The organism is Rhodanobacter sp. Soil772 (assembly GCF_001428385.1).
Classification (GTDB): Bacteria; Pseudomonadota; Gammaproteobacteria; order Xanthomonadales; family Rhodanobacteraceae; genus Rhodanobacter.
The window spans coordinates 1-111892 of record NZ_LMSK01000002.1 but is presented as its reverse complement, the minus strand read 5'-3'; the positions used below and the strand labels follow the sequence as shown (position 1 = coordinate 111892).

The following is a 111892-nucleotide window of genomic DNA, read 5'->3' as shown; positions in this document are numbered from 1 at the left end:
ACAGCAGGTCGCCGGCTACCGTTTCAACCTGGTCGAGCTGGAGCAGACCGTCGCGCGTCTGCGCAGCCAGCTGCGTATGCTGGAAATCGAGACCGAGGCGCAGATCATCGCGCGCTTCCAGCGCGAGCATCGCGAAGCGGGCCTGACCGCGTTCGATCCGCTCGAGCTCGATCGCTACTCGCAGCTGCAGCAGTATTCGCGTGCGCTGGCCGAGTCGGTCTCCGATCTGGTGTCGATCCAGAACATGCTGGACGAACTGACCCGCCAGGCCGAGACCCTGCTGATCCAGCAGTCGCGCGTCAGTACCGAGCTGCAGGACGGCCTGTTGCGCACGCGCATGCTGCCGTTCGACACGATGGTGCCGAACCTGCGCCGCACGCTGCGCCAGGCCGCCCAGGAACAGGGCAAGCAGGCCCAGCTCCACGTGGACGGCGCCCACGGTGAAATGGACCGCAACCTGCTCGACCGCATCAAGGCGCCGTTCGAGCACATGCTGCGCAACGCGATCGCGCACGGCATCGAAACCCCGGCCGAACGCCGCAAGGCCGGCAAGCTGGCCGAGGGCGCGGTGCACATCACGGTAGCGCGCGAGGCCACCGAGGTGGTGGTGCGGGTCAGCGACGACGGTCGCGGGCTGAATCGCGAGGCGATCCGCAAGCGCGGCATCGAGCGCGGGTTGCTGCGTGCCGAGACGAAGCCGACCGACAACCAGCTGCTCTCGCTGATCACCCAGACCGGCTTCTCCACGGCCAGCCAGGTCACCCAGCTGGCCGGTCGCGGCGTCGGCATGGACGTGGTGGCGAACGAGATAAAGCAGCTCGGCGGTTCGCTGTCGATCGAGTCCGAGGAAGGCAAGGGCAGTACGTTCATCCTGCGCCTGCCGTTCACTCTTGCAGTGACCCAGGCGATCCTGGTGCGCATCGGCGAGGCCACGTTCGCGATCCCGATGACCTCGGTGCAGGGCGTGGCGCGAGTCAATCCGGACGACCTGGCCGCGTTGATGGCCGAGGACGAGCCGTCGTTCCAGTACGGCAACGAGGCCTACGGCATCCATGATCTGGCCGACTTGCTGGGCCTGCCGCCGGGCCTGCCGACCGAGGAAGAGCAGCAGCCGCTGCTGCTGACCCGCGCAGGCGACCTGCGCGCGGCGATCCGCATCGACGCGGTGCTCGGCTCGCGCGAAATCGTGGTGAAGTCGGTCGGCCCGCAGATCAGCTCGGTGCCGGGCCTGCTCGGCGCGACCATCATGGGCGACGGTTCGGTGCTGATCATTCTGGATCTGGCGCCGCTGGTGCGTCACGGCATCATCCGCCGCGAGCAGCGCCTGTCCGAAGGCCTCAGCGCGGTCCAGGCGCCGGTGATCGAGGAAGTGCAGGTGCGGCCGCTGGTGATGGTGGTGGACGACTCGATCACCATGCGCAAGGTCACCAGCCGCGTGCTGGAGCGTCACGAATACGAAGTCAGCACGGCGAAGGACGGCGTCGACGCGCTGGAGAAACTGCACGAGCGCGTGCCGGACCTGATGCTGCTGGACATCGAGATGCCGCGCATGGACGGCTACGAGCTGGCCACCCACATGAAGGCCGATCCGCGGCTGCGCGACGTGCCGATCATCATGATCACCTCGCGCAGCGGCGACAAGCATCGCCAGCGTGCGTTCGACATCGGGGTGGACCGCTACCTCGGCAAGCCGTACCAGGAGGCCGAGTTGCTGGTGCAGATCGGGGAGGTGCTGGAGCAGCGTGCGGTGGAGCCGATTCATGACTGATACGGCTCCTGCGGTTGCCCTGCTGTTTGACGACACCGAACTGGGCGGCCAGCTGCGCGAGGCGCTGTGCGAACGTGGCGCGCGGATCGTGCACGAAGGCGGGGTATCCAGCCTCAGCCGCGAATTGCTGCAGCGGGTGGGCGCCGACGTGCTGGTGGTCAACCTGGACGACAGCGCCGACGACGCGCTCGACCGCTTGTACGAGGTGATCGACGACGATCGCCCCCGGGTGGTCTTCAACGATGCGCAGGCCAGCCGCGCACTGGCCGGCTGGGATCGCGCGCGTTGGGCGCGCCATCTCGCGGTCAAGGTGATGGCGGAGGGCGACATCGACCCGCCGCGGCCAAACGACGCCCCTGGCGTCGCGGCGCCGGCGGTTGCATGGCCGGAAACGACGGCGGCCGAGGTCGCCGCGATCGTGCAGCCGATGGTCGCCGAGGCAGCGGCGGAGCCGTTCGCCGAACCCGTCGCGGCGGCAGATTCCGACCTGGAACCCGATTTCCTGGTGCACGACGACCTCGATGGCCAGCACAAGGAGATCGCGGCGGCGGAGTCGGAGAACTTGGCCGCCGAACTGGAAGCCTTGCTGGCTTCCGGCGATATGCCGGCGGATGACGACGCGGAATCCGGTCCGGGCCTGCGCTTTGTCGACGACGAGGAACTGCCGCCCCTGCACGATGGAAACTTCGGCGCGCCGGCGACGGATCCGGCAGCGCCGCCGCCGCTGCCGTCGGTTCCCGCAGGATCGGCCCCGGCCCTGTCGGGCGTGACGCCACCGGCGTTCCAGATCGATCACCTGCAGTTGTCGTCGCTGACGGACACTTCGGTTGCCGCAATACCGGCTTCGGCAGCGCCGCCGGCGGTGGCCGACGGCGCGCCGCGCGTGCGCGCGCCAGAAGGCTGGGCGCTGGTGGACGAGGATGCTCCGCAGGTTGCACTCGAGGCTCCCGACAGGCTTGACGCTGCGGCGTTCGGGATCGAGAAATTGAGCGCTGCCGATTTCCTCGCGCCCGACGTCGAGGCAGTCGCCGCCGATCTCGAACCGAGGATGAGTCTTGAGCTGGTGTCGATGGAGGAAGCCATTGCGCCGCAGGCGTACGTGCATGAGCACGAGCACGCGCATGCGATGGTGCTCGACGAACTTGGCGGCGCGTTGAGCCGGGTCGTGTTGCTGGGCGCGGCGATCGACGGCATCGACGCGGTATGCACGTTCCTGGCGGCGCTGCCGGCATCGACGCGGTTGACCTTCCTGCTTACCCAGCACCTGGGCGGGCAGTCGGGCGCCTCGCTGGTGGCGGAGTTTGCCGCGAACTGCGCGTTGCCGGTGCGGCTGGCCAAGGGTGGCCGAGCCAAGCCCGGCGAAGTGCTGCTGGTGCCGGCCGGGCAGCAGGTGCGGCTGCGCCGTGACGGCAGCATCGACCTGCAAGCGAGCGGCGCCGACGGGGAACAGGAGCCGTCGATCGACGCCAGCCTGACCATGGCGGCCAACGCGTTCGGCCGCGATGCGCTGGCGATCGTGTTTGCCGGGCGCGGCAACGATGCCGTGGCTGGTGCGCAGGCGATCCACGATCGCGGTGGCCAGGTCTGGGTAGAGTCGTCGTCCGGCGATCATTTTGCCGACATGGTCAGCGGAATTTTCGCCGAACGATTGGTCAGTTTTTCCGGTACGCCGCCCGAGCTGGCGGCGCACCTGCTTGAGGTGTTTCCATGAGTGATCCGCTGCCGCGTGAAATCCGCTGCGTCCTGGTGCCGGTCGGCAACTTGCGCCTGCTGTTGCCCAACGCCACCATCGCCGAGGTGATCACCCAGAGCACGCCCGAACCGGTGGCCGGCGCACCCGAGTGGCTGCTCGGCCGGATCGCCTGGCGCGGCTGGCGTGTGCCGCTGGTGTCGTTCGCCGAACTGGCCGGTACCGAGGAAGGCGATGCCGAGCTGAGCGTGCGCGTGGCCGTGCTGAAGGCGCTCGGCGGCAATCCGAAACTGCCGTTCATCGCCGTGCTGACCCAGGGCTTCCCGCGCCTGACCACGTTGAACGCGGAGCTGATCATTCCCACCCACGACGGCAAGCCGCTGCCCCCGGGCGTGCGTGCGCACGTGCTGGTGCGCGACGACGTGGCGATGATCCCCGATCTGGAATGGATCGAAGCCACCTTGCTGGGCCTGCTCGACGATGCCGAACCGGCGGAGTCCACGGAGTCGTCCGACTCGAACGACTGAAACCCGGCCGGCAGGCGGCGGACTAGCCGTCGCCGTGCAAGGCCTGCAGCGCGGCCAGCGCGGCCAGCCCCGCGGTTTCCGTGCGCAGGATGCGCGGCCCCAGCCGCAGGCCGTCGAAACCGGCGGCCGTCAACGCACCGATATCGCGTTCGCCCAGGCCACCCTCCGGCCCCACCACCAGCAGGCCGCCGGCCGCGGTGAATTGCAGCTCGCGGGGTGAGCGACCGGCTTCCGGCAGCAGGGCCAGGCGCAGCGCGCTGTCGTCGGCAAGGCCGCCCAGCCAAGTCGCCAGCGGCAGCGCCGGGACGATCTCGGGCAGGCGCGCGCGACCGCTCTGCTCGCAGGCGCTGGCCACCACTGCACGCCAGTGCGCCAGCCGCTTTTCCGCGCGGGCGGCGTCCAGCTTCACCTCCGAGCGTTCGGTCAGTAGCGGCACAATGCGCGCCACGCCCAGTTCGGTCGCCTTCTGCACGATCAGGTCCATCTTCTCGCCGCGCGCCACGCCCTGGGCCAGGGTCAGCGGCAGCGGCGACTCGTTGTGCAGAACCTGCTTCGACTCGACCCGCACGGTCACCTCGCGCTTGCCCACCGCAAGGATGACCGCGGCGTAGTCGTGGCCGTCGCCGTTGAACACGGTGAGCGGGTCGCCGGGGTTCATGCGCAGCACGCGTGCCACGTGTTCGGCGGCTTGTGCCGGCAGATTCAGCTCGCCGGAGACGGCGAGCGGCTGGTCGACGTGGATACGGATCGTGCGCATCGGAACAGGCCGGGCGGGAACGGCCGCCCAGCATAGCGCGGCGCGCGCCCAGCATGAACGCGCGCGCGACAACCGGATGCTGCCGCTTGCACCCGCCGACACGCCGTATCAGCATGCTCGTACTCCCCATGCGCGCTCGCCGCATCCGCCACTTGCGAGCGGAGGTCACATGTCCCGGTTCGTTTTCGTTTCCGCCATGCTGCTGGCAGGCTGCGGCGCAAGCACCATGCTGCTGGCACAGGATTCCCCGGCTTCACCACCGTCCGCCGAACCGTCCAGCCAGCAGCCGACGCAGCAGGCCGCGCGGCCGGATGAGCGCCACTGCATCCGCGAGACCGGCAGCCATATTCCGGCGAAGAAGGGACACTGCCTGCCGGTGGCCGGACGCAGCTACAGCCAGCAGGATTTGCAGCGTACGGGCGAGCCCGAACTTGGCCGGGCACTGCAGAAGCTCGACCCCAGCATCACCGTTCGCGGGCACTGAACAGGCTGCGCTTCAGCTTGCCACGGCGCGCTCGATCCCGGCGATCGCGGTGTCGACCAGCAAGTCGATCTCCGACGCGTCGACCACGTAGGGCGGCATGAAATACACCACGTTGCCGAGCGGACGCAGCAGCACGCCGTGCTGCAGGCCGTGCAGGTAGACGCGCAGGCCGCGCCGTTCCTCCGCGGGATACGGCCGCCGGCTGGCCTTGTCGGCGACCAGCTCGATCGCCGCGATCATGCCGGTCTGGCGCACGTCGGCAACGTGCGGATGCGCGCGCAGCGGCTCCAGCCGGCGGGCCAGGTGGGCGGCCAACTGGCGGTTGCGTTGCAGTACCGGCTCGTCGCGGAAGATCGCCAGCGTCTCCAGCGCGACCCGGCAGGCCAGCGGGTTGCCGGTGTAGCTGTGCGAGTGCAGGAACGCCTTGCCGGCGCTGTACTCGGCGTAGAACGCCTGGTAGATCCGCTCGCTGGTGAGCACCGCCGACAGCGGCAGGAAGCCGCCGGTGAGGCCCTTCGACAGGCACATGAAATCCGGCGTCGCGCTGGCTTGCTCGCAGGCGAACAGCGTACCGGTGCGGCCGAAGCCCACCGCGATCTCGTCGGCGATGAAGTGCACCGCAAATTCGTTGCACAGCGCGCGCAGGCCGCTGAGGTAACTGGGGTGATACATGCGCATGCCGCCGGCGCATTGCACCAGCGGCTCGACGATCACTGCGCAGGTTTCGTGTGCGTGCCGTTCCAGCAACGTGCGCAGTTCGCCGAGGCGGCGTTTGGCCGTCTGTTCCGGTGACTCGCCGGGCTCGCCTTCATAGGCGTCCGGCGACGGCGCCAGGAACGGGGTCAGCAGCAGCGGCGCGTAGGTCTTGCGATACAGCGCCACGTCGCTGACCGACAGCGCGCCCAGCGTCTCGCCGTGATAGCTGCCGGTCAGCGCGATGAAACGGGTCTTCTCGCCATGGCCCTGGTTGAGCCAGTAGTGGAAGCTCATCTTCAGCGCCACCTCGATCGCCGCCGAGCCGTTGTCGGCGTAGAACACCCGATCCAGCCCGGGCGGCGTGATCCGCACCAATGCCTCGGCCAGTTCGATCGCCGGTTCATGGGTGAAGCCAGCGAAGATCACGTGTTCCAGCGTGCGCGCCTGCTCGGCCAGTGCGGCGGCGATGCGCGGGTTGGCGTGGCCGAACAGGTTGGTCCACCACGAACTGATGCCGTCCAGGTAGCGCCGGCCGTCGGCGTCGATCAGCCAGGCGCCTTCGCCGCGCACGATCGGCACCATCGGTACGCTCTCGTGGTCGTGCATCTGCGTGCAAGGGTGCCAGACGTGTCGCAGGTCGCGCGCGGCGAGTGCGGCGTTGCCGCTTGCGGGGTTGTTCATCCGGCTATCATCGACGCTGCGCGACGGGCGCTCAAGTCCGCGTATTGCTCATCCCGGGAATCGATGCTTGAAGCCACTGCGAAAATGCCTGATCGGCCTCGGTGCGCTGACGTTGGCCGCCGCCGTGCTGCTGTGGTTCCTGCCGGCGCGCTGGGCGCTGCCGTGGATCGAGCCGCAACTGCACGGGCTGCACCTGCAGCAGGTGCAGGGCACGTTGTGGCATGGCCGGGCCGACGAGGTGGTGGCTGCCGACGGGCAGGCGCTGGGGCAACTGCAGTGGCAGTTGTCGCGTCGGGCCCTGCTCGGTCAGGTACGGCTGCAGTTGCAATTCGAAGGGCCGCAACTCGCGTTTTCCGGCGGAGTCCGGCGGCTGCCGGATGGCCAGGTCGAAGTGAGTGGCGCGAATGTGCGTGCAGAGCTCTCGGCGTTGGCTCATGGCGCAGTGTCGCCGTGGGGGCAGCCACGCGGCGAACTGCAAGTGACGATCGACCATGCCCTGCTGCAGGCCGGCTGGCCGATGCAACTGCAGGCGCAGGTGCAATGGCCGCAGGCGCTCATGCGCACGCGCGACGGCGACGTGGCGCTGGGTACGCTGCAGGCACAGGCGAGCGCGCAAGGCGGGGTGATCCGGGCGCAGCTGCACGACGACGGGCATGGCCCGCTGCACGTCGATGGCGAACTGCAATTGAGCCCGCTCGGCTGGCGACTGGACGCGACGCTGCGCGCCCGACAGACTGACCCGGCATTGCGCCGCTGGCTGGCCAGGCTGGGTCCGCCGGCGGCCGACGGCAGCGTGCGCCTCCAGCGCCGCGGCGGACTGGCCGGCAGCGCACCGGCACCCTCCAAGAAATGAAGGACGCGAGACGAGCATGAACCCGGATATCGCCGCAACGGCCCTGGTGGCCGCACGCGAAGCCGCCGCGGCCGCGGCCGAGGTGATCAGGCATTACTGGCGGCGCGGCGTCGAGGTGGAGCTGAAGTCCGACGCGACCCCGGTGACGATTGCCGACCGCGAGGCCGAGCAGGCGATCCGGCGAGTGCTGCAGGCGGCGCTGCCGAAGGCGTCGATCTACGGCGAGGAGTTCGGCCTGGACGGCGAACGTGGCGGCCTGCTGTGGCTGGTCGATCCGCTCGACGGCACCAAGAGCTTCGTGCGTCGCACGCCGTTCTTCTCCACCCAGATCGCGCTGATGGATGGCGACGAGCTGGTACTCGGCGTGTCCAGCGCGCCGGTCTACGGCGAGACGATGTGGGCCAGCGCCGGCGACGGTGCGTGGCTCGACGGCGAGCGCGTGCGCGTGGCGGACACGGCGCAAATGGCGCAGGCCTCGATCTCCACCGGCAACGTCAAGACGCTCACCGGTGACGCACGCTGGGCCGCGCTGGGCGCGCTGATCCGCGACAGCAACCGCATCCGCGGCTACGGCGATTTCTGCCATTACCATCTGCTGGCGCGCGGCAGCCTGGACCTGGTGATCGAGTCGGACGTGAACATCCTCGACATTGCCGCGTTGGCGGTGATCGTGCGCGAAGCCGGTGGCGTGTTCACCGACCTGGACGGCGCGCCGCTGACGCTGGACACGCGCAGCGTGCTGGCCGGCACACCGGCGATCCACGCGCAGGCCCTGCAGCGTCTGCGGCGCTGAACGACGCGAGCTAGAATGCCCGGATGCGCAAACTACCGATCATCCATGCCACGCGCGACGTCAGCGACAGCCGGTTTCTGCAGGTCGAGCAGCTCGACCTGGAGTTCTCCAACGGCGTGCGCCGCACCTACGAACGCTTGAAAGGCAGCGGCCTGGGCGCGGTGATCATCGTGCCGATGCTGGATGACGACACCGTGCTGCTGGTGCGCGAGTATGGCGGCGGCGTCGGCCGCTACGAACTCGGCCTGCCGAAGGGCCGGCTGGATCAGGACGAAACCGCCGAGCAGGGAGCCGAGCGCGAGCTGAAGGAAGAGATCGGCTACGGCGCGCACAAGCTGAAGATCCTGCACAACCTGTCGCTGTCGCCGTCGTACATGACGCACATGGCGCATGTGGTGCTGGCGCAGGACCTGTATCCCGAGAAGCTGGTCGGCGACGAACCGGAAGAACTCGAAGTGGTGCCGTGGAAGATGTCCGAACTGCACACCTTGCTCGGTCGCGACGACGTGACCGAGGGGCGTTCGATCGCCGCGCTGTTCATGGCCCGCGAGTATCTCGCCGGGCGTTTCCAGCGCACATGAGCACGCCGCCCGGAAATACGCCGCCCGAGCTGGCCCGGCAGGTTGGTGCGATCGCCCGCGCCGCCGGCGCAGCCATCCTCGATGTCTACCACAGCGATTTCGCGGTGCAGACCAAGGCGGACGCGTCGCCGCTGACCGCCGCCGACCTGGCCGCGCAGCAGGTCATCATGGCTGGCCTGGCCGCGCTCGAACCGGTACTGCCGGTGCTGTCGGAAGAAGCGAAAGCCTTGCCGTGGTCCGAGCGCCGGCACTGGTCACGCTACTGGCTGGTCGATCCGCTCGACGGCACCCGCGAGTTCGTCAAGCGCAACGGCGAATTCACCGTCAACATCGCCCTCATCGACGACCACCGCAGCGTGCTCGGCGTGGTGCTGGCGCCGGTCAGCGGCGAGTTGTATGTCGCCGCGCTGGGGCAGGGCGCCTGGCTGCAGGCGCAGGCCGATGGCTTCTGGCAGCGCATCCGCACGCGTCCGCTGGAGCAACCGCCGCTGGTGGCCGGCAGCCGGTCGCATGGCGGCGCGCAGGGCAGCGTGCTGCAGCGGTTGATCGGCAGCGACTACCAGCTGGTGCCGCTGGGCTCGTCGCTGAAATTCTGCCTGATCGCGCGCGGTGCGGCGGACGTCTATTTGCGCCTCGGCCTCACCAGCGAGTGGGACACTGCCGCCGCGCAATGCGTGCTGGACGAGGCCGGCGGCGCGGTGCTCGACCTGGCCGGCCAGCCGTTCCGCTACAACCGCGGCGAGTCGTTGCTGAATCCCGAATTCATCGCCGTCGGCGACGGCACGATCGACTGGGCCGCGCGGTTGCAGGCGCCATGAGCGAACCGGCACGGCACAGTCTGGACGACCTGCTCGCGATCATGGCGCGCCTGCGCGATCCCGCGCGGGGCTGCCCGTGGGACGTGCAGCAGGATTTCGCCTCGATCGCGGCGTACACGATCGAGGAAGCCTACGAGGTCGCCGACGCGATCGACCGCCGCGACTGGCACGACCTGCGCGACGAGCTGGGCGACCTGCTGCTGCAGGTGGTGTTCCATTCGCAGATGGCGACCGAGCAGGGCTTGTTCGATTTTGCCGACGTCGCCCACGCGATCAGCGCCAAGATGCTGCGGCGCCATCCACACGTTTTCGGCGACGTGCGCTATGCCGACCTGGCGGCGCAGATGCAGGCGTGGGAGGAGATCAAGACGGCCGAGCGCGCGGACAAGGGCGAGCCGGCCGACGCCAGCGCACTGGCGGGCATCTCGGCCGGGCTGCCGGAATGGAAGCGCGCGCAGAAGCTGCAGCAGCGTGCCGCGGCCGTGGGCTTCACGTGGCCCGGTCCCGAACCGGTACTGGCCAAGCTGGCCGAGGAAGTGGACGAAGTGCGCGCGGAGTTCGTCAACGGCGCCGACCCGGCGCGGTTGCAAGACGAGATCGGCGACGTGCTGTTCGTGATGGTGAACCTGGCGCGCCATGCCGGCGTCGATTTCTCGCAGGCGTTGCGGCACGCCAATGCGAAATTCGAACGGCGTTTCCGGCAGATGGAGCAGCTGGCGGCGGCCGACGGCGCGGCGTTCGGCGAACGCACGCTGGACGAGCAGGAACAGCTGTGGCAGCGCGCCAAGCAGACGGAACGCAAACCCTGAGCCTGCGCGATGGCGCCAGGCCATCGCGCAGGTCGTGGACTTTCGTGGAAGTTACTTGGCCGCCGGCGCCGTCTTGTCGGCACGGTGCTGCTGCCAGGCGGCGCGCATCTTCTCGCGCTCGGCACGCATCTTCGCCTCGTTGGCCAGGTTCTCGTCCAGCCCCTTGCGCAGCGTGGCGATCGCCTGGTCGACGTTGGCCGGCTGCGCCTGCAGACGGGCCAGGCGCTTGTAGATGTAGTCGCGCACGCGCGGATCCTGCGACCTGGCCAGCACGTCGTTGTAGACCGACGCCATCTCCTTGCTGCGGCCGGCCTGCATGTACAGCCGCTCCAGGCCGTGCAGGTCGCCGATCACGCCGTTGCGCTGGTGGTCGCGGTGCATGCGCATGCCGTGGTCGCGGTCGCCGTGATGCGCGCGCATGTCCTTGTCGGCCATCGCGGACGGGGTCGACGGCGACGGGAGTGGCGTATTCTGGGCCATCACGAACGAGGTCGATCCGGCGATCAGCACGGCCAGCGCGGAAGCAAGCAGGGTTTTGCGGTGCATGGTGTGTCTCCTCGGTAGGTAGACTGGAGAACGCGGCCGACTCCGGCACGTTGACCGGTGCGTTCATGCTCCCGTCATGCTTGCAACCCTTTTGCCGCTGGCTGCATCTCAGGCAAGTCGACTACCCAAGGAGAGTTCCATGCGCCGTCTTCTCACCGCAGCCCTGCTGCTCGCTCCGATCGCCGCCTTCGCCGCCAGCCCGTGCAAGTACGAGGCGCCGCGCAACCTGCAGCTTGACCTCGCCGGCGTGCGCAGCGTGCAGATTGACGTGAACAGCCAGGACCTGCACCTGACCGGCAGCGACAGCACCAAGGGTCTCACCCTCACCGGCCGCGCCTGCGCCTCCGAACAGGCGATGCTGGACAAGCTGCAGGTCACCCAGCGGCGCGAAGGCGACCAGCTGCTGATCGATATCGGCAACACCGGCGGCAGTTTCAGTTTCAGCCTGTTCGGCGGCAATTCCTATTCGAGTCTCGACGTCACCGTGCAACTGCCGGCCAACCTGCCGGTCACCGTGCGCGTGGGCTCCGGCGACGCCGACGTCAGCGGCGTGCAGCAGCTGCAGACCAATGTGGGCTCGGGCGACCTGCACGTGCGCCAGGTGTCCGGCAAGTTCGCTACCAGCGTGGGTTCGGGCGACGTCAGTGCCACCGACGTCGGCAGCCTGGACCTGGGTTCGGTGGGCTCCGGCGACTTCAAGGCCGAAGGCATCAAGGGCGACGCCCGCATCGGCAGCATCGGTTCGGGCGACGTCACCTTGCGCAACGTCGGCGGCAGCGTGCACGCCGATACGCTGGGTTCCGGCGATCTCAACGTGAGCGACGTGGCTGGCGATCTCAGCCTCGGTGCCAAGGGCAGCGGCGACGTCGATCATTCGGGTGTGAAGGGCAAGGTCAGCGTGCCGAACGACGACGATTGAGCGCGACCCGTCAGCCCAGCCAGCGCCAGACTAGATACACCAGCGGCGCGCACACCAGCAGGAACGGAATCGACACCAGGTGCAGCAGCCGCAAGCCATGCGGCTGCTTCGCCAGGCGCAACGCGATCAGGTTCGCCAGCGAACCGATCGCCACGCCGAAGCCGCCCACGTTCACCGCCACCGCCAGCGCGGTGGCGTCGGGCGCGCGTTCGAGCAGCAGCACCGTCGCCGGCACGTTGCTGATCAGCTGCGAGGCGACGATGCCGCTGGCGTACAGCGTCAGCGGTTGGCCGAAGTCGAGCCGGTCCAGCGCCTGCTGCACCAGGGGCAAGTTCGCGAAATGGCCCAGGCCCAGGAAGATCGCGGCGAACGTGAGCAGCAGCAGCCAGTCGATTCGCGCCAGGCTCGGTCGCGCCAACAGCGCGAACAGCGCCAGCACCAGCAGCGCGCCCAGCGGCGCCTGGCCGTATTCCATCAGCAGCACCATGCCGAGCAGCGCGGCGATCGAGCACGCGCCGAGGCGGCTCGAAGCCACGACGCCGTCGATCCGTTCCGGGCTCAACGCCACGCGATCGCGCGGCAGCCACAGCCAGGCGAACGCCGCCACCAGCACGAACATCACCGCCGCGGCCGGCAGCATCGCCGCCGCGAAATGCAGGAACGGCAGCTGCGAGTGCTGCCACAGCAGCAGGTTTTGCGGGTTGCCGATCGGGCTCAGGGTGGAACCCGCGTTCACCGCCAGCGCCTCCAGCACCACCATGCGCAGCACCGGCAGGTTCGAGATGGTGCCGATCGCCAGGGTCAGCGGCACGATCAGGAACAGGCTCACGTCGTTGGTCAGCACCATCGACAGCAGCGCCGTCGCGGATACCAGCAACAGGCCCAGGCTGCGCAGCGAGTGCGCGCGTGCCACCACGGCCACGGCCGCATGCTGCACCAGTCCGCTGTCGCGGATGCCCTGGATCGCGATCAGCAGACCCATCAGGCCGGCCAGCGTGGGCAACTGCAGCCAGCGCCGGTAATCGCTTGCGGGGCGGGGGTCGAGCACGGCAAGTGTCAGCGCCAGCAGCGTGAATACCAGCAGCAGCCATTCGTTCTGCAGATGCCGGGCCCAGCCGGGTGGCTTTTGCGTGGATGGATTCATGGTTTCAACGCGGGCCTGGAGGCCACGTCATCATTCAGTGGCCTGGGTGGCCGGGTATCACCAGCGCGCCAGCAGCATCAGCATGCCGGGTATCCAGCAGGTGACGATACCCACGACCACCGTGTAAGGCGCGAGGAAGCGCTTCACGCGCACGCCGGTGCACAGGTCGACGAAGAACAGCAGCCACAGACTCGACCAGACCAACCAGATGCCGGCCATGCGCAGCTCGCCGAGGGTGTACGCGTCCCAGCTCAGCGGCAGCGCGGTGATCGCGACGAACAGGCAGTACCAGCCCAGCCCGGTGCCGCTCAGCTTGAACCAGTGCACGCCGGCCACGTACAGGTAGGTGAAGGCGAACAACAAGCCCGAACCCACGGCGAGAAAATCCGCCGGCGTGGAGGCCTGGATCGCGCCCAGCACCGCGGCGAAGGCCGAGAGGCTGCCGACCAGCAGGTTGAGCACGGCCGCTTCCTTCGCCTCGATGCGTCCGGCGAGGGTCAGTCCGTTGACGATCAGGATGACACCGACAAAAAGCAGTACGACGCCGAGCATGGCGGACTCTCATGGCTGAAGTTGGGAGTGGGAGATGCGTGGCGAAACCGCGGCGCGTGCGCCGCGGTTTCGCCAGTCTCGCATGGCTTCGTTGTGGTGGCGATGGTCGCCCGGAGGGACGGGATCTTCCTTTTAGCCTTCGCGCAACAACCGCATCGGCGGCGTGCGGCTGACCTTGCGGGTGCCGGCCAGGCCCAGCAGCATCACGACCAGTCCAGCGCCGACGGCACCGCCGACCAGCGGCCACAACGGCGGCACGAAGTTCTCGATGTGGAACACCGCCTGGCCCAGCCACACGCCCGCGCCGGCGGCGCCGAGTGCGGCGGTGAGGCCGGCGACCAGGCCGAGCAGGGCGAACTCGCAGGCGGCGGCCACGCGCAATTGGGCGCGACGTGCGCCGAGCGTGCGCAGCAGGGCGGCTTCGTGGCGGCGCTCGGCGGCGCTGGCGGCCAGCGCGGCGGCCAGTACCAGCGCGCCGGCGAGCAGGCTGAAGCCGAGGATCCAGCGCACCGCGTTGCCGACCCGGTCGACGATCTCGCGCACGCGGTCGAGCAGCGAGTCGACGTCGACCAGGCTGAGGTTGCTGTAGTCGCGCGACAGCTGCGCCAGTTCGGTGGCATGCCCGCGCGGCAGGTGGAAGCTGGCCAGCCAGGTATGCGGCAGCGCGCCGGCGTGGGCCGGGTCGAGCAGCAGGAAGAAGTTGACCCGGAACGAACTCCAGTCGACCTTGCGCACGCTGCCGACCTTCGCATCGATGCGGCCTTCGCCCACGTTGAAACTCAGCGTGTCGCCCAGCTTCAGCGCGAACATGTCGCGCCACATGGTGTCGATCGACACCTCGGCTTGCGCCGGCTGCGCGCCCTGCCAGCGGCCGGCGATCACTTCGTTCGCGGGCGGCAGCTCGGCGGACCAGGACAGCCGCAGCTGGCGGTCGGTCCAGTCCTTGGCTCGCTCGTCGGCGAAGGCGAGCTGGTCGATCGGGCGGCCATTGATCGCGGTGAGCTTGCCCACCGCCAGCGGCAGCATGTTGAGCTGGTCTCCGCCGATCCTGGCCAGCGCCTGCTCGAAGCCGGCGCGCTGGTCGTCCTGCAGGTTCAGCGCGAACCAGTTCGGCGTATCCGCCGGCAGCTCCTGGCGCCAGCCCTGCAGCAGCGCCGGCGCCACGATCGCCAGCAACAGCAGCGCGCACAGGCCCAGGCTGAGCGCGGTGGCCTGGATCACGCTCAGCGCGGGTCGCCGTGCCAGCGCGGCCAGGCCCAGCCGCAGCGCCGGGTGCGCGCCCGGTGCGATGCGCCGGGCCAGCCACAGCAGCGCGCCGGCCAGCAACGCCGCGATCAGTGCCACGCCGAGCAGGCTGGCGGCGAGGATGCCGGCCAGGGTGAGCGAGCTGCTCTGGCTCCAGATCAGGCCCAGCGCCACCAGCACCGGGATCAGATACAGCGCATCGAAACGGCGCACCCGCCGCTGCATGCTCTGGCGAAATACGGCAACAGGAGCGACCTCGGCCAGCCGCGCCAGCGGCGGCAGCGCGAAGCCGACCAGCACGGCGATACCCATCGCGGCGGCAGCGAACGACGGCGCCAGCGGCAGCACGGTCGGCACGCTGCCGAACAGCTGGCTAGCCAGCAGCCAGGCCAGTTGCGACAAGCCCAAGGCGAGCGCGATGCCGATGGCCGTCGCCGGCACGGCGAGCGCGCCCAACGTGCCCAGCAGCAGACCCAGCACGCGTCGACGCGGCGTGCCCAGTGCGCGCAGCAGCGCCACTTCGGCGGTCTTGCGCCGTGCGTAGCGCTGCGCGGAAAGTGCGATCGCGATGCCGGCCAGCAGCGCCGAGAGCAGGGCGGTCAGGCGCAGGAATGCACCGGCGCGGTCGAACGACGTGCGCATGCGTTCCTGGGTCTGCTCCGGCGTGATCAGCTGGGCGCCTTGCGGCAGCGCGGTCGTCTGCGCCCAGTCGCGCCAGGCCTGCACTGCCATCGGCGTGCCGGCCAGCAGCAGGCGGTGGCGGGCGCGGCTGCCCACGCCGAGCAGGCCGGCCTGTTCGGCGTCGGCCAGGCTCATCAGCGCGCGCGGCGCCAGCGCCAGCAACTCGCCGCCATCGGGCTGGCGCAGCAATTCGGCGGCGATGGTCAGGTCGCGGCCGCCGAGTTGCAGCGGCTGGCCGACCTTGAGATTCAGTGCAACCAGCGCGCGATGATCGAGATAGACCTCGCCCGCGGCCGGGGCGTGGCCGTTGCGCGTGCGGCCGGCGGCATCGCGCAGCTCCAGTTTGCCGCGCAGGGGGTAGTGCGCGTCGACCGCCTGCACGTCGAGCAGCTGGGTCTGCTCGTGGGCGAACGCCACGCTGGGGAAGCCAGCGGTACGGGTGAGTTGCAGGCCGTCCTGGCGCGCCTTGTCGGCGAATGTGTTCGGCAGGGCCTGCGGCGACGACACGCCGATGTCGCCGCCGATCAGTTCGGCGGCGCTGGCCAGCATGCCGCGCTCGATCCGCGTCGCCAGCGTGGCGACCACGCCCAGCGCCACCACCGCCAGTACCAGCGAGGCGGCCAGCGTGCGCAGTTCCGGCAGGTGCCATTCGCGGCGCAGGCTGCGCAGGGCGAGCAGCAGCATCTTCATGCCTGCGCGTCCGTGTCGGACGCCACGACGCGGCCTTCTTCCAGCTCGATCCGGCGATCGCAGCGCGCGGCCAGCGTCGCATCGTGGGTGACCAGCACCAGGGTGGTGTGGTGGTCGCGGTTCAGCGCGAACAGCAGGTCGCAGATGTGATGGCCGGTGCGCTGGTCGAGGTTGCCGGTGGGTTCGTCGGCGAACAGCACGCGCGGGCCGTGCACGAACGCGCGGGCGATCGCCACGCGCTGCTGCTCGCCGCCGGAGAGCTGGGCCGGGTAGTGCCGCCGCCGCGCACCCAGCCCCACCGCTTCGAGCGCATTGCGCGCACGTTGGCGTGCGTCGCTGCTGCCTTCCAGTTCCAGCGGCAGCATCACGTTCTCCTCGGCGGTCAGCGCGGGCAGCAGGTGGAACGACTGGAACACGAAGCCGACCAGACGCCGGCGCAGGTCGGCGCGGGCCTCCTCGTCCAGCTGCTGCAGTGCATGGCCGTCCAGCGCGATGCTGCCGTCGTCCGGCGTATCCAGCCCGGCCAGCAGGCCGAGCAGGGTGGTCTTGCCGGAACCGGAGGCGCCGACGATGGCGAAACTCTCGCCTGGCTGCACCTGCAGGCTGACCTGGCTGAGGATTTCCAGTCTCCCCTCGGGGCCGTTGACCGACTTGCTAACATCGCAGGCTTCAAGAAGAGGCCGGGAAGAATCACTCATGCGTCAATGCCTGTGGTTGCTGGTTTTTCTGTGCGGCATCGGCAGCGCCCAGGCGGCGGCGCCGAAAACCGTGCTGATCCTGGGTGATTCGCTGTCCGCCGCGCACAACATCCCGGTCGAGGCCGGTTGGGTGCATCTGCTGGATGCGCGTCTCAACCAGATGGTACCGAAGTGGACCGCGATCAATGCCAGCATCAGCGGCGAGACCTCGCTGAGCGGGCGCAACCGCCTGCCCGCGCTGCTGGCGAAGTACCGGCCGGGCGTGCTGGTGCTGGAGCTGGGCGCCAACGATGGCCTGCGCGGTCTGCCGCTGCCGGCCCTGCGCGCAAACCTGGACGCGATGATCGCGGCGGCGCAAAAAGCGAAGGTGCGCGTACTGCTGGTCGGCATCGAGCTGCCGGTGAACTACGGGCCGCAATATCGCGACGGCCTGCGCGCGGTCTATGCCGACCTGGCGCGGACCCGCCGTACCGCGCTGGTGCCGTTCCTGCTCGACGGCATCGCACTCAATCCCGCGCTGATGCAGGACGATGGCCTGCATCCGGTCGCCGGCGCCCAGCCGCGGGTACTGGACACCGTCTGGAAGCCGCTGCAGCCGCTGCTGCGTTAAACAGAACCTGCTCTGAACCTCGTTTTCACGTTTCACGCTACCCTCACCCGGTCGCCGCTTAGATCTTCACGTATGTGAAATCATGGCAAGGAGGACGATATGACCGTACATGACGAGCAAGCGGGATTGATTTTGCTGGTCGAGGACAACCGCCAGATCGCCGAGATGGTGGGCGAGTTCCTGGAGCGGCGCGGTTATTCGGTCGACTATGCCGCTGACGGGGTCAGCGGCCTGCACCTGGCGGTGTCCAACAGCTACGACGTGCTGGTGCTGGACCTGATGCTGCCGGGCCTGGATGGGCTGGAGGTCTGCCGCAAGCTGCGCAGGGAGGCCAAGAAGTCCACGCCGGTGCTGATGCTGACCGCCCGCGACACGCTGGAGGACAAGCTGGCCGGGCTCGAGGCCGGCGCCGACGATTATCTGGTGAAGCCCTTCGAGGTGCGCGAGCTGGAAGCGCGGCTGCGCGCGCTGATCCGCCGCGACCGTCGCCAGGTCTCCACCGAGGTACTCAGCGTCGGCGACATGACCCTGGATACCGCCACGCTGCGCCTCACCCGCGACGGCCAGGAACTGACCGTGTCGCCGATCGGCCTGAAGCTCCTGGCGATCCTGATGCGCGAGTCGCCGCGGGTGGTCAGCCGGCGCGACATCGAGCGCGAGATCTGGGGTGATACGCTGCCCGACTCGGATACCTTGCGCTCGCATCTGTACAACCTGCGCCGGGTTATCGACAAACCCTTCGCGCGGCCCCTGCTACATACGATCCACTCGGCGGGTTATCGTCTCGCGGATCTCGAATCGGAAGTGGCCTCTTCGCCCCAGACGGCCTGACATCGACACGGCGCATACAGGTAGGCGCACACAGGTAATGGATAGCAGGGTCAACGCAGTCACCTTTCGTGTGGGTGCCTTCCGCCGGCGCATTGCGCGGGTGTTCGCGCTGCAATTCCTGATCGTCGCCGTCGTCTGCATCCTGGGCATCTACGGCGTCGTTCCCACGGTCATCGTGATTGCGGTGATCGTGATCACCACCGCGCTGGCGTGGCTGATTACCCGGCGCGAGTGGCGGCCGGTGCGTGCGCTGGCCCGGCTGGTCAACCGTTGGGACGGCCAGTCGCTGGATCCGGAATCGCTGAACCTGGATCAGCTGTCCTCCCATACCGACGCCGACGTGGCTTCGCTGGCGCAGGGGCTGCACGGCTTCGCCAAGCGCCTGGCCAGCTACAACCAGCGCGAGCGCAGTTTCACCCGCGATGCCAGCCACGAGCTGCGCAGCCCGCTTACCGTGATCAAGATGTCGGTCGACATGCTGGGCGAGGAGGGCGGCCTCAGCGATTTCGGCGTGCGCTCGGTGCGCCGGATCAAGCGTGCCGCCCGTGAGATGGAAGTGCTGGTGGAAGCGCTGCTGATCCTCGCGCGCGAGACGGACAGCTCGACCGACGACCAGTGCTTCGTCGTCAACGATGTGCTGCGCCAGGAACTGGAATCCGCCCGCGAACTGCTGGCCGGCCGGCCGATCGAGTTGTTGCTGGAGGAGCCCGCCCGCTTTGCGCTGCAGGGCTCGCCGCAGGCGTTTTCGGTACTGTGCTGGCAGCTGATCCGCAATGCTTGCCAGCAGACCGAGCAGGGCAGTGTGGTGATCAGCGTGCTGCCCGGCGTGGTCAGCGTGCGCAATCAGGCGGCGCCACAGGTATCTGGCGACGACGGCTGCCCGTTGCGTGTTCGCGGCGCCGACCGGCACGGTTTTGAACTGGCCATTGCCCAGCGGATCAGTGACCGTTTCGCGTGGCCGCTGGAATTGCAGACGGGCCAGGGACAGGAAAACATCGCCCGCATCCGCTTTCCGCACCCGCTGCCGGTCGACGTGCCGGCAAAATCCGCCTTGTAGGGCGGACACTGCCCGCCGGCGGCTGTTCCCGCCGTGCGGCAAGGGCGGCGAACCACGCCCGCCCTATGCAGGGTTTCGCGTCAGCCGGCTTGCAGCGCCGGGGCCACCGCGAATGAGCAGCCGGTCTTCGCCTTCACCTCGTCGAGGCTGACGCCGTCGTTGAGTTCGATCAGGGTCAGGCCCTTGCCTTTCTCCACCTCGAACACGCACAAGTCGGTGATGATCAGGTCCACCACCTGCTTGCCGGTCAGCGGCAGGTCGCAATCGGTCTTGATTTTCGGCGAGCCGTCCTTCGCGGTGTGCTCCATCAGCACGACCACGCGCTTGACGCCGCTGACCAGATCCATCGCGCCGCCCGGCCCCTTGACCATCTTGCCCGGCACCATCCAGTTGGCCAGGTCGCCATGGCCGGACACTTCCAGCCCGCCGAGAATCGACAGGTCGATATGACCGCCGCGGATCATCGCGAACGAGTCGGCGCTGGAGAAGAAGCTCGAACCGGGCAGGGTGGTGATGGTCTGCTTGCCGGCGTTGATCAGGTCCGGATCGAGTTGATCCTCGGTCGGGAACGGGCCGATGCCGAGCAGGCCGTTTTCCGACTGCAGGGTGACGCTGACGCCGGCCGGGATGTGGTTCGCCACCATGGTCGGGATGCCGATGCCGAGGTTCACGTAGAAGCCGTCGCGCAGCTCCTGCGCGGCGCGCCTGGCCATTGCCACGCGGGTCGGGTTTTCCTTGCCGGCGGCCACGCCGGCGATGGTGCGGAACTCGATCCGCTTCTCGTACTTCGCGCCCTGCACGATGCGGTCGACGTAGATGCCCGGCACGTGGATGTTGTTCGGGTCCAGCTCGCCCACCGGCACCAGGTGTTCCACCTCGGCCACGCAGGCCTTGCCGCAGGTGGCGATCATCGGGTTGAAGTTGCGCGCGGTTTCGCGGAACACCAGGTTGCCGTGGGCGTCGCCCTTCCATGCCTTGACGATCGACAGGTCGGCATGGATCGCCTCTTCCAGCACGTACTCCTTGTCGCCGAAGCGCTTGGTTTCCTTGCCCTCGGCCAGCTTGGTGCCGAACCCGGTGCGCGTGTAGAAACCGGGGATGCCGGCACCACCGGCGCGCAGCTTCTCGGCCAGCGTGCCCTGCGGGGTCAGGTGCAGCTCCAGTTCACCGGCCAGCGTTTGCCGCTCGAACTCCTTGTTCTCGCCCACGTAGGACGCATACACGCGCTTCACCTGATGCGTCTTCAGCAGCGGACCCATGCCGAAGTCGTCCACGCCGGCGTTGTTGCCGACGATGGTCAGGTCCCTGGTGCCGGCTTCGAGAAGTGCACCGATCAGGTTCTCGGGGATGCCGCACAGGCCGAAGCCACCGGCGGCGATCGTCATGCCGTCGAACAGCAGACCGTCAAGGGCTTGCGCCGCACTCGGGTAAACCTTGTCCATTGCCGTGCCTTTCTCGTGGAGAGTCAGCTGACAAGGATACGACGGAATGGCCCGGACCGGCCTTGTACCAAGGTCGCAAGCTAGGCGAGGCGGCCCTTCTTCCTTCCCTGCTTGCCCCAAAGGGACTTCCTCCGGTCGCTGGGGAGAACCGAGGAGGGGGTCGCTCTTCCCGCAGGCTGCCGCCCACTTGACGCGAGCATTTACGCATGTAAACATCATTATCACTTACACGTGTAAACGGTGATTCATGGCCATCAGCGAAGCCGAAGCAGTGATCATGGACGTGCTGTGGCGCGAAGCGCCGCGCACGGCCGAGGACATCCTCGCCGAAGTCGGTCCCGCGCAGAATTGGCAGGAAGGCACGGTGAAATCCCTGCTCAACCGCCTGCTGCGCAAGAAGGCGGTGCATGCCGAGCGCGACGGTCGTCGTTATCTCTACGCACCCTTGCTGACGCGCGAGCAGTACGTCCAGCAGGAGAGCAAGGGCCTGCTCGACCGCCTGTTCGGCGGCCGCGTGGCGCCGCTGGTGGCGCACTTCTCCGAACAGCGCAAGCTGTCGAAGAAAGACATCGCCGAACTGCGCAAGCTGCTCAAGGAGCTCGACGATGAACAACCTTGATCCGAGCGGGATCGACTGGTTTGGGCACGGCTGGCTGCTGGTGCTTGCCTTCACCGTCGCCGTGTTGCTGGTGGCCGCATTGCGCAAGCCATGCCGGCGCCTGTTCGGCACCGAGCGCGCGTTTCAGTTGTGGCTGCTGCCGCCGTTGGCGCTGCTGGCCAGCCAGCTGCCGCATGCGGCCGACGCGCCGGTTGTGGTGTTGTCGCCGGTGGTATTTGCTATCACCTCGGCGGCCGCCGCGTTGCCGGCGCACGCCGCCGGGTCGGGCGCCATCAACTGGCGCGCATGGGCCGTGCTGCTGTGGCTGTTGGGCAGCGTGGCGAGCCTGCTGTTGGCTGCGCTGGCGCAAGCACGCTACCGCGCGCGGTTGCGAGGAGCCACCAGCATCATGGATGTGCGTTCGCGTTGGCCGACGTTGCGTGCGCTCGGTACGGATGTCGGCCCAGCCCTGGTCGGTGCCTGGCGCAGTCGCATCGTGCTGCCGGCCGATTTCGAATGCCGCTACGACGCCACCGAACAGATGCTGATCCTCGCCCACGAAGCCACCCACGCGCACTGCCGCGATGGCTGGTGGTGTCTGCTGGCGCAGCTTGTGGCGGCGGCGTTCTGGTTCCACCCCTTGGCCTGGTGGGCGCTTGCGGCTCTGCGCCACGACCAGGAACTAGCTTGCGACGCTGCGGTGCTGCGCGAACACGGCACGCAGCGGCGCAGCTACGCGAATGCCATGTTGAAGACCCAGTCGGCCGCGTTCGCGTTGCCGGTCGGTTGCCCCTGGTCACCACGCCACCCCATCACGGAGCGTATCGCCATGTTGAAACTGCCTTCACCGAACCGCCGTCGCCGAAACGCCGGAATGATCGCTGGCTTCGCACTTGCCATTGTCGTGGCCGGTTCGGTTTATGCCGCCGGTACGCCTCAGGAACCGCGCGAGGTCCGGAAAGCCCACGGTCCGGAGTACCAGTTGGACATGCAGGTCGAGCTGACGACCGACGATGGTCACGAGCGTCATACGGAAACTGCGGATTTCGCGCTGTGCATGGCGCCGGGCAAGGCCGCGATGGCAAGCGTGGGTGCCGTGAAGGTGGAAGCGACCACCGTGCCCGTCGATGATGGGCAGGTACGCATCGACCTTGCCGTGACTAACGCCGGCACCTCGCCGCTTGCACATAGCCAGCTGCACGGTGCACTTGGCAGGGTGCTGCATGCTGCGGGCACGGGAGCGGATGGGAGGCCTGCGTATGTTGTCGACGTCACGCCGCAGGCAGGTTGCCCGGCGCGCGTGATTGCCGCGGCCTCTCCAGTCAAGGTCACCGAGCACGTCACGAATGGCACGGCGCGTGAAGTGGCGGAATCGATAGCATCGAAAGCGGGTTGGAAGCTCGCCAACCCGCGCGCGCTGGGCGATGCTCCCGTCACGCTGTCGTTCAGCGACATGCCGGCAGGTACGGCGATGCAGCGGGTAGCAGACCTTGCCGGCATGAAGCTGGTGCTGGATGGCAAACAGGTGCGTTTCGCGCCCAAGTGAGGGCCGAGGTCCCGGTATACTCGTTCCCGTTAGCCAGGGAGAGAGAGCCCACGTGAAGCCGCGTCGTCTGTTTGTTGCCCTTGCCACCTTCGGAATCACCGCCATGAGCCATGCCGCCGTCTCGCCCGTGCTGGTGATCCACGGCGGCGCCGGGGTGGTCAAGCGCGAGATGACGCCGGCGAAGGAACAGGCGGTGCGCGCGGCGATGACCCAGGCATTGCAGAACGGCTACGCCCGGCTCAAGGCGGGCAAGAGTGCGCTGGATGCGGTGGCCGCCGCGATCACCGTGCTGGAGGATTCCCCGCAGTTCAACGCCGGCAAAGGTGCGGTGTTCACCCATGACGGCACCAACGAGCTGGACGCGGCCATCATGGACGGCAATACGCTGCGCGCCGGTGCGGTGGCTGGCGTGCAGCGCGTGAAGAACCCGATCCTGCTGGCGCGTGCGGTGATGGAGCACTCGCCGCACGTGATGCTGTCCGGCGCGGGTGCCGAGGCATTCGCGAAAGAGCAGGGCATAGCCCTGGTCGACCCGGCGTACTTCCGCACCGAGGAGCGTTGGCAACAGCTGCAGAAGGCGCTTAAGGAAGATGCCGCGAAGCAACCGCATGCGGACGTCGAGACGGCCAAACACTTCGGCACGGTCGGCGCGGTGGCGCTGGACGCGCAAGGCCGCCTCGCCGCGGGAACCTCCACTGGCGGGATGACCGACAAACGCTGGGGCCGCATCGGCGACTCGCCGATCATCGGCGCCGGCACCTACGCCAACAGCGGCTGCGCGGTCTCCGGCACCGGCTGGGGCGAGTTCTACATCCGCACCGTGGCCGCGCACGAGATCTGCATGAAGGTCACACAGATGCGCGTGCCGCTGAAGCGCGCCGCCGCCGAGGTGATCAACCAGGAAATCCCGTCGATGGGCGGTAACGGCGGCGCGATCGCGCTGGACGCGGAAGGGCACATCTCGATTCCGTTCAACACCGACGGCATGTACCGCGGCTGGATCGGCGCCGACGGCGTGCCCCATGTGGCGATCTACGGCGATGAGGACGACGGCACCGCGGAGTTGCCGGCACCGGCGCCGGCCGATAGCGTCGCGCAGCCCTGAGGCGCGTCAGGGCAGGAGTTTGCGCAGCTGCGCGGGCATCAGCGCGCCGCTGATGCCGTGGCGGCTGCCGTCGGCGCGGATCACCAGCACGCGCGGGGTCTCGCCGCCCCAGTTCGGGTCGAGCAGGAAGTTGGTGCGTTCGGGCGAGGCTTCGGCGTAGGCGCGCGCGGGATAGCCGTCCATCTTCATGCCGTGCAGGCGCGCTTCGATCGCCGTGCGCAACTGGATGCTGTCCGTCGTCACGGTGACCAGTTCGATGTTGTCCGGATCGGTGCGTTGAACCCTGGCCAGCGCTTCGAGGTTCGGTTCGCAGTACGCACAGTCGAGCGACCACAGCGCGATGATGCGTGCGCCATGCGCCGGCGGCTGCAGCAGGGCGGCTACGTCGGCGGCAGCCAGCGGCTGCAGCGAGCCGGCGCAGGCCAGCGCCGGTAGCAGCAGGGCGAACGCGAGCAGCAGACGCTTCATCGCGGCACCTCGATCAGACGGAAGCCGGCGGCGGTGTTCCAGGCCACGAACGCGCGGCCCTGTTTCAGCAGCAACTGCGGCGAGCCTACCGCGCCGCTGCTGCGGGCGATTTCGCGGGGAGCATCGAAGCTGGCGCCGTCATCGGCCGAGCGGCGCAACATCAGTACGTAGCCGTCGGCACCGACCTGGTTCCAGACGACCCACACGGTCCGCTCGTGCGTGGCCACGTCGGCGTGGCTGGCGCCGGTACTGGCGATCGCCAGCGGATGTTTCGGTGCGTGGCCCGGGTCGAGCTGGCCGTACCAGATCGTGGGTTGGCCCTTGGCCTCGTACCACACGGCGTGGCGGGTACCGTCGCGATCGATCGCCAGGCCGGGGCCGTGGTGCGGGCAGCCGGCGATCTGCCAGTCGCTGAAGGTGGCGCGGGCGACCTGGCTGGTTTGGCCGTCCGTACGCAACACGGCATACGCGTGGTCGCGGATGTTGTCGCCGTAGATGCCGCGGAAGAACGCGGCGATTTCGCCATCGGGCATGCGTGCCAGCGCGATGCGGCAGCACTCGCAGCTCTGGTCGACCAGCTTGTGCTCGGGCACGAAGCTCGCGCCGCCATCGTCCGACCAGCTGTAGTAGATCGCGGCGCCCAGGTACGGCTTGCCGTGGGCGGTGGCGGCAATTACGTCGCGCTTGTCGATCCAGGCGATCACGATGCGGCCGTGGCCGTCCACCGCCAGCGCGTCGAAGCGGTGGGTGATCTCGGCGCGGTCGTGGTGCACGGTCAGCGGGTCGCTGAAGTGTTCGCCGCGATCCAGCGAGCGGGCGAAGCGCACGAAGCCGGTCCAAGGCGCGGCGCGCGGCTGCGACCAGCTGACGTAAATTTCGTCGTGCGGGCCGAACGCGATCTTCGGGCGGTTCTCGCCTTCGGCGTAGATCCGCTCGGCCGTGGCGTTCACCTCGATCGGCGCGCTCAGCGTGCGGCCGTCATCGTCGGAATGGCGCAGCCGCACGTGGCCGTCCGCGGCGTCCACCAGGTACAGCCGGCCGTGGCTGTCGAACGCCGCGCTGGCGCCAAGCTCGGGACCTTTCGGCATCTCCATGCGCATACCGTCGTGCGCCAGCAGCGCGGGCGAGAGCAGGCAGAGCAGGATGGTCAGCAGGTGGCGCATGATGATTCCTCGATGCACAAGCTTTGCTCCCTCCCCTGCGAAGCAGGGGAGGGTTGGGGAGGGGTGCTCTTGATCTTCAAGTCAAAAGCTTTACCCCCTCACCTGAAGGACTCCCTTTGGTCGCCAGCCTCCCCCTGCTTCGCAGGGGGAGGAGCGAAGCCGGGTGGCTCACAGCTCCCAGCGCAGCTCGCCGAACCAAGTGCGGCCGGCGTAGGGATGGTAGACCCAGTAGTGTTCGTCGGTGAGGTTGTCGACACCGAGTGCGGCGGTCCAGCCCGGTGCGAACTTCCAGCGCAGTTTCGCGTCGGCCACGGTGAAGCGGCTCACCGCGCCGTAGCTGTCCACGTAGTCGCTGTTGTCCAGCGTGCCGTACTGGCGGCCGGAGTGGCGGATGCCGAGCGAGGCGTCCCACTGCGGCGCGAAGCGGTAGTCGGCGAACACGCTGGCGCGGACTTTCGGGATGCGCGGGAAGGTCTTGCCGTTGGCCAGCGGGTACTGGCGATCTTCCAGCGTCTTGGCGTCATTGAAGGCGAGGCTGGCCTGCAGGTCGAGGCCGTCCAGCCAGAGGTCGGTGAGGTTGATCTCACCTTCGACGCCGCGGCTGCGCATCTTGTCGATGTTCTGCACGCTGGTGACGGTGGGGGTGACGGTGATGTCGGTCTGCGAGTACAGCGAGTCGGCGATGCGGTCCTGGTACAGCGAGATGCGCCAGTGGCCGTGCTCCAGGTGACGGGTCAGCGTGAGGTCGGTGGACTCGTCGGTCTCGGGCTTGAGGTCGGGGTTGTTGTTGACGATCGCATTCGCCGACAGGCTGCCCTGGAACAGTTCGGTCACGGTCGGGTAGCGCACCGCCTTGCCGTGGGCCAGGCGCAGCTCCCAGCCGTCGGCGAGGTCCCAGCTCAACGCCGCCTTGGGCGAGAAGTCGGTGCGCCGGCGATCGGCGTAGTGCAACGTGCTGACCGCATTCGCGCGCAAGCCGCCGTAGGCGCGCCACTGCTCCAGGCGGCCACCCAGGGTCAGCGCCCAGGCGTCGGCGAAGCTCCACACGTCCTGCAGGTACAGCGCGCGGGTTTGCGTGCGGCCGGCGAACGCGCTGACCTGCGCGCCGTCGGCGTCGCCGCGCCAGTCGCTGGCGTTGCGCACGCGGCTGTCCAGCACGTAGCGGTCGCCGTGCACGCCGGCGTACAGCATGTGGCGGTCGCCGAGCGGGCCGGAACTGCGCAGGTCGGAGGTGTCCCAGCCGGAGCCGGCTTTGTCCGCGACTGTGCCGGGGCCACCGGTCGGCCTGCCGGGTTCGGCCAGGTTGGCGGTGGCGGCCTGCGAACGCTGGAGGTCGTAGTGGCTGGCCACCGCGGTCCAGCGCCAGCCGTTGTCGAGGTGGCCGTTCAACTCGACGCCGTACAGCAGGTGGGTGTCGCTGGCCGAGGAGGGCGCCAGGCCGCTGGCCGGCAAGGTCCAGGTCTGCCCGGCTGCGTTGATCACGCCGCCGGCGACTGGGTTGCCGGCGGCATCGCGGATCAGGCTGCGGGTGCGGTCTTCGGCGCGGTTGTGCCACCAGCCGACGGTGAACAGCGCGGCGACCTGTTCGGTCACATCGACGCCGACCTTCAGCTTGGCCTGGTCCTGCACCGTGTGTTCGATGCTGTTGGCGCCGTACACCAGCCGCGGCGAGCCGTTCGGGTTGCGATCCGGCACGGCGCCGCTGACCGGCACCGCCGCGGCCGCATTGCCGCCGGCTTTCGCGGTGGCGTATTGCATCGGCTGGCCATGGTTGTCGAGCCGGCTGAATTCCAGCAGCCAGCTCCAGCGCCCCTGCTTGTTGCCCAGCGTGGCGGCGGCCTGGTGGCCGTTGTAGTGGCCGCCAGCGCCATACGCGTCGCGGTAGTCCTGGCTGAAGAACTGGGTGCTCACGCTGGCGGTCAACTGCTGCGGCAACACGGTATGGATCAGCACGGTGCTGCCCAGCGAGTTGCCCGGATACAGCGCGGAGTAGGGTCCGTACAGGATGTCGACCGCGCCGATTTCCTCGGGCGCGACCATGCCCCAGCGCGGCGCGCCGTCCCAGCCGTTGGTCATCAGGTTGGAGAGCAGCAGGCCGTCGGCGTAGACCAGGCTGCGTGCGCTCTGCAGGGTGCCGGCGTTGCGTCCGCTGATCACTGCGTTCGGATCGCCAATGTAGCGCTTGCGCACCATCATGTTCGGCGCGTATTTCAGCGCGTCGGCGCTTTCGGTGAGGTTCTGCTGCTGCAGCTTCTGCCGGCTGACGCGCACCTGCACGCTGGGCGTTTCCATCACCATGGTGTCGCTGGCGTGCACCGAGACCGGGGCGAGCGTGGTGGTGGCGGGAGCGGGTTCATCGGCGGCCAGCAGCGGGCTGGCGGACATCGCGAGTGCGACTGCACAAAGGCCAAGCGGGAGGGCGTTCAAGCGATACTCTGGATGAGAGTCTAGGGTTGCAAGGATAGTCCGCTGCTACGCGCGCGACAGATGGCGCGTTGTCGCAGTGGGGGTCGGCGATAGGATGCGCGGGCGCGCCGAAAGGTGCCCAGTTGGAGCGAGAAGTGAGTGGAGAGGAGTGAGGAGTGAGAGAGAGCAACAGCTCACGTCGAAGTCAGGGATGAGCACGCCCTCTCTCACTCCTCACTCCTCTTCCCTCACTCCTGCTCTGTCACTCTTCCCGGTCGGGGCGTTCGCGTACCGGGTGCTTGCTCAGCTTGCGTTGCAGGGTGCGGCGGTGCATGCCGAGGCGGCGGGCGGTCTCGGAAATGTTGCCGTCGCATTCGGTGAGCACGCGCTGGATGTGCTCCCATTCCAGCCGGCGCAAGGCCAGCGGCTGTTCGGGGGCGTCGGGCGGGTCGCTGTCGTCGCCGTCGTTGTCGCCGTCGAGCAGGGCACGCACCACGGCGTCGGCGTCGACCGGCTTGGCCAGGTAGTCGTGGGCGCCGCGCTTGATCGCCTCCACCGCGGTGGCGATCGAGGCGTAGCCGGTCAGCAGCAGCACGCGCAGGTCGGGCACCAGGGTATGCAGCTCGGGGATCAGGCGCAGGCCGTTCTCCTCGCCCAGCTTGAGGTCGAGCACGCAATAGCGCGGGTTGTGCCGGCGCGTCAGCGCGCGCGCTTCGTCGAAGTTGGTGGCCGTGATGACCTCGAAGCCGCGCGAGCCGAGCGCACGCGCCAGCACGCGCAGGAAGGTGGCATCGTCGTCGACCAGCAGCAGCGGGCGCGCCGTGGCGGCATGGGGCAACTCGGTCATCGGCGGTGTTTCCTGGAAGTGGATCAGTGGCTCATTCTTGCCCGAAGCGGCGTGACTTGCACGTCCGGCGCGCTATTTTTCCGCGATCACCGCCAGCGGCAGGCGCAGGCATACCTCGGCGCCGCGTTCGGCATTGCGCGCGATCAGTTCGCCGTTGAGCCGCTCGGCGGTGGCTTCGGCCAGGGCCAGGCCGATGCCCAGCCCGGTCTGCTTCTGCGAATAACCGAGCAGGGTGAGTTCGCCATTGACGTCGAAACCGGGGCCGTGGTCGCGCACGCTCAGCTGCAGCCAGTCGCCATCACGCGAGACCTGCAGCGCCACCGCGTGCGAGTGGTTGACGGCCGAGGCATCGGCGGCGTTGTTGAGCAGGTTGAGCAGCGCGTGGCGCAGGCCTGGCGGGGTGCGCAACACGGTTTGCGCGATGTCCTGATCCAGCGTCAGGATCAATTCCGCCTCGGGCCGCAGCAGCTGGAAGCGCTCCAGGCAGCCGTGGATGAACGCGGCCACGGTGAGCCGTTCCGGTTCCTGCGACAGCTGCGCCTTGCCGAACGCGACCATCTCGCGAAGGATCGTGCGGCAGCGGTCGACCTGGCCTTCCAGCAGCGCCAGATCCTCGGCCAGCGAGGTGTCGCCGGCGTGCTCGCGGCGCAGCTCGGGCAGCAGGGTGCGCATGGTCGACAACGGCGTGTTGAGTTCGTGCGCGGCACCGGCGGCCTGGGTGGCGATGGCCAGGATGCCTTCGTCGCGCAGCGCGCGTTCGCGCACGCGTTGCACTTCGAGCTGTTGCAGGCGCAGCACGTGGGCCAGCCGGCTGATGAAGAAACTCAGCAGCGCCGCCATGATCACGAAGTTCACGCCCATCCCGGCCACGTGCAGCGAGAAGCGGTTAGGCGAGTTCTCGTGCAGCGGCATCGGCAGCGGCACGTGCGAGTACAGCAGAATCACGTAGGCGACGCCGGCCAGCGTCGCCACCGCCAGCACCGACCGTGCCGACAGCGCCGCTGCACTGAGCGCGATCGGCACCAGCAGCAGGGTGATGAACGGATTGCTGGCGCCGCCGGTGAAGTACAGCAGGTAACCCAGCACCAGCGTGTCGAAGGCGATGTGGCCGACCGCTTCCCACTCGCGCGGCGGCCACGGCTGGGTCAGCCGCCACGCGGCAAACACCGAGAACACCGCGAGCAGGCCGATGCCGAGCAGCAGCGGCAGCAGCGGAATGTCCAGATGCATCCACCAGGCGCACACCAGCACGGCGGCGCTCTGGCCGGCGATGGCGCAGATCCGCAGCCAGGCCAGCGTGCGCGTCAGTGCAAACGGGCCGATGCGTTGGGTGGGCCGGTGCGGCATGGCGATCATCCAGTTTTGCCGGAACCCCGTGGGCCCCGCCGCGCAACGCGCGACGGAGCTGGCGGATCACGCCGGCGTGTTGAATTCCTCGCTGCGCACGGGCGGCAGCGGGTTGTTGGCGACGGAGTCGGAATGGCTGCTCGACAGCTTCTTCATCAGCGGCAGCATCGCCAGCGCGATCACCGTGCAGGCCACGCCGGCGAAGCCGAGCTTGTTGAACAGCGCGGTGTAGATCGGCAGCGACACCAGCGGGTCCTTGATGTCGGTCGGGATGCTGGCGAAGTTCGCCACCACGCTGCCCAGGTACTGCGAGATGCCCGAGGCCACGTAGTAGGCACCCATCATGAAGCCGCCCATCCGCGCCGGCACGTAGCGCGCGATCATCGCCAGGCCGAGGCCCGATACCAGCAGCTCGCCCAGCGAATACAGACCGTAGCCCCACACCATGATCCACGACGAGACCTGGCCGTTCACCGCGAAGCGGGCGCCCACGCCGTAGATGAAGAAGCCGATCGCCACCGCGGCGAAGCCCCAGGCGAACTTGGCCGCCACCGACGGATTCTTGCCGACCTTGCCCATGGTGTTGTAGGCGAGCACCAGCACCGGGCTCAGCAGCACGATCCAGATCGCATTGAGCGACTGGAACTGCTCGGGGATCCAGTTGAACAGATGCAGGCCGAACACGTCGAACGAGAGGTCGACGTTGCGCTGCGCGAACAGGTTCAGCGAGGTCGACATCTGCTGGTAGAAGATGAAGAAGAAGATCGTCTGCGCGGTCAGCACCAGCGCCGCGATCAGGCCGGCGCGCTCGTGCTGCTCGCTGCTGCGGATCAGGTGCACGAAGATGCCCAGGATCACCACGCCGGCGGCGTACACGCACCACTGGGCGACCGTCTGGTTCTGCAGGATGAAGGCGGAGACGAACACCATGCCGATCGCGGCCAGCAGCACCACGCCGAGGCGCTTGACGTCCACCGGCTTGTCGTCGGCCGGCGAGCCGATGTGCGCCAGCGTGCGGTGCATCAGCGTGTAGTTGATCAGGCCGAGGACCAGGCCGACGGCGCAGACGCCGAATGCGGTATGCCAGCCCCAGGCGTCGCCGTACTTCGCGCCCACGTAGTCGCGGATCCACGGGGTCAGCAGCATCGAGATGGTCGAGCCGATGTTCACCGCCATGTAGTAGATGGTGAACGCGCTGTCGATCTTGGTGTCGTCGCCCTCGTAGATCTTGCGCACCAGGTTGCCGGCGTTCGGCTTGAAGAAACCGTTGCCGACGATGATCACGCCGAGCGCGACGTACAGAAAGTAGGCGTTGTTGGTGGGAATCCACAGCATCGCGTAGCCCAGCGTCAGCACCACGGCGCCGAGCAGCATGGTGCGGCGGGTGCCGATCAGCTTGTCGCCGACCCAGCCGCCGATCGCCGGGGTGGCGTAGATCAGCGCCGCGGCGGCGCCCCAGATCAGGTTGGCCTTGCTGTCCTCGAAGCCGAGCTTCTTCACCATGTAGGTGACCATCAACACCTGCATGCCGTAGAAGCCGAAGCGCTCCCACATTTCGATCAGGAAGACGGTGCTGAATGAGCGCGTCTGCGAGACGGGCGGGTTCTGGGTTGCCATAGGTTTTCCGTGCGTGATCCAAATCGTGGCGGCGTGCCGGCCGCGCCGGTGTCATGCGGCCTCCGAACAGGCCACAACCGACGAAGCGTAACCCATTCGCCATCACGCTGTAGCTGCACTGCGGCAAGAGGCCAAGCCCGCGGCGGGCGCTTGCTGGCGGCGCTTGTGGCATCATCGGCCGCTCGAACCGGCCTGTTCCAGGGGAGTTTTGCCGTCCATGTCCATCGCATTGATATTGCCGCAGCGCCTGCAGTCGGCCGGGCGGCGTCGCTGATGGCCGCCGAAGGTTTTCGCGGCCCGAAGCAGGTCTGGAACGCGTTCCTGTGGTCGATGAAGGGGCTTCGGGCCGGCTGGCGGCACGAGGCCTCGTTCCGCCTGGAAGCCTGCCTGGCGCTGGTGCTGATCCCGCTCGGACTGTGGCTGGGGCACGGCGGGGTGGAGAAATTCGTGCTGATCCTGGCGCCGATGCTGGTGCTGTCGGCCGAGCTGCTGAATTCGGCGATCGAGGCGGTGGTCGACAAGGTCAGCCCGGAGTTCAACGAGCTGGCCGGGCGCGCCAAGGACATGGGCTCGGCGGCGGTATTCGTGCTGCTGGTGCTGGTGGTGCTGAGCTGGGCGTTGATCCTCGGGCCGCGCCTGCTGGGCTAGCGCACGCGTTCACCCCGTGCTGACACGATTGCGGCAGGGGGCGTGGGATGATGGAATGGCCTTCCACCGGATCGGAGCGACTCCATGAAACTTCTGCGCTATCTCGTGCTGTTGCTGCTCGCCTTCGGCCTGAGCGGCTGCGGTTACAACGCCATCCAGAAGCAGGACGAGGCGGTCAAGGCGGCCTGGTCCGAAGTGCTGAACCAGTACCAGCGCCGCGCCGACCTGGTGCCGAACCTGGTCAACACGGTCAAGGGCTACGCCCAGCACGAGGAGAAGGTTTTCGTCGAGGTGACCGAGGCCCGCGCCAAGGTCGGCAGCCTGCAAATCAACGCCGATTCGCTGAACGATCCGCAGAAGCTGCAGCAGTTCCAGGCCGCGCAGGGTGAGCTGGGCAGCGCGCTGTCGCGGCTGATGGTGGTCAGCGAGAACTATCCGCAGCTGAAGGCCGACGGCCTGTTCCAGAATCTGCAGGCGCAGCTGGAAGGCACCGAGAACCGCGTCACCGTGGCGCGCAACCGCTACGTGCAGGCGGTGCAGGCATACAACGGGATGATCCGCACCTTCCCGAACAACATGACCGCGAAGATCTTCGGCTACAAGGTGAAGCCGAACTTCAGCGTGGACAACGAGAAGGCGATCTCCACCGCGCCGAAGGTGGACTTCGGCACCGGCGCGCCGGCACCTGCCGCGACGCATTGATGATGCTCCGGCGCTTCCCGCGCCGCTGGCTGCTGCTGGCGCTGCTGGCGCTGCTGCTGCCGGTGCTGCTGTACGCGGCCGACGCCGTGCCGAAACTGGCACGGCACATCACCGACCTCACCGGCACGCTGACCACGCAGCAGGTCGACCAGCTGGACGCGCAGCTGACGGCGCTGGAACAGGCCAAGGGCGCGCAACTGGTGGTGCTGATGGTCGGCAGCACCGGTGAGCAGGATATCGAGGGCTATTCGCTGGCGGTGGCCGAGGCGAACAAGGTGGGCCGCAAGGGCACCGACGACGGTGTCCTGCTGCTGGTCGCGAAGGACGATCGGCGCGTGCGCATCGAGGTGGGTTATGGCCTGGAGGGTGCAATCCCCGACGCCGCCACCGCGCGCATCACCCGCGAATACATCGCGCCGAAATTCCGCAGCAACGATTACTTCGGCGGCATCAGCGACGCAGTCGGCGCACTGACCCAGCTGATCGACGGCGAGCCGCTGCCGCCGCCGGTGCGGGGCTCGCCTGGCGACGAGCGTTCCGGCCTCGGGCTGGAGCAGGGTCTGATGATCGCCGTGTTCGTGGCGCTGTTCCTGCGCGGCATCTTCGGCCGGGCCCGGGCATGGCTCCGTGCACCGCTGGGTGCCGTGGTGGTCGGCGGGTTGTTGTGGCTGCTGATCTCGATGGGCGCCGGCGTCCTCGGTGCGTTGATCGGCGGCGTGCTGATGCTGATGCCCGGTGGCGCCGGCCGCTCGATCGGCGGCGGTGGCTGGGGCGGCTTCGGCGGTGGCGGTTGGGGTGGCGGCAGCGGCGGGGGTTTTGGCGGCGGCGGCTTCAGCGGTGGCGGCGGCAGCTTCGGCGGCGGCGGTTCTTCGGGGAGCTGGTGATGGCGCGCATGCAGCGACTGTGGGCAAACCTGTTCGGCGGCTGGTTCCAGCTGTCACGGCGCTTTCCGGCCGCGCTGCTGGATGAGATGGCCGCGACGATCGCCGCGGGCGAACACCATCACCTGGGCGAGATCCGCTTCGCGGTCGAATCGCGACTGGCGCCGCTGGCCGTGCTGGACGGCCTCGACGCCGCGACCCGCGCGCACCAGGTATTTGCCCAGTTGCGCGTGTGGGATACCGAACTCAACAGCGGCGTGCTGTTCTACGTGCTGATGGCCGAGCACCGCATCGAGATCGTTGCCGACCGCGGCATCGCGGCGAAGGTGGCGGCGGACGAGTGGGATGCGATCTGCGCGCGCATGCGCGAATGCTATGCGCGTGGCGCGTGGCGCGAGGGCAGCCTCGCCGGCATCGCCGCCGCGAACGCGTTGCTGGAGCGGCACTTCCCCGGCGATGGCAAGGCCAACCCCGACGAGCTCGCGGATCGGCCGGTGCTGCTCTGAGGGAGGGGCTTCACGGATAGCCCGGTTGCCGGGCATCTCGCGCAATCCGGCATGCCCGAAAACAAGGAAGGCGCCGAAGCGCCTTCCCAGTCCAGCCTGCCTTGAACGATCAGGGAGCGGATGCACCGGGTCCGATGTTCTTTTCCAGAAATGCCTGCAGCCGGTTGTAGAACTCGATGTTGTTCTTCTCGTCGTAGAAGCCGTGGCCCTCGCCCGGCTTGCTCAGCCACTCGTACGGCTTGTGCGCGGCGTCGAGCGCGGCCCGCATCGCCTTGGCTTGCGCGAACGGCGCGCGTTTGTCGTCTTCACCGTGGATCAGCAGCACCGGCACGTCGATCTTGTCGGCCAGCCTGGTGGGCGAGTTCGCGTCGAGGTCGGCATCGTCCTTGCCGATGACCGTATTCAGGTAGCTGCGGCCGGACTTGTTCTCGCGGATGTCGCCTTTCTTGTACATCATCTTCAGGTCGTAGATGCCGGCGTAGCCCACCGCGCACTTGAACATGCCCGGTGCGCGGATCGTGGTCATCATCGCCGAGTAGCCGCCGAAGCTGCCGCCGTAGACGCAGACCCGCTTCGGGTCGGCATAGTTTTCCGCGATGGCCCACTTCACGCCGTCGATCAGATCCTGCTGGATGCGCGTGCCCCACTTCAGGTAGCCGGCCTCCTTGAAATCCTCACCACGGCCACCGGAGCCGCGGTAGTTCACCTGCAGCACGAGGTAGCCGCGGCTGGCGAGGAACTGCGCGTCGGTGTCGTAGTACCAGGTGTCCTGTACGCCGATCGGGCCGCCGTGCGGCAGCAGAACCATCGGCAGATGGCTCTCGGCAACACCCTTGGGGATCGTGAGTATCGCCTCCAGCTCCATGCCGTCGCTGGCCTTGAAGCGAAGCGGCCGACGCTCCGCCATCTTCGCCGGGTCGATCCACGGCTCCGCGGTGAACAGCTTGCTCACCTTGTAGTTATGCGTGTCGATCAGGTAGTAGGTGCCCGGGTCGCGGTCGCTGCTGACCCAGAACATCAGCTTGCTGCCATCCTCGCTGAAGTCGACGAACTGGACGTGGCCAGCAAACTTCTGGCTCAGCGCACGGTGCAGCTTTGCCGTTGGCGTGGTGGCGTCGATGTAGCTGGTCTGCGGCAAGCCGGTGGCCAGCACCGTGGCGAACGGCTGGTACGGCAACGCCGTCCACTCGATGTCACCGATGCTGCTGAAACTGTCGCTGGCGAGCACCTTGCGGTTGCCGCCGTTCTCGTCCTGTTCGACCAGGGCGGTCGGGCCGCCACCTGCGTTGTAGCTGGCGTAGACGCGCTGCCGATCGGGTGTGAAGAAGATAGGGGTGAAGCTGCCGCCGATCTGGGCGGCAGCCATCTGCATCCAGCTGCCGGCCTGCTGGTGGTAGACCACGTAATCCCAGTTGTCGTTGCGGCCGTAGGCGTAGTGGGCCTTGCCGTCCGCGCCGACCATGAAGTTCAGTCCGCCCACCTTGATCTGGCCGATCAGACGGCGGGTGTTCTTGCCGGCGTCGACGTCGTACAAGGTGCTGTAGTCCTGGCTTTCCCAGCTGTACGTGGTCATGTAGAAGCGGCCGTCGGTCGGTGCCGGCAGCCCGGCCATGAAGCCCCAGCCGCGGTCGGTGCCGCGGGTTCCGGCGCGCGAGCCGAACTTGCTTTCGAAACCGTAGAGATAGTCCTGATTCTTGCCGTCGAAATCGGTGGCGATCACTTCACCGGTTGCGGCAGGTTTGTCGATCGAGCCCAGCTGCTTGCCTTTTTCCACCACCAAGCGGGTGTTGCTGACCCAGGTGATGCCGACGGCCAACTCGTATTTGGGCAGGCGCAACAGGCTGACCGGCCTGCTCATGTCGGCCACATCGTAGACGGCCAGCGCATGCGAATCGCCGTTGGTATCGTTCATGTTGACGGCGAGGTGCTTGCCGTCCGGCGAGAGCCGCGGCATGGACAGCTGTGCATGCCGCGCGAAGTCCTCCACTGGCACCAGATCGGCGGCCACGGCGGCGGCGGGCAACAGCAGACAGACGGCGGACAGCACGGTCCGCGCAAGACGACAGGACATCGGTTTTCTCCCCTGAAGCTCCGTGCGATGAGTCCGGCCGTCTGGAACGAGACGGTCCGGCTGAATGTGGACATCCGTAGCCAAAGTAGCGGTGCGGCCCTCGTCCAGACTCCCCCGGTATGGACGCCACGCGGACGATTCTAGTTCTTGCGAAAGCCTGGACGGAAGAGGCTGCCGATGCCACCGCTCCGGCGTCCCGCTACACTCGGCCTTTGCCTGCTGACCTGATCACCATGTCCCAGCCTTACCTCGTCGATTTCGATCCCGTCGCCTTCCATCTCGGTCCGATCCAGGTGCACTGGTACGGCCTGATGTACTTGCTCGGCTTTTTCTTCGTGGCGGTGCTGGGTGAATACCGCCGCCGACGCGGGCGCCTGCCGGTCAGCCGCGATGCGCTAGGCGACTTGCTGTTTTACGGCATGCTGGGCGTGATCGTCGGCGGGCGCGTGTGGTACATGCTGTTCTACGCCGATATCGACTGGATCTGGACCGCGCCGCAAACCCTGTTCAAGGTGTGGGATGGCGGCATGAGCTTTCACGGCGGTCTACTCGGCGTGCTGGCCGCGGGCTGGTGGTGGTCGCGCAAACAGAAGCTGCACTTCTTCGACACCATCGACTTCGTGGCGCCGCTGGTGCCGATCGGGCTGGGCTTGGGCCGGCTCGGCAACTTCATCAACGGCGAGCTGTGGGGCAAGCCCAGCGACGTGTCGTGGGCGATGATCTTCCCGCAGGCGCCGGACCGGTTGCCGCGGCACCCCTCGCAGTTGTACGAAATGCTGCTGGAAGGTCTGGTGATGTTCGTGGTGCTGTGGCTGGTCTCGTTGAAGCCGCGGCCGCGCTATCTGGTGTCCGGCCTGTTCGCACTGCTGTACGGCTGCTTCCGCTTCGCGGTGGAGTTCGTGCGCGTGCCCGATCCGCAGCTCGGCTACCTGTTCGGCACGCAATGGGTGACGATGGGGCAGATGCAGTCGCTGCCGCTGATCGCGGTCGGGTTGGTACTGCTCGCGCTGTCGCGTCGCGCGCCGACCTTGCCGCTGGCCAGCGCCTGACGCAGCTCTTGCAGGGCGGGCAGTGCCCGCCCTGCGCCGCCGAGGTCAGGTGAGCCGGGGGTGGCTCAGAAGTTGCGGTCGCCGCCGATGATGTCGCCCAAGCCACCAAGCAGCGAACCTTCGCCGCGGCGCTGACCGCCGCCCTGCGGCGCCGCCGCCAGCATGCGCCCGGCCATGCGCGAGAACGGCAGCGACTGCAGCCATATCGTGCCCGGCCCGGTCAGCGTGGCCAGGAACACGCCTTCGCCGCCGAATAGCATGCTCTTGATGCCGCCGACCGGTTTCACGTCCATGCTCACCGTGTCATGGAACGCGACCACGCAACCGGTGTCCACGTCGAGCCGCTCGCCGGCTTTCAGCTCACGCTGCACCACGGTGCCGCCGGCGTGCACGAATACCCAGCCGTCGCCTTCGAGCTTCTGCATGATGAAACCCTCGCCGCCGAACAGGCCGGTCAGGATCTTGCGCTGGAAGAAGATGCCCAGCTGCACGCCGCGCGCGCCGGCCAGGAACGCATCCTTCTGGCAGATCAGCCGGCCGCCGTGGTCGGACAGCTTCATCGCCATCACCGTGCCGGGGTAGGGCGCGGCGAACGCCACCTTCGCCTTGCCCTGGCCAGCATGCGTGAACACCGTGGTGAACAGGCTCTCGCCGGTGATCACGCGCTTGCCGGCGGAGAGCAGCTTGTCCATCAGGCCGCCGCCGCTCTGGCCGCCGCTGGAGCCGTCGCCGAATACGGTGTCCATCTGCACCGCGGATTCCTTGTACATCAGCGCGCCGGCCTCGGCGATCGCGCTTTCGCCGGGGTCCAGCTCGATCTCGACGAACTGCATGTCGGTGCCGACGATGCGGTAGTCGATCTCGTCGGCGCGGCCGCTGCCCATCGACGCCGGCATCGGTGGCGGCGCCAGCGGCGTGCCGCCGAACTCGGCCACGCTGCGGATCGGTTTCCACTCGGCAAACCCCTCGCACCAGCAATAGCCGTCCGGCTGGCGCTGCGCCTGTGCCCGCGCCGCGGCGTCGTCGAGCGGGCCGATCCGGTCGGTGTTCTTGCCGTAACTGAAAAACCACTGCGCCATGGTCCATCTCCTGCTGGAAAGGCCCGAGTCTAAGCCGGGAAAATGCGCTGCGGGAGTGACCGTTGTCATGCCCCACGGGCTAGAATCCGACGATGCGCGCTTATCTCGACCTGCTCCGCCACGTCCTCGACCATGGCACCGAAAAGACCGATCGCACCGGCACTGGCACGCGCAGCGTGTTCGGCTGGCAGATGCGTTTCGATCTCAACGAAGGCTTCCCGCTGGTCACCACCAAGAAGCTGCACCTGAAGTCGATCGTGCACGAGTTGATCTGGTTCCTGCGCGGCGACACCAACATCGCCTACCTGAAAGAACACGGCGTGCGCATCTGGGACGAATGGGCCGATGCGAACGGCGACCTCGGCCCGGTCTACGGCCAGCAGTGGCGCGCGTGGCCCGCCGCCGACGGCGGCGTGGTCGACCAGATCGCCTGGGTGGTCGACGAGATCCGGCGCAATCCGGACTCGCGCCGGCTGATCGTCAGTGCCTGGAACGTGGGCGAGCTGCCGAAGATGGCGCTGCTGCCCTGCCACACGATGTTCCAGTTCTATGTGGCGAACGGCAAGCTGAGCTGCCAGTTGTACCAGCGCTCGGGCGACATCTTTCTCGGCGTGCCGTTCAACATCGCCAGCTATGCGCTGCTCACCCACATGGTGGCGCAGGTTTGCGGCCTGGGCGTGGGCGACTTCGTGCACACGCTGGGCGACGCCCACCTGTACAACAATCATCTGGAACAGGCGCGGTTGCAGTTGACCCGCGAGACCTTGCCGCTGCCGCAGTTGAAGCTCAACCCCGCGGTGCACTCGGTCTTCGATTTTCGCTACGAGGACGTCATGATCGAGGGCTACCAGTCGCATCCGGCGATCAAGGCCGCCGTCGCCGTATAGCCGTCGTGCAGGAACATGCGGAACCGGCGCGGTGTCGCCGCGGCCTGTTAAGATCTGGCGTTATCGGCGGCGTCATCCGCGGGCGCAGGCCGTCCCGTTGACCCATCCTTTCAAGGACTCGCCATGGCTATTTCGCTGATTGCCGCACTCGACGAAAACTTCGCGATCGGCCGCAAGGGTCAGTTGCCCTGGCACCTGCCCGACGACCTGCGCTGGTTCAAGCAGCTGACCACCGGCAAGAACGTGGTGATGGGCTACAACACCGCCCTGTCGATCGGCCGCGCGCTGCCGGATCGGGTCAACCTGGTGCTGACGCGGCGCCACGAGGCGCCGTACCCGGGCCAGATCACCGTGCGCTCGATAGACGAAGCGCAGGCGCGCTGCGGCAACACCGGCCTGATCGTGATCGGCGGCGGCATGGTGTTCGCCGAGGCGCTGCCGCGTGCCCGCCGCATGTACCTCACCTGGGTCAGCGCCGCGATCGACGGCGCCGACGCGTTCTTCCCCGGCATACATTTCAGCGACTGGACCGAAGTTTCCCGCGTGCACCACAAGGCCGACGCCGAGCACGCCTACGACTTCGACATGGTCGAATACCTGCGCAGCAGTTGATGCCTGCATCCGTGTCGTGTGCAGTCATGCACGTGATGGCAGGGCTGCTGCTGGACGCCGACGGTCGCGTGCTGTTGGCGCAGCGTCTGCCCGGCAAGCATCTGGCCGGGTTGTGGGAGTTTCCCGGCGGCAAGCGTGAGCCCGGCGAGACGCCCGTGGCGGCGCTGGCGCGCGAACTGCGCGAGGAGCTGGGCGTTACGCTGCAACACGCCGAACCACTGATCGCGCTGCCATGGAATTACGGCGGGCGCGGACTGCTACTCGATGCCTGGCGGGTCGATGCGTGGATCGGCGAGCCGCGCCCGCTGGAAGGGCAGGCGCTGCAATGGCAGTTTCCCACCCGGGTGGACATGGCGATCCTCACCTCGGCGGACTGCCCGGTCCTGCAAGCCCTGATCGCGGCGTGCAGCGCCCCTGCGGCTCCTGACCGGTAGGAGCCGGAGCCCGCGAGCGGGCGCCTACCGGTCAGGCGCCAGGGTCAGATAGCACCGGTGCAGTTCGGCGACGGTGATGTCGAGGGCGGCTTCGTCGCCGTTGTTCTCGATCACGTCGTCGGCCAGCGCCAGGCGTTCGGTGCGGCTGGCTTGGTGGGCCAGCATGCGGCGGACGAGGGTTTCGTCGATGCCGTCGCGGGCGATCAGGCGGGCGACCTGCACGGATTCGAGCGCGTCGACCAGAAGCACGCGGTCGACCCAGCGATAGTGTTCGATATTCTCGGCCAGCAGCGGAATCGCCAGCAGGCAATACGGCCCGCGCTCGGCCCGCGCGCGTTCGTGCAGCCACTGGCGCACGCGCGGGTGGATGATCGCTTCCAGCGTCCTGCGCGCCACGGGGTCGGCGAACACGCGCTGGCGCATGGCCGCGCGATCCAGCCGGCCCGAGTCATCCAGCGCCCCGGTGCCGAACGCAGCGACCACCTCGGCCAGCCCGGGCGTGCCCGGTTCGATCACTTCGCGGGCGGCCACGTCGGCATCGTGCACGTGCACGCCCAGCGCCTCGAAGCGCCGCGTTACCGCCGTCTTGCCGGCGGCGACGCCACCGGTCAGGGCGATCACCAGGGCGCGTGGCCGCGCGTTCACCGCAGGCCGGTCAGTTGCATGTAACCCTGCAGCAGGTCCGGGCCTGCCACGAACCAGACCCAGCCGGCGGCGGCGATGAACGGGCCGAACGGCATCGGGATCTCGCGTTCGTGCTTGCGCAGCGCGATCAGGGTACCTCCGACCAGCGCGCCGATCAGCGACGACAGCAGGATGATCGGCAGCAGCGCCACCGGTCCCATCCATGCGCCGAGCGCGGCGAGCAGCTTGAAGTCGCCGTGGCCCATGCCTTCCTTGCCGGTGAGCAGCTTGAACGCCCAGTACACGCTCCACAGGCTCAGGTAACCGATCGCCGCGGCCAGGATCGACGCCGGCGCGGTGACGAACATCGGCAGCAGCGCCAGCAGCAGGCCCAGCCACAGCAGCGGCAGAGTGAGCTGGTCGGGCAGCAACTGGGTGCGAAAGTCGATGCCGGATAGCGCGATCAGGGCCCAGGTCAGCGCCAGCCCGGCCAGCGCAGCCCACGACGGACCGAACTTCCACACGATCACCGCGCTCAGCACGCCGCTGAGCAGTTCCACCAGCGGGTACTGGATCGAGATCTTCGCCTGGCAGTAACGGCAGCGCCCGCGCAGCAGCAGCCAGCCGAGCAGCGGGATGTTGTCCAGCGCTGACAACGGGTGCTTGCAGTGCGGGCAATGCGACGGCTCGCGCACGATGCCCGGCGGCAGCGGCGTGGCGTCGGCCTGCAGTTCCAGTACGTCCCGCGCCTCCTGCCGCCACGCCGCCGCCATGCGCGCGGGCAACCGCAGGATCACCACGTTGAGAAAGCTGCCCACCAGCAGGCCGAGCACGCCGGCCAAGGCGATCCACAGGGCAAAGGGAAGTTCGGGCATGCGTCAGCCTTGTGTTTCGGAGCCCTGCGGCAGGGGCAGGGCGTAAGGGTTCGGTACGCTCGTGCAAATAAAAGCGGCGGGCCGTGCCCGCCCTACGAAGCGTGATGCCATTGTAGGACGGGCACGGCCCGCCGGCCCTCGATTTGGTTTTTGAGGTTGCGTCAGAACGTGCCGGCGAGCTTGAAGATCGGCAGGTACAGGGCGATGACCATGCCGCCGACCAAGGTGCCCAGCACGACCATGATGATCGGTTCGAGCAGGGTGGACAGGGTGTCGACCGCGTTGCTGACTTCTTCCTCGTAGAACTCGGCGACCTTGAACAGCATGTTGTCCAGCGCGCCGGACTCTTCGCCGATCGCGGTCATCTGCACCACCATGTTGGGGAACAGGCCGGTCTGTTTCATCGCCAGCTGCAGCTGGTGGCCGACCGAGATGTCGTCGCGCATCTGCTTCACGGCGTCGCCGTACACCACGCTGCCGGTGGCGCCGGCCACCGCGTCCAGCGCTTCGACCAGCGGCACGCCGGCGCGGAACGTCACGCCCAGGGTGCGAGCGAAGCGGGCGATCGCCGAGTTGCGCACGATATTGCCCATCACCGGCATCTTCAGCGCCATGCGGTCGAGGAAGTGGGCGAACTTCACCGAACGCTTCTTGGCAATGATCAGTGCGGCGATGCTGCCGCCGATCACGCCGATCACCACCCACCAGTAGCTCTGCATGAACTCCGAGGCACTGACCAGCAGCTGGGTCGGCGCGGGCAGCTGGGCGCCGGCGTCCTGGAAGGTCTTGGCGAACACCGGCACCACGAACAGCAGCATGATCAGGCAGACCATGAACACCACGGCCAGCACCATCATCGGGTAGAACAGCGCCTTCTTGATCTTCTTCTTGATCGCTTCCGTGCGCTCCTTGTAGGTCGCCACGGTGTCCAGCACGGTATCCAGCACGCCGGATGTTTCGCCGGCATGCACCAGGTTGCAGTACAGCTCGTCGAACTGCACCGGGTAGCGCGCCAGCGCCTCGTGCAGCGCCGCGCCGCCCTCGATGTTCTGCTTCACGTCGAGCAGGATGTTCTTGAAGCGGACGTTCTTCTGGCCGTCGGCGATGATGTCGAAGGACTGCACCATCGGCACGCCGGACGCCATCATGGTGGCGATCTGGCGGCTGAATACGGCCACGTCGCCCGGCTTGACCGTGCTGCCGCTGGCACCGAACAACGGCTTGGCACGCTCGCGTACGGTCTGCGGGTTCATGCCCTGGCGGCGCAACTCGGCCTTGACCAGCGAGGCGTTCTTCGCCGGCATGTCGCCTTTCATGCGCTTGCCGCGCTTGTCCAGCGCGACCCACTCGTAGGTGGTCAGCTTGCTGACTTCGGCACGTTGCGCGCCGAGCTCACGCGCCTTGTTGATGTTCGTTGCGGTAGCCGTGGCCATGCGCATCTTCCCCCAGTGGTCCAGTCCCGGAGCTGCCCTTTGCGGGCGGCTGACAAGATATTGATACAGCTTATGTCATTTTTGCGGCGCCAAACCGTGGCGCCGGACGCAAGTTCGATGCAACGGAAGTCCCAGAATCCGTCGCTTATTCCTTGGTGACGCGGTCGATTTCGGTCAGGCTGGTCATGCCCTGCTTCACCTTGAGCAGGGCTGATGCGCGCAGGTCGTTGATGCCGGCCGCCTTGGCCACCTCGGCGATCTGCAGCGCGTTGCCGCCTTGCAGGATGATCTTCTGGATGTCTTCCAGCATCGGCATCACCTGGTAGATGCCCACGCGACCCTTGTAACCCTCGTTGCAGCCGTCGCAGCCGGCGGCCTCGTAGATGGTCAACCCCGCGTCGATGTCGGCCTGGGTGAAGCCGGCGTCCAGCAGCACCTTGGGCGGCAGCTCGATCGGCTTCTTGCACTCGTGCAGGCGCCGCGCCAGGCGCTGGGCGATGATCAGGGTCACCGACGAGGTGATGTTGTACGGCGCGATGCCCATGTTCATCAGGCGCGAGATGGTCTGCGCGGCGTCGTTGGTGTGCAAGGTGGACAGCACCATGTGGCCGGTCTGCGCCGCCTTGATCGCGATCTCGGCGGTTTCCAGGTCGCGGATTTCGCCGACCATGATCACGTCCGGATCCTGGCGCAGGAACGAACGCAGCGCGCTGGCGAAGGTCATGCCGCGCTTCACATTCTGTTGCACCTGGTTGATGCCCTCGACGCGGATTTCCACCGGGTCTTCCACCGTCGAGATATTGCGCTCGGCGGTATTCAGCATGTTCAGGCCGGTGTACAGCGACACCGTCTTGCCCGAGCCGGTGGGGCCGGTGACCAGCACCATGCCGTATGGCTTGTGGATCGCGTCGATGTAGAGCTTCTGCTGGTCCGGCTCGTAGCCGAGTTTCTCGATGCCGATCCTGGCCGACGAGCCGTCCAGGATGCGCAGCACGATCTTTTCGCCGAACAGCGTCGGCAACGAACTCACGCGAAAGTCGATCGCACGGGTCTTGGACAGGTTGAGCTTGATGCGACCGTCCTGCGGCACGCGCTTTTCGGCGATGTCCAGTTGCGCCATCACCTTCAGGCGCGAGGAGATGCGGTTGGCCATCTTGAGTGGCGGGCTGGCCACCGCCTTCAGCATGCCGTCCATGCGCAGGCGCACCCGATACTGGGTTTCGAACGGCTCGAAATGGATGTCCGAGGCGCCGCGGCGGATCGCGTCGACCAGGATCTTGTTGACGAACTTCACCACCGGCGCATCGTCAGTGGCGTTGGCGTCGATGCCGGTCGATTCGACTTCGTCGTCGCCGACTTCGAGATTCAGCTCGTCCAGCTCGCCGCCGCCCATCTCGGGCATGGTGTTGCGCAGGTTGTTGAGCAGGGTTTCGATCACCCGCTGCAGCGAGCCGCGCTCCACCAGGATCGGCTCGACCATGCAGTTGGAGTGGAACTTGATCTCGTCCAGCGCATGCGACTGCATCGGATCGGCGATACCCACGAACAGCCGTTTGCCGCGGCGGAACAGCGGCAGCGCCTGGTGCTTGGTGATCAGCGCCTCGCTGATCAGGTCCAGCGGCATCGTCGCCGGGTTCAGCGTGGCCACGTCCATCATCGGCATGCCGAACTCGGCCGAGGCGATCCGCGTCAGTTCGGCGCCGTCGACCAGGTTGTGATCCAGCAGCCAGGCCCCCAGCGTGGCCTTCTGCTGGCCGCTGTCGGTCATCGCCTTGCGGACCGCGTCCTCCGGCATCACCCCTTCGGACACCAGCCGACGCGCCATGCCGGTCAAGCCCGAGAGCGACGGTTGCAATTGAGATGACATAACCTACTCGACCTTGCCCCTGTATGTTGTTGAATCTACCGCAGTCCGGCGCGCAGGTCACCCATTCCCTGCAGCTTGGCGGCAGCAGGGTGATGCGGTGCACAAACTGCGCTCATCCACCACTGGGTTGCCCTGCTTGCAGCGGGATCGATCGTTGTCCCTTCCTTTGCCCGCTTTTTCTCCTCCCCTGCGTGCAGGGGGAGGCAGGGAGGGGTAACGCTTTTGATCCTCATGCCAGGAGTGACCTCATCCCCAACCCTCTTCTGCGCGCAGGGAGAGGAACAAAGCGTGGCAGAGCGAGCACCCCGAAACCCCAACCCCGTCCTCAACCTCCACCCGGCCTTCACGCTATGATCCCCCTTCACACGGGGGAGCCATCTGTTGAATCGCCTGAGCATCATCCTGCCCGCCAAGAACGAGGCGCCCGCGCTGGCCGCGCTGTTGCCGCGCCTGCGCACCGCCCATCCCGACGCCGAGATCATCGTGGTCGACGACGGCTCCATCGACGACACCCGCAGCATCTGCAAGAGCAGCGGTGTCGAATGCCTGTCCTCGCCGTACTCGATGGGCAACGGCGCGGCGATCAAACGCGGCGCCCGTGCCGCCACCGGCGAAATCCTGGTGTTCATGGACGGCGACGGCCAGCACGACCCGGCCGACATCAAACGCCTACTCGACCAGCTGAACCGCGGCTACGACATGGTGGTCGGCGCGCGCGACTGGGGCAGCCAGGCCGGCGTGGGCCGCGGCCTGGCGAACACCTTGTACAACTGGCTGGCCAGCCGCATGACCGGCCACCCGATACTGGACCTCACCTCCGGCTTCCGCGCCGTGCGCGCAGACAAGTTCCGCGAATTCCTGCATCTGCTGCCGAACGGCTTCAGCTACCCCACCACCAGCACCATGGCGTTCTTCCGCAGCGCCTACCCGGTCGCCTACCTCCCGATCAAGGCCGCCCAGCGCGTCGGCAAAAGCCACATCAGGCCCCTGCGCGACGGCGTACGCTTCCTGCTGATCATCTTCAAGATCGCCACGCTGTACTCACCGTTGAAGTTGTTTGTGCCGGCGAGCGTGGTGTTCTTCCTGACAGGCTGCGTCAACTATGCCTACACCCTGATCGCGTACCACCGGCTCACCAACATGAGCACGCTGCTGTGGAGCGCGGCCGTCATCGTGTTTCTGATCGGGTTGATCTCCGAGCAGATCACAGGGTTGACCTATCGTCGCGACAAGTAAATGCAAGGAAGCCACTCGAACGGGCTTCATGGTCGGAAGGTTTTATGGCGTGTTTCCCAGTCACGATTCTGATGCGTTTGACAACGCCAAAATGAGGTTTTGCATCAAGTGATGCGTGTACTCCTGATCAGCACCTCATATCCGCGTGACATTTCCGATTGGCGTGGAATATTCATGAGGCATCTGGTGGCTGCGCTTGCGCGCGTGCCCTCCATCAAACTCAGTGTATGGGCTCCGCCAGGAGATCTGCCCGAGCAGGCAACGGCCATTGTTTCGCCCGCTGACGCGCGATGGCTGGCACAGCTAATGGCTGCCGGTGGCATATCGCACATGATGCGCAGTGGGGGGGGGGGGGCGTGGTTTGCACCGGTGCGTCTTTTGCGCATGATTGCCGCGAGCTATCGCGATCACCCTGAGGTGGACATTTACCATATCAACTGGTTGCAGTGCGCTTTGCCTCTCCCGAACAATCGCAAGCCTGCACTTATCACGGTACTGGGCAATGATCTGAAACTTCTGAAGTTGCCGTTCATGCGGTATCTGCTGCGTCGTGTCATGAGGCGACGCAAGGTGGTCATTTGTCCCAACGCTGATTGGATGCACGATTCCCTGCAGGAGGCATTTGGAGACGTTGCGGAGATACGCCCCGTCTCATTCGGCATTGACCCGCGCTGGTACGCGATCAAGCGTGAGTCTGACGGAAGGCAGCCTCATCGCTGGCTTGCCGTCACCCGCCTTACCGCGAATAAGCTGGGGCCTTTATTTGACTGGTCGGAAAATTTCTTTCGCGAAAGTTCACGCGAATTGCATCTGTTTGGGCCGATGCAGGAAGGTATCGAAGTGCCGGAATGGGTTCATTACCACGGGCCAGCTACGCCTGAGCAGCTTGCAGACGAGTGGTTCCCGAAAGCGTGTGGCTTGATAACTCTCAGTCGTCACGCCGAAGGCCGGCCGCAAGTCATGCTGGAGGCCATGGCTGCGGGATTGCCCATCATCGCTTCAAGCATGCCGGCGCACGCCGGTGTCGTATTCGATGGAGAAACCGGAAGGCTATGCGACTCCATCGACAACTACGGCACTGCGTTGTGCGAACTGGAGGATGCGGTGACTAATCGCCGCTTGGGAGATGCCGCGAGGCGCTGGGTGACCCGCGAAATCGGCACTTGGGACGACTGTGCCGACCGCTACGCGAAGATCTATCGCCGGCTACTTGGACGCGCGTAAATGAGCGATCGGATTCTTGTCATCGGTGCAGGTGGGTTCATCGGGCAACACTTGGTACGGGCGTTGGCACGACAGGGCGAGTTGGTGATCGCAGCCAGTCGGAGCGAGATCGATTTTGGCCTGCCGAGCGTCGAGACGGTGATTGCCGAGCTGCGTGAGCCTAAGGATTTCGCCCCTTTGATCGCTCGCAGTCGTGCAGTGGCCCACCTCGCGTCTACGTCCACTCCCGGGACATCCGCCGCTCGCCCCTTGCATGAGTTGGTCGACAATCTGCAGCCAATGGCTGGCTTGCTGCAGGTCCTTCAGGATCATTCCGGTGTGGATCTGCTTTATCTGTCTTCGGGCGGTTCGCTGTACACGTCGACGGGCGACATCGCGGCGGATGAGGCGACGCGCGTGCAGCCACGGTCGTATCACGGCGCGGGCAAGATAGCCGCGGAATACTTCATCTCAGCCTGGTGCAGCCAGTATTCGGGCAGGGCGACAATTCTGCGCCCATCAAACGTCTACGGCCCAGGTCAGCTCGAGCGCGCGGGGTTCGGCATCGTACCTACGGCCCTTGGCAAGATTAAGCGGGATGAAACCCTGCACATATGGGGGGATGGTTCCGCTGTTCGCGACTATTTATATATTGATGATCTGGTGGAATTGGCCACCACGATTCTGACCCGGCAAATGTCCGTAGGCGCACATGTCGTCAACGCCTGCAGTGGCGCCGGGGTCAGTCTCAATGAATTGCTCGCTACCATGGAAGCCGTGACGGGGCGACCATTGCGGCGCAGCTATGAAGTCGGTCGTGCCGTGGATGCTACACGCGTGGTGATGGACCCCACTCTGGCCAATCATGAGTACGGGTGTTCTCCTGCCACACCATTGCATGAAGGATTGGAGCGGACATGGGCCTGGTTGAACAGTACAGCGCACTGAATCGACCGGAACATCCGGTGTGCTCCGTCTGCATCGCCAACTACAACGGCGCCGCGTTGCTGGATGACTGCCTGACGTCCGTTCTTGCTCAGCAGGGCGACATCAGCATCGAGATCATCGTTCACGACGATGCCTCCACCGATGACTCGGTAGCGCTGTTGCGCGAACGGTATCCGCAGGTCCAGTTGCTTGCGAGCAAGGAAAACGTCGGCTTCTGCATCAGTAATAACCGCATGGTGGCCCATGCGCGTGGTGAGTTCGTGCTGCTGTTGAACAACGATGCGGCGCTGTATCCGGATGCACTGATCACCTTACTGGATACTGCGCAATCGTTGCCCCTACCCAGAATCCTCAGTCTGCCCCAGTACGACTGGGAAACGGGGGCATTGGTTGATCGAGGTTGTCTGCTTGACCCGTTCTACAACCCGGTGCCGAATCTCGACCCCAGCCGTCGTGATGTGGCGATGGTGATTGGGGCATGCCTGTGGGTGGCGCGCGATGTATGGAATGAGCTCGGCGGCTTTCCAGAGTGGCTTGAGTCAATCGGCGAAGACATGTATTTGTGCTGCGTGGCCCGATTGCGTGGCAGGCCAGTGCAAGTCGCCGGTGCCAGTGGATATCGCCATCGTCAAGGAGTCAGCTTTGGCGGTAATCGTGCGACTGCACAGGGGCTGCAAACCACCTTTCGACGACGCTATCTGAGTGAACGCAACAAGACAGAGGTTATGCTGGTCTGCACGCCAACAATGTTGATTATTCCGTTGTTGGTGCTGCATTTAGTGCTGTTGGTCGCCGAAGGCATCATCTTGACGGCAGTGCGTCGAGATGCGCGCATTTGGCGGGAAGTCTATGGCAAAGCCGGTATGCAACTGGTTCGTGGCTTTTCGAGGCTGTGGGCCATGCGCCGTCAGGAGCAGCGGCAACGTGTCGCATCACTGCGTGGCTTTCTACGCAATTTTGCGTGGGCACATAGAAAGCTCGGATTGCTGCATCGCTATGGCATACCCCGGATCCGTTGATGCAGCCTTAATCGAAGATTCATCGGCCAATGCATCGCGTTGTGGACTCTGTAAGACACGTGCCTGCGTCGTCCCGGGTTGCGCCCAATCAGGTGCGGTAGATGTAGGCATGATCACAGTGGATACTGCTACAGATATCGCTACTCAGCTTGCCGTTTGAAGCGGTGACTCAACTCGCGGCCCAGAAAACGCACTGTACCTTTTTTGCCCGGGCGGCCGCGGATGGTGCCAGCGGCAATGCAAGCCTCATGGACGTTCCGGATCGGCAAGTTCTCTGCAAATACCGTATGCATGGCGTTGATGATCTTGTGCGATGTCGAGAGGGGTTGCAGATAGGCGCGTTTGAAGGCGGCCGATCGTCTGGCTGATGCAAAGTCGATGCCGTGCTGCATGGCAAACAGACGGCCCCACTTTTCGATAGATTCGCGGTGAGCCCCAGCGGTGGCAAGAATGACCTCGAGCTGTTGTCGGTGCCCAAATTCCTTTGATGCGTCGCGAAGATGGGCAGACTGCAGATAAGCCTCGTAGACCATCGCTTGAAAAGAAATGGGCAGACTACCGTCTTCGTGCAACGGCATCGCGCCATGAAACGGTATGTTGCTTTCCGAATAAAAAGTCGAAACAGGCGTTGTGTTCTTGTTTTTTTTGATGGAAAACGACGAGTTCCCGGTACTGTGCCTAGAGACTCCACTGACTGCCATGGGGGCATGCATGAAAACGTACCGATCAATCACGCTGGCGACGGCAACCGCCGAGTAGAGGTCGGGATTACAGGATGCAAAGAATGCTCCTGTCTTGCTCTTCACCTTGTTCAAGGTAGCAAGACTGATGAAGCCGCCATCATAAATGACTGGTAGCTGGGGATATTTAGCAACGCCGCGCATGACTTTCCTCAACCAGAGCGATGCCTCGCGCATTTCGATGCCGGAACCCATCGGTACGATCAACTGACCGTTTTCATTGCCCATGATAGCTGGCCAGTGATAGGTGCAGAAGGTCGAACGGATAGCTTCGACACCCGATGTTTCGATGATGTCGGATACGGTCTTGATGGATTCCGGCAGTAGCCCGTCGTCGTCGCCGATGAAACCCACCCATCCCTCGCGAACATGCGAAAGGGCGAACTCCCAGTTATGCGACATATTCAGGCGCTTTCCCGTCTTCACATAGCGGATGCGCTGATCGTTGGCTCGACGTACGACGCCCTCGGTATCGTCTGTGCTGCAGTTGTCGCTGACGATTATTTCGAGGTTATCGTAGTCTTGCGACGTTACTGTGCGTAATGACGATTCCAGTACATCGCAACGCTCGCGCGTGGGAATGATGACGGTGATTTTCGGTGCAGGCATGGATGAAAGGCCGGAAACTGAATCAAAATGCGAGTTGCAGTCTAGCCTGAATCACTCCGCGGATTGCCTTTGATGTCGCGCTGGTGACTAGGGCGCCAAGCTAGCGAGTTCGATTAGCGTGACGCCTGGAATTGCGCGTGGCAGCGGTGCCAACATCAACTTCAGCGTCACCTTTGTCGTGCGGGGGATGGCCGGTGGCAAGGTATCAGTAGATCCAGTGCGCGAGAATCCTGCGGAACAGAGATCAACGCAGCGGCGTGTGCCTATCGCCATAGAAGGGAAGTCGGCCGAGCCGAGTCAACGCCGGGAGGCAAACCATTCGGCCAGCTGTTGCCGCGCCAGATCTCGCACCAGTGGCGCTGCCGCGGCCGCCGATAACAGCGCTGCGCCACTCACTATGGCCAGTTGAAAGGCCCCTTCAAGGTTGCGGGGTAATGCCGGAAGCAGCTGGCTTGCAAGCAGTACTACCACGGCGGCGGCGACTGCGGGAGGGAGTATGTCCCGAATGTACCAGCGAGCCATTTCGCTGCGCAAAAGACGCCGGTGCATAAGCGGAATGCCGACTGCGACAAAGGTGAGATTGATGGCGAACCACAGCCAAGCGGCGCCGACGATGCCGTGGTGTTCGACGGCCCAGATGCAGAAGGGAATGCCAAGGACCAAGGCCACCAGGTTTGTACCCACGGTAAGCCGGGTCCAGCCGTGAGCCAGCTGCAGCGCGTAGGGCAGGTTCATCAATCCATTGAGCGCTGTGCCGGCCACGAGGATCGACAGCGGCAGCGCCAGCCTTGCTGCCGTGGTGGCATCTCCGGTCCACAGGTAGAGCACATCCTGCCCGAAGATGATCAGCACGGCCGCCACGGCTGCCACGACCACCGCGAGGCATTGATTGCTCAGATGGTAGAGGTGGGTCAGTGAATCCTGCTGGTCAAGTGACACCAGCCGGCTGTAGCGCGGGTACAGCGCATTGAACATCGGCTGGATCATGCGACCCATGCCAGCGGCGACGCTCATCGCCAGGCTGAAGTAACCAAGTTCTGCCAGCGGAAGCGTGGCCGATATCACGATGCGATCAAGCTGGGTGAGCATGATCGACAAGGCCATGATGGAGACCAGGCCGCCAGCGAAGCGTCCAGCGGCACGGAGTTCTGCGGCGCGAAAAGCCGACCGCTGCTGCGGGTCAGTTGGCAACAAGTGCCACAGTGCGGCGGCCGATACCAATGACTGACACGCGCCCATGGCGGCGTACCACCACATGAAGGCGCTGATGGTGGGAGAGACCCAGTACAGCACCACCAGCACACCCGCGCCGCGTAGCGTGGCGAACCCGGCATTGATCAGGTTCAGTACCGGCTGTCGTTCGAGTCCGGACAGGCCATTGGCGTAGAAGCTGCTCGGCCACTGCAGCGCCACAGCCAGCCCCATGATCGCGATCGCATGCGCCGTGGTGGCACGGCTGAGGTGTTCGGGGTGCAGCCAGTGATTCGCTAGTGGACCGCTGGCGAGCCAGACTACGGCGACGATCATCAGTGCGATGGGCCAGACCAACCACTCGAACGTGCGCACCAGATCGCCGATGGTATGTGCGGCGCTGGCGTTGTGCACGCGCCGCGCCAGTTCGCGGTTCAGCACGCCGCCCATGCCCAGATCGAACAGCATGGACAGCGCCTGGATACTCAGCATCAGACCCACCAGACCAAACGCCTCCATACCGAGCAGCTTGATGTACAGAGGGATGAACACGACGCCCATCAGCGCCATCCATATCTGCCCAACATAATTCGCCAGGATATTTGTGCGTAGTACTGGCATGGGCAAGGCGCTAGACGCGCCTCAAGTAACCGTCCGGGGCAACCGTGATGAGCAGTTTGCTCTCCAATGCACTGTCGATTTCAAAGGCCAGTGGGGCACCGTCGGCAGCCATGCGTGCTTCCTCCTTCAGGCGACGCAGGTATTCCCAGGTAGCGGTCTTGGGGTTGTTGCCCTTGCCCCAGGGACGATCAGGGAACATCGCATCGGGCAGATCCTCGACCACGGTATCGAACACGATGCAGTAGCTGCCCGGAGAGGTCAGCGGTGCATAGGCCTCGAGTTCGGCCAGCACATGATCGTGGGTATGGTTGGAGTCGAGAATCACCAATATCCGCTGATGCGCCTGCGCGATCTGATGCACCTGGGCAATGATGCTCTCTGAGATCGAGGAGCCCTGAATCATGTCGATCCGGTGCGACATCGGGTGCGCTTCGATGGCGGCGCGATTGTGCGCGCGGATGTCGATGTCGATACCGAGCACGCGGCGCCGGGTGGCCTTGGGATCGAGCACTTCCCCACGCTCGACCGCCTCGCAATAGTCGAGCAGAGCCAGCATGGACGCACTGAGGACCAGCGAACCACCGTGGGCGATGCCCGTTTCGATGATGAGGTCTGGCTTGATCCGCCAGACTAGTTCCTGCATGGCCACCATGTCCTGCGGGTACTGGATGATGGGGCGACCAAGCGAAGAAAAATTATACGAATACTTGTACTGGAGCGAATGCTGGAACCACTGAAAGGCACGATCTTTCAGCAGCTGATCATTTCCCAGGCCGGAAATATTTTCCCGACATTCGCGTTCGAACTGTTCTCTGGCGTCCATTTGATCTTCCACTGATTCGTGTTGCTTGATGGGTACTTGACGCGTGTCAGCGTCGAAGCCCTGTTGCGGGATTGCCCACCACGACCTCATCAGCCGCGACGTCGCGAATCACCACGGCGCCCGCGCCGACGATTGCCGAGCGGCCAATTTTAAGTCGCGGCAAGACAACGGCTCCGGCACCGATAAACGCATACTCGTCAACGCGGACTTCGCCTGCCAGATTCGCCCCGGGACCAATATGGACGCCATCGCCGATCACACAGTCATGATCGATCGAAGCGGACGTGTTGACGATGACCGCGCAACCAAGGGTTGCATTGGAGCAAACGGCCGACATCGCCAGAATTTGAGCACCCTTGCCAATTTTGGCGTCGCTTGCGACGAAAGCGCGAGGATGTATCACGGTCAGTGGCTGCATACCTTGCTGCTGAAGCCATTCCAAAAGGAACAGGCGATCACTTCCCCGGCTACCTCCGATCGCCACGCAGGCGTGAACCTGGCCAGCTCCGGTTCGGCTTGCCTGCCATGAGTGGAACCCCTCTTGGCCGAGATAAATCGGAACATCGGAGAACGGGGAAGGGACTGACCGGTTGTCAAAAACGGCGATCACCTGGAAATCGGAGGATGGCAGGGCCTCACGCAGCACGCGCGCTTGACCCGCCCCACCCCAAATGATCACATCCTTCATGACCCCGGCACCAGCAGCCTGTCCACACAGGCGATGACGCGATCCTGCTCCTCGTCCGTCATGTCGTGATAGCTGGGCAAGTTCATCGCCCTGCCTGACAGTGAATGACTTACGGCATGCTCTGGATGTGACTTGAACGAGGGTAGCGACGACAGCGGCCAGAAGAACACTCGGCCGTCGATATGGTCTGCCTTGAAGGCATCCAGCAGCGCTGCACGGTCAAACGGCACGTCGTCATCGACAACGATGGTTGGCATCCAGTAGCCATTAATAGTATCTGCGGCCTCGGGGTTCATGCGCAGGGGCAGATTACGCAATGCGTTGTGGTAGTACTCGAAGACCCTGCGCTTGCCTGCGATCAGCTCCTCAATGCGTTCGATCTGGCCGCAGCCGATAGCCGCCTGCAGATTCGACATCTTGTACTTGAAACCAATCGTCTCGGGCCAGAACTGTCGCGTTTCCCCGCGTGCGCGTCCATGGTTAGACAAGGTCAGTGCCCGTTCGTACAGCGCATCGTCGTTGGTGACAAAGATGCCTCCTTCACCGGTGGTCACGGTCTTGGTGCCGTGGAAGGAGAACGCGCCGAAGATGCCCATGGAGCCGGCGCGATGTCCATGCCAGACCGAGCCGATCGCTTCCGCGGCATCCTCGATGACGGGAACGCCGTGACACCGACCTATTTCTCGCAGCGCATCCAGCTCGCACAAGTTTCCGTATAGATGCACCGCGAGGATGGCCTTGGTTCTTGGCGTGATCGCCGCCTCCACCGCCGCCGGATCGAGACACCAGCTGTCGGCTAGTACATCGACCAGTACGGGCTTTGCGCCAAGATGGATGATGGGTGCCGCCGAGGCGATCCAGTTGATGTCGCCGAGCACCACTTCGTCACCTGCGCCGATACCCATCGCAGCCATGCCGATATGCAACGCACCGGTGGCACTCGAAGTGGCGATGGCGTACTTCACACCCAAGTGTTGACGAAACATCGCTTCGAAGCGATGGATGTAGTCGTAGCAGCGCTCACCCCAGCCGTTGCTTACGGCATCGGTGGCGTAGCCGATTTCCAGCGTGGTAATCGATGGTTTGGTGTAGTAGATCCGCGGTGTTGCGATGTTGTTCATAGAATGGCCAATTGTGGGACGGCAACAACAAACTGGCCATCCCATTCCCGGACATAGCTGAGCTGGGCCATGATTTCCTCGCGTAGATTCCACGGCAGGATCAGCACGAAATCAGGCCGTTCTTTGCGCAGGCGCGACTCGGCGACGACGGGTATTCGTGACCCGGGCAACCAGTGCCCCTGCTTGTGCGGCGAGGCGTCGACCACGTAGGACAGCAGGTCTGGTCGCACCCCAGCGTAGTTGAGCAACGTATTTCCCTTGGCGGCCGCGCCGTAGCCGGCGACGCGGCGCCCGGCACGTCGTTGCTCGAGCAGGAAGCCCAGGCAATCGTTCTTGACCGCATCGGCCTGCGCCTGGAAACCCTGGTAGTAGGCGCGGCCCTGCATGCCTGTGTCGGTCTCGATGCGCAGCAGTGCCGATACGGCTGGTGTTTCGGCATGCCGACTGTTGGCATGCGATGCCCAGAGGCGCAGCGAGCCGCCATGCGTTGGCAGTTGTTCCACATCCCATATCTTCAGACCATGCGCCGCGAAGATCTGGCGCGCCGTGTGAAAGGAGAAATAGGAAAAGTGCTCGTGGTAGACGGTGTCGAACTGGTGCTTCGCGACCAACTCCATCAGGTGCGGAAACTCGACCGTGATCGACCCCTCGGCAGCCAACGCCAGCGCCAACCCAGCGACAAAGTCGTTGATGTCGGGCACGTGGGCCAGCACGTTGTTCGCCACGATCAGATCGGCGGTCCGTCGCTCGCGCACGAACTCCGCGGCAAAGTCACGGCCGAAGAAACGCTCCAGCGTCTCGATCCCCTTTTGCCGCGCAACGTTTGCCGTACCAGTGGTTGGCTCAATGCCGATACAGGGGATACCGCGCGCGGCGACGTATTGCAGCAGATAGCCGTCGTTGGACGCGATCTCCATCACCAGGCTGTCACGACCCAGCTCCAGTCGGGCAGCCGTGCGTTCGACATAGCGTTCGGCATGCGCGAGCCAGGAGCGCGAGAACGAGGAGTAGTAAACGTAGTCCGGCGCAAAAAGTTCGGCGTGCGACTGCACCTCGTCCACCTGCACCAGCAGACAGTTTCGGCAGGTGAACAATTTCAGCGGAAACCAGGCCTCCGGTGCGCCTAGCGCGTCCGCGGTCAGGAACGCATTGGAGGGTGGCGCACTGCCGAGGTCTAGGAAGACATCTTGCAATGGCGTGGCGCAGTGGCGACATTTCATGGTTGGATTCCCGCGAACCTGCTCTCTTTTACCAATGGCCATTGCCTATCCTTGGTCGAGATCCGTGTCACTGGCAGCGGCCAGGTAATGGCTATGGCGGGATCATCATGGCGCAGTCCTCCCTCCTGTTCACGGTTCCACGCCGCGGTATGCAGGTAGAGCAGTTGCGCGTCGTCGGTTAGCGCCTGAAAGCCATGCGCAAAACCTTCCGGGATGAAGAACTGTGTCGCCCCGTCTTCGTCTAGCTCGACGCCATGCCAGCACAGATAGGTGGGCGATTCGACACGCAGATCGACCGCTACGTCGAACACGCGACCGCGCAGGCAGCGGATCAGTTTGGCCTCGGTGGCCGGTGGATACTGGAAATGCATGCCGCGGACGGTGCCCTTGTCATAGGTCCGGGAGAGGTTGATCTGGCTCCAGTGCAGGCCAAGTCGAATCGTGGTGCACTCGGCCTCGCAGAACAACCGCGAGAATTGGCCACGTTCGTCCTCGACGCGTGTCGTTTCGATCAGGCTGAGACCGGCCAGGGGCGTCGAGTGGAACTTCATGCGGCCCACTCCAGCCCCGCCGTGCGGGCAGCCTCGATGTAGGTTTGCAGGTTCTCACGGCTGCACAGCCGACCGCGCTCGTAATAGTCGCGATACCACTGGATGGTCGACTGCAGTGTGGTCTGTGCGTTCCACACTGGGCGCCACCCCAGTTGCTGTGCCGCCTTGGAGGCATCCAGCCGCAAAATCCCAGCCTCGTGCGGGTGTGGCCCCTGCTGATGTTCGCTGCGCAGTTGTGGCCAGTGCGACTGCATCAGCGCAACCAGCGCCTGCACCGGCAGCGTGGCATCGGCGGCAGGGCCGAAGTTCCATGGTCCCTCGACTGGTTTTCCGGCGAGCAACTGCTGACCCAACCGCAGATAGCCTGACAGCGGTTCAAGTACGTGCTGCCATGGCCGGATGGCCTCAGGATTTCTAATCTGCAGCGTTGAACCGCTGGATGCGGCGCGCACCATATCCGGCACCAGCCGGTCTTGCGACCAATCGCCACCGCCGATGACATTGCCTGCGCGTGCCGTGGCGACGCGCGGTCCGGAGTCGTTGAAAAAGCTCTTGCGGTAGCACTCCGTCACCAGTTCGGCGCAGGCCTTGGAGGTACTGTACGGATCATGCCCACCCAGTGGGTGATCTTCTCGATAACCGGCGACGGTGGCCTGCTCCAAGTAGACCTTGTCGGTGGTGGCGTTGACGAGGGCGCGCACCGACGGCGTGGCGCGCACAGCCTCAAGCAGGTTGACCAAGCCGAGTACGTTGGTGTCAAAGGTGGCGACCGGTTCGTGATAGCTGCGCCGAACCAGCGGCTGCGCCGCCAGGTGGAAGATGACTTCCGGCTGGGCCAGCTCCAGGGTTTGCCGTACCGCAGGGGCATCGCGCAGATCCACCTGCAGGTCGCGCACGTTGTGCAGTCCAAGCAGCTTCCAGTGCGCCGGTTCGGTGTCCGGCGCGAGCGCCAGACCGGTAACACGTGCGCCCAGTGCGGTCAGCCACAAGCAGAGCCACGAACCTTTGAAACCGGTGTGCCCAGTGACCAGCACTTGGCGATCAGCGTAGGCGCCACCAAACAGATCGTTCAAGGCCAGACTTTCCATGGGGCATGGCCGTTTTGCCAGAGTTCTTCAAGTTTCAGCTTGTCACGCAGCGTATCCATTGGCTGCCAGAAGCCGGCGTGCATGTACGCGGAAAGCTGGCCATCACGCGCAAGCGCCTCCAGCGGGTCGCGCTCCCATATCGTGGCGTCACCTTTGATGTAGTCGAATACACCGGGCTCAAGAATGAAAAAGCCGCCATTAATCCACGAGCCATCGCCGGAAGGCTTTTCCTCGAAGCGAGTGATCCGGTTGTCCTGAATATCGATGGCGCCGAAGCGCCCCGGTGGCTGCACCGCGCACATGGTGGCCAGGCTGGCTCTGGTCTTGTGGAAGATCAGTTGTGCCGTGACATCGATGTCGGCGAGGCCGTCGCCATAGGTGAAACAGAACGTCTCGCCATCCAGATAGTTTTCGACCCGCTTCAGACGCCCACCGGTCTGTGTCTGGTCGCCGGTATCAACCAAGGTGACCCGCCACGGCTCGGCATGCTGCTGGTGCACGTCCATGCGGTTGTTGGCCAGGTCGAACGTGACGTCCGACGTGTGCAGGAAATAATTGGCGAAGTACTCCTTGACCATGTAGCCCTTGTAGCCCAGGCAGATGATGAAGTCGTTGATGCCGTGCTGCGAGTAGATCTTCAGGATGTGCCAGAGCACCGGCTTGCCGCCAATGTCAATCATCGGCTTGGGGCGCACAGTGGTTTCTTCGCTGATCCGCGTACCCAGACCACCGGCGAGGATGACTGCTTTCATGAGAACCTGGCTTAGTCGATGACCTGATGGTCAAAGCTCAAGGATAAATGGTTGGCGAAGGAAAGAAATCTCTCTGCCGGCCCGGAACGGGTAGCGATCAACGCAACCCTGGCAATGCGCGCAATGTGGACAGATCTTGATCCAGTCTTCCGCCTATGTTCAAGGCAGTCAGTTTCCTCAGTGCCAACTCGGCTTCCGCGTTGCGGCCTTGTACGGCCAGCATGCGAATCAGAGTGATCTGGTAAGCCGGTTCGCTCGGGTTGGTTTTGACAGCCTCTCTGGTCATGCGTTCGCCGAGTTCATGGTCATCCAGCACGTTCCACGCGTAATCGCCGTATGTGGCGAGTAAGCGGGCGCTGGGGTTGGGGTGCGAGAGGGCTGCTACGAACGATCCCATCATGCGACCCGTCGGGAGGTCGCAGCGTTGTTCGCGCACGCATTGAGTCAGTGCACCCAGTGAACTCTCGTCCTGTACGCCGGGTTTGTGTGCTTTCAGCTTGGCAACCATGCTGTCCCACCAAGCATCCTTCAGTGGCAGATGCATGCGCGAATTCATGAAAATCAGTGCCTGTTCCGGCAGGATTGACGAACCAGGCGTTGCGGCGGCCTTTTCCAGTGGTGCGTAGGCCAGCTTGGTGAAAGGCGAGGTGGGATCGTAGTGTGAATAGATGATGTAGGTACGGCCCAGCTCGTATTGCGCACGGGGTGATCGTGGCGCGCGGTTGGCGAGGTCTTCGGCGAGCCGAAGCGGGTCGCCCCAGGCGTGGGCTGTCAGCGCGGTAAGGGCTGTCCAGCACAGCATCAAGCCGGCGAACAGCGCGTAGCGCGGCAGCGCCATCGGCAAGGCAGTGACGCCTTGCGTAGGCGCGACGAGCAGCGGCACGATTGCCAATAACAAGCCGAAACTCGCAAAGTAGTTTCGGTGTTCGTAGATCAGCTCCAGTGGCAGGATGGTGCCGGTGAGCAGCTGGCAGCCGAGGAACAGCGCGATGCCGAGCGCCACTAGCGGCCGGCGCTTGCGCAACCAGACTATCGACGCTGTCAGGGCAGCCAGCATCACTATGCTGGCCAGGGTGGTCCATGGCGTCAGGAGTCCGCTCGAGATGTAAAAGTTATCGTGATAGAACGACAGCGCACTCGGCGTCGGCAGCAGCGTCCACCCGATATAGTCGACGATGATGCGCGCCTCGCTGAGTAGGCGCGTGGCCAGAGTGAAATTCCGGGTGGCCCAAACCTCGGGGTTGAATATGCCAGGCAGCAGCCACGCCAGTCCCAAGGTCATAGGTAGCGCAAGCACAAGCAGAAATAGAGCGATGATGCGTCGATCACGGCGCCTAACTGGCGGTGCTTCGGATGCTGTAGCTGCGGTGACGTCCCGGGGGCGCTGAAAGCCGAACAGGAGCCATTCGATCAACAAGGCATATAGCGGCAGCATCACCGCCGTTTCCTTGGCCAGGATACCCATGCCGGTGCAGACGATGATGCTGGCAAAGCATAGGGTGAAGCCTCGGGTGCTGGCTGAAAAGTGCGTCCTTCCCAGCCCGCCCCCGCTTGCAGGGGAGGGCGCATAGCCGCTGGCGGCGGTCACTTTCAGCGTGCGCTGGCGTCCGATGACATAGCCGATCAAACCCAGCAGGACGAACAGGTTGGCCAAGCTTTCCATGCGTTGCACGACGTAGAGCACCGCCGTAAGGTTGATTGGTAGCAGCATCCAGCCCGTGGCGATCAGCGCGGCAACGATACCTGCGCGTGCGCCTGTTACATCCGGATTCCCCTTCGCTGTGACGGCGACATCGGATGCGACGTCCTTTGTGGATGCTGCCCATAGCAGCGCCCTGCACAGTAGAAACACCAGTAGTCCATTCAGCAGGTGAATTACCAGATTGGTCAGTTTCATCCAGTAAGGGTCAAGACCTGTGGTGAGGTAATTAGCTGCAAAGCTCAGCGAGGCAAGTGGTCGTTTGAATTCACTTGATGGTGATGACAGCGCGGCGCGCACCAGCGAGGGCACACTGGCGTCATGTGGTTGGACGCCGTGGTTGTCGACGACATTGGGGTAATCGTCGAATAGGTAAGTGCCAGATAAACCGCTGCTGTAAACGGCAATAGTCAGTATCAAAGCCGTAAACAGCAGCCACCAACCAAGTTGACTCCTGCTGGTAAGGCTAGGCGTGCTTGATGCTGTGCTCATTTGCCGTTGGTATCCCTGTCTTGGACGTCTTTTTGCAGTGTATCGCGCAGATGAGCGATCTCGTTGGGCCAATAATTTTGATATTGCAATACCTTGGCGTGCAACCAAGGCATCCCGAAAGACGAGGTCGGTCGCAGGCTGCGCACGGCTTCATAGTGCTTGAGATGCGCCAGACCATCATCGGGGTAACCGAAGGAGCCCAGCAGTGCGGCTTGGTTCAACGCTGCCGCAGGGCGCACGTCCTGATCCAGTGCCGCGTTGAAATAGCGCAGCGCCAATTCGGGGTTGCGCCTTATCAACGCGATACGGCCCTTGAGGTACAGCAAATCCTGTTGCCGGCCGCTGACCGTCGCGAGTCTGTGGTTGGCCAGACCTGCGTCGACGAAACTTTCCAATGAAATCAGATCGAGCAAGCGACAGCTTCCGGTCGTGGCGGTTGAGATGCGTTGGTCGAGCCACTGCGTCAGCAGAGTGCCAGGATCGCGCATGGTCGACATCGCCAGTCGTGCCCGCTGCAGATCGTTTGGGCTCAGCGCGCCGAGCATGCATTGAGCATCGATGAGGTTGAAGGCTAGTTGTACTTGCGCCGGCTCCGCGTGCAGTGCAGGTTCCAGTCGCGCTAATGCCCGCTGAGGCTGGCCGGATGCTGTTTCCAGTTGCGCCGCGTTGGCTTGAGCGCGCGGCGAATGCGGGTTGAGCATCGCCCACAGGATCGTTTGCTCACGGGTATCTCCCCATAATGTGGCGCGCGCATGGGTCATCCATGCGAGGCCGCACAAGAGAAGCACTGCAATGGTAGCCTTGAGCACGGTCGCACGTTTCGCCATCCAGCCATCGTCGACCGCTGTGAGCGATACCAATCGACCGGTGGGGAAACTCACTCCGCATAGCCACAGTGCGAGCGGCCAGAACATCAGCACCGCAGGCAGGTAGTTGCGGTGCTCGAAATACAGTTCCAGCGATATCGTCGTCGACTCCATCGACTGAGCAACGAAATAAAACAACAGGGCTAACGCCAATGCGGCGTATTTCTTGCGCAGAATCCAGGCGCCGACAATCAGGCCGAAAACGGCCAACACCGCAGGCAGCGTCGTAACAGGTGACCACAGTGATTGTGATGCCTGGATCTGATCGTTGAAAAGACCGGCGGTAAATGGCCTGGGCATCCACAGTAGGTCGAGGTAATCCAGCAATACGCGTGTTTCGGTGAGTAGCCGCTGTCCCATCGTCCAAGGTCGCAACGCAGAAACGCCATGGACAAATCCCATCCAGCCCAGATACAGCAGATAGCTGCTTATCGCCAGAGTTGGCAGACCCGCCAGTAACCACATCGACAATCGGTATATGTAAGGGACTGCCTCGGCCCCAGGATGCTTCTCCACTGTAATCGTCGTGTCCCTGTCCAGCGAGGAAGTGGTAGCAGGTATGACTCGAGATGGCTTTCCTACAAAAATGTGCGCTGTGGAATCAGGGTTCAACCATACGAATTCAATCACCAGCGCCAAGGCGGGCAGTAGTGCGCCATTGGCTTTGCTCAGCACAGCCAGTAGCGTGCAAACACCAAGTCCCAGAGTGATCGAGAGCAGACCGCGCAGGGTCCGTCCCTTCAAGACGTCGCCTCGTCCTCGTAGCCAAAGCGTCAGACCCAGCAGGCTAAAGAAAGCTGGCAGCATGGCCTCACGCTGAATGATGTAGAACGTGGTCGATACAAACAGTGGATGCAGTAGCCAGAACCCGGCGCCAAGTATGGCGGCCATATCGATCCGCAAAGCACGGCGGCTGGCACCTGTTGCAAGCGGCGTCACGTTGGCCTTGCATCTCCCGAGCTGCCTTAGCAACAGCATCAGCATGCCCGCGTTCGTCAGGTGCAGTAGAAGATTGGTGCGCTTGAACGGATAAGGATCCGCGGGCCAGTCATGTGCATCGGCAAGAAAGCTCAGCAATGCTATCGGGCGGCCTGTGGGATCCGCGATGCCCGATGTCACGTAGCGCCAGAAAGCGGCCCAATTATCTACAGGCCCAGTGGCGCCAAGGGTTGGCAAGTTGGCGAAATCGTCAAACAGAAAGCCACCGTGTAACCCCGGCGCGTAGGCAATCCAGGCCATGACCAAGACGGCGACGATCAATGTGGTCAGCGCCAGCAGACGAGCGCCGGAACGATGAGACTCAATCACAAAATCAATCTGCTCGCAGATGGGTGGCAAAAGCTCAACAAAAAAAGGGCCACGCAAGGTGGCCCTTTTCACTCAGAGCAGAGTCTGTATTAATTGCGGCACGAGGTCGGCAAGTACTTCGGATCGACGGTGGTGCCGCCGCTGGGCAGGCAGCTCCACGCAATCGAACCAGCGTTGACGATCGGTGAAAGAACAAAGACTTTGGTGGCGATCTTCGCGTTCGAGGAATTACCAAAGAGCGCGGTGATTTTGCCGGTGGAGGTGCCGACTGTGACCGATGCCACATACTTGCCCGAGATCGAACCAGGAGCAGCGGGCAGGCCAGCAGACGCGTTGTTGAGCGGGAATGTGCCCGTGTTGGAGTAGAACTCGGCGACGGCCGTCTTTGCACCGTCGGTCAGCACAGCACCTTCCGACACCTGCGTACGGATCAGATAGTCCTGATAGGCCGGGATGGCGATGGCGGCGAGGATCGCGATGATCGCAACCACGATCATCAGTTCGATCAGGGTGAAGCCTTTCTGCATGCTCTTCATGGTGGTTCCTCTGTATTGGTTAGCTAACCGTGTGATGCCCCCTGAGTCCCAGTCCCGTATCCCCCTAGACGGGATCGGACCCCATACGCATGGTCGGAACGACCAGGAAGCTCGCGGCAAAGTCAAGCAGCTTATGTGCCACGTCTGCCGCAGGTGTATTCCCTCACATCCGTAGGCCTTTGGATTGTGCCCGCGGTCACGAAAGCCCGCAACCCTTGGTGGAAAGACTCATAAAGTTCCAGAAGTGTGATCTCGGATGCGCGGGCTTGCACTGTTCATTCGGGGCACTTAGTGACACTTATTGTCAATTTGTGCGGCGGCAGCAATGAGGGGACGGGGGTGAGACTACTTGCGACAGGTCGCGGGTAGATACTTGTCCGATACCGTCCCGCCATTACAACTCCAAGTGATACTGCCGGCCTGGGTGATGGCGGAAAGTACCAGCGTGCTGTTCTTGATGCTGCTGTTTGCCTTGGGAGCGTTAAATGCGACCGTTATCTTGCCGGCGGGAGCCAAGTCCACACTGGAAACGTAATCCCCGGTGATTGATGTGCTTTTTGCGAGGCCTGCGGATTCGTTCCTTGTGGGGAGCCGTCCGGTGTTGGAGACGAAATCCCACACTGCGGCCTTGGCTCCGCTGGCTAGGCTCATGCCCTCGGTGACTTGCGCCCGGATCAAATAGTCCTGGTACGCCGGAATGGCGATGGCGGCAAGGATGGCGATGATCGCCACGACAATCATCAGTTCGATCAAGGTGAAACCGGCGGAAATGCGCTGGCGCAACATGGTGGACTCCCCTGTGAGTTCAGAGGGGACAGGCACGTTTTGTACCAATGGTTCGTAAATCTTGCCGGTAGCCACCCAAAGGACGGCAGAGAAGCTGGATTAGCGCTGGCAATGCGACGGAGGTCACGAAATGGTGCTATGTGTCTGGTCTAAGCGCAGCTTGAGCCAGTTTCCGTTGCGTGGCGTGTCGTGCACTTGGGTGTGGCCTTAGGGTTTACCGCATTTGCCCGGATTGGTCCAGCTGACTCTTCATGTTGAGCCGCTGGCCGAGTTCCCTGCCCAGGGACTTGACAAAGGTCGCCGTCATATGTTGCGAATCCCGGAATACGACCTTGCCGTCCTGTTCCGCATGGCACTCCCCGTCCGGGCAAATGGCATCGTTGAGATCCAGCACGGAGACATTGCCAAAGCGACTGCTGGCCTCCCGCAACCACTGGTAAACATCGTTGTCTGACTTGCTGAATGCCGGTGCTTGGCAGGTGCTCTGCTTGGGGTGCAACCACGACAGCCAGCTCTTTGAAGAGAGGCAATTGGGGCCATCAAAAGGCAGGTGCGGAGTTCCCCGCAGGATGTAGACATGGCCCGCGGAACCACTGATGACTTTCAGCAGCCGTGCCGTGCCTTCGACCCATTGGGTACGATCGAAGTTGGCCGTTTGAACAGACCCCAGGATGACGATGTCCGGCCGCAGCCCGGCAACCTGCTGCAATGCATTCCTGCGCCAGGTGCTGCATTCGACGTAGTCCCGCCCGATTCTTGGGTAAAAGATCGGCTCATCCACCATGGGGCATGAGGACTTGGTCAGGACCAGGAGACGCCAGTCGGGCCGATTGAATACCTCGGCAACGGCTGGAAACCACTGCGCGCCGATACTGTCCCCCATCAGCACCACCGTATGCTTTGCATCGCTTGGTCCAAACGCACAAAAGCGTACTTCGTCGCTGTGATACCAGTCGTCGCAGGGCATGGAGTAAATGACGGGTGCGTCGACATGTGCTTGCGCGTAGCGTTGCTGGGCCGGGCTGTTTGCCCAGGCCGATGTGGCATTGAACCAGACGATGCACAGTACGTTGGCGGTCATCATGAGTGCGATCGCAGCCATAACCGTGACGCCCGGCCGCACGACCCATCGCGCCTGATGGCGAATGGGAGACTCGACCCAGCGGTACGACACGATGGCCAGCAAAAGAGACAGGACAACCAGGTCGGCGCGGTAGGCGGGGCTATTCGTGGTGACGAGTGCGCCGCCCAGCAAAAGCACTGGCCAATGCCACAGATACCATGAGTACGAGACGCGGCCTACAGCTTGCAGGGGACGCCATGACAGTGCCCGTGAGATGCCCTTGTTCGGTTCGCGCACGCCGACAGCGACGATCGCGGCTGCTCCGATGGTAGGCAGCAACGAACGCCACCCCGGGTAAGCCATGTTGGCGTCGAACCACAGTGCGGCAGCAATGATCAGTCCGAATCCCAGCCAGCCGATACAGCGGGCGATGAGGGTTGTTTTGCGCTGCGTCTGGCGATCGGTGTCGTGATCCATGGGTGGATTGAAGTACAGCCATACCATTGCCCCCGCTGCGAACTGCCATGCGCGCAACGGCATCATGTAGAAGGCCATTTGTGGCGCCGTGCGGGTCAGCGCGATGCAGCACAGCAGGCTGAAGGCGGCGATCGCGAGCATCGCCACTTTCAGTCGTCGCACATGATTGCCCTTGCCGCGCCATGCGCCGAAGGCCAGCAGCATCAGTGCCGGCCAGACCAGGTAGAACTGCTCCTCGACGCCTAGCGACCAGGTGTGCAGGAACAGGTTGCTGGCGGCACCGGGACTGAAGTAGTCGAGTTTGGCGAAGGCAAAGTGGATGTTGCTGAACCATACCGACGCCGTGGCCGCCGCCACGGCCTGACCGCCTTGCTCGCCAGGCGCGAGTGCAACGGCGGCAAACAGGCAGGTGCACAACAGCATGAGCAGCAGCGCAGGCAGCAACCGGCGGAGCCGGCGCGCGTAGAAGTTCGCGAACTGCAAACGGCCGGTTTTGGCGATTTCCTGCAACAGCAGGCCAGTGATCAGGTAGCCGGACAGGACGAAGAACACGTCCACGCCCACGAATCCGCCTGCAAGCCACGGGACGTTGGCGTGTGCGGCCACGACCAGAAGAATGGCGATGGCACGCAGGCCTTCGATATCGCCCCGGTAGCCGAGCCGATACTCGCGATTGTCCATGAATCCGTCCCCTGGCGTGTAACGAGGTGAAGGTGTCGATGATACACAACCGGTTACGGGGGCTTGGATCTCTTCATCGAGCGCGTAATCCGCGATTGTCTACACCTTTGGTGGCCGCACTCAGCAAGAACAGAAAAACTTGCCTGAGACCGCTTTGGCGCTTACCGTCACCGCTTTACCACCCAAGGGGACACCCATGAAACCTCTGATTGCCGCGCTGCTGCTCGCGCTGGTGGCGGCGCCCGCGATGGCGGGCGACGTCGTGGATACCACTTTCGTCAAGGCCGAGGGCGCGCATGCGTTCAACGTGCGCGACCTGGTGATGATGGATCGAGTCAGCGACCCGCAGCTGTCGCCGGATGGGCGTCATGCGGCGTTCGGCGTGCGCAGTACCGACTACGAAGCGAACAAGGGTGTCGGCGCGATCTATGTGCTGGATCTGGGCAAGGGTGGCCAGCCGGTGAAGGTGGTTGAGAAGGGCGGCTCGGCGCGCTGGTCGGCGGATGGCCGCAGCCTGTATTTCGTGGCGTCGGCCAAGGGCGTGGCGCAGTTGTGGCGGGTGGATCTGGGCGCCAAGGGCGGCCTGAACCTGGCCAAGCATGCTCCTGCCGTGCAGGTCAGCCACGGGGCGCTGGACTTGGGCGGCTACAAGCTGTCGCCGGACGGCAAGCAGGTGTTGCTGTCGTATGAGGTGTTCACCGATTGCGCCACGTTGGCGTGCACCCAGCAGCGCGTCGACGCGCGCGCGAAGGACAAGGCCAGCGGCACGCTCTACGACAAGCTGTTCGTGCGGCATTGGGATACCTGGGCCGATGGCCGGCGCAACCAGTTGTTCGTGGCCCGCTTCGACGGCAAGGGCCAGCTCGCCGGCGAGCCGAAGCTGCTGAGCCGCGGCATCGACGGCGACGTGCCGAGCAAGCCGTTCGGCGACGAGAGCGAGTTCGGCTTCGCGCCGGATGGCAAGACCGTGTACTTCAATGCGCGCATCGCCGGCACCAGCGAGCCGTGGTCGACCAACTTCGACGTGTACAGCGTACCGGCGGACGGCTCGGCCGCGCCGAAGAACCTCACCGCCGAGAACAAGGCATGGGACGCGTACCCGGTGGCCTCGCCGGACGGCAAGACGCTGTACTACCTGGCGATGAAGACCCCGGGCTTCGAGGCGGACCGCTTCGCGATCATGGCGCTGGATCTGGTCAGCGGCGCGAAGCACGAGGTGGACCCGAACTGGGATCGCTCGCCCGGCGGCCTGACGGTTTCCGCCGACGGCAAGACGCTGTACGCCACTACCGACGACAACGGCCAGCATCCGCTGTTCGCGATCGACGCGGCCAGCGGCAAGGTCAGCCAGTTGGTGGGCGAGGGCACGGTGGGCGGCTTCTCGCTGGCCGCCGGCAAGCTGCTGTTGACCCGCGACGACCTGAAGCGGCCGGCCGACGTCTATCTCGCCGCCGCCGACGGCAGCGGCCTGAAGCAGGTCACCCATTTCAATGCGGCGGACCTGAAGAACGCGAAGGTGGGCGACGCCGAGTTCTTCACCTTCAAGGGCTGGAACAACGAGACCGTGCAGGGCTACGTGGTGAAGCCGGTCGACTACCAGCCGGGCAAGACCTACCCGGTCGCGTTCATCATCCACGGCGGCCCGCAAGGCGCGATGAGCAACGGCTGGAGCTACCGCTGGAACCCGCAGACGTATGCCGGCCAGGGCTTCGCGGTGGTGACGGTGAACTTCCACGGTTCCACCGGTTACGGCCAGGCGTTCACCGACTCGATCTCCGGCGACTGGGGCGGCAAGCCGCTGGAAGACCTGAAGCTGGGCTGGAAGGCCGCGCTGGACAAGTACAGCTTCCTCGACGGCGACCGCGCCTGCGCGCTCGGCGCCAGCTACGGCGGCTACATGGTGTACTGGATGGCTGGCGTGTGGAACCAGCCGTGGAAGTGCCTGGTCGACCACGATGGCGTGTTCGACGCGCGCGCGATGTACTACGACACCGAAGAGCTGTGGTTCGAAGAGCGCGAGAACGGCGGCACCCAGTACGAGCACCCGGAGAACTACGAGAAGTTCAACCCGCTCAACCACGTCAAGGACTGGCGCGTGCCGATGCTGGTGATCCATTCGGCGAAGGATTTCCGCATCCCCGATACCCAGGGCCTGGGCGCGTTCACCGCGCTGCAGCGCCGCGGCATCCCCAGCCAACTGCTGCACTTCCCCGACGAGAATCACTGGGTACTGAAGCCGCACAACAGCGTGCAATGGCACGACTCGGTGAACGCCTGGCTGAAGCAGTGGACGGCCAAGGGCGCCCCGAAAGCCGCCTCGCATTGAGCCGGTTCGCATGATGAAAACGGCGGCCTCCGGGCCGCCGTTTTTTTGTCTTGGCTTTGGCTCCTCCCCCTGCGTTTTGCAGGGGGAGGTTGGGAGGGGGTAGCTCCAGGCTGGCGAGCAAGATCAACAGCGCACCCCACCCCAACCCTCCCCTGCGGTGCAGGGGAGGGAGCACAGCCACCCTCACCATTCCCTTCCGTTCGTCCCCGGACTTGATCCGGGGGCGAACGGGGGTATGAGCAAGCTCGGTCAGCGCAGCAATGCGCGCAAACGGCTGCGGGTGAAGGCACCGAGGCGAAGTTGCTCGCACAGGGTTTCGAGCTGGTCGGGCTGGCGGGGGCGGCGTAGCAAGGTGTCGATGCTGCTGGCGCCGGGGGCGTCCAGGGCGATGCGGGTGAGGCGGCGGTAGAGGCGTGCCTGTTCGGCGTGTTCGCGCAGTCTGGCGGCGCAGGCCACGGCTCCGCGCAAGCGCAGGAAGGCGACTTCGTCGATGCGGTCGAGCAAGCTGTCGAGGCTGCCGAAGTGGCTGAGCAGGGCGGCGGCGGTCTTGGCGCCGATGCCGGGTACGCCGGGGATGTTGTCCACGCTGTCGCCGCACAGGGCCAGGTAGTCGGCGACCTGGTGCGGGTGCACGCCGAGTTTTTCGTGTACGCCGGCGGGCCCCCAGCGCAGGCCGCGGGCGTAGTCCCACTGCTCGTCGTGCTCGCCCAGCAGCTGGCCGAAATCCTTGTCGGCGGAGACGATCACGCTGGGCCAGCCTTGCGCGCGCAGGTTCCACACGGTGCTGCCGATCAGGTCGTCGGCCTCGAAGCTGTGGTCGATCATCAGGTGCACGCCGAGCGCTTCGGTGATCGCGCGGCACTGCACGAACTGCCGCTCCAGATCGGGCGGCGGCAGGTCGCGGTTGGCCTTGTACGGCGGGTAGATCGCGTTGCGGAACGAGCTGGTCAGCGAGGCGTCGAACGCCACCGCGATGTGTTCGGGCTGCACGCGTTCGAGCAGTTCGCACAGGAAACGGGTGTAGCCGTGCACCGCGTTGACCGGGTGGCCGTCGGCGTCGAAGAACTCGTCCGGCATCGAGTGCCAGGCGCGGAAAACATACATGCTGCCGTCGACGAGATGGACGGCTGGACGTCCGTTCGCCGGCGCGTTCACGGCGTCCACGTGCTCAGCAGGTCGACCAGCGCCGGGCGGTCGCGGTCGGGCACCTCGATCTGCGGCGTGCCGAGGTGGACGAAGCTGACCACGTGCTCGTGTTCCGCCAGGCCGAGGATGCCCGCCACCTCGCGGTCGTACGCGGCCCAGCCGGTCAGCCATTGCCCGCCGTAGCCCAGCGCGTAGGCGCCGAGCAGGATGTTGTAGGCCACGTTGCCGGCACACAGTTTTTGTTCGATCTCCGGCACCTTGCTGTCGACATGCAGGCGGGCGACCACGGCGATCACCAGCGGCGCGAAGCTGTAGCGCGCGCGCTCCTTCTCCAGCTTGGCGTCGGACATCTCCGGGTGATTGCGGATCGCGATCGCCGCCAGCCGCTCGCCGAATGCCAGCTTCGCCTCGCTCTGCAGGCGGATCAGCCGGAACGGCACCAGCTTGCCGTGGTCGGGCACGCGGATCGCCGCCTCCAGCAGTTCATGCAGGCTCGCCTCGTCCGGCGCCGGCTCGCCGAGCTGGCGCGAGGGGACGGAATGACGTTGCTGGAGCAGGGACAGGGCAGCGGGCATGGAGCGGTTCTTTCGATGGGGGAAGGCCCATGCTAGCGGGCGGGCCGATGACGCGCGAACCGTCACGCCGACAGCGGCAGCTTGAACGAACCGGGCAGCAGGGCGGCCACGCTGGTCTGCTGGGTGTCGCCGCGCAGGTTCGCCAGCAACACCGGCATGGCGTCATCGCACAGTTCGGACATCACCTGGCGGCAGGCGCCGCAAGGGCTGACCGGGTTGTCGGTGTCGGCGATCACCGCCAGCGCGGCGAAGTCGCCAGGCCGGCAGCCGGCGGCGACCGCGTTGAACAGGGCGGTGCGTTCGGCGCAGTTGCACAGGCCGTAGGAGGCGTTTTCCACGTTGCAGCCGCTGAAGCGACGGCCGTCGCGGGTCAGCAGCGCGGCGCCGACCAGAAAGTTCGAATACGGCGCATAGGCCTGTTCGCGCGCGTTGCGCGCCAGGGCCAGCAGACCGTCGAAAACATCGGAAATGGCGGGCATCGGGATCTCCAGCGCTGACCCCGGCGCGGTGCGGACCGCGTATGCCGGCGGGCCAGCTTACTCTTTTGCGCCGGCCCGAATCAAAACCCGCGAGTGCCGTTAAGATGACCGGACCAATGCCGAGGGGACTGCACCATGCCGATCACCGTTGCCGCCTTGCGCGAGACTGCCGCCGGGGAGCGGCGCGTGGCGATCACGCCCGAGATGGCGAAGAAGCTGCGTGGCAAGGGCTTGCGCGTATTGCTGGAGCATGACGCGGGGCGCGCCGCCGGTTTTCCCGACAGCACCTACGCCGAGGCCGAATTTGCCGATGCCGCCGGCGTGCTGGCGCAGGCGGACGTGCTGGCCTGCGTGCTGCCGCCGGCCGATACGGTGTTCGCTGGCTTGCGCGAAGGCAGCGTGGTGGTCGGCCAGTTGCGCCCGTACGGCGCGGCCGAACGCATCGCCGCGCTGACCGCGCACAAGCTCACCGCGTTTTCGCTGGAGCTGTTGCCGCGCACCACCCGCGCCCAGGCGATGGACGTGCTGAGCTCACAGGCGGCGGTGGCCGGTTACCGCGCCATGCTGATCGCGGCCGAGGCTTCGCCGAAGTTCTTCCCGATGCTGACCACCGCCGCCGGCACGATCCGGCCGTCGAAGGTGCTGGTGATCGGCGCCGGCGTGGCCGGCCTGCAGGCGATCGCCACCGCGCGCCGGCTCGGCGCACAGATCGAGGGTTACGACGTGCGCCCGGAGACGCGCGAGCAGGTGGAGTCGCTGGGCGCGAAGTTCCTCGATCTCGGCGTCAGCGCGGCCGGCAGCGGCGGCTACGCGCGCGAGCTGTCGGCGGAGGAGCGCGCCGCGCAGCAGCAGGCGCTGGCCGATCACCTGAAATCGTTCGATGTGGTGGTCAGCACCGCCGCAGTGCCGGGGCGGCCGGCGCCGAAGATCCTCAGCGCAGCGATGGTCGCAGGCATGAAGCCGGGCGCGCTGGTTGTCGACCTGGCTGCCGAGAGCGGCGGCAACTGCGAGCTGACCCGGCCGGGCGAGCGGGTCGAGCATGGCGGGGTGGTGATCCTGGGTCCGCTGAACCTGCCGGCCGGTGCGCCGCTGCATGCGTCGGAGATGTACGCGCGCAACGTGTTCAACTTCGTCGAGTTGCTGGTGCGCGACGGCGCATTGAAGCCGGATTTCGACGACGAGCTGGTGGCGAAGAGCTGCCTGAGCCACGCCGGCGAGACGCGCTTCACCGGCTGAATGGGGTTTTCGCAGGGCGGGGCGGTTCGTTGCTCAGGGGTGGTCCGGGCCGCTTGGTGGCGGTGGCGACGGCGGACGGTCGTGGCCGCGTCGCTCGTCCCAGTGCAGGCGTTCGGCGGGCGGCAGCGCGTGCCATTCGCGGATCAGCTGCTCGCGCTGTGCCGGCGGCAGTTGCTGGAAACGCTCGAAGGTGGCGTGCAGTTGTTCGCGCTGCTGCGGCGAAAGCTCGTTGAATTTCCGCCGGTTCTCGCGCGCCTGTTTGCGCTCGTCCGGCGTCATCTGCTGCCAGCGGGCAATGTGCTGGCGGACTTCCTCGCGCCTTTCCGGCGACAGCGTGACCCAGTGTTCGGCCCGCTGCAGCATGCGCGACTGCTTGCGCGGCGACATGCCGTCCCACGCTTTCTGCAGCGGCGCCAGTACGTCGCGCTGGGCCGGGTCGAGGCTGCTCCACGGGCGCGGCGCCGGTGGCGGCATGTCGCCATGGGGCGGCGGGGGCGGCGGTGCGTCCTGCGCGTGCAGCGGCGCCACGGCAACGCTGCCGAGCAGGGCGGCAAGCAGCAGGGGCAGGATCGGGCGAAGGATTCGGGTCATGGCTCAGCGGGTTGCCGTGTGGCTGTCGGTGGAAGCCAGCCAGCCGTAGAAGTCGAGGTTCTGGTAGAGGTTCGGATCGGTCTTGTCGGCATCCGGCGGCAGCTCGTTGTCCAGATCGTCGACGCTGCTGGCGGCGTGCATTGCGCTGACCGCGTGGTGCTGCGGCAACGGTTGCCACACCATCATCGCGGCCAGCGCGATCGCGGCGAAGGCGCCGGTGGGGATCAGCCAGCGCACGGCGCGGTGCGCGGGCGCCTTGGCTGTCTCCAGCGCCTGTCGTCGGGCTGCGCGCAGGCGTCCGGCGGTGGCCGGGTCGATGCGTTGGGCAGCCTCGCGCCAGAGTTCGCGGGCGCGCCGTTCGAAATGTTCGTCGGGCGAAGTCATCGCCAGTCCTCCAGTTGGTCGCGCAGATGGTGCATCGCGCGCGACAGATGGGTTTTCACGCTGCCTTCGGAGCAGCCCATGGCGCGGGCGGTTTCGGCCACGTCCAGTCCTTCCAGCATGCGCAGCATGAAGGCCTCGCGCTGGCGTGTCGGCAGCTGCCTGACCGCGGCAGCCATGTCCGCGTACGACTGCACGTCGTGCAGGCGGCCCAGCGGATCCTGGCCGGGGTCCGCCGGTTCCCACGCGGGCAGTTCGTCGCCGTCGTCGTCGCGGCCGCCGCCGAGCCAGCCCACCACGATCGAGCGCACCTTGCGGCGGCGCTGCAGGTCGACCACGCGCCGGCGCAGGATGCCCCAGAACAGCGGCGCCCATTCCGCGGCGGGCTTGTCGCGGTAATGCCTGACCAGTCGCAGCATGGCGTCCTGCACCGCGTCCATGGCGTCCTCGCGGTGGCGCAGCTGCAGCTCGGCCATGCGGAACGCGCGCCGCTCGACCTGCGCCAGGAACGCATCCAGCGTGGCGGGCGTTTCGCGGGCGTCGCCGAGCAGGCCCGTGTCGAGCGTGCCGGCTACGCTGTTCATGGACTCGTCGGCCGCGGCGTCGGGTGCAGCATCCTCGGGCTCCGTCGGTGGGTTCCCAGTGTTCAACGCGGCAGGCTCGCACGGGTTGACCCGCACCCGTATGATGCGAACTCGACGTCCTGGCGGGCGGCTCTCACGGGGGATGGGGTCATGATCGACGGTTTCCTGGCGCTGTACATCTTCATGCTGGCCGCGTTTACCGGCTATGAAATCATCGCGCGGGTGCCGGTGATCCTGCACACGCCGCTGATGTCCGGCTCCAACTTCGTCCACGGCATTGTGCTGGTCGGGGCGATGATCGCATTAGGCCATGCGCAGACGCCATTCGAGATGACGATCGGCTTCGTCGGCGTGCTGCTGGGCGCCGGCAACGCCGCCGGCGGCTACGTGGTGACCGAGCGGATGCTGGAGATGTTCAAGTCCAGCAAGCCGGACGCCGGCAAGGGAGTCAAGTGATGGCCTGGTTGCCGATGTTGATCAAGGCCTGTTATTTCCTCGCCGCGCTGCTGTTCATCCTCGGCCTCAAGCGCATGAGTTCGCCGCGCACCGCGCGCGGCGGCATCGTCTGGGCCGGCTTCGGCATGCTGCTGGCGGTGCTGGCCACGTTCTTCCTGCCGGACATGCACAACCGCGGGCTGATCATCGCCGCCGTGCTGATCGGCGTCAGCGCCGCGTGGTGGAGCGGTCGCCGCGTGGCGATGACCGCGATGCCGCAGATGGTGGCGCTGTACAACGGCATGGGCGGTGGCGCGGCGGCGGCGATCGGCGCGGTCGAGCTGATCGGCTACGCGCGCGGGCTGGGCCTGCTGCATGCGGTGCCGGATACCTCGCCGCTGCGGCCGGAAGCCTGGGCAGTGAACGGCCTGCCGCCCACGCTGTCGCCGACCGAACTGGCGCTGGGCGTGCTCGGCGCGCTGATCGGCGCGGTGAGTTTTTCCGGTTCGCTGATCGCGTTCGCCAAGCTGCAGGGCTGGCTGGACAAGCGCTTCGTGTTTCCGGGCCAGCGTGCAGTCAATCTATTGCTGCTGGCAGCGGCGGTGGTCGTTGGCGTGCTGCTGGCGACGGGCTACGCCAGCGTGCCGTTGATCGCACTGTTCTTCGCGCTGGCGCTGCTGTTCGGCCTGATGATGACGTTGCCGATCGGCGGCGCCGACATGCCGGTGGTGATCTCGCTGTACAACGCGTTCACCGGCCTGGCGGTGGCGTTCGAGGGCTTCGTGCTGGGCAACGAGGCAATGATCATCGCCGGCACCGTGGTCGGCGCGGCGGGCACATTGCTGACCCAGCTGATGGCCAAGGCGATGAACCGCTCGATCGGCAACGTGCTGTTCGGCAGCTTCGGCGCCGCCGGCGGCGAGGCGCAGGCGATCGAGGGCGCGCAGAAACCGGTTGACGCCAGTGATGCGGCGGTGATGATGGCCTACGCCGAGCGCGTGGTGATCGTGCCCGGCTACGGCTTGGCAGTGGCGCAGGCGCAGCACAAAGTGTGGGAATTTGCCCAGCTCTTGATCAAGCGCGGCGTGAAGGTGAAGTTCGCGATCCACCCGGTGGCCGGGCGCATGCCCGGGCACATGAACGTGCTGCTGGCCGAGGCCGGCGTGCCGTACGACCTGATCGCCGACATGGACGACATCAACCCGGAATTCCCCGCCACCGACGTGGCGCTGGTGATCGGCGCGAACGACGTGGTCAACCCGCTGGCGAAGACCGATCCGGCCTCGCCGATCTACGGCATGCCGATCCTCGACGTGGGCAACGCCAAGCACGTGATCGTGATCAAGCGCGGCAAGGGCACTGGTTTTGCCGGCATCGAGAACGCGCTGTTCTACGCCGACAACACGCGCATGTTGTACGGCGATGGCCAGGCGGCGGTGGGCGAACTGGTGGCGTCGCTGAAAGAGGTCGACGCCTGATCGGCGTTAGTCCGCTTCAACGCCGGCGCGGCTTGCGCCAGGCCAGCCACGCGGCCAGCAACATGCCCAGCGCGGCGTAGCCGAAGTCCGCCGGCGACAGCGCCATCCGCGCCAGGTGCCACAGCATGCCGAGGCCGGCGGTGCGCATTGCCTCGATCAGGCCCATGCCCATGTTGCCGGCGATCAGCACGCCGGCGACCAGCATGTTGACGTAGAGCGCGGCCAGCAAGGTGGCGCCTGCCGCCAGCAGCGCCGCGCTGGTGCCGGCCGGGCGCACGCCGGCGCGGATGGTCCAGGCCAGCAGCGCGCCGATCGGCAACGCCAGCCATGGCAGCGGGTGTCGTAGATACAACGCCGCCACCATCCATACGGCGCCGGCGGCCAGTCCCAGCATGGCGGCGCTGAACAGCACGAACACCGACAGCGATACGGTGCGCGCGCTCATCGGCGATGACACGTCAGGAGGGCAGGGCGCATGCGTCTTTCCGTCGGGTAAAGCGGCCATCATAACGTGTCGCCGGCGGGTATCCCTTGAGTTGTGGTGATTCCGGCCTGATCTGGGACAAGCGGCTGCGCGCGGCGGGCGGCATAATAGACAACCAGGGTTCGACGCATGGCCGTGCCCGCAGATACAGGATTGGCGTTGGCATGAGTGGTTTCAGTCTGAGCAGCGAACCCTTCACCCTGGTGCGTGATTGCGGCGCCGTGATGGTGCCGCAAGGCGACGTGGTGACCCTGCCGGCCGGCCAGATCGGCTACATCACCCAGGCGCTGGGCGGTAGCTTCACCGTTTACGTGGAAGGCAATCTGTTCCGTATCGCCGGCGACGACGCCGATGCGTTGGGCAAGGAACGACCGGCGCCGATCGAGGTGCCTGATGACGCCACCAACGCGGACGTGGAAAAACTGGCGTGGGACCAGTTGCGCACCGTGTTCGATCCGGAGATCCCGGTGAACGTGGTCGAGCTGGGGCTGGTCTACGACCTCAGCCTGGAGCAGACCGAATCCGGCGAGCGCAAGGTCTACGTGAAACTCACCCTGACCGCACCCGGCTGCGGCATGGGCGACATCCTGGTCGACGACGCACGCACCAAGCTGGAGATGATTCCCACGGTGGTCGAGGCGGATGTGGACCTGGTGTTCGATCCGCCGTGGACCCATTCGATGATGTCCGACGCGGCGAAGCTCGAAACCGGCATGCTCTGACTCCGAGCCGCCGTGCCCGCGAAAGTTGCCGGGGACTTCCCGGCTTCGCGCATTCCATCCGTTCCGACATGACGGCTCATCGCGGCACGCGACTTCGTGGCGCGCGGCTGCGTATCGCATGTGCCACCATTTTTTCTTCGCGCATCACTCACGTCGGCGGCGGCGCAGATCCCGCGTCCTGTGACTGCTGTCACCCTGCGTAGGAAAAAATCAGATTGTTGCGATGGTTCGCAAGGAATAACGTAGCCGGATTCGTCATCGGGGAGGTTGACGGATGATCCTTTGGCGGCCTGATCGCCGTCTTGCAGTTACGCGTCCACGCGCTGCCCATGCAACGGAATGCCAGGGGGAGGCAGTCGATCCGGACGTAGTTTGGGATCGCTAGACAGCACACGAAAAAAGGGGTCGTGCCTCGCACGGCAATTCTTGCATGGGGTCTACGTGGCCGCATCGGGCTCGTTTGTCCCGAAAATAGTGTCTAGGAGTTTTGAATGCCCAATCATTACCGTCTGAAATTGCTGGTTGCCGCGATTGGCATGGCTACTGCGTCGGTGGCCACCGCTGCCAACACGAAGACCTTGCACGCACAAGATCTCGGTGCGGTGCCGGCCGGTTCGCTGGCCGCCCAACTGAACCTTGGCCAGAACATGTCGCTGGTGCCGCGCAGTGCAGTGGCCATTCCCGGCGGGCACAAGGTCGTGCGTCAGCAGCAGATGTTCCGCGGCGTGCCGGTTTACGGCCGCAGCATTGCCGTGGTGCAGGATGCCAATGGCAATGCGCTGCGTGCCACCGGCGAGCTGATGCAGGACGCCCAGCTCGGCCTGGCCTCGGTCGCGCCGAAGCTGAATGCCGCCCGCGCCATCGCGGCGCTGCAGTCGCACGCGCACACCACCCTGATCGGTGGCGCCACGATCAGCAACCAGATGACCGACCTGTTCGTGTACCCGCAGGACAACGGCACGGCGCGCCTGGTCTATCGCGTGTCCTACTTCGTCGGCGGCGCGAATCCGTCGCGCCCGACCGCGATCGTCGACGCCAACACCGGCGAGGTGATCAAGAGCTGGAACGGCCTGACCGATGCCTCCGCCACCGGCCCCGGCGGCAACACCAAGACCGGCAAGTACCTCTACGGCACCGACTACGCCGCGCTCGACGTGACCCAGTCCGGCAGCACCTGCACGCTGGTCAACACCAACGTCAAGACCTACAACCTCAACCACGGCACCAGCGGTGGTTCGGTGGTCAGCTTCACCTGCCCGAACAGCGACACCGATGCCACCAACGGCGCGTATTCGCCGGTCAACGACGCGCATCATTTCGGTGGCGTCGTGCACGACATGTACACCGCCTACACCGGCGCGCCGCCGCTGAGCATCCAGCTGGTGATGAAGGTGCACTACAAGTCGAACTACGAGAACGCGTTCTGGGACGGCAGCGCGATGTACTTCGGCGACGGCGCCAGCACGTTCTATCCGCTGGTGTCGCTGGACGTGACCAGCCACGAGATCAGCCACGGCTACACCGAGCAGAACTCGGGCCTCGAGTACAGCGGCCAGTCCGGCGGCATGAACGAGGCGTATTCGGACATCGCCGGCGAAGCGGCCGAGTTCTACGACCGCGGCGCCGCCGACTTCCTGGTCGGTCGCGACATCGTCAAGACCAGCGCCGGCATCGGCGACGCCCTGCGCTACATGTGCAACCCGCCGCAGGATGGCGGCTCGATCGACAACGCGGCGAACTACACCTCCAGCCTCGACGTGCATTATTCGAGCGGCGTGTACAACAAGGCGTTCTGCCTGCTGGCCAAGACCAGCGGCTGGGACGTGAAGAAGGCATTCCAGGCCTTCGCGCTCGCCAACAAGTCGTACTGGACGACCACGTCCACCTTCAACTCCGGCGCCTGCGGCGTGCAGTCGGCGGCGACCGACTTGGGCTACAACGCGAACGACGTGATCGCCGCCTTCACCGGCGTAGGCGTGAGCTGTTCGGGTGGCGGTGGCGGCGGTACCACCAGCGAGCTGCAGAACAACGTGGGCGTCACCGGCGTGTCCGGTGCGACGGGTGGCGACAACGACTACTTCATCACCGTGCCGACCGGCGCCAGCAATCTGGTGATGTCGATCTCCGGCGGCACCGGCGATGCCGACCTGTACACCAAGTTCGGCAGTGCGCCGACCACCAGCAGCTACGACTGCCGCCCGTACAAGGCCGGCAATGCGGAAAGCTGCACCGTGACCGCGCCCAGTGCAGGCAAGTACTACATCAAGGTGCACGGCTATTCGGCGTACTCCGGCGTCACGGTCAAGGCGTCCTACAGCACCGGCGGCGGTAGCGGCGGCCTGCAGGATGGCGTGCCGGTAACCGGTCTGGCCGGTTCCTCGGGTCAGGAGCTCAGCTACACGGTGACGGTGCCGTCGGGCAGCAATCTGGCCATCGCGATCTCCGGCGGCACGGGTGACGCGGACCTGTACGTGAAGAAGGGTTCCGCTCCGACCACCAGCAGCTACGACTGCCGCCCGTACAGGACCGGCAATGCGGAAACCTGCTCGTTCAGTGCGGCCTCGGGCACCTACTACATCAAGGTGCGCGGCTATACGTCGTTCTCGGGCGTGTCGCTGGTGGCCAACTGGTAAGCCCCCTGACGGGCCAGGGATGACCCGCCGTTTTTCCCAAGGAGCAGTAGCTGCAACGCGGGCCCGGTCGGATCGGCCGGGCCCGTTTTTTCTGCGCGCGAATCAGCCGGCGACTTCCTCGAAACGGTTGGCGTCGCGGTTCTTGCGCACCTTGGCCGGGTCCCACACGCGGCCGTTCATGGTGATGTAGACGCCGTCGGGCAGGGTCTGCACCGCGGCCACCGCGCAACCGACGTTGAACACCGCGTCGGAGCCCTGGAAGCGTGCCGGGTTCAGCGCGCCGGTCAGCACGATCACCTTGCCCTTGATGCTGGCCAGTTCGCGCGCGGTCTCGACCATGGTGTCGGTGCCGTGGGTGACCAGCACGTGGCGGTGCGGCTGCGCCTCGATCGTCGAGCGCACCAGCGCGCGGTCCTCGGCGCCCATGTGCAGGCTGTCCTTGCGCAGGATCGGGATCACGTCGAACTGGAACGCCACGCCGAGCTGGCCGAGGATCTCGCCGATCTGCGGCGCACCGATCTTGTAGTCCGACTTGTCGTCGAAGTAGATCTTGTCGATGGTGCCGCCGGTGGTGACGATGGTCAGGTGCTGCATGTCGGTGGGCCGTGGAGGGAGTTCCGGCATTTTAGCCCGTGCAGACACATGCGTGCCTGTAGGAGCCCGCTTGCGGGCGATGCTCTTCCGATGTGTGACAAAAGCATCGCCCGCAAGCGGGCTCCTACGCCAAGAGCCGTTTACCCCAGCAGCAGGGCGGTGTTGTCGGCGTCCGGCGCGACCAGCCGGTCGAGGCCAAGATTGATGAAGCGCCGCCGCGCCGCGGCCGGACGGCGGTCGCCGTGGCGATCCGACCAGGTGGCCTGGCGTGCCAGCAGCGCCGCCGCGGCGCAGCGTGCCAGGGTGAAGGCGAGGCCGCGCGCACCGGCCTCCAGCGTGTCGCGCGCGGCCGCATGCTGGTCGAGCCAGCGCGCCGCGGCGTCCAGCGTCTGTCGGATCGCGCTGGCCGCATGCATGTCGTCGTTGCCATCCAGCCAGCTCGCGCAGGCCGTGCGCAACGCGCCCAGGCTGTCGCCGGCCAGCGCGCGCAGGCTGTCCAGCGACAGCACGTTGGTGGTGCCTTCCCAGATCGCGTACACCTGCGCGTCGCGCAGCAGCTGCGGCAGGCCGGTGTCCTCGATGTAGCCGGCGCCGCCGAAGCACTCCAGCGCCTCCGAGCACATCTGCGCCGCCAGCTTGCCGGTCCACAGCTTGGCCAGCGGGGTGAGCAGGCGCAGCAGCGCGGCCTCGTGCGGCTGCGCCGCGCCGTGCTCGACTTGGCCCAGCAGTTGCGCGATCTCGAACGCCAGCGCGAACGCGCCCTCGAACTCGGCCTGCATGTCGGCCAGCGTCTGCGCGTGCAGCGGCTGCTCGATCAATGGACGGCCAAACGCGCGCCGGCGCTCGGCGAAATCGCGCGCCAGGCTGAGCGCGCGGGCCATGCTGGCGACCGCGCAGACCGCGTTCCACGTGCGCGTGACGTTGAGCATCGGCGCCACCTGGCGCACGCCGTGGGCCAACTCGCCCAGCGGCCACGCGGGCAGGCCGTCGAGATGGATTTCCGCGGTGGGCAGTTCCTGCGTGCCGAGCTTGTCCTTCAAGCGGTCGATCACCAGCTCCGGCTTGCGTCGCGCGCCGTCCATCGTCTCGACATAGAACAGCGCCAGCGCCGCGGTGCCCGCGGCCGCGGCGCCTTCGGGCCGCGCCAGCGCCAGCGCCGCCTCGCCGACCACCGCCGAGCTGAACCACTTGCGCCCGTACAGGCGCCACTGCCCGGCGGCATCCTGCCGCGCGACGGTTTCGGTGTGGCCGACATCGGAGCCGCCGGCGGTCTCGGTCATCCACTGGCCGCTGAGCCAGAAGGTGGCCGGATCGCGGCTGAGGAAATGCGGCAGCACGCGCTCGATCAGTTCGCGGTTGCCGGAGGCCTTGATCGCGGTGGCGGCGCCGTCGGTCATCGCCAGCGGGCAGGTGTAGAACTCGCTGGCGAGGTGGTACAGGTAGACGCGGGCAAATTCCTCCAGCCGCCCGTACGCACTATCGCCGTGGCCGGCGGCCAGTACCGCATGCCGTGTCGTCATCGCCGCGCCTTCCTGCCACGCCGGCGTCAACTCGATGCGGTCCACCCGCCGGCCCCACGCGTCCCACTGCGTCAGCACCGGCTTGCGCCGCGTCGTGGTGCACGCGCGCTGCCACGCCATCTGCGCGTAGTCGCCGAGCGCGCCGAGGTCGGCATTCAGCGCCGCGCGGCGCTCGGCCGGCAGCGCACGGTCGAGCAAGGCCAGCAGCGCACGGTCGCTGCGATACGGGTGCGGCAGTTGCGGTGAATCCTGCAGGAAGGCCATGGCGCGCTCCGCCCAGAGTCGAGGTGTCGAGTATAGGCATGCGGGCATTCGGCGCGTGGCGCTGGCATCATCGAAAGCCACTCCCCAGCGCAGGCGCCATCCATGCGATTTTCCGAAGCGATGCAGACGGTCACGCGTCATGGCGACGGCTGGCAGGCCACGATCAGCGAGGACTGGCTGCAGGGGCGCAGCGCCTTCGGCGGCCTGCAGGCGGCACTCGCCCTGCGCGCGATGCGCGAGCTGGTGCCGGCGGACATGCCGTTGCGCAGCCTGCAGACCACCTTCGTGGCACCGGTGCCGGCCGGCAACGTGGCCATTCGCGCGCAATGCCTGCGCGCAGGGCGCAGCGTCATCCAGGTCGAGGCCAGCCTGTGCGACGGCGAACAGACACTGTGCCGGCTGCTCGGCGTATTCGGCCGTGCGCGCCCCTCGGCGTTGGACTTCCAGCCCGAACAACCGCCCGTCGTGGCGGTGGCGCCGCAGGAGCTGCATTACGTCGAAGGCCGCATGCCCACCTTCACCCAGCACTTCCGCGCCAGCTGGCTGCGCGGCGACCTGCCGTTCAGCGGCGGCCACCAGCGCGACAGCGTGCTGCAACTCTCCCTGCGCGACGACGGCCCGCCGGACGAAACCCACGTACTCGCCTTCGCCGATTTCATCCCGCCGATCGCCCTATCGATGTTCGCCACGCCCACCCCCGGCAGCTCACTCACCTGGATGCTCGAACTGCTGCGCGACCGCTACGACGACCTCGGCCTGGACGACTGGCGCGTCGATGCGGAACTGATCGCCGCCCGCGACGGCTACACCAACCAGAGCGTGATGCTGTGGGGGCCGCGCGGCGAGCCGGTGGCGTTGAGCCGGCAGAGCATGGTGGTGTTCGGGTGAGGTGGGAGTGTTTCGTGTACGGCGTTCGCGCTGTGATCGTGTGCGTGGAGACACGGCGGGATTAGACGGCGGGATTAGGCTGCACCAAGCGCAGCAACTTGTTGATCTGTGTAGGCCTGAGCCCTGTCGTGTACGGCGACGAGCACGGGATAGGCTGCAGGATTACACTTCATTTTGAAATCTATTTAGCGTTAGCGTGCAAATGAAGAATCTCGCAATCGGATTGCTCCTTTCTACAAGCCAGCTTCTTGCAGGTTGTGCCACGCATTCGCAAGGGCAGATCTACAAGGGTAGCTATTTCTACAACTTTGAGAGCTCCTCGTTCACGCCTGCAGGCTCCTATGAGGCTTGGTGCGTCAACAGCGTCGAGTTGGCTCAAGCACAGCTTCCGTCTGCCCAGTCTGGTACCGCAGATGTTGTAGTCCAAGGGAGCCTCAGCCCAAAAGGTCACTACTGCAATCTCGGCGCATCTAGGCACGTGCTTAAGATCTACAAGGTGGTTTCAGTGGCCAACCTAAAGTCCATGGACTAAGGTTAGCGCGCTAACCAGTCGTTCAAGGCGGACGGCTGTGCCGCCGCTTAACTCCAGCGTTAGACATCAGGGAGAGAGTCGTGAACTGGGGAAAGATCACCAAGTACGCTGCCGCTCTATTTGCTACGCAGTTCACGATCGGCTTCCTTGAAGGTTTGTTCTCCACCACGGGCGCCGGCGCTGGCATCGCGGTGTCGCTCGTCAGCGCCGCAGCTTCCTTCACTTTGTGTGGGGTAGTATTTACCCACTTTGCTGCCCATCAGCCATTCATGCCATTCGCTCACGCTTGGGCTGCGCTAGTACTTCAAGTAGCTGTGGCGTCAGTGTTCGCGCAGGTACTCACTGGTTGGCTCGGCAAGGCATCGCCACTTCTATTCGCTTTAGAGTGGCTCGTACTTGTGTGCGCTCTCTTGGCTGGTACTGCACTCGGTTCCACCCTGCGGCAAAGAGTCAGACAACCGGCTAACGTCTAACATTTCGTTCAAGGCGGACGGCTTCGCCGCCGCTTAACTCCAGCGTTAGGGCGCACATGGAAGATTTACAGAACCTGTACGAGCAAACTACTCTGCGCATGCTGGCGCAGTTCCAGTTTATTGAGCAGTCCCTGAAGTATTACATCTCCATCGCCTATGAATTTATCGAGTTGCGGCTCGATGGTGCAATACATTTTGGTTATTCCAGCAAAGACCTAGATTCACTTTCGCTGGAGAGACTTCTAACGATATTCTGCAAACTCAACGCAAACACAAAAGTTGTCACGCGTTTGAATAAGCTAAAAACCCAGAGGAACCATATTGCTCACAAAGCTCTAACGGTTGCTATGGGGCGATATGCGGACATCAAAGCATTAAGATCTGGTCTAGATTCGTACGATTCGCTGCAGCCTGAGCTAAGCGCGTGCATAGACGAGTTGCGTGAGGAGATCCGTACGCTCGGGAACAAATTCGGCGCAGCACAACAGCAGAAATCCGACGCACTCGATCGTCGTATGAGGCTGGAGAAATCGGGTGCGCCCTAACAATTCGTTCAAGGTGGACGGCTTCGCCGCCGCTTAACTCCAGCGTTGACCGCTCACCTGACCAAACCGCCGGCACCAGCACTCCACCTACACCCCATCCTCCTCCCCCTACACCACCCATCGCCCCAACCCCACGCCACCTCATTGCTACGCTCCCTACGCCGCCAGCTGGGCGGCTTTTTCTTGACGCAAGGGAGTGTTTCCATGAGCAATGACAATCGTATTTCCGCCGTGCTGTCGGATGAGGATGTGGCGACGGTGCAGGGGGCGTTGACGGCGATCCGCGGGGTGCTGCCGTTTCTGGTGACGCTGGCGGTGCAGGAGCGGCGCGAGTTGCCGAAGATGGGGCCGAAGTCGATCGGCTTCGACGAGAAGTGCACGACCTACATGGGCAACCGGGCGGAGTTCGTGCCGGGTTTCGTGGACCTGGCCGAGGTGCAGAAGGATCGCACCCTGCGTGCCCAGTTGCTGCGTTTTGCGGCGGAGCTGCAGACCCTGGCGACCAGCGTGGACGACACCGTGCAACTGGTGTCCAGCGAGGTATGGATGGCCGACCTGGCCTACTACCAGAGCGTGCGCGAGGCGGCGCACCGCAGCCGCGCCGGCGCGCAGGATATCTACGATGACCTGCGCCAGCGCTTCCCCGGCACGCGCGCCGGCCAGGCTACGCCCGAGCCGGCAGCCGCCTGATGCCTCACATCCGGCGGGGTGGGCAAGCCATTCCGCCGGGTTTGCGCATGGTCGGTGCCGGGTATCTGGATATCGGCGTCGAGGGCTTTTCAATCTACGCCGACCCGCGCGGCCTCCCCGCCGATTGAATTTCAATCCACGCCGGGCGGCAGGATGTCCCCGCCGATGTCGCCGCACTCGACACCGACTGTCTGGCTGTCCCCGCCGGGTATCGGCACCTCCCCATCGATTGCATTTCAATCCCCGCCAACTGCGGCGCTATCGGCGTCGGGTGTTTGCCGGTCGGCGTCAAAGATCAGCCACTCCCTGCCGACTGAAATTCAGTCGACGTCGACTGCCGAGAGACTCGACGCCGAGCATCGTCACTGCCCGTTCGCCCCACACCTCGTCATTCCGGCGAAGGCCGGAATCGCTTTTCAACGGCGAAGCAGGTGTGTCGCACCTTAGGCGCGCGACCAGGTGTTCCAACGCGCAAAGCCAATGCGATTCCGGCCTTCGCCGGAATGACGTTGTAGGGGTGCGTGATTTCACCGAATGCGTGAAGGGCGTGCTCTCGCGGGATGCGCTGCAGTCAATCCACCGAACGGCACCGAACGGGGTCAGGTTCACTTATCAATGGTCGGGCGTGACGCCGCCGGTCAATCGCGCGTTGGCGGCGTAGCCGGCGGCCGCCGCTTCACCCCGGCGCCCAGCGCCGCGATCAGCAGCACGGTCAGCACGATCTCCGCCATCGCCAGCCAGCGCTCGCCCGCCGAACTCCATGCCTCGGACACGCCGTGGCAGAAGTAGAACAGGCTGAGGATGCCGACCCAGAGCAGGGCGCGGCGCACGTCGCGCAGGGCGAGCAGGGGCAGCAACAGCGGGATGACGGTGATCGCCAGCAGCAGGGTCAGCGACATGCCCTGCGGCGGCACCAGCCAGGCATGCCAGGCGAGTTGCAGCACGACGAGCAAGGCCCAGGCGACCAGGCCGACGCGATAGACGGGCAGGATGGGTGCGCGCGTGGCGGCGGTCATGGCGTGTCCGCCAGCCGGCGGGCCACGTCGGCCAGGCGCCGGCCCAGCGCGCGGGCCAGTTCGCGTTCGTGTTCGCTGATCGGGTTGTCGCCCTTGGCGCCGGCGACGTGACTGGCGCCGTACGGGGTGCCGCCGCTTTGCGTGGCGGTCAGCGCCGGCTCGGTATACGGCACGCCCAGCAGCAGCATGCCGTGATGCAGCAGCGGCAGCGCCATGCTCAGCAAGGTGGACTCCTGGCCGCCGTGCATGGTGCTGGTGGAGGTGAACAGCGCCGCCGGCTTGCCGACCAGCGCGCCGCTGGCCCATTCGGCGCCGGTGGTGTCGAGAAAATATTTCAGCGGCGCGGCCATGTTGCCGAAGCGGGTGGGGCTGCCCATGGCGAGCCCGACGCAGTCGAGCAGGTCCTGCTTCTGTACGTACGGCGCGCCGTCCTCGGGTTCCGGCGGTTGCGCGATTTCGGTCACCGGCGCCACCGGCGGCACCTGGCGCAGGCGCGCGCGCATGCCGGGCACTTCCTCGATGCCGCGCGCGATCAGGCGCGCCAATTGGGCGGTGTGGCCGCTGCGGCTGTAGTACAGGACCAGGATCTCTTGATTCATGTGGCGCGGCTCATGTGTTTGAGGCATTCATTGGCAATACGCTAGTGTACCGGCCGGTACCCACGATGTTGGTGGTCCGCCCAGGCCGCCAGCGAAAGGACAGCGATGATCCGGCGCTTCAATCACGAACGCACGAAGAGCTTCAGCCGCTTCATCTGGCAGCGCTTCGTCGACGACAAGTGCTTCGAGACGGCGGGTGCGCTGTCGTACACCACCCTGGTCTCGCTGGTGCCGTTGACGGTGGCGGTGTTCGCGATGTTCTCGGCGTTCCCGGTGTTCCAGCCGGCGCGCGACACGCTGATCAATTTCGTGTTCAACAATTTCGTGCCGTCGACCGGCGAGGCGGTGCAGGCGACCATGCTGGGGTTTGCGGCGAATGCCAGCAAGCTCACCGGCATCAGCATTCTGGTGATGCTGTTCAGCGCGCTGGCGATGATGATCAGCATCGAGGACCGGCTGAACCGGATCTGGCGCGTGCACCAGCCGCGCAGCTGGAGCTCGCGCTTGCTGCTGTACTGGGCGGCGTTGACGCTGGGGCCGATCCTGGTGGTCGGCGGCATCGCGGTGACCTCGTACGTGACCGCGGCGCCGTTGCTGCACAGCGCCGCCGACCAGCTCGGCGGGGTCACCCGGAGCTTGCTTAGCACGCTGCCGTTCCTGGTGACGTTCTTTACGCTGTGGCTGATGTATTCGGTGATCCCGAACTGCAAGGTGTCGCGCCGCGACGCGGCGATCGGCGCGCTGCTCGGCGCGGTGCTGTTCGAGATCGCGCGCTGGGGTTTCGGCCAGTTCGTGCAGCAGGCGCAGACCTACCAGCAGATCTACGGCGTGCTGGCGGCGATTCCGATCTTCCTGCTGTGGATCTACCTGTCGTGGGTGATCGTGATCCTGGCCGCGTCGATCGCCGCCTCGGCGTCCGCGTTCGAATACCACGCGCCGATGCAGACGCTGCCCGAAGGCGCCGAGTTCCTCGGGCTGCTGGTGCTGCTGCGGCATTTCGTCGAAGCGCAGCGCAGCGGCGACTGCGTGGACCCGGCCGACCTGCGCGTGCGCGAGCCGTACCTGCGCAGTGCGCTGATCGCCGCCTACATCGACGACCTGCAGCAGGCCGACCTGATCCAGCGCGGCGAAGCCGGCGGCTGGCTGCTGTGCCGCAGCCTGGACAGCACCGACCTGCTGCGCGTGTACCGGCATACCAGCTACCGTCTGCCGCTGCGGCCGGTGGAAGAAGCGGCCGCGCTGGGCATTGCGCTGCCGCCGGAGCTGCTGGCGATGCTGGCCGAACTGGCCGCCGCGCTGCAGGCGAAACTGGGCGCCCGGCTCGACCAGATCTATCCCCCTGCCGCCGACCCGGCGGCTGACACCGAGGAACTTCCCGCATGACCGTGTTCTCCTTCCTGTCCCGCCCGGCGGCCGTCCTGGCCGTGGCGTTCGCATTTGCCATGCCCGTGCAGGCGGCGATGCCGGAGCGGCCGACCCTGCACGTCGCCACGCTGGACGGCAAGACGTTCGACCTGGCCGCGCAGCGCGGCAAGTGGGTGATCGTCAACTACTGGGCGACCTGGTGCGTGCCGTGCATCAAGGAGATGCCGGACATCTCGCGCTTCGTCGCCGCGCACAAGAACGTGGTGGCGATCGGGCTGGCCTACGAGGACAGCGAACCGGCCGACATCAAGGCGTTCCTGGCCAAGCACCCGGTGGTGTACCCGATCGCCCAGGTCACTTTGGACCAGCCGCTGAAGGATTTCGACGAGCCGCGCGGCCTGCCCACCACCTACCTGATCAGCCCCGACGGCAAGGTGGCCAAACACATCGTGGGACCGGTGACCGAGGCGTCGCTGGAAGGCCTGATCGAGGCCAAGTGATGCCAACCGCGAGATTCATCGTCAGCGGGCGGGTGCAGGGCGTGTGCTATCGCGCCAATGCCCGTGAGCAGGCGTTGGCGCTTGGGCTGGCCGGCCATGCGAAGAACCAGCGCGACGGCAGCGTCGAGGTGCTGGCCGGCGGCACGGCGCGGGCGCTCGATGCGCTGGAGCGCTGGCTGCGGCGGGGACCGCCGGCCGCGCGGGTCGAAACGGTCAGCCGCGAGGACTTGCCGGAGCAGGATCTGCACGGTTTCCACACCGGCTAGAACGTATCGGGCACCCACGATGCCTGCTCGGTGACGTGCTCGGTCTTCGGCTTGCCCTTGAGCCTGGGCAATTTCACCGCGGGGACCGCTTCGTCGTGCAGCGGCACCTGTTGCAGCAGGTGCCGGATCAGGTTGATCCGGCCGCGCTTCTGGTCGTTGAAATCGACCACGAACCAGGGCGCGTGGTCGTGCTGCGTGCGCTCGATCATCACGTCGCGCAGCCGGCCCATCTCGGCGTACTTCTGGCGTGCGACCAGGTCCACCGGCGAGAGCTTCCAGCGCTTCAGCGGATCGTCGGCACGCTCGGCGAAGCGCTTTTCCTGCTCGGCCTGGTCCACCGCCAGCCAGTACTTGATGAGGATGATGCCGTCGTCGGCGAGCAGCTTCTCGAACGCCGGCACGGCGTCCAGGAACGCTGCGTACTGATCGCTGCTGCAGAAGCCCATCGCTGGCTCCACCACCGCGCGGTTGTACCAGCTGCGGTCGAACAGCACGAATTCGCCGGCGCCGGGCAGGTGGGCGACGTAGCGCTGGAAGTACCACTGCGTGGCTTCGACCTCGCTTGGTTTGGGCAGGGCCACGATGCGGTAGCCGCGGGTGTCCAGGCTCTCGGTGATGGCCTTGATGGTGCCGCCCTTGCCGGCGGCGTCGCGGCCTTCGAAGATCACCAGCAGCCGCTTGCCGCTGCTGCGCAGGCCGTGCTGCAGCCGCACCAGGTCGAGCTGCAGTTCCTTCATCGCCTTGCGGTAGTGCTTGCCCATGGGTATCCAGCCTCGAAACTTCTCAACCTCGTCATTCCGGCGAAGGCCGGAATCGCACCTGACTTTCGCACACTGGCAAGAGCGATTCCGGCCTTCGCCGGAATGACGACAAGGGGCAGGGTAACCCAGCACCCCGTGACAGCGAGGTTCAGGCGCTGCCGAGCGCCTGCAGCAGGTCGGCCTGGTGTTCGCGGGTCAGCGTGTCGATCAGTTCGCCCAGGTCGCCCTGCATGATCTCGGGCAGGCGGTACAGGGTGAGGTTGATGCGGTGGTCGGTGATCCGGCCCTGCGGGTAGTTGTAGGTGCGGATGCGCTGGCTGCGGTCGCCCGAACCCACCTGCAACCGGCGCGCCTCGGCCTGCACCGCATGCTGCTTGCTCTGCGCCTCGTCGAGCAGGCGCGCCTTCAGCAGGCCCATCGCGCGAGCGCGATTCTTGTGCTGGCTGCGCTCTTCCTGGCACTCCACCACGGTGCCGGTGGGCAGGTGGGTGATGCGGATCGCCGAGTCGGTCTTGTTGACGTGCTGGCCGCCGGCGCCGGAGGCGCGGAAGGTGTCGACCTTGAGGTCGGCCGGGTTGATGGCGATCTCATCGATCTCGTCCAGTTCGGGCAGGATCGCCACGGTCGCTGCCGAGGTGTGGATGCGCCCCTGCGACTCGGTTTCCGGTACGCGCTGCACGCGATGCGTGCCGGATTCGAACTTCAGCCGCGAGTACGCGCCCTTGCCCTCGACGCGGGCCACGATCTCCTTGTAGCCGCCGTGCTCGCCGGCGTGTTCGCTGAGCACCTCGACGTGCCAGCGGCGGTTCTCGGCGTAGCGCAGGTACATGCGGAACAGGTCGCCGGCGAAGATCGCCGCCTCGTCGCCGCCGGTGCCGGCGCGCACTTCGAGATACAGGTTGGCCTCGTCGCGCGGGTCCTTCGGCAGCAGCAGGAGCTGCAGTTCGCCGTCGAGGTCGAGCAGGCGCTGCTCCAGCCGGCGCACGTCGTCGACCGCCATCTCGCGCAGCTCGGGGTCGTCCAGCATCGCGCGGGTTGCGGCCAGCTCGCGCTCGGCCTGGTCGTGCTCGCGCAGCGAGGCGGCGACCGGTTCGAGCTGGGCGTATTCCTGCGACAGTTCGCGGAAGCGCGTGTTGTCGGCGAGCACGTCGGGCTGCGACAGCAGCAGGCCGATTTCCTCATGGCGCTCGGCCAGTGCCTCGAGCTTGCGGCGGATCGAAGGAGTCATGGGATGAAAGACAAGTGGCGGGAGATGAGTGGCAAAGCAACGGCTTCACCGCAGTGACCGGGACACGACGAGCGGCAGCCAGCCGCATTCGCTATTCGCCCCGCGACCCGGCCTTTTCTTCGTCCAGCCCGTACAGCCGGCCGGCGGCGTGCAGCAGGTCGAGATCGCCGCTCAACGCGGCTTCGCGCAGGCGTGCGCTGGGGTGGTGCAGCAGCTTGTTGGTCAGCGTGTTGGCGAGGAAGGCCAGCGCCTCGTCGGCCGACTTGCCGTGGGCCAGCATCGCGCGGGCCTTGCCCAGCACTTCGTCGCGATAGACCTCGGCATGCTGGCGCATGTCGACGGCCGGATTCTTCAGGGTCAGCGCGCGGCGCCAGGCCATGTAGCGCTCTACCTGCAGGTCGATGATCGCCTCGGCCTCGTGCGCGGCGGCGGCGCGCGAGCGCAGGTTGTCGTCGATCACCTGGCGCAGGTCGTCGATGCCGTAGAGATACACGTCGGGCAGCTCGCCCACGCCGACCTCGATGTCGCGCGGCACCGCGATGTCGACCATGAACATCGGCTTGCGTTTGCGCGTGGCCATCGCCTGCTCGACCATCGCGCGGGTCACGATCGGCTGCCGCGCGGCGGTGGAGGAGATCACGATGTCGGCTTCGGCCAGGTGCTGCGGCAGGTCGGCCAGCGCGATCGCGTAGCCGCCGTGGCGGCCGGCCAGTTCCTGCGCGGTCTCCGGCGTGCGGTTGGCCACGATCAGTCGGCGCACCTGCTTTTCGGCCAGGTGCCGCGCGGCCAGTTCGATGGTGTCGCCGGCGCCGATCAGCAGCACGCAGGCGTGTTTCAGGTCGGCGAACACCTGCTCGGCCAGGCGCACCGCGGTGAACGCGACCGACACCGTGTGCGCGCCGATGCGGGTGTCCGTGCGCACCCGCTTGGCCACCGCGAAGGTGTGCTGCAGCAGGCGGTCCATCGGCGCCTTCAGCGACTGCGCCTCGCGCGCCAGCTGGTAGGCGTCCTTCACCTGGCCGAGGATCTGCGGCTCGCCCAGCACCATCGAGTCCAGCCCGGTGGCGACGCGGAACATGTGGCGCACGGCCTCGTCTTCGTCGTGCCGGTACAGGAACTCATCCAGCTTGCCGGGGGTCAGATGGTGGTGACGATTCAACCATGCCTGCGGGATGTCCTCCGCGCCTGCCGCGACGCCGACGTACAGCTCGGTGCGGTTGCAGGTGGACAGGATCATCGCCTCCTCCACGCCGGGTTCGCGGGCCAGCTCGTGCAGGGCCTCGCCTGCGGCGTCCGCATCGAACGCCACCTGCTCGCGCAGGCTGACCGGCGCGGTGAGGTGATTGAGCCCGAGGGCGATCAGCGGCATGGTGGCGGGAACATCTCGGCGGCAGGGATCCGGCGGCGTAGGCTAAGCTTGGTGCAACGTCGCCAGACGGTGGCTCGGGCGATCAGAACAGGCATGTGGATGGAGAGTAGTGTGCGGAGCGGGGCGAGCAAGTTCAAGCAACTGCGGCATTTTACGGCAGTAACCGCGCTGGCGCTGGGCCTGGCCGCCTGCGCCGGCACGCCTCTGCGCTCCGCCCCGAAAGCGGCCGCCACGCCGCAGCCGCTGGCGCGGCTGACGGTGGTCACGCCGGATGCCGACCACGACGTGCTGGCGCAGCTGCTGGCCGGCGAGATGGCGCTGACCCGCACCGACCTGAAAGCCGCGTCCGGCCATTACGACAAGGCGATGGCCTTGAGCAACGACCCGCAGGTGGCCGAGCGCGCCGCCGGGCTGGCGATTGCCGTGCATGACGGCGCCGCCGCCCAGCGCGCACTGGATCGCTGGCAGGCGCTGGGTGCCAAGCCCGCCGCGATGGCCCAGGTGCGAGCCCAGCTGGCGCTGGATCGCGGCGATACCGCCGAGGCGCGACGTCAGCTGGAACTGTTGATCGGCAGCGGCGACAAGGACGCGTGGCGCCAGTTCGGCCGCGTCCTCGTCGGCGCCCGCGACCAGGCCCAGGCTGCCCGCCTGCTGGAAGCGTTGGCCACGCCGGCGCGCCTGCCCGGCGATGCCCACGCCTGGCTGGCGATGAGCGAGCTGGGCGACCAGTTCGGCCGGCACGCCTACGCCGTGCAGATTGCCGACGCGGCGATGCAGCGGTTCAGGAGTGCCGAAACCTACGCCTGGGCGGCGCAGATGAAGTTCAAGGACGGCGACCACGACGGCGCCCGTGCGCTGCTGCAGAAGGCGCTGGCGAAGGATCCGCAGAATGCCCAGCTGCGCCTGGCCTATGCCGGCATGCTCAGCCAGGCCGGTGACTATGCGGGCGCCAGCAAGCTGCTGGCGCATGGCCCGCAGAACGCCGACATCTATGCCATGCGTGCCGGGTTGGCCGCGCATGATCGGAACGACAAGGCGCTGGCCTCGTTGTACCAGGAATTGCAGAAGGCGCCGCCCGAGGTTCGCGAAAGCAGCGCCTACCTGCTCGGCCAGCTGGCCGAGATGCAGCATCGCGAGGCCGAGGCGCTGGCCTGGTATGACCAGGTGGGCGACACCGACGAGCACGCGTTCGACGCCGACCTGCGCAGCGCGATGATCCTGCACACGCAGGGCAAGCGCGCCGACGCGCATGAGTTGCTGGGGCAGCTGCAGCTGGCCTATCTCGACCAGCCCGCGCAGTTGCGCCAGGCCTGGCAGGCCGACGCCGAGCTGTATCTGCGCGAGCAGAACTACGCGAAGGCCGAGGCCGCGTTCAGCCGTGCGCTGCAGGTGGTGCCGGACGATCCGGGGTTGCTGTACGGCCGCGGCCTGGCCTATGCCGAGGCCGGCCAGATCGACCAGGCGGTGCAGGACTTCCAGCATCTGCTGAAGATCAAGCCGGGCGACGTCGACGCCAGCAATGCGCTGGGCTACACCCTCGCTGACGCGAACCGCGACCTGGCCGAGGCCGAGCGGCTGATCCGCGCGGCCCGTAGCGCGAAGCCGGATGATCCGGCGATCGCCGACTCCTGGGGCTGGCTGCAATACCGCATGGGCAACCTGGACCAGGCCGCGCAGACCCTGCGCCGCGCCTGGCTGGCGCGCAAGGACGCCGACGTCGGCGTGCACCTGGGCGAGGTGCTGTGGAAGCAGGGCCACCAACAGGACGCGCAACAGGTCTTCGACGAAGTGCGCAAGCTCGACCCGCACAACGTCGCCTTGCAGGAAACCCTGAAGCGGTTGCATCCATGAGGCGGCGCCTGCGCCTTCTCCTCGCCGTCGCCCTGCCATTGCTGCTTGCCGCCTGTGTGCCGCAGGCGGTACGCGTGAAGGGCGACGCCGGCCTGCTCAATGCGCAACTCGCGCGCGAACAGATGCTGGCACAGGCCGACCACTGGGTGCTGCAGGGCCGGCTCGGCGTCTCCAACGGCAAGGACGGCGGCAGCGGCAGCTTCAGCTGGACCCAGGACGGCGAGCAGTACGAGTTCGTGCTGCGCGGGCCGGCGATCAGCGGCATGAATTTCCGCCTCAGCGGCGGTCCGGATGGCGCCCTGCTGGAAGGCATGGCGCACGGCCCGTTGCGTGGCCCCGATGCCGAGGCGCTGATGCGCAAGGCACTCGGCTGGGAAGTGCCGCTGCGCGACCTGCGTGCCTGGGTGCTCGGCCTGCGCGCGGACAGCGGCCCGGCCGAGTTGAGCTTTGGCGAGAACCGGCTGCCCTCGCTGCTGCTGCAGGATGGCTGGGCGGTCGACTACCGCGAGTGGGACGACGCGCGCCAGCCGCCGCTGCCGACGAAGGTGTTCGCCGCGAAAGCGCCGTACAAGGTGAAGCTGTCGATCGAGTCCTGGCAGTTCCGCTGATGGGTTAGGCTTGGCGCCCCGTTGACCGTCGCAGCAGCAACAGAACCCGCATGTCCTTCCCGATCGAACGTGCCGACCCCAGCCAGGTCGAGGCCTTGTGCGCGATCGAGCGCAAGGCCGTGCAGCTGTTCCGCGGCCACCCGGCGTGGCCTAGCTATGCGGCCGTGTCGATCCCACCGGAGCTGCTGCACCAGGCGATCGGCCGCGGCCTGGTCTGGGCGGCGCTGGACGGGGCGGGCGAACCGGTCGGCTTTGTCTGGCTGGATGCCGAGCTGGCCGATGGCGCGACCGGCATCGCCGAGATCGATGTGCTGCCGGAATACGGCCGGCGCGGCATCGGCGCGGCCCTGCTCGAACACGCCTGCGCGTGGGCGCGTGCGGCCGGCTACCGGCGGATGGACCTGGGCACGCTGGCCGATGTGCCGTGGAATGCCCCGTTCTACGCGAAACACGGGTTTGCCACGGTCGACAAGAACGATCCGTCGTTTGCGTTTGCGCGCCAGCGCGATCGCGAGAACGGCTTTCCCGACCCTCTGCGCGTGTTCATGAGCCGGCCGTTGCCGCCGCCTGCGTCCGGCGAATGGACGGTATGGCCGGCGCCGGCCAAGCTGAATCTGTTCCTGCGCATCGTCGGGCGGCGGGCGGACGGCTATCACGAGCTGCAGACGGTGTTCCGCTTGCTCGACTGGGGCGACGAAGTGCGCCTGCGGGTGCGCGACGATGGCCTGATCCGGCGCACGCGCGACGTGCCGGGCGTGCCCGAGTCCGCCGACTTGGTGGTGCGCGCGGCGCGGCTGTTGCAGGAACGGGCTGGCACGCCGGTGGGTGCCGACATCGAAGTGGACAAGCGCATCCCGATGGGCGGCGGGCTGGGCGGCGGCAGTTCCGACGCGGCGACCGTGCTGGTGGCGCTGAATCAGCTGTGGCAGCTGGGCCTGGGCGAGGATGCACTGGCGGAACTGGGGCGCCAGCTCGGTGCCGACGTGCCGGTGTTCGTGCGCGGCCGTTCAGCCTGGGCCGAGGGCATCGGCGAGCAGCTCACTCCGCTGGCCTTGCCGTCGCGCCATTACGTGGTGCTCGACCCGCGCGAGCCGGTGCCGACGGCCGCGCTTTTTCAAGCGCCTGAATTGACACGAAATGCCCCGCGGGCGACAATTTCATCCTTTGCTTCCGGCGAAACGACGGAAAACGCCTTTGCGCCGGTGGTGCGCGCGCGGCACCCGCGGGTGGCCGCGGCGCTGGACTGGCTGGGCGGCTTCGGTCAGGCGCGGCTTTCCGGCAGCGGCGGTTGCGTGTTCCTGGAGCTGCGTTCGCTGGAGCGGGCGCAGGCGGTGGCCCGGCAATGTCCGGCGGCGTTCACGGCGCATGTCGCCACGGGTGTCGACGTGTCACCCTTGCATGAGGCATCGGCGCGCCACCGGGGCGCGACGTGACGGCGGCGGCAGAGACGGATCAGGCACGAGCAGATACACAAATATCACTGGGGCGTCGCCAAGCTGGTTAAGGCACGGGATTTTGATTCCCGCATTCGCAGGTTCGAATCCTGCCGCCCCAGCCATTTCATGATGGCCAAGTTTCGAGGTAACCACTGTGGACACGTCCACCCCGATGATGCTGTTTACCGGTAACGCACATCGTGCATTGGCCGAGGATGTCGCCCATCGCCTGGGCGTGCCGCTGGGCAAGGCGCTGGTCGGCACGTTCAGCGACGGCGAAGTGCAGATCGAGATCGAGGAGAACGTCCGCAAGCAGGAAGTGTTCGTGCTGCAGCCGACCGGCGCGCCGAGCGCGGTCAACCTGTTCGAGCTGCTGGCGCTGACCGACGCGCTGAAGCGCGCTTCGGCGGCCAGCGTCACCGCGGTGATCCCGTACTTCGGTTATGCCCGGCAGGATCGCCGGCCGCGTTCGGCGCGGGTGCCGATCACCGCCAAGCTGGCGGCCAGGATGATCGGCGCCGCCGGTATCGACCAGGTGCTGACGGTGGACCTACATGCCGACCAGATCCAGGGCTTCTTCGATATTCCGGTCGACAACGTGTACGCCTCGCCGGTGCTGCTGGCCGACATCTGGCGCAGCTACAGCATGGAAGACCTGATCGTGGTCAGTCCGGACGTCGGTGGCGTGGTGCGTGCACGGGCCATTGCCAAGCGGCTGGACGATGCCGATCTGGCCATCATCGACAAGCGTCGTCCGCGCGCGAACGTGTCCACCGTGATGAACATCATCGGTGACGTGGACGGCAAGACCTGCGTGATGGTCGACGACATCGTCGACACGGCCGGCACGCTGTGTGCGGCGGCTGCGGCTCTGAAGGAGCGCGGCGCCCGCAAGGTGGTTGCCTACTGCGTGCATCCGGTGCTGTCGGGTGCGGCGATCAGCAACATCGAAGGCTCCCAGCTCGACCAGCTGGTGGTCACCAACACCTTGCCGCTGCGCCCGGAAGTGCAGGCCTGCGCCAAGATCCGCCAGCTCTCGGTCGCCGAGCTGTTGGCCGAAACCATTCGCCGCATCGCCTTCGGCGAGTCGGTGAGTTCGCTCTATGTAGATTGAGGCAGGGATTCGGGATTGGGGATTCGGGATTCGCAAAAGCGCCGGCATCGGCTCTGACGAATCCCGAATCTCGAATCCCAAATCCCGGTAAACCCGACTTTCCTGGTCGCGGGGAAGTCAACCAGTCGCCGCGAGGCGGCAAACACCAACCAAGGTAGCAACGAAATGTCCAAGACTCATGAAATCAAGGCGCAAAGCCGCAAGGACGAGGGGAAAGGTGCGAGCCGCCGCCTGCGTCATGCGAGCTTCGTGCCGGCCGTCGTGTACGGCGCCGGGCAGGCCCCGGAGAGCATCCAGATCGAGCACAACACCATCCTGCTCGCCGCCAAGAACGAGTGGTTCTTCTCCTCGGTGCTCGATCTGAACGTCGACGGCAAGGTGCAGAAGGTGCTGGTGCGTGACTGGCAGAAGCATCCGTTCAAGCAGCTGATGATGCACATGGACTTCCTGCGCGTGAACGAGAAGCAGGCGATCCGCGTCAGCGTGCCGCTGCACTTCCTGAACAAGGAAAAGTCCGCGGCGGCGAAGACTTCCGGCGTGGTGATCTCGCACAACCTGACCGAAGTGGAAATCACCTGCCTGCCGAAGGACCTGCCCGAGGCCATCGAACTGGACCTGGTCGACCTGAAGCCCGGCGACATCATCCATCTGTCGCAGCTGAAGCTGCCGAAGAACGTCGAGCTGGTCGCGCTGCATGGCGGCGAAGGCCACGACATCGCGGTGGTCACGGCCAACACCGTGCAGGAAGAAGCCGAGGAAGCGCCGGCCGCCGAGGCTGCTGCGCCGGCCGCAGCTGCGCCTGCCGCTGCTGCCGCGCCGGCCAAGAAGGACGACAAGAAGTAAGCCGCGTCGGTCCGCGCTCCGCCGGAGCGCGGACCGGCACTGCTGCTTGTCCGCATGGCTGGTTTGCGACTCATCGTCGGGCTGGGCAATCCCGGTGCCGAATACCTCCGAACCCGGCACAACGCCGGGTTCTGGCTAGTTGATGCCCTCGCCAGCGGACAGGGCGAGCGCTTCGCCTTCGATGGCAAGCTGCACGGCGAGGCCTGCCGCGTGCGCCTCGGCGGCGAACCGGTCTGGCTGCTGAAGCCGGCCACCTTCATGAACAAGAGCGGCATCGCCGTGGTTTCGGCGCTGCGCTACTACAAGATCGAGCCGGAGCAGTGCCTGGTCGCGCATGACGACCTGGACCTGCCGCCCGGCACCGTGCGCCTGAAGTTCGATGGCGGCCACGGCGGCCAGAACGGCCTGCGCGACATCATGGGCCACCTCGGCCACGGCAAGTTCCATCGCCTGCGCGTGGGCATCGGCCATCCCGGCCACCGCGACCAGGTCACGCCGTGGGTGCTGGGCCGGCCGTCGGCCACGGACGAGGACGCGATCCTCGACGGCATCGCCCGCGCGCTGGACGTGCTGCCGCTGGCAGTGGACGGCCAGTTCGACAAGGCGATGCAGCAGTTGCATACGAAATAGCCGGGATTGGGGATTCGGGATTGGGGATTCGTCAAAACACGGCGGCCCGCTCTTCCAAATCCCCAATCCCCAATCCCGAATCCCGGAGTTCAAATGGGCATCAAATGCGGCATCGTCGGTCTGCCCAACGTCGGCAAGTCCACCCTGTTCAACGCGCTGACCAAGGCCGGCATCGCCGCGGCGAACTTCCCGTTCTGCACGATCGAGCCGAACGTCGGCGTGGTGCCGGTGCCGGACCCGCGGCTGAACGCGCTGTCGGAGATCGTCAACCCGCAGAAGGTGGTGCCGACTGCGGTGGAGTTCGTCGACATCGCCGGGCTGGTCGCGGGCGCGTCGAAGGGCGAGGGCCTGGGCAACAAGTTCCTGGCGCACATCCGTGAGGTGGACGCGATCGCCCACGTGGTGCGCTGCTTCGAGGGCGATGTGATCCACGTCGCCGGCAAGGTCGATCCGCTCTCCGACATCGACACGATCGACACCGAGTTGGCGCTGGCCGACCTGGAGTCGGTCGACAAGGCGCTGAACCGCGCCGAGCGCGCGGCCAAGGCGAACGACAAGGAAGCGCTGGCGAAGAAGCCGGTGCTGCAGAAACTCTCGGCCGGCCTCAACGAAGGCAAGTCCGCACGCAGCCTGGGCCTGGACGAGGAAGAGAAGGCGCTGGTGCGCGACCTGTTCCTGCTCACCCTGAAGCCGCTGATGTACATCGCCAACGTCGCCGACGACGGCTTCGAGAACAACCCGTTGCTGGACGCCGTGCGCGAGCGCGCCGTCGCCGAAGGCGCCGAAGTGGTGCCGGTGTGCGCGGCGATCGAGGAGGAACTGGCGCAGCTCGACGAGGCCGACCGCGACGAGTTTCTCAAGGACATGGGCCTGGACGAGCCGGGCCTGAACCGGGTGATCCGCGCCGGCTACAAACTACTCGACCTGCAGACCTATTTCACCGCGGGCGTGAAGGAAGTGCGCGCGTGGCAGGTGAAGCGCGGCGCCACCGCACCGCAGGCCGCCGGGGTGATCCACACCGACTTCGAGCGCGGCTTCATCCGCGCCGAGACGATCGGTTACGACGACTTCATCCAGTACAAGGGCGAAGCCGGCGCCGGCGCCGCCGGTCGCCTGCGCAAGGAAGGCAAGGAATACATCGTCAAGGACGGCGACGTGCTGCACTTCCTGTTCAACGTCTGAGCCGGTTCTGTCCGCAAAAGCAGCGCGCCCGCGGGCGCGCTGCTTTTTTATGTTCGCTCAGAGCTTGCTGCCGCCGAACTTGTAGGTGAACTGCAGGTAGTAGCTGCGTCCGGCCGCGTCGAACCACGAGATGTCGTAGTACGGGTACGACGTGTAGCTGGGGTCGCGTGGCGGCATCTTGTCGAGCAGGTTGTCCACCGCCAGCGACAGCTGCGCGTGATCGCTGAACTTGTACTGGATCGAGGCGTTGTAGCGATAGGTGGCGTGGACCCAGGCCGGCTCACCGGCCGAGGTGTCCACGATCTGGTCGTACGAATCCGAGTTCGGCAGGCGACCCAGGCGCATGCCAAACAGCGTCGCCGACCAGGCCTTGCGCTCCCACGACACGCTGGCGCTGGTTTTCTCACGCGGAATGTCGAAGCCGCTGTTGACCGCCAGTTCATCCAGGGTGGCGTCGCCCGGGTACTGCTGGAACAGGTGATTGCGGGTCCAGGTGTGGTTGCCGCTGAAGCGGAACGTGCCGACCGCCGTTTCCAGCTTGTAGTGCGCGCTGGCGTCGATGCCGCTGGTGCGCTCGTTGGCGACGTTGATCGGGTTGACGAAGATGCCGTACAGGCCGCCCGGGTCGACCGCGCTGCTGGTCGGGTAACGGTTCACCCGCGAGATCGCGTCCACACAGCTGGGCGAATTCGCATCGACCGCGTTGCCGTTGACGTCGGTGCCGATGCGGCAATTCGCTTCCAGCTGCAGGATGCGGTCGGTGCTGAGGTCCTGCACCTGGTTGCGCATGCGGATGTTGAAGTAGTCGACCGAGAAGTCCAGGTTCGGCGTCGGCGACCACACGAAACCGGTGGTCCACGAGGTGCTGGTCTCGGAATCGAGGTCGTGGTTGCCCTGGCGCGTGCGGATCAGGCCCTCGCCCGCATAGTCGCAGTCGGTGATGTCGACGCCCGCTTCCTCGGTGCGGCAGCGGTAGTAGTCGTTGCCCGAGGTCTCGTCGTTGCCGATGCCGGCGTAGATGTAATGCAGGTCCGGCGCGCGGAACGCGGTGCCGTACGAGCCGCGCAGCAGCAGTGTATCGAACGGGCGCCATTCCAGGCCGGTGCTGTAGGTCAGCTTGCCGGTCTTGTGGCCGGAGAAACGGTACTGGTCGTAGCGGCTGGCCAGGCTGAGGTTGAGCGTGTCCAGCAGCGGCAGGCGCAGCTCGCCGGCGGCGGCCCAGCGGTTGCGGCTGCCGTGGCCGTCGGAGTCCTTCCAGCTGTAGTAGTAGTACTGCGTGGCCAGCGGGTCGGGGTTGAGGTCGTAGGCCTGGTTGCCATACTCGACCACGCCGGCGAAACCGGCGGGCCCGGCCGGCAGCTGGAACAGGTCGGTGTTGGTGAGGGTGAACGCCAGCGTGTCGCTGCGCGACTCGGGGTGATAGTTGGTGCGCGCGGTGACCGAGTCGTATTCGGCCCGGGTCAACGGCGTATACAGCCGGGTCGGGTCGGCGTCGAAGATCGGCAGGCCGCTGTCGGCGTCGACGCCGAGTTGCGGGCCGAGGTAGAGGTCGTTGGCTTTCGCCGCCACGGTCTGCGGCCAGCTGATCAGCGCCTTGTATTGCGAGTGGCTGAACGCAGCTTCGTAGTCCCAGCGTTCGCCGAACGTGCCCTTGAAGCCAGTGGTCAGGCTGAAGGTTTTCTGCGTGTTCTTGATCATGCCGCGGTCGAGGCCGCCCATTTCTTCCGGCGTGAACTGGCGGTACCAGTTCTCGATGCCGCCGCTGTGCGCGTTGTAGAAATAGCCGTCCTCGTTGCCGTCGGGCGCCTGGTAGTTCCACTGCTCGACGTCGCGGAACAGGCTGACCTTGCTGTAGCCCAGCTGCATGTCGCCGAACCAGGACAGTGTGTCGTTGATCTTCAAATTGGCCGAGGTGTACGTGTTGATGCCGCGGCGCTGGCTGAGGATGGTGCCGTAGCCGATCGACTCGGCACTGCCGCAGAAATTGCCGTAGCGCGGCCGGTTCGCGTACACCGTGGTGCCGCCGTTGAGATACGCCAGCGCATCGCAGGTGGCCTGGCCCGGGTCGATGTAGTCGTCGTTCCAGTCGCCGTTGAGGAAGGTGCGCCGCGGCACCTGCGAGCGCGCAGTGGGCGCGTCGGCGGTGGAGTCCTGCAGTTTGCGTTGGTACGCCCACAGCGGCTTCTGCTCGATCAGCTCGGCGCCGAACACCAGGTTGAAGTCGTTGTGCGAGAAGCCGGTGGAGAAGTTGAGCTTGTACGACTCGCCGCCGCCGCGGGTGGTGTCGCCGTAGCGCAGGTCGATGGTGGTGCCGTCGGCGCGCTGCTTCAGGATGAAGTTGACCACGCCGGAGATCGCGTCCGAACCGTACACCGCCGAGGCGCTGCCGGTGAGCACCTCGATGCGCTCGATCATGCCGATCGGGATGTTGGAGATGTCGGTGAAGTTGCTGCGGCCCTTGAACGGCAGCGGGAAGTCGGCGATGCGTCGGCCGTTGACCAGCACCAGGGTGTGGTTGGGACCGAGGCCGCGCAGGTCCACCTGTTCCGCGCCCGGGGAAAAGTCGGCGCCGCTGGACGACTGCTGGCTCTGCGTTTCGCCGCCGTTCTGGGTGATCGCGCGCATCACGTCGGGCACGCTGGCGAAGCCGCTGGCCTTGATGTCGCTGGCGGTGATCACGGTGACCGGCGCCGGTCCCTCGATCTGCGCGCGCGGAATGCGCGAGCCGGTGACCTGGATCTCGTCCAGCCGAGTAGCTTCCTGCGGGTCTGCTGCGGCCGCGCTGCGGCTGCTGGCCGGGGCGGGCGGTGCCGGCGGCTGGGCCGGCTGGCTGGCGCCCTTCACGATGACGACGGCGCCGGAGTCGTCGCGGTGGACGGTGAAGCCGCTGCCGGCCAGCAACCGCCCCAGCGCGTCGTCCGCCGACAGCGAGCCATGCACGCCGGAGGTGCGCAGCCCCCGGAGCTGGTCGGCCTGGTAGATGAATTGCGCGCCGGATTGGCGGGCCAGGGTATCCAGCGCGGTGACCAGGTCACCGGCCGGGATGTCGATTGGTCGGACTGCAGCGGTTTGCGCGGATGCCATGGTGGACACCGAACAAGCCAGCACGAACATCGCGCCGCGTAGCGAACGGATCATCGTCACCTCTCCCCAGGTGGGCGCACACGATGTGCGCCATGTATTTCCGAGACGAACGGGCGACGCAAATCCCCCCACACTCCGGTTGCCGCGTGCTGGCGTCAGCGCCGGGTCAGCACGATGCTGTCGCCCTGCTGGCGGGCCTTGATCGGGAAGCCCTGCGCCAGCAGCCGCACGAAGGCGTCGGTGTTGGACCAGCGGAAGTTGCCGCCCACGCGCATGGCGCCGACGCTGGCATCGCCGATCACGATCTTGCGGGTGTTGTAGCGGTTGAACTCGGCGGCGGCGGTGGCCAGCGGGGTGTCGTGGAAGCTGACGAAGCCGCTGCGCCAGCTCAGGTATTCCTCGGCCTGCTGCACCGAACCGGAGTGCACCACCACGCCGGCATCGCTGGCCAGCGCCACGCTGCCGGCGGGCAGCAGGGTGGTGGGCTGGCGAAGGCCGTTCGGGAGGCGATCCGATTCCAGCCGCACCAGGCCCTCGGTCACCACCACGCGCAGGTCGGCCATGTCGCGGCGCACCGAGAAGCGGGTGCCGACGGCCGTCACCCGACGACCGCCGATGCTGACCACGAACGGCCGCGCGGGGTCCTTGGCCACCGCGAAGAATGCCTCGCCCTGCTGCAGGTCGACATGGCGCTCGCCGTGCGACAGGGTGACCAGGATGCGGCTGTCGCTGCTCAAGGTGGCGGTGGAGCCGTCGGCCAGCGGCACTTCCTGCAGGTCGCCGATCGCCGTGCGGTACGACGCCTGCTCCACCGCGGCGTAGTGGCGCCAGCCGAGCGCCAGCGACACGACCAGTGCCAGCGCCGCGGCGGCCGCGAAATGACGAAGCAGGCTGCGACGTTGTTCGCGATGCTGGCGAGGGATGCGGCGGGGCGAATCGGCGTCGGTGTGCGTCGGGTGCGGATGGCGCGGTTCGTCCGCAGGCTCATCGGCGTTGCCGAACGGTGAGGGCGTCCAGCTGCCACGCGCCGGTACCACGCCCGCAGGTACGCCGGCGCCGAGTGCCTTCAGCCGGTCGCTCTGCCGCCACGCTGCGTCGAGCCGGATGAAGGCGACGCGGTGGGCCACGGACGCGTCCAGCCACGCGTCCAGCTGCTGCCGGTCGCGTTCGCTGCAGTCGCCGGCATCGCGCCTGGCGAGCCAGGCGGCGGCGGTATGTTCAATCTCCCTGCTGCTGGCCATGTCCGTTCTCGTATGCGGTATCCATCGCGTCACCGTGGGCCGGGCGACGCGCGTGGCTGCCGCCATGGAAATATTCCGCGATCAGGCGCGCACCCTTGGCGACCTGCTTCTCCACCGTCTTCTCGCTGATGCCCATGCGCGCCGCTACTTCCTTCTGCGACAGCTCCTCGACCCGGCGCAGCCAGACCACCTCGCGGCAGCGGTCGGGCAGGCGGTCGAATGCGTCGGTCAGGCGCTTCAGCTCCTGCCGTGCGCCCAATCGCCGTTCCGGCGAGATCTCGTCTATCAAGACGTTCAGCGCGTCGATATCACCCACGGCCTCGATCGAGACGACGCGTCCGCGGCGCAGCCGGTCGGTCATCAGGTGGCGTGCGGTGGTGAACATGAAGGATTTCGGCATCGCCGGTCGGGCCTTCGCCGCGGCCTCGTAAACGCGCACGTAGATTTCCTGGCGCAGGTCGTGGATCTCTTCGCGGCGGAACCAGCTGCGCAGCAGGTAGCGCATCAGCGCGCTCTCATGCACGAGGATTTCGCGGGCAAACCAGCTGTTGAGGGAGTCGTCCACACGGCGACCTTAGCGTCAATCCGCAGTGGAAATACAGCCATGGGGGAAACGCTGCGCCGGTTCGTCCCGGTTTTGAGTGCGCCGCGCTTTTGACGCTTTCCCATACCACCTTCGCTCGGGATATCGACTGATGCTTCCGCTCAAACTGCCCGTCTTCCTGCGTCCCGCTGCTTCCTGCCTGCTGGCTCTGGGTCTGGCGGTGATCGGCACCAACGCGCTGGCCAAAGCGGTGGATCCGGCCGCCGTACGCGATGGCTACGAGTACTACCAGGTCGGCGATCTCAAGGCGGCCCGGCCCGGCGCTACCGAGCCGGCGCTGCTGCTGATGGGCGGCGGCGAGTGGCCGCACCAGGCGTTCGCCTGGCTGGCGGCGAAGGGCGGCCACGGCCATTTCGTGATACTGCGCGCATCCGGCGACGACGATCTGCAGAAGGAGCTGTACCACGACGTCGGCGGCGTGGCCTCGGTGCAGACGCTGGTGTTCCACAGCCGCGCAGCGGCCAGCGATCCGAAAGTACTGGAGGTCGTGCGGCAGGCCGACGGCATCTTCATTGCCGGCGGCGACCAGGCCAACTACGTGCGGTTCTGGAAAGGCACGCCGCTGAACACGCTGCTGGACCGGCACGTGGCCGAGGGCAAGCCGATCGGCGGCAGCAGCGCCGGCCTGGCGATTCTCGGCGGCCATGCCTACGGTGCGCTGGATGGCGGCAGCATGGTTTCGGAAGAGGCCTTGCGCGATCCGCTGGGCAAGGGCGTCACCCTGGTCGACGGTTTCCTGCACATGCCGTACCTGCAGCAGGTGATCACCGACACCCACTTCGATGCACGCGAACGGCAGGGCCGGCTGATCGCCTTCGTCGCCCGGCTGCGGCATGAAGGCCATCCGGACGTGGTTGGCCTGGGCGTGGATGAAGGGACGGTGCTGGCCGTCGATGGCAACGGCAGCGGCCGGGTGTTCACACTGAACAACGGTTTTGCCTGGCTGCTGCGTCCGCAAGGTCAACCTGAGCGGATCGAAGCGGGCAAGCCGCTGGACTATCGCGGCGTACGGGTGACCGGCATCGGCACGCAAAGCCGGATCGACCTGCGCGACCTCAGCGTGCAGCGGCCGGTGTTCGAGACGATTGCCGATGTGCGCGGCGGCAAGCTGGATATGCATGGCGAGGTGCCGCCGCTGCTGGTGATCCATGGCGGCGCCGGGGTGGAGCGTGCGCAGATGACGCCGCAGATCGAGGCACAGGCGCGCGCCGCGCTGGAGCTGGCGCTGCGCAACGGCCATGCGCGATTGAAGGCGGGCAAGCCGGCGCTGGATGCGGTGACCGCCGCGATCGCCGTACTGGAAGACGACCCGCTGTTCAACGCGGGCCGTGGCGCGGTGTTCACGCATGACGGCAAGAACGAGCTGGATGCGTCGATCATGGACGGCTCGACGCTGGCCGCCGGTGCCGTGGCGGGTGTGCATCGGGTGCGCAATCCGATCCTGCTGGCGCGCGCCGTGATGGAGCGTTCGCCGCACGTGATGATGGTCGGCGCGGGTGCGGAGAAGTTCGCCGTCGAGCAGGGCGTCAAGCTGGTCGATCCCGCATATTTTCGCACCGAGAAGCGCTGGCAGGATTTGCAGAAAGCGCTGAAGGAAGGCGCGGCGGGCGAGAAGCTCGGCTCACGGCTTGCCGCACTGAAACACTTCGGTACGGTCGGTGCGGTGGCGCGTGATGGCGCGGGCCGCCTTGCCGCGGCGACCTCGACCGGCGGCATGACCGACAAGCGCTACGGCCGCGTCGGCGATTCGCCGATCGTCGGTGCCGGCACCTATGCGAACGCCGCCTGCGCGGTCTCAGGCACGGGCTGGGGCGAGTTCTACATTCGGGTTTCCGCCGCGCGCGAGATCTGCCTGCGCATGGCGATGCTGGGCGAGTCGGCGCAGCAGGCCGGGCAGACGGTGATCAACGACGAGATTCCGCAGATGGGCGGCGATGGCGGTGCGATCGTCCTGGGCGCCGACGGCAGCGTGGCGATGCCGTTCAACACCGAAGGCATGTACCGCGGCTGGATCGGCGCCGATGGCGTGCCGCACGTAGCGATCTACAGCGGCGATCCGCTGGCGCTGCCCGAGCCGGCACGCTGACGGCGTGCTGCTCAGGCGTCGTCGTCGCCTTCGGTGATCTGCCGCTGCATGCGGTCCAGGTAGGCGTCGAGTTCCTGCGTGCTGGTGAAGACCTCGTTCACCGGCACCGCCTTGACGATGTCGAACACCTTGCGCACCTGCGGCTGCGGGTTCAGCAGCAGGGTGTGGCCGTTGCGGGCGCGCATGCTCTTGCGGATCCTGGCGAAGCTGCGCAACCCGGCGCTGCTGACGTATTCCAGCCCGGCCAGGTCGACCACCACGGTGCCGCCGTCGCCGAGTCGGGGCAGCAGGGCCAGCATGGCTTCATCGAGTTCGCCGAAGGTCATCGCGTCGAGGCGGCCGCCCACGTGCACGACGACACGATCGGGTGCGGAGAATTCGTGGTGCAGGCTGAGCGTCATGGCGGGGATCCGTCCAGGTTCGGGTAGGTGAAGCGAAGCAGCAGGTAGTTGCCGTCGGCATCCCGTGTATAGCGCATTTCGCTGGCCATGGTGCGCGCGAGATGGATGCCGAGACCGCCGACCTGTTCACGGTCGGCGAGGTCGCCAGTGAGGTCCGGGGTAGCCGACTGCAGCGGGTCGAAGGCGACGCCATCGTCGATCAACTCGATCGCGACGGCATCCGGCTGCGGCTGCAGCAAGATGCGGATCTGGCCGGGGCGCCCGTCGGGATAGCCGTATTCGACCGTGTTGACCATGAGCTCCTCCAGCACCAGGCGCATGTCCCCGCGCAACACGGCCGGCACGTCGGCTTCCTGCAGCAGGTTCTCGCAACGGTCGAGTGCACCGAACACGTCGGCCAGTTGGTTGCCGATACACATCTCGGTGCTCGGCGCCGTGGCGCCATGCCAGGTCAGCGCCAGCACGGTGATGTCGTCGGCCTGTGCGGCCTCCGCCACGAAACGGTCCACGTCGCCCAGCAGCCGTTCGATGTAGCCGGCGGTGGGGGCCGTCGGCGGCACCTGGGCGAGGCTTTCCACGGTGCGCTCGATGCCGTACATCTGCTGCTCGTGGTCGCTGGCTTCGGTGATGCCGTCGGTATACATCAGCAGGGTCTCGCCCTGGCGCAGGCGCAGGCGATGTTCCGGGTAGTCGGAATCCTCGTACAGCCCGAGCACCGCGCCGGTGGGGAAGTCCAGCAGCTGCGGCGCGCCGCGACCGCACAGGATCGGCGGCTCGTGTCCGGCGCTGGCGAGCACCAGGCTGCCGTTGCCGGTATCCAGCAAGCCGCACAGCAGGGTGACGAACATGCAGCTGTCGTTGCCGCGGCAAAGTTCGAGGTTGAGCAGCCGCAGCAGGTTCTGCGGGGTCTGCGCGCGCGGCGCCAGCGCCTTGGCCAGGGTGATCGTCTGCGCCATGAACAGGGCGGCCGGAATGCCCTTGTCGGAGACGTCGCCGACCATCACGAAGAAGCGCTGCGGATCGAGCATGAAATAACTGTAGAGGTCGCCGCCGACCGCCCGCGCCGGGCGCAACGCCGCGTGCAGTTCGAAATAGGCGCAGACGGCGTCGAGATAGTGCTCGCTCGGCAGCAGGCCGATCTGGATCTGGTGGGCGATCTCCAGTTCGCTGGCCAGCCGCTGTTTTTCGCGCGCCACCCGGGCCAGGTCCTCCAGGTGCAGGGCCAGTTCGCGGCGCATCTGGTCGAAGGACTGGGTGAGGCGCCCCACTTCGTCGGGGCGGCGCGGCGGCGGCAGCTCGAAATCCAGCTCGCCGCGGGCGACGTGCTCGGCGCGGTCGGCCAGTACCCCCAGCGGCGCCATCGTGCGGCGGATGGTCAGCAGCGTGATCAGCGCGACGCCCAGCAGGGCCAGCAGGCCCAGGGCCAGGCTCAGCAGGAAGATGCGCCTGACGCCGGCATAGATCTGGTATTCCGGGACCACCAGGCCAAGCCGCCAACGGGTACCTTCGATCGGGGCGGAATAAACCCAGACCGCGCCGTGCGCGCGCGGGTTTTGCGCCACCGGCAGGCGCGTCGACTCGGGCCGGTCGCTGGCCAGCACTTTGAGCAGGGCCGCCATGCCGCGCTTGCCAACCAGATCGGGGTTGTCGTGCGCCAGGTAGTCGCCGTCGCTGTCCAGCACGAAGGCATAGGCGCCCTCGGGTTTGGCCAGGCTGCCGAGTATCTGGTGCAGCCAGTCGAGCGTGACGTCGGCGTTGATGATGCCGACCGGGTGCCCGTTGCGACTGATCGCCACCGAGTAGTTGATCAGCAGGCGGTGCCGGGACTGCGAAAAGAACGGTCGCTGCCAGCAGCCGTTGCCGCAGCCGAGTCCGCCGAGGAACCAGTTGCTGTTCCAGTAGAGGCTGGCGTCGCGCGCGAGGTCGCGGCTGGTCAGGGTGCCGTCGTCCAGCCGGCTCACGAACGGCGAGTACGGCGGGGCGTTGGCCGGATTCGGCGAAGGCCTGAATACCGCGGCCAGCCCGTCCATGTCCAGGTTGGCGGCCAGGGTGTCGCGCAGCAGCGGTTCGGCGTCGTCCTGGCGGGTGGCGATGATCGCGGCGAGCATCCGCGCGGAAACCGCGACACGGTCGATACGAGCCTGGATCTGGCTGCCGGCGCTGGCCGCCAGGGCCGCTGCCTCATGGTGGGTGTGTTCGAGGATCTGCGTGCGGGTCAGGCTGAGCAACAAGGCGCCAATGGCTGCCAGCACCAGGGTGGAGCCGATCAGGACCCACAGCGCCATCCGCGATGCAATGCTGCGCATGACCAATGGATGGCTCCCCTGCTTCCCTGACCAGCATCTAGCCACGAAGCGGGGCGGGCCGCAAGCCGACGGATCGTGTGCCGACGCGGGCAAAGGCGTGCGCTCAGGCATAATCCCGGCTTCGGATTCCGCCCACGAGACGCCAGCCCCATGTCCGGAAAACAGCACGAAGTGACGTTCCGCTTCCTCGCCCAGCCCACCGACGTCAATTTCGGCGGCAAGGTGCACGGCGGCATGGCCATGAAGTGGATCGACCAGGCGGGCTACGCCTGCGCGGTGGGCTGGAGCGGGGCGTACTGCGTCACCGCCTCGGTCAGCGGGATCCAGTTCGTGGCGCCGATCCTGATCGGCGACCTGGTCACGGTGCGCGCGCGCCTGATCCACACCGGCACCAGCAGCATGCACCTGGCGGTCGACGTGCTGGCGCGTGACCTGCGCAAGGACGAGCAGCGCCTGGCGACCAGCTGCGTGATGGTGTTCGTGGCGCTCGACAGCCCGGACGGCAAGCCAACCCCGGTGCCGCGCTGGGAGCCGCGCGACGACAACGAGCGCCGGCTGCAGACGCAGGCGAAACAGCTGCTGGAGTTGTCCAAGGGCATGGAGCAACTGGTCGATCTGCACGCGGCTTCGCTGGACTGAGGACACCCGCGAAAAATCGCTTCCGCGTGCGAAAGCGACGCCGCAAGGTGTTGACAGCTCGGGGTCCGATCCACACAATACGCGTTCTTTGTTGGAGGGATACCCAAGCGGCCAACGGGGGCAGACTGTAAATCTGCTGGCTTACGCCTTCGGTGGTTCGAATCCACCTCCCTCCACCAGCTTGAGTGCCATCGGTAATCAAGTTTGTAGAGATCCGACATGCAGGACCGTGGAGGTGGATGAGATCCGCCGCCGTGGTTCGACAAGATCGCTGGAAGCGATCTTGAACGCGACGCGAAAGCGGCGCGGCCCCGGAGGGGCGGAGGGCAGGATGCCCGGAGTAATCCACCTCCCTCCACCAGCAAGAGTTCCGCGCAGGGCGGGAGTAGTTCAATGGTAGAACATCAGTTTTCCAAACTGATTACGCGGGTTCGATTCCCGCCTTCCGCTCCATTGCGCTGCATCCGCTAGGCAAGTCGACCGGTGCAGGTGTTGCAGGGGTCGACGCTTTTTTGAAGAGTCCGGCAGGATGCCGGTCTGTTCTTCGCCATCATGGAGGATGGCAAAAACTTTGCTCATGTAGCTCAGTCGGTAGAGCACTTCCTTGGTAAGGAAGAGGTCACAGGTTCGATTCCTGTCATGAGCACCACTCATTCGACCGTCATGGTCAGCCCCGAAATGGGCAGTTTTCTCCAATTCATTGACTCCATCGGGGTTTAGCGCGCATGGCAAAGGGTAAATTCGAACGCACCAAGCCGCACGTCAACGTCGGCACGATTGGTCACGTGGATCACGGCAAGACGACGCTGACGGCAGCGCTGACGAAGGTCGG

General features: G+C 66.0%; 104 protein-coding genes, 4 tRNA genes, 1 other RNA gene and 2 pseudogenes (1 of these 111 cut by a window edge). 56 read left to right on the top strand and 55 right to left on the bottom strand.

Annotation, left to right across the window (positions count from 1 at the left end; genetic code table 11):
- The 3 genes in view from ASG75_RS07260 to ASG75_RS07250 are tightly spaced (each overlapping or abutting the next) and all read left to right on the top strand, a layout consistent with a single transcriptional unit that may run on beyond the window.
- Window positions 1-1768, top strand: partial view of an Hpt domain-containing protein gene (locus ASG75_RS07260; protein ID WP_056387275.1) — the 3' portion only. Its footprint begins 4214 nt before the window's first position; 1768 of the gene's 5982 nt are visible here — the last part of the coding sequence; its start codon lies off the left edge, out of view; the stop codon is at window positions 1766-1768.
- Window positions 1761-3479 carry a chemotaxis protein CheB gene (locus tag ASG75_RS07255; RefSeq protein WP_056387273.1) on the top strand — a complete coding sequence of 573 codons (1719 nt, stop codon included), beginning with the start codon at window positions 1761-1763 and terminating at the stop codon, window positions 3477-3479. Before ASG75_RS07260 ends, ASG75_RS07255 begins: the two co-directional genes overlap by 8 nt.
- Entirely contained in the window at window positions 3476-3985 is a 510-nt protein-coding gene (locus ASG75_RS07250) for a chemotaxis protein CheW (protein WP_056387270.1), read from the top strand. Before ASG75_RS07255 ends, ASG75_RS07250 begins: the two co-directional genes overlap by 4 nt.
- 22 nt (window positions 3986-4007) lie before the next feature.
- On the opposite strand, the gene ASG75_RS07245 is transcribed toward ASG75_RS07250, so the two are convergent.
- Window positions 4008-4742 (bottom strand): 16S rRNA (uracil(1498)-N(3))-methyltransferase, encoded by a 735-nt coding sequence (locus ASG75_RS07245; RefSeq protein ID WP_056387269.1) that lies wholly within the window; start codon window positions 4740-4742, stop codon window positions 4008-4010.
- On the opposite strand from ASG75_RS07245, the gene ASG75_RS16645 reads away from it, so the two are divergent.
- A complete protein-coding gene (locus ASG75_RS16645) occupies window positions 4735-5226 on the top strand; it encodes a hypothetical protein (RefSeq protein WP_235580168.1) in 492 nt (163 codons plus the stop codon). The two genes, ASG75_RS07245 and ASG75_RS16645, sit on opposite strands and share 8 nt — an antisense overlap.
- Window positions 5227-5238: 12 nt before the next feature.
- Here ASG75_RS16645 and ASG75_RS07235 read toward each other — a convergent pair whose 3' ends face one another.
- Window positions 5239-6603 (bottom strand): adenosylmethionine--8-amino-7-oxononanoate transaminase, encoded by a 1365-nt coding sequence (locus tag ASG75_RS07235; RefSeq protein ID WP_056387265.1) that lies wholly within the window; start codon window positions 6601-6603, stop codon window positions 5239-5241.
- 67 nt (window positions 6604-6670) lie between these two features.
- Between ASG75_RS07235 and ASG75_RS07230 the strand changes: the two genes are divergently transcribed.
- From ASG75_RS07230 to mazG, 5 genes are read left to right on the top strand one after another with little or no spacing between them, the layout of a single operon-like run.
- Entirely contained in the window at window positions 6671-7456 is a 786-nt protein-coding gene (locus tag ASG75_RS07230; RefSeq protein ID WP_056387263.1) for a type II secretion system protein N, read from the top strand.
- 16 nt (window positions 7457-7472) lie between these two features.
- Window positions 7473-8249 carry an inositol monophosphatase family protein gene (locus ASG75_RS07225; protein WP_056387261.1) on the top strand — a complete coding sequence of 259 codons (777 nt, stop codon included), beginning with the start codon at window positions 7473-7475 and terminating at the stop codon, window positions 8247-8249.
- Window positions 8250-8272: 23 nt separating this feature from the next.
- Window positions 8273-8830 (top strand): ADP compounds hydrolase NudE, encoded by a 558-nt coding sequence (gene nudE, locus ASG75_RS07220; RefSeq protein WP_056387259.1) that lies wholly within the window; start codon window positions 8273-8275, stop codon window positions 8828-8830.
- The gene (cysQ, locus tag ASG75_RS07215; RefSeq protein ID WP_056387256.1) at window positions 8827-9648 is read left to right on the top strand and encodes a 3'(2'),5'-bisphosphate nucleotidase CysQ; all 822 of its coding nucleotides are present in this window, start codon (window positions 8827-8829) and stop codon (window positions 9646-9648) included. The genes nudE and cysQ overlap by 4 nt, the downstream gene beginning before the upstream one ends.
- On the top strand, window positions 9645-10457 hold the full coding sequence (mazG, locus tag ASG75_RS07210) for a nucleoside triphosphate pyrophosphohydrolase (protein ID WP_056387254.1): 813 nt from the start codon (window positions 9645-9647) through the stop codon (window positions 10455-10457). Before cysQ ends, mazG begins: the two co-directional genes overlap by 4 nt.
- 51 nt (window positions 10458-10508) lie before the next feature.
- On the opposite strand, the gene ASG75_RS07205 is transcribed toward mazG, so the two are convergent.
- Entirely contained in the window at window positions 10509-11003 is a 495-nt protein-coding gene (locus ASG75_RS07205; protein WP_056387253.1) for a hypothetical protein, read from the bottom strand.
- Window positions 11004-11142: 139 nt separating this feature from the next.
- On the opposite strand from ASG75_RS07205, the gene ASG75_RS07200 reads away from it, so the two are divergent.
- Window positions 11143-11922 (top strand): DUF4097 family beta strand repeat-containing protein, encoded by a 780-nt coding sequence (locus tag ASG75_RS07200; RefSeq protein WP_056387251.1) that lies wholly within the window; start codon window positions 11143-11145, stop codon window positions 11920-11922.
- Window positions 11923-11932: 10 nt separating this feature from the next.
- On the opposite strand, the gene ASG75_RS07195 is transcribed toward ASG75_RS07200, so the two are convergent.
- From ASG75_RS07195 to ASG75_RS07180, 4 genes are all read right to left on the bottom strand, one after another.
- Window positions 11933-13066 carry an SLC13 family permease gene (locus ASG75_RS07195; RefSeq protein WP_056387249.1) on the bottom strand — a complete coding sequence of 378 codons (1134 nt, stop codon included), beginning with the start codon at window positions 13064-13066 and terminating at the stop codon, window positions 11933-11935.
- 57 nt (window positions 13067-13123) lie between these two features.
- Window positions 13124-13618, bottom strand: coding sequence for an AmiS/UreI family transporter (locus ASG75_RS07190; RefSeq protein WP_056387248.1), 495 nt, complete (start codon window positions 13616-13618; stop codon window positions 13124-13126).
- A gap of 132 nt (window positions 13619-13750) precedes the next feature.
- Window positions 13751-16234, bottom strand: a complete 2484-nt coding sequence (locus ASG75_RS07185) for an FtsX-like permease family protein (RefSeq protein ID WP_056387246.1) — start codon at window positions 16232-16234, stop codon at window positions 13751-13753.
- Window positions 16231-16932, bottom strand: coding sequence for an ATP-binding cassette domain-containing protein (locus ASG75_RS07180; protein ID WP_056387244.1), 702 nt, complete (start codon window positions 16930-16932; stop codon window positions 16231-16233). The genes ASG75_RS07185 and ASG75_RS07180 overlap by 4 nt, the downstream gene beginning before the upstream one ends.
- Here ASG75_RS07180 and ASG75_RS07175 point away from each other — a divergent pair.
- From ASG75_RS07175 to ASG75_RS07165, 3 genes are all read left to right on the top strand, one after another.
- Window positions 16931-17542 (top strand): arylesterase, encoded by a 612-nt coding sequence (locus tag ASG75_RS07175; RefSeq protein ID WP_056387243.1) that lies wholly within the window; start codon window positions 16931-16933, stop codon window positions 17540-17542. The genes ASG75_RS07180 and ASG75_RS07175 overlap by 2 nt on opposite strands.
- 99 nt (window positions 17543-17641) lie before the next feature.
- Entirely contained in the window at window positions 17642-18373 is a 732-nt protein-coding gene (locus ASG75_RS07170; RefSeq protein WP_056387241.1) for a response regulator transcription factor, read from the top strand.
- A gap of 37 nt (window positions 18374-18410) precedes the next feature.
- A complete protein-coding gene (locus ASG75_RS07165; protein WP_056387239.1) occupies window positions 18411-19430 on the top strand; it encodes a HAMP domain-containing sensor histidine kinase in 1020 nt (339 codons plus the stop codon).
- 80 nt (window positions 19431-19510) lie between these two features.
- On the opposite strand, the gene ASG75_RS16640 is transcribed toward ASG75_RS07165, so the two are convergent.
- Both ASG75_RS16640 and ASG75_RS16635 read right to left on the bottom strand, forming a co-directional pair.
- Window positions 19511-20143 carry a 3-oxoacid CoA-transferase subunit B gene (locus tag ASG75_RS16640; RefSeq protein ID WP_235580205.1) on the bottom strand — a complete coding sequence of 211 codons (633 nt, stop codon included), beginning with the start codon at window positions 20141-20143 and terminating at the stop codon, window positions 19511-19513.
- A gap of 93 nt (window positions 20144-20236) precedes the next feature.
- Window positions 20237-20872: pseudogene (locus ASG75_RS16635) on the bottom strand (CoA transferase subunit A); the annotation flags it as partial.
- 247 nt (window positions 20873-21119) lie between these two features.
- Between ASG75_RS16635 and ASG75_RS07155 the strand changes: the two are divergent.
- The 3 genes from ASG75_RS07155 to ASG75_RS07145 all read left to right on the top strand — a co-directional run bounded on the left by ASG75_RS07155 (window position 21120) and on the right by ASG75_RS07145 (window position 24121).
- Window positions 21120-21491, top strand: coding sequence for a BlaI/MecI/CopY family transcriptional regulator (locus tag ASG75_RS07155; RefSeq protein ID WP_056387235.1), 372 nt, complete (start codon window positions 21120-21122; stop codon window positions 21489-21491).
- Window positions 21478-23016, top strand: coding sequence for a M56 family metallopeptidase (locus ASG75_RS07150; protein ID WP_056387234.1), 1539 nt, complete (start codon window positions 21478-21480; stop codon window positions 23014-23016). Before ASG75_RS07155 ends, ASG75_RS07150 begins: the two co-directional genes overlap by 14 nt.
- 103 nt (window positions 23017-23119) lie before the next feature.
- Window positions 23120-24121 (top strand): isoaspartyl peptidase/L-asparaginase, encoded by a 1002-nt coding sequence (locus tag ASG75_RS07145; RefSeq protein WP_056387232.1) that lies wholly within the window; start codon window positions 23120-23122, stop codon window positions 24119-24121.
- Between the two features lie 6 nt (window positions 24122-24127).
- On the opposite strand, the gene ASG75_RS07140 is transcribed toward ASG75_RS07145, so the two are convergent.
- The 6 genes from ASG75_RS07140 to ASG75_RS07115 form a co-directional block, all read right to left on the bottom strand.
- Complete coding sequence (locus ASG75_RS07140; RefSeq protein WP_056387229.1) at window positions 24128-24589, bottom strand: hypothetical protein; 462 nt, start codon at window positions 24587-24589, stop codon at window positions 24128-24130.
- Window positions 24586-25752, bottom strand: a complete 1167-nt coding sequence (locus ASG75_RS07135; protein ID WP_056387227.1) for a sialidase family protein — start codon at window positions 25750-25752, stop codon at window positions 24586-24588. The genes ASG75_RS07140 and ASG75_RS07135 overlap by 4 nt, the downstream gene beginning before the upstream one ends.
- 168 nt (window positions 25753-25920) lie before the next feature.
- On the bottom strand, window positions 25921-28137 hold the full coding sequence (locus tag ASG75_RS07130) for a TonB-dependent receptor (RefSeq protein WP_056387225.1): 2217 nt from the start codon (window positions 28135-28137) through the stop codon (window positions 25921-25923).
- A gap of 283 nt (window positions 28138-28420) precedes the next feature.
- On the bottom strand, window positions 28421-29005 hold the full coding sequence (locus tag ASG75_RS07125) for a response regulator transcription factor (protein WP_056387223.1): 585 nt from the start codon (window positions 29003-29005) through the stop codon (window positions 28421-28423).
- 72 nt (window positions 29006-29077) lie between these two features.
- A complete protein-coding gene (locus ASG75_RS07120) occupies window positions 29078-30352 on the bottom strand; it encodes an ATP-binding protein (protein WP_056389112.1) in 1275 nt (424 codons plus the stop codon).
- Window positions 30353-30418: 66 nt separating this feature from the next.
- Window positions 30419-31969, bottom strand: a complete 1551-nt coding sequence (locus tag ASG75_RS07115) for an oligopeptide:H+ symporter (RefSeq protein ID WP_056387221.1) — start codon at window positions 31967-31969, stop codon at window positions 30419-30421.
- Window positions 31970-32242: 273 nt separating this feature from the next.
- On the opposite strand from ASG75_RS07115, the gene ASG75_RS07110 reads away from it, so the two are divergent.
- The 4 genes from ASG75_RS07110 (at window position 32243) to ASG75_RS07095 (ending at window position 34706) form a co-directional block, all read left to right on the top strand.
- Complete coding sequence (locus tag ASG75_RS07110) at window positions 32243-32617, top strand: diacylglycerol kinase (protein WP_056387219.1); 375 nt, start codon at window positions 32243-32245, stop codon at window positions 32615-32617.
- Window positions 32618-32701: 84 nt separating this feature from the next.
- Window positions 32702-33319, top strand: a complete 618-nt coding sequence (locus ASG75_RS07105; RefSeq protein ID WP_056387217.1) for a LemA family protein — start codon at window positions 32702-32704, stop codon at window positions 33317-33319.
- A complete protein-coding gene (locus tag ASG75_RS07100; RefSeq protein WP_056387216.1) occupies window positions 33319-34203 on the top strand; it encodes a TPM domain-containing protein in 885 nt (294 codons plus the stop codon). The genes ASG75_RS07105 and ASG75_RS07100 overlap by 1 nt, the downstream gene beginning before the upstream one ends.
- Window positions 34203-34706 (top strand): TPM domain-containing protein, encoded by a 504-nt coding sequence (locus ASG75_RS07095; RefSeq protein WP_056387215.1) that lies wholly within the window; start codon window positions 34203-34205, stop codon window positions 34704-34706. Before ASG75_RS07100 ends, ASG75_RS07095 begins: the two co-directional genes overlap by 1 nt.
- A 109-nt stretch (window positions 34707-34815) precedes the next feature.
- Here ASG75_RS07095 and ASG75_RS07090 read toward each other — a convergent pair whose 3' ends face one another.
- The gene (locus ASG75_RS07090) at window positions 34816-36777 is read right to left on the bottom strand and encodes a S9 family peptidase (protein WP_056387213.1); all 1962 of its coding nucleotides are present in this window, start codon (window positions 36775-36777) and stop codon (window positions 34816-34818) included.
- Between the two features lie 233 nt (window positions 36778-37010).
- On the opposite strand from ASG75_RS07090, the gene lgt reads away from it, so the two are divergent.
- The gene (gene lgt, locus ASG75_RS07085) at window positions 37011-37826 is read left to right on the top strand and encodes a prolipoprotein diacylglyceryl transferase (RefSeq protein WP_056387211.1); all 816 of its coding nucleotides are present in this window, start codon (window positions 37011-37013) and stop codon (window positions 37824-37826) included.
- A 65-nt stretch (window positions 37827-37891) separates the two neighbouring features.
- On the opposite strand, the gene ASG75_RS07080 is transcribed toward lgt, so the two are convergent.
- Window positions 37892-38905 (bottom strand): TIGR00266 family protein, encoded by a 1014-nt coding sequence (locus tag ASG75_RS07080; RefSeq protein WP_056387208.1) that lies wholly within the window; start codon window positions 38903-38905, stop codon window positions 37892-37894.
- Window positions 38906-38997: 92 nt separating this feature from the next.
- Between ASG75_RS07080 and ASG75_RS07075 the strand changes: the two genes are divergently transcribed.
- The 3 genes from ASG75_RS07075 to ASG75_RS07065 all read left to right on the top strand — a co-directional run bounded on the left by ASG75_RS07075 (window position 38998) and on the right by ASG75_RS07065 (window position 40838).
- On the top strand, window positions 38998-39792 hold the full coding sequence (locus tag ASG75_RS07075; RefSeq protein ID WP_056387206.1) for a thymidylate synthase: 795 nt from the start codon (window positions 38998-39000) through the stop codon (window positions 39790-39792).
- A 123-nt stretch (window positions 39793-39915) separates the two neighbouring features.
- The gene (locus ASG75_RS07070) at window positions 39916-40404 is read left to right on the top strand and encodes a dihydrofolate reductase (RefSeq protein WP_056387204.1); all 489 of its coding nucleotides are present in this window, start codon (window positions 39916-39918) and stop codon (window positions 40402-40404) included.
- A gap of 26 nt (window positions 40405-40430) precedes the next feature.
- Window positions 40431-40838, top strand: a complete 408-nt coding sequence (locus ASG75_RS07065; RefSeq protein WP_235580167.1) for an NUDIX domain-containing protein — start codon at window positions 40431-40433, stop codon at window positions 40836-40838.
- Between the two features lie 24 nt (window positions 40839-40862).
- Here the strand turns inward: ASG75_RS07065 and coaE are convergent, their stop codons facing one another.
- From coaE to pilB, 4 genes are all read right to left on the bottom strand, one after another.
- Window positions 40863-41483, bottom strand: a complete 621-nt coding sequence (coaE, locus tag ASG75_RS07060; protein ID WP_056387199.1) for a dephospho-CoA kinase — start codon at window positions 41481-41483, stop codon at window positions 40863-40865.
- Window positions 41480-42337: an A24 family peptidase gene (locus ASG75_RS07055; RefSeq protein WP_056387198.1), complete on the bottom strand. Its 858-nt coding sequence runs from the start codon at window positions 42335-42337 to the stop codon at window positions 41480-41482. Before ASG75_RS07055 ends, coaE begins: the two co-directional genes overlap by 4 nt.
- Before the next feature lie 161 nt (window positions 42338-42498).
- Window positions 42499-43770, bottom strand: a complete 1272-nt coding sequence (locus ASG75_RS07050) for a type II secretion system F family protein (protein WP_056387195.1) — start codon at window positions 43768-43770, stop codon at window positions 42499-42501.
- A 145-nt stretch (window positions 43771-43915) separates the two neighbouring features.
- Window positions 43916-45637, bottom strand: a complete 1722-nt coding sequence (gene pilB, locus ASG75_RS07045) for a type IV-A pilus assembly ATPase PilB (RefSeq protein ID WP_056387193.1) — start codon at window positions 45635-45637, stop codon at window positions 43916-43918.
- Window positions 45638-46018: 381 nt separating this feature from the next.
- Here pilB and ASG75_RS07040 point away from each other — a divergent pair, with 381 nt between their 5' ends.
- The 4 genes from ASG75_RS07040 to ASG75_RS07025 all read left to right on the top strand — a co-directional run bounded on the left by ASG75_RS07040 (window position 46019) and on the right by ASG75_RS07025 (window position 50043).
- Window positions 46019-46873, top strand: coding sequence for a glycosyltransferase family 2 protein (locus ASG75_RS07040; protein WP_056387191.1), 855 nt, complete (start codon window positions 46019-46021; stop codon window positions 46871-46873).
- Between the two features lie 174 nt (window positions 46874-47047).
- Complete coding sequence (locus ASG75_RS07035; protein ID WP_235580166.1) at window positions 47048-48097, top strand: glycosyltransferase family 4 protein; 1050 nt, start codon at window positions 47048-47050, stop codon at window positions 48095-48097.
- Window positions 48098-49024, top strand: a complete 927-nt coding sequence (locus ASG75_RS07030; protein ID WP_056387188.1) for an NAD-dependent epimerase/dehydratase family protein — start codon at window positions 48098-48100, stop codon at window positions 49022-49024.
- Window positions 48994-50043 carry a glycosyltransferase gene (locus ASG75_RS07025; protein WP_056387187.1) on the top strand — a complete coding sequence of 350 codons (1050 nt, stop codon included), beginning with the start codon at window positions 48994-48996 and terminating at the stop codon, window positions 50041-50043. Before ASG75_RS07030 ends, ASG75_RS07025 begins: the two co-directional genes overlap by 31 nt.
- 140 nt (window positions 50044-50183) lie before the next feature.
- Here the strand turns inward: ASG75_RS07025 and ASG75_RS07020 are convergent, their stop codons facing one another.
- The 14 genes from ASG75_RS07020 to ASG75_RS06955 all read right to left on the bottom strand — a co-directional run bounded on the left by ASG75_RS07020 (window position 50184) and on the right by ASG75_RS06955 (window position 67355).
- Complete coding sequence (locus ASG75_RS07020) at window positions 50184-51392, bottom strand: glycosyltransferase (RefSeq protein WP_056387185.1); 1209 nt, start codon at window positions 51390-51392, stop codon at window positions 50184-50186.
- Window positions 51393-51689: 297 nt separating this feature from the next.
- Window positions 51690-53204, bottom strand: coding sequence for an oligosaccharide flippase family protein (locus tag ASG75_RS07015; protein ID WP_082547527.1), 1515 nt, complete (start codon window positions 53202-53204; stop codon window positions 51690-51692).
- A gap of 10 nt (window positions 53205-53214) precedes the next feature.
- The gene (locus ASG75_RS07010; protein WP_056387181.1) at window positions 53215-54027 is read right to left on the bottom strand and encodes a cephalosporin hydroxylase family protein; all 813 of its coding nucleotides are present in this window, start codon (window positions 54025-54027) and stop codon (window positions 53215-53217) included.
- Window positions 54028-54073: 46 nt separating this feature from the next.
- A complete protein-coding gene (locus ASG75_RS07005) occupies window positions 54074-54715 on the bottom strand; it encodes an acetyltransferase (protein WP_056387179.1) in 642 nt (213 codons plus the stop codon).
- Complete coding sequence (locus tag ASG75_RS07000) at window positions 54712-55836, bottom strand: DegT/DnrJ/EryC1/StrS family aminotransferase (RefSeq protein ID WP_056387177.1); 1125 nt, start codon at window positions 55834-55836, stop codon at window positions 54712-54714. The genes ASG75_RS07005 and ASG75_RS07000 overlap by 4 nt, the downstream gene beginning before the upstream one ends.
- Window positions 55833-57056, bottom strand: coding sequence for a class I SAM-dependent methyltransferase (locus ASG75_RS06995; protein WP_056387174.1), 1224 nt, complete (start codon window positions 57054-57056; stop codon window positions 55833-55835). The genes ASG75_RS07000 and ASG75_RS06995 overlap by 4 nt, the downstream gene beginning before the upstream one ends.
- Window positions 57053-57607, bottom strand: coding sequence for a dTDP-4-dehydrorhamnose 3,5-epimerase (gene rfbC / locus ASG75_RS06990; protein WP_056387173.1), 555 nt, complete (start codon window positions 57605-57607; stop codon window positions 57053-57055). The genes ASG75_RS06995 and rfbC overlap by 4 nt, the downstream gene beginning before the upstream one ends.
- Window positions 57604-58680 (bottom strand): CDP-glucose 4,6-dehydratase, encoded by a 1077-nt coding sequence (rfbG, locus tag ASG75_RS06985; RefSeq protein ID WP_235580165.1) that lies wholly within the window; start codon window positions 58678-58680, stop codon window positions 57604-57606. The genes rfbC and rfbG overlap by 4 nt, the downstream gene beginning before the upstream one ends.
- Complete coding sequence (gene rfbF / locus ASG75_RS06980) at window positions 58677-59447, bottom strand: glucose-1-phosphate cytidylyltransferase (protein ID WP_056387168.1); 771 nt, start codon at window positions 59445-59447, stop codon at window positions 58677-58679. Before rfbF ends, rfbG begins: the two co-directional genes overlap by 4 nt.
- A gap of 97 nt (window positions 59448-59544) precedes the next feature.
- Window positions 59545-61638 (bottom strand): hypothetical protein, encoded by a 2094-nt coding sequence (locus tag ASG75_RS06975; RefSeq protein ID WP_235580164.1) that lies wholly within the window; start codon window positions 61636-61638, stop codon window positions 59545-59547.
- A complete protein-coding gene (locus ASG75_RS06970; protein WP_157616918.1) occupies window positions 61635-63884 on the bottom strand; it encodes a tetratricopeptide repeat protein in 2250 nt (749 codons plus the stop codon). Before ASG75_RS06970 ends, ASG75_RS06975 begins: the two co-directional genes overlap by 4 nt.
- A gap of 17 nt (window positions 63885-63901) precedes the next feature.
- Complete coding sequence (locus ASG75_RS06965; RefSeq protein WP_056387164.1) at window positions 63902-64348, bottom strand: pilin; 447 nt, start codon at window positions 64346-64348, stop codon at window positions 63902-63904.
- Window positions 64349-64693: 345 nt separating this feature from the next.
- The gene (locus ASG75_RS06960) at window positions 64694-65134 is read right to left on the bottom strand and encodes a pilin (RefSeq protein WP_056389106.1); all 441 of its coding nucleotides are present in this window, start codon (window positions 65132-65134) and stop codon (window positions 64694-64696) included.
- A gap of 214 nt (window positions 65135-65348) precedes the next feature.
- The gene (locus tag ASG75_RS06955) at window positions 65349-67355 is read right to left on the bottom strand and encodes an acyltransferase family protein (protein ID WP_056387162.1); all 2007 of its coding nucleotides are present in this window, start codon (window positions 67353-67355) and stop codon (window positions 65349-65351) included.
- Between the two features lie 196 nt (window positions 67356-67551).
- On the opposite strand from ASG75_RS06955, the gene ASG75_RS06950 reads away from it, so the two are divergent.
- The gene (locus tag ASG75_RS06950; protein ID WP_056387160.1) at window positions 67552-69681 is read left to right on the top strand and encodes a S9 family peptidase; all 2130 of its coding nucleotides are present in this window, start codon (window positions 67552-67554) and stop codon (window positions 69679-69681) included.
- Between the two features lie 249 nt (window positions 69682-69930).
- Here the strand turns inward: ASG75_RS06950 and ASG75_RS06945 are convergent, their stop codons facing one another.
- The 3 genes from ASG75_RS06945 to cdd form a co-directional block, all read right to left on the bottom strand.
- Complete coding sequence (locus ASG75_RS06945; RefSeq protein WP_082547580.1) at window positions 69931-70836, bottom strand: 5'-3' exonuclease H3TH domain-containing protein; 906 nt, start codon at window positions 70834-70836, stop codon at window positions 69931-69933.
- A complete protein-coding gene (locus ASG75_RS06940; protein WP_056387155.1) occupies window positions 70833-71402 on the bottom strand; it encodes a nitroreductase in 570 nt (189 codons plus the stop codon). The genes ASG75_RS06945 and ASG75_RS06940 overlap by 4 nt, the downstream gene beginning before the upstream one ends.
- A gap of 62 nt (window positions 71403-71464) precedes the next feature.
- Complete coding sequence (gene cdd, locus ASG75_RS06935; RefSeq protein WP_056387154.1) at window positions 71465-71881, bottom strand: cytidine deaminase; 417 nt, start codon at window positions 71879-71881, stop codon at window positions 71465-71467.
- Between the two features lie 135 nt (window positions 71882-72016).
- On the opposite strand from cdd, the gene ASG75_RS06930 reads away from it, so the two are divergent.
- A complete protein-coding gene (locus ASG75_RS06930; protein ID WP_056387152.1) occupies window positions 72017-73117 on the top strand; it encodes an NAD(P) transhydrogenase subunit alpha in 1101 nt (366 codons plus the stop codon).
- 33 nt (window positions 73118-73150) lie between these two features.
- Here ASG75_RS06930 and ASG75_RS06925 read toward each other — a convergent pair whose 3' ends face one another.
- Genes ASG75_RS06925 through ASG75_RS06915 form a run of 3 tightly spaced genes read right to left on the bottom strand, consistent with a single transcriptional unit; the run spans window position 73151 to window position 74673 of the window.
- The gene (locus ASG75_RS06925; RefSeq protein WP_056387150.1) at window positions 73151-73708 is read right to left on the bottom strand and encodes a DUF3106 domain-containing protein; all 558 of its coding nucleotides are present in this window, start codon (window positions 73706-73708) and stop codon (window positions 73151-73153) included.
- 3 nt (window positions 73709-73711) lie between these two features.
- Entirely contained in the window at window positions 73712-74092 is a 381-nt protein-coding gene (locus ASG75_RS06920; protein ID WP_056387148.1) for a DUF3619 family protein, read from the bottom strand.
- Complete coding sequence (locus ASG75_RS06915) at window positions 74089-74673, bottom strand: RNA polymerase sigma factor (protein ID WP_056387146.1); 585 nt, start codon at window positions 74671-74673, stop codon at window positions 74089-74091. Before ASG75_RS06915 ends, ASG75_RS06920 begins: the two co-directional genes overlap by 4 nt.
- Before the next feature lie 150 nt (window positions 74674-74823).
- Here ASG75_RS06915 and ASG75_RS06910 point away from each other — a divergent pair, with 150 nt between their 5' ends.
- Complete coding sequence (locus ASG75_RS06910) at window positions 74824-75129, top strand: NAD(P) transhydrogenase subunit alpha (RefSeq protein ID WP_056387144.1); 306 nt, start codon at window positions 74824-74826, stop codon at window positions 75127-75129.
- A complete protein-coding gene (locus ASG75_RS06905) occupies window positions 75129-76586 on the top strand; it encodes an NAD(P)(+) transhydrogenase (Re/Si-specific) subunit beta (RefSeq protein ID WP_056389105.1) in 1458 nt (485 codons plus the stop codon). Before ASG75_RS06910 ends, ASG75_RS06905 begins: the two co-directional genes overlap by 1 nt.
- 16 nt (window positions 76587-76602) lie before the next feature.
- On the opposite strand, the gene ASG75_RS06900 is transcribed toward ASG75_RS06905, so the two are convergent.
- A complete protein-coding gene (locus ASG75_RS06900) occupies window positions 76603-77031 on the bottom strand; it encodes a hypothetical protein (protein WP_056387142.1) in 429 nt (142 codons plus the stop codon).
- A 203-nt stretch (window positions 77032-77234) separates the two neighbouring features.
- Between ASG75_RS06900 and sufT the strand changes: the two genes are divergently transcribed.
- Together sufT and ASG75_RS06890 are read left to right on the top strand one after the other, a co-directional pair.
- Window positions 77235-77792: a putative Fe-S cluster assembly protein SufT gene (gene sufT, locus ASG75_RS06895; RefSeq protein ID WP_056387140.1), complete on the top strand. Its 558-nt coding sequence runs from the start codon at window positions 77235-77237 to the stop codon at window positions 77790-77792.
- A gap of 491 nt (window positions 77793-78283) precedes the next feature.
- A complete protein-coding gene (locus tag ASG75_RS06890; protein WP_056387138.1) occupies window positions 78284-80425 on the top strand; it encodes a pre-peptidase C-terminal domain-containing protein in 2142 nt (713 codons plus the stop codon).
- A 102-nt stretch (window positions 80426-80527) separates the two neighbouring features.
- Here the strand turns inward: ASG75_RS06890 and ASG75_RS06885 are convergent, their stop codons facing one another.
- Both ASG75_RS06885 and ASG75_RS06880 read right to left on the bottom strand, forming a co-directional pair.
- Window positions 80528-81019 carry an asparaginase domain-containing protein gene (locus ASG75_RS06885; RefSeq protein WP_056387136.1) on the bottom strand — a complete coding sequence of 164 codons (492 nt, stop codon included), beginning with the start codon at window positions 81017-81019 and terminating at the stop codon, window positions 80528-80530.
- 140 nt (window positions 81020-81159) lie between these two features.
- Window positions 81160-82803: an acyl-CoA dehydrogenase family protein gene (locus tag ASG75_RS06880; protein ID WP_056387134.1), complete on the bottom strand. Its 1644-nt coding sequence runs from the start codon at window positions 82801-82803 to the stop codon at window positions 81160-81162.
- 102 nt (window positions 82804-82905) lie between these two features.
- On the opposite strand from ASG75_RS06880, the gene ASG75_RS06875 reads away from it, so the two are divergent.
- The gene (locus tag ASG75_RS06875; RefSeq protein ID WP_056387132.1) at window positions 82906-83691 is read left to right on the top strand and encodes a thioesterase family protein; all 786 of its coding nucleotides are present in this window, start codon (window positions 82906-82908) and stop codon (window positions 83689-83691) included.
- A gap of 648 nt (window positions 83692-84339) precedes the next feature.
- Here the strand turns inward: ASG75_RS06875 and ASG75_RS16235 are convergent.
- Window positions 84340-84507, bottom strand: coding sequence for a hypothetical protein (locus tag ASG75_RS16235; protein ID WP_157616917.1), 168 nt, complete (start codon window positions 84505-84507; stop codon window positions 84340-84342).
- A 245-nt stretch (window positions 84508-84752) separates the two neighbouring features.
- On the opposite strand from ASG75_RS16235, the gene ASG75_RS06870 reads away from it, so the two are divergent.
- Together ASG75_RS06870 and ASG75_RS06865 are read left to right on the top strand one after the other, a co-directional pair.
- A complete protein-coding gene (locus ASG75_RS06870; protein WP_056387130.1) occupies window positions 84753-85241 on the top strand; it encodes a hypothetical protein in 489 nt (162 codons plus the stop codon).
- A 204-nt stretch (window positions 85242-85445) separates the two neighbouring features.
- Window positions 85446-85931, top strand: coding sequence for a hypothetical protein (locus tag ASG75_RS06865; RefSeq protein ID WP_056387129.1), 486 nt, complete (start codon window positions 85446-85448; stop codon window positions 85929-85931).
- A 638-nt stretch (window positions 85932-86569) separates the two neighbouring features.
- Here the strand turns inward: ASG75_RS06865 and ASG75_RS06860 are convergent.
- A complete protein-coding gene (locus tag ASG75_RS06860; protein ID WP_056387125.1) occupies window positions 86570-86947 on the bottom strand; it encodes a DUF2069 domain-containing protein in 378 nt (125 codons plus the stop codon).
- Window positions 86944-87546 carry an NAD(P)H:quinone oxidoreductase gene (gene wrbA, locus ASG75_RS06855; RefSeq protein ID WP_056387124.1) on the bottom strand — a complete coding sequence of 201 codons (603 nt, stop codon included), beginning with the start codon at window positions 87544-87546 and terminating at the stop codon, window positions 86944-86946. The genes ASG75_RS06860 and wrbA overlap by 4 nt, the downstream gene beginning before the upstream one ends.
- A 105-nt stretch (window positions 87547-87651) precedes the next feature.
- Between wrbA and ASG75_RS06850 the strand changes: the two genes are divergently transcribed.
- Genes ASG75_RS06850 through ASG75_RS06840 form a run of 3 tightly spaced genes read left to right on the top strand, consistent with a single transcriptional unit; the run spans window position 87652 to window position 89677 of the window.
- Window positions 87652-88929 (top strand): YihY family inner membrane protein, encoded by a 1278-nt coding sequence (locus ASG75_RS06850; protein ID WP_056387121.1) that lies wholly within the window; start codon window positions 87652-87654, stop codon window positions 88927-88929.
- On the top strand, window positions 88926-89411 hold the full coding sequence (locus ASG75_RS06845; RefSeq protein WP_056387118.1) for a TlpA disulfide reductase family protein: 486 nt from the start codon (window positions 88926-88928) through the stop codon (window positions 89409-89411). The genes ASG75_RS06850 and ASG75_RS06845 overlap by 4 nt, the downstream gene beginning before the upstream one ends.
- Window positions 89411-89677, top strand: a complete 267-nt coding sequence (locus ASG75_RS06840) for an acylphosphatase (RefSeq protein WP_056387116.1) — start codon at window positions 89411-89413, stop codon at window positions 89675-89677. The genes ASG75_RS06845 and ASG75_RS06840 overlap by 1 nt, the downstream gene beginning before the upstream one ends.
- Here the strand turns inward: ASG75_RS06840 and ppk2 are convergent.
- The 3 genes from ppk2 to hemA form a co-directional block, all read right to left on the bottom strand.
- A complete protein-coding gene (gene ppk2 / locus ASG75_RS06835) occupies window positions 89674-90438 on the bottom strand; it encodes a polyphosphate kinase 2 (RefSeq protein ID WP_056387113.1) in 765 nt (254 codons plus the stop codon). The genes ASG75_RS06840 and ppk2 overlap by 4 nt on opposite strands.
- A 148-nt stretch (window positions 90439-90586) precedes the next feature.
- Window positions 90587-91666 (bottom strand): peptide chain release factor 1, encoded by a 1080-nt coding sequence (gene prfA, locus ASG75_RS06830; RefSeq protein ID WP_056387111.1) that lies wholly within the window; start codon window positions 91664-91666, stop codon window positions 90587-90589.
- 91 nt (window positions 91667-91757) lie between these two features.
- On the bottom strand, window positions 91758-93035 hold the full coding sequence (gene hemA / locus ASG75_RS06825) for a glutamyl-tRNA reductase (protein WP_056387109.1): 1278 nt from the start codon (window positions 93033-93035) through the stop codon (window positions 91758-91760).
- Between the two features lie 93 nt (window positions 93036-93128).
- Here hemA and ASG75_RS06820 point away from each other — a divergent pair, with 93 nt between their 5' ends.
- From ASG75_RS06820 to ychF, 8 genes are all read left to right on the top strand, one after another.
- The gene (locus tag ASG75_RS06820; protein WP_082547526.1) at window positions 93129-94886 is read left to right on the top strand and encodes a tetratricopeptide repeat protein; all 1758 of its coding nucleotides are present in this window, start codon (window positions 93129-93131) and stop codon (window positions 94884-94886) included.
- On the top strand, window positions 94883-95494 hold the full coding sequence (gene lolB, locus ASG75_RS06815; protein ID WP_056387105.1) for a lipoprotein insertase outer membrane protein LolB: 612 nt from the start codon (window positions 94883-94885) through the stop codon (window positions 95492-95494). The genes ASG75_RS06820 and lolB overlap by 4 nt, the downstream gene beginning before the upstream one ends.
- A gap of 50 nt (window positions 95495-95544) precedes the next feature.
- Entirely contained in the window at window positions 95545-96927 is a 1383-nt protein-coding gene (ispE, locus tag ASG75_RS06810; RefSeq protein WP_056387102.1) for a 4-(cytidine 5'-diphospho)-2-C-methyl-D-erythritol kinase, read from the top strand.
- 48 nt (window positions 96928-96975) lie between these two features.
- A tRNA-Gln gene (locus ASG75_RS06805) sits at window positions 96976-97052 on the top strand.
- A 50-nt stretch (window positions 97053-97102) separates the two neighbouring features.
- A complete protein-coding gene (locus tag ASG75_RS06800) occupies window positions 97103-98044 on the top strand; it encodes a ribose-phosphate diphosphokinase (protein ID WP_200935675.1) in 942 nt (313 codons plus the stop codon).
- 165 nt (window positions 98045-98209) lie between these two features.
- Complete coding sequence (locus ASG75_RS06795) at window positions 98210-98887, top strand: 50S ribosomal protein L25/general stress protein Ctc (protein ID WP_056387100.1); 678 nt, start codon at window positions 98210-98212, stop codon at window positions 98885-98887.
- 54 nt (window positions 98888-98941) lie between these two features.
- A complete protein-coding gene (pth, locus tag ASG75_RS06790; RefSeq protein WP_056387098.1) occupies window positions 98942-99517 on the top strand; it encodes an aminoacyl-tRNA hydrolase in 576 nt (191 codons plus the stop codon).
- A 93-nt stretch (window positions 99518-99610) separates the two neighbouring features.
- Window positions 99611-100699, top strand: a complete 1089-nt coding sequence (gene ychF / locus ASG75_RS06785; RefSeq protein WP_056387096.1) for a redox-regulated ATPase YchF — start codon at window positions 99611-99613, stop codon at window positions 100697-100699.
- Between the two features lie 57 nt (window positions 100700-100756).
- Here the strand turns inward: ychF and ASG75_RS06780 are convergent, their stop codons facing one another.
- The 3 genes from ASG75_RS06780 to ASG75_RS06770 all read right to left on the bottom strand — a co-directional run bounded on the left by ASG75_RS06780 (window position 100757) and on the right by ASG75_RS06770 (window position 105589).
- The gene (locus ASG75_RS06780; RefSeq protein ID WP_082547525.1) at window positions 100757-103837 is read right to left on the bottom strand and encodes a TonB-dependent receptor; all 3081 of its coding nucleotides are present in this window, start codon (window positions 103835-103837) and stop codon (window positions 100757-100759) included.
- A gap of 101 nt (window positions 103838-103938) precedes the next feature.
- Window positions 103939-105024 carry a FecR domain-containing protein gene (locus ASG75_RS06775; protein ID WP_056387094.1) on the bottom strand — a complete coding sequence of 362 codons (1086 nt, stop codon included), beginning with the start codon at window positions 105022-105024 and terminating at the stop codon, window positions 103939-103941.
- A complete protein-coding gene (locus ASG75_RS06770) occupies window positions 105002-105589 on the bottom strand; it encodes a sigma-70 family RNA polymerase sigma factor (RefSeq protein ID WP_157616916.1) in 588 nt (195 codons plus the stop codon). Before ASG75_RS06770 ends, ASG75_RS06775 begins: the two co-directional genes overlap by 23 nt.
- A 130-nt stretch (window positions 105590-105719) precedes the next feature.
- Here ASG75_RS06770 and ASG75_RS16630 point away from each other — a divergent pair.
- Together ASG75_RS16630 and ASG75_RS16625 are read left to right on the top strand one after the other, a co-directional pair.
- Window positions 105720-106517: pseudogene (locus ASG75_RS16630) on the top strand (cyanophycinase); the annotation flags it as partial.
- A 225-nt stretch (window positions 106518-106742) separates the two neighbouring features.
- A complete protein-coding gene (locus ASG75_RS16625; protein WP_056389096.1) occupies window positions 106743-107714 on the top strand; it encodes an isoaspartyl peptidase/L-asparaginase in 972 nt (323 codons plus the stop codon).
- A gap of 11 nt (window positions 107715-107725) precedes the next feature.
- Here ASG75_RS16625 and ASG75_RS06760 read toward each other — a convergent pair whose 3' ends face one another.
- Window positions 107726-108115 (bottom strand): STAS domain-containing protein, encoded by a 390-nt coding sequence (locus ASG75_RS06760; protein WP_056387092.1) that lies wholly within the window; start codon window positions 108113-108115, stop codon window positions 107726-107728.
- Window positions 108112-110421, bottom strand: coding sequence for a SpoIIE family protein phosphatase (locus tag ASG75_RS06755; protein WP_235580163.1), 2310 nt, complete (start codon window positions 110419-110421; stop codon window positions 108112-108114). Before ASG75_RS06755 ends, ASG75_RS06760 begins: the two co-directional genes overlap by 4 nt.
- A gap of 150 nt (window positions 110422-110571) precedes the next feature.
- On the opposite strand from ASG75_RS06755, the gene ASG75_RS06750 reads away from it, so the two are divergent.
- From ASG75_RS06750 to ASG75_RS06730, 6 genes are all read left to right on the top strand, one after another.
- A complete protein-coding gene (locus ASG75_RS06750; RefSeq protein WP_056387088.1) occupies window positions 110572-111060 on the top strand; it encodes an acyl-CoA thioesterase in 489 nt (162 codons plus the stop codon).
- A 93-nt stretch (window positions 111061-111153) separates the two neighbouring features.
- A tRNA-Tyr gene (locus ASG75_RS06745) sits at window positions 111154-111239 on the top strand.
- 39 nt (window positions 111240-111278) lie between these two features.
- Window positions 111279-111421, top strand: a non-coding RNA gene (locus tag ASG75_RS15925) — RtT sRNA.
- Between the two features lie 18 nt (window positions 111422-111439).
- Window positions 111440-111513 (top strand) — tRNA-Gly (locus tag ASG75_RS06740).
- A gap of 120 nt (window positions 111514-111633) precedes the next feature.
- A tRNA-Thr gene (locus ASG75_RS06735) sits at window positions 111634-111709 on the top strand.
- A 76-nt stretch (window positions 111710-111785) separates the two neighbouring features.
- Window positions 111786-111892: GTP-binding protein (locus tag ASG75_RS06730; protein ID WP_082547523.1), on the top strand; the 107-nt coding region annotated here is incomplete at its 3' end.

Excerpts from the sequence above, each read along its gene's own strand:
- ASG75_RS06925 (WP_056387150.1), bottom strand. The coding sequence starts at position 73,708 with ATGACCCGAATCCTTCGCCCGATCCTGCCCCTGCTGCTTGCCGCCCTG.
- ASG75_RS07035 (WP_235580166.1), top strand. The coding sequence starts at position 47,048 with ATGAGGCATCTGGTGGCTGCGCTTGCGCGCGTGCCCTCCATCAAACTC.
- ASG75_RS06780 (WP_082547525.1), bottom strand. The coding sequence starts at position 103,837 with ATGATCCGTTCGCTACGCGGCGCGATGTTCGTGCTGGCTTGTTCGGTG.
- ASG75_RS07050 (WP_056387195.1), bottom strand. The coding sequence starts at position 43,770 with ATGGCCACGGCTACCGCAACGAACATCAACAAGGCGCGTGAGCTCGGC.
- prfA (WP_056387111.1), bottom strand. The coding sequence starts at position 91,666 with ATGACTCCTTCGATCCGCCGCAAGCTCGAGGCACTGGCCGAGCGCCAT.
- sufT (WP_056387140.1), top strand. The coding sequence starts at position 77,235 with ATGAGTGGTTTCAGTCTGAGCAGCGAACCCTTCACCCTGGTGCGTGAT.
- ASG75_RS07005 (WP_056387179.1), bottom strand. The coding sequence starts at position 54,715 with ATGAAGGATGTGATCATTTGGGGTGGGGCGGGTCAAGCGCGCGTGCTG.
- ASG75_RS06880 (WP_056387134.1), bottom strand. The coding sequence starts at position 82,803 with ATGGCCTTCCTGCAGGATTCACCGCAACTGCCGCACCCGTATCGCAGC.
- ASG75_RS06845 (WP_056387118.1), top strand. The coding sequence starts at position 88,926 with ATGACCGTGTTCTCCTTCCTGTCCCGCCCGGCGGCCGTCCTGGCCGTG.
- ASG75_RS07100 (WP_056387216.1), top strand. The coding sequence starts at position 33,319 with ATGATGCTCCGGCGCTTCCCGCGCCGCTGGCTGCTGCTGGCGCTGCTG.
- ASG75_RS16625 (WP_056389096.1), top strand. The coding sequence starts at position 106,743 with ATGCATGGCGAGGTGCCGCCGCTGCTGGTGATCCATGGCGGCGCCGGG.
- ASG75_RS06950 (WP_056387160.1), top strand. The coding sequence starts at position 67,552 with ATGAAACCTCTGATTGCCGCGCTGCTGCTCGCGCTGGTGGCGGCGCCC.
- ASG75_RS06820 (WP_082547526.1), top strand. The coding sequence starts at position 93,129 with ATGTGGATGGAGAGTAGTGTGCGGAGCGGGGCGAGCAAGTTCAAGCAA.
- ASG75_RS07250 (WP_056387270.1), top strand. The coding sequence starts at position 3,476 with ATGAGTGATCCGCTGCCGCGTGAAATCCGCTGCGTCCTGGTGCCGGTC.
- ASG75_RS06875 (WP_056387132.1), top strand. The coding sequence starts at position 82,906 with ATGCGATTTTCCGAAGCGATGCAGACGGTCACGCGTCATGGCGACGGC.
- cysQ (WP_056387256.1), top strand. The coding sequence starts at position 8,827 with ATGAGCACGCCGCCCGGAAATACGCCGCCCGAGCTGGCCCGGCAGGTT.
- ASG75_RS07095 (WP_056387215.1), top strand. The coding sequence starts at position 34,203 with ATGGCGCGCATGCAGCGACTGTGGGCAAACCTGTTCGGCGGCTGGTTC.
- ASG75_RS07000 (WP_056387177.1), bottom strand. The coding sequence starts at position 55,836 with ATGAACAACATCGCAACACCGCGGATCTACTACACCAAACCATCGATT.
- ASG75_RS06955 (WP_056387162.1), bottom strand. The coding sequence starts at position 67,355 with ATGGACAATCGCGAGTATCGGCTCGGCTACCGGGGCGATATCGAAGGC.
- ASG75_RS07140 (WP_056387229.1), bottom strand. The coding sequence starts at position 24,589 with ATGAAGCGTCTGCTGCTCGCGTTCGCCCTGCTGCTACCGGCGCTGGCC.
- ASG75_RS06800 (WP_200935675.1), top strand. The coding sequence starts at position 97,103 with ATGATGCTGTTTACCGGTAACGCACATCGTGCATTGGCCGAGGATGTC.
- ASG75_RS07200 (WP_056387251.1), top strand. The coding sequence starts at position 11,143 with ATGCGCCGTCTTCTCACCGCAGCCCTGCTGCTCGCTCCGATCGCCGCC.
- ASG75_RS07025 (WP_056387187.1), top strand. The coding sequence starts at position 48,994 with ATGGGCCTGGTTGAACAGTACAGCGCACTGAATCGACCGGAACATCCG.
- ASG75_RS06795 (WP_056387100.1), top strand. The coding sequence starts at position 98,210 with ATGTCCAAGACTCATGAAATCAAGGCGCAAAGCCGCAAGGACGAGGGG.
- cdd (WP_056387154.1), bottom strand. The coding sequence starts at position 71,881 with ATGCCCGCCATTTCCGATGTTTTCGACGGTCTGCTGGCCCTGGCGCGC.
- ASG75_RS06975 (WP_235580164.1), bottom strand. The coding sequence starts at position 61,638 with ATGAGCACAGCATCAAGCACGCCTAGCCTTACCAGCAGGAGTCAACTT.
- hemA (WP_056387109.1), bottom strand. The coding sequence starts at position 93,035 with ATGCCGCTGATCGCCCTCGGGCTCAATCACCTCACCGCGCCGGTCAGC.
- ychF (WP_056387096.1), top strand. The coding sequence starts at position 99,611 with ATGGGCATCAAATGCGGCATCGTCGGTCTGCCCAACGTCGGCAAGTCC.
- ASG75_RS06885 (WP_056387136.1), bottom strand. The coding sequence starts at position 81,019 with ATGCAGCACCTGACCATCGTCACCACCGGCGGCACCATCGACAAGATC.
- ppk2 (WP_056387113.1), bottom strand. The coding sequence starts at position 90,438 with ATGGGCAAGCACTACCGCAAGGCGATGAAGGAACTGCAGCTCGACCTG.
- ASG75_RS06760 (WP_056387092.1), bottom strand. The coding sequence starts at position 108,115 with ATGACGCTCAGCCTGCACCACGAATTCTCCGCACCCGATCGTGTCGTC.
- ASG75_RS07170 (WP_056387241.1), top strand. The coding sequence starts at position 17,642 with ATGACCGTACATGACGAGCAAGCGGGATTGATTTTGCTGGTCGAGGAC.
- ASG75_RS06960 (WP_056389106.1), bottom strand. The coding sequence starts at position 65,134 with ATGTTGCGCCAGCGCATTTCCGCCGGTTTCACCTTGATCGAACTGATG.
- ASG75_RS07020 (WP_056387185.1), bottom strand. The coding sequence starts at position 51,392 with ATGCCTGCACCGAAAATCACCGTCATCATTCCCACGCGCGAGCGTTGC.
- ASG75_RS07175 (WP_056387243.1), top strand. The coding sequence starts at position 16,931 with ATGCGTCAATGCCTGTGGTTGCTGGTTTTTCTGTGCGGCATCGGCAGC.
- rfbC (WP_056387173.1), bottom strand. The coding sequence starts at position 57,607 with ATGAAGTTCCACTCGACGCCCCTGGCCGGTCTCAGCCTGATCGAAACG.
- ASG75_RS07235 (WP_056387265.1), bottom strand. The coding sequence starts at position 6,603 with ATGAACAACCCCGCAAGCGGCAACGCCGCACTCGCCGCGCGCGACCTG.
- ASG75_RS06865 (WP_056387129.1), top strand. The coding sequence starts at position 85,446 with ATGAGCAATGACAATCGTATTTCCGCCGTGCTGTCGGATGAGGATGTG.
- ASG75_RS07125 (WP_056387223.1), bottom strand. The coding sequence starts at position 29,005 with ATGACCGAGTTGCCCCATGCCGCCACGGCGCGCCCGCTGCTGCTGGTC.
- lgt (WP_056387211.1), top strand. The coding sequence starts at position 37,011 with ATGTCCCAGCCTTACCTCGTCGATTTCGATCCCGTCGCCTTCCATCTC.
- nudE (WP_056387259.1), top strand. The coding sequence starts at position 8,273 with ATGCGCAAACTACCGATCATCCATGCCACGCGCGACGTCAGCGACAGC.
- ASG75_RS07255 (WP_056387273.1), top strand. The coding sequence starts at position 1,761 with ATGACTGATACGGCTCCTGCGGTTGCCCTGCTGTTTGACGACACCGAA.
- ASG75_RS07015 (WP_082547527.1), bottom strand. The coding sequence starts at position 53,204 with ATGCCAGTACTACGCACAAATATCCTGGCGAATTATGTTGGGCAGATA.
- ASG75_RS07130 (WP_056387225.1), bottom strand. The coding sequence starts at position 28,137 with ATGTCCGCCAGCCCGCTGCTGGCCGCCGATGAACCCGCTCCCGCCACC.
- ispE (WP_056387102.1), top strand. The coding sequence starts at position 95,545 with ATGTCCTTCCCGATCGAACGTGCCGACCCCAGCCAGGTCGAGGCCTTG.
- ASG75_RS06750 (WP_056387088.1), top strand. The coding sequence starts at position 110,572 with ATGTCCGGAAAACAGCACGAAGTGACGTTCCGCTTCCTCGCCCAGCCC.
- ASG75_RS07055 (WP_056387198.1), bottom strand. The coding sequence starts at position 42,337 with ATGCCCGAACTTCCCTTTGCCCTGTGGATCGCCTTGGCCGGCGTGCTC.
- ASG75_RS06870 (WP_056387130.1), top strand. The coding sequence starts at position 84,753 with ATGGAAGATTTACAGAACCTGTACGAGCAAACTACTCTGCGCATGCTG.
- ASG75_RS07190 (WP_056387248.1), bottom strand. The coding sequence starts at position 13,618 with ATGCTCGGCGTCGTACTGCTTTTTGTCGGTGTCATCCTGATCGTCAAC.
- ASG75_RS16640 (WP_235580205.1), bottom strand. The coding sequence starts at position 20,143 with ATGGCCAGGCGCGCCGCGCAGGAGCTGCGCGACGGCTTCTACGTGAAC.
- wrbA (WP_056387124.1), bottom strand. The coding sequence starts at position 87,546 with ATGAATCAAGAGATCCTGGTCCTGTACTACAGCCGCAGCGGCCACACC.
- ASG75_RS06905 (WP_056389105.1), top strand. The coding sequence starts at position 75,129 with ATGGCCTGGTTGCCGATGTTGATCAAGGCCTGTTATTTCCTCGCCGCG.
- mazG (WP_056387254.1), top strand. The coding sequence starts at position 9,645 with ATGAGCGAACCGGCACGGCACAGTCTGGACGACCTGCTCGCGATCATG.
- ASG75_RS07155 (WP_056387235.1), top strand. The coding sequence starts at position 21,120 with ATGGCCATCAGCGAAGCCGAAGCAGTGATCATGGACGTGCTGTGGCGC.
- ASG75_RS06920 (WP_056387148.1), bottom strand. The coding sequence starts at position 74,092 with ATGACTTCGCCCGACGAACATTTCGAACGGCGCGCCCGCGAACTCTGG.
- ASG75_RS07165 (WP_056387239.1), top strand. The coding sequence starts at position 18,411 with ATGGATAGCAGGGTCAACGCAGTCACCTTTCGTGTGGGTGCCTTCCGC.
- ASG75_RS07010 (WP_056387181.1), bottom strand. The coding sequence starts at position 54,027 with ATGGACGCCAGAGAACAGTTCGAACGCGAATGTCGGGAAAATATTTCC.
- ASG75_RS06915 (WP_056387146.1), bottom strand. The coding sequence starts at position 74,673 with ATGAACAGCGTAGCCGGCACGCTCGACACGGGCCTGCTCGGCGACGCC.
- ASG75_RS06755 (WP_235580163.1), bottom strand. The coding sequence starts at position 110,421 with ATGCGCAGCATTGCATCGCGGATGGCGCTGTGGGTCCTGATCGGCTCC.
- ASG75_RS06850 (WP_056387121.1), top strand. The coding sequence starts at position 87,652 with ATGATCCGGCGCTTCAATCACGAACGCACGAAGAGCTTCAGCCGCTTC.
- ASG75_RS07075 (WP_056387206.1), top strand. The coding sequence starts at position 38,998 with ATGCGCGCTTATCTCGACCTGCTCCGCCACGTCCTCGACCATGGCACC.
- ASG75_RS07090 (WP_056387213.1), bottom strand. The coding sequence starts at position 36,777 with ATGTCCTGTCGTCTTGCGCGGACCGTGCTGTCCGCCGTCTGTCTGCTG.
- ASG75_RS07195 (WP_056387249.1), bottom strand. The coding sequence starts at position 13,066 with ATGAATCCATCCACGCAAAAGCCACCCGGCTGGGCCCGGCATCTGCAG.
- ASG75_RS07205 (WP_056387253.1), bottom strand. The coding sequence starts at position 11,003 with ATGCACCGCAAAACCCTGCTTGCTTCCGCGCTGGCCGTGCTGATCGCC.
- ASG75_RS06910 (WP_056387144.1), top strand. The coding sequence starts at position 74,824 with ATGATCGACGGTTTCCTGGCGCTGTACATCTTCATGCTGGCCGCGTTT.
- ASG75_RS06890 (WP_056387138.1), top strand. The coding sequence starts at position 78,284 with ATGCCCAATCATTACCGTCTGAAATTGCTGGTTGCCGCGATTGGCATG.
- ASG75_RS06840 (WP_056387116.1), top strand. The coding sequence starts at position 89,411 with ATGCCAACCGCGAGATTCATCGTCAGCGGGCGGGTGCAGGGCGTGTGC.
- ASG75_RS06930 (WP_056387152.1), top strand. The coding sequence starts at position 72,017 with ATGCCGATCACCGTTGCCGCCTTGCGCGAGACTGCCGCCGGGGAGCGG.
- ASG75_RS07150 (WP_056387234.1), top strand. The coding sequence starts at position 21,478 with ATGAACAACCTTGATCCGAGCGGGATCGACTGGTTTGGGCACGGCTGG.
- ASG75_RS07030 (WP_056387188.1), top strand. The coding sequence starts at position 48,098 with ATGAGCGATCGGATTCTTGTCATCGGTGCAGGTGGGTTCATCGGGCAA.
- ASG75_RS07245 (WP_056387269.1), bottom strand. The coding sequence starts at position 4,742 with ATGCGCACGATCCGTATCCACGTCGACCAGCCGCTCGCCGTCTCCGGC.
- ASG75_RS07110 (WP_056387219.1), top strand. The coding sequence starts at position 32,243 with ATGGCCGCCGAAGGTTTTCGCGGCCCGAAGCAGGTCTGGAACGCGTTC.
- ASG75_RS06995 (WP_056387174.1), bottom strand. The coding sequence starts at position 57,056 with ATGAAATGTCGCCACTGCGCCACGCCATTGCAAGATGTCTTCCTAGAC.
- ASG75_RS06940 (WP_056387155.1), bottom strand. The coding sequence starts at position 71,402 with ATGCCCGCTGCCCTGTCCCTGCTCCAGCAACGTCATTCCGTCCCCTCG.
- ASG75_RS07180 (WP_056387244.1), bottom strand. The coding sequence starts at position 16,932 with ATGAGTGATTCTTCCCGGCCTCTTCTTGAAGCCTGCGATGTTAGCAAG.
- ASG75_RS07105 (WP_056387217.1), top strand. The coding sequence starts at position 32,702 with ATGAAACTTCTGCGCTATCTCGTGCTGTTGCTGCTCGCCTTCGGCCTG.
- ASG75_RS07185 (WP_056387246.1), bottom strand. The coding sequence starts at position 16,234 with ATGAAGATGCTGCTGCTCGCCCTGCGCAGCCTGCGCCGCGAATGGCAC.
- ASG75_RS07145 (WP_056387232.1), top strand. The coding sequence starts at position 23,120 with ATGAGCCATGCCGCCGTCTCGCCCGTGCTGGTGATCCACGGCGGCGCC.
- ASG75_RS07080 (WP_056387208.1), bottom strand. The coding sequence starts at position 38,905 with ATGGCGCAGTGGTTTTTCAGTTACGGCAAGAACACCGACCGGATCGGC.
- ASG75_RS07070 (WP_056387204.1), top strand. The coding sequence starts at position 39,916 with ATGGCTATTTCGCTGATTGCCGCACTCGACGAAAACTTCGCGATCGGC.
- ASG75_RS06775 (WP_056387094.1), bottom strand. The coding sequence starts at position 105,024 with ATGGCCAGCAGCAGGGAGATTGAACATACCGCCGCCGCCTGGCTCGCC.
- ASG75_RS07225 (WP_056387261.1), top strand. The coding sequence starts at position 7,473 with ATGAACCCGGATATCGCCGCAACGGCCCTGGTGGCCGCACGCGAAGCC.
- pth (WP_056387098.1), top strand. The coding sequence starts at position 98,942 with ATGGCTGGTTTGCGACTCATCGTCGGGCTGGGCAATCCCGGTGCCGAA.
- rfbF (WP_056387168.1), bottom strand. The coding sequence starts at position 59,447 with ATGAAAGCAGTCATCCTCGCCGGTGGTCTGGGTACGCGGATCAGCGAA.
- ASG75_RS06965 (WP_056387164.1), bottom strand. The coding sequence starts at position 64,348 with ATGAAGAGCATGCAGAAAGGCTTCACCCTGATCGAACTGATGATCGTG.
- ASG75_RS07065 (WP_235580167.1), top strand. The coding sequence starts at position 40,431 with ATGCACGTGATGGCAGGGCTGCTGCTGGACGCCGACGGTCGCGTGCTG.
- ASG75_RS06900 (WP_056387142.1), bottom strand. The coding sequence starts at position 77,031 with ATGAGCGCGCGCACCGTATCGCTGTCGGTGTTCGTGCTGTTCAGCGCC.
- pilB (WP_056387193.1), bottom strand. The coding sequence starts at position 45,637 with ATGTCATCTCAATTGCAACCGTCGCTCTCGGGCTTGACCGGCATGGCG.
- ASG75_RS07115 (WP_056387221.1), bottom strand. The coding sequence starts at position 31,969 with ATGGCAACCCAGAACCCGCCCGTCTCGCAGACGCGCTCATTCAGCACC.
- ASG75_RS06860 (WP_056387125.1), bottom strand. The coding sequence starts at position 86,947 with ATGACCGCCGCCACGCGCGCACCCATCCTGCCCGTCTATCGCGTCGGC.
- ASG75_RS07120 (WP_056389112.1), bottom strand. The coding sequence starts at position 30,352 with ATGCCGCACCGGCCCACCCAACGCATCGGCCCGTTTGCACTGACGCGC.
- lolB (WP_056387105.1), top strand. The coding sequence starts at position 94,883 with ATGAGGCGGCGCCTGCGCCTTCTCCTCGCCGTCGCCCTGCCATTGCTG.
- ASG75_RS07135 (WP_056387227.1), bottom strand. The coding sequence starts at position 25,752 with ATGCGCCACCTGCTGACCATCCTGCTCTGCCTGCTCTCGCCCGCGCTG.